Genomic DNA, 115343 nt, shown 5'->3' on the forward strand with positions numbered 1-115343 from the left:
TCAACGGGCTGCTACCGGAAGGTGACAGCATAATTTGGGTGAGTACAGATCTTGGTTTGTGCCGGATCAATCACCAAACACAAAAGACACATAGTTTCTACCTTGCCGATGGCCTTTCTGCCAATGAGTTTAACCGTATTTCCTTTTACAAATCCAAAGAAGGCCGGATGTATTTCGGGGGGCTCAACGGCGTGAATGCCTTCTTCCCGGGGCCTGATTTTTTACATAAGAAACAGGAAAACCGCGAAACGCCTCTCATGCTTACCTCCTTCACTACTTTCAACGGAAAAATAGACAGTCTGATAGAACGGAGGGCCGGGCTGAACAACCTACATTCCGTCATTTTCACTCATCGGGATAAATTTTTTACCGTAGAATTTAGCCTGGCGGACTACCGAAACCCCGCGCAGAATATGTACAGTTATATGCTGGAAGGTTATGATAAAGACTGGTCACCGGCCTCTGCTGTAAATATTGTTCGTTACAATAATATCCCTGCAGGGGATTATGTATTCAGATTACGTGGGAAAGCCGGACGGGAAGACTGGAACGAAGAAGAATTAGCTATTGAGGTAAAAGTACTTGTGGCGTTTTACAAAACCTTATGGTTCCGGATTTCCGTAGCACTTTTACTGGCAGGATTGATTTTCGGGTTTTTGAAATACAGAATTTACCTGGTCAAAAAACGGGAGAAAGATCTCGAGGCACAGGTCAAAGCGAGAACCAGCGAGCTCGAAAAAGAAAAGCAGAAATCCGAAGAACTGTTGCTCAACATTTTACCCGCTGAAACGGCGGAAGAGTTAAAAAAACACGGCTTTGCCAAAGCTAAGCGGCATCAGCCTGTAACAGTAATGTTCTCTGATTTTGAAGGGTTTTCCCGCATCTCGGAAAGGCTGGAACCCGAAGAATTGGTTGCCCTCATCGATCGATGCTTCCGTGCCTTTGATGAAATCACCGAAAAGCACGGACTGGAAAAGATAAAAACTGTCGGGGATGCCTACCTCTGTGTTGGAGGCATTTTTACGAGCGACGAAAACCTGGCCATCAATATGATCAATGCCGCTCTGGAGATCCAGGAATTCATGAAGGCCTTGGCTGCCGAAAACGAACCGCAAGGCAAACCCTTCTTCAGGGCACGCATCGGCATACACACAGGCCCTGTTGTGGCCGGAATTGTTGGATTCAAAAAATTTGCTTTCGACATCTGGGGAGACACCGTAAATGTAGCCTCCCGCATGGAGACTTACGGGGCGGTGGATCGCGTAAACATCTCAGAAACTACCTATTCTCTTGTGAAAGAAAAATTCACCTGTGCCTATCACGGTGATTTCAAGGAGCATGATACGGCTGTGAAGATGTATTTGGTGGAAGGGCCGGCTGCTGCTTAAAAAGAATTTGCCCTTAATTTTTTTGTCAGGTGTGAAAATGTTAAAACAGAAAAAAATGTGGTTAAAAAATGTCCCGTTCCTCTGACTCGTGGCTTTTTTAAGGGGAGGAGCGCCGCTCCCTGGACCTCAGAGGTTTTTAAAACCTCTGAGGTCCAGGGGCTGCTGGAGCCGCATCAGAGATCCCTCCGGTTGACCAGCCAGTAGGAAACCAGAAGGAATATGACCAACCATACGGAGGCAATCCCCAGGTCCTGGTAAGACACATAGTCCTGGGAATACATCAGCAAATACTTTTCAAAGGGTAAGCGAATGAGGTTCCAGCCAGCTTCAGAAGGAAAGCAATCTGCAAGAAGTTCCAGTTTATATTTTTGAGACAGTATAAGCGTAGTGATGGGCTCTAAGATGTAAATGTAAAAGAGAATACTCGCAAAAGCGAATCCGGCTCTTTTGATCAACAGGCTAACGACAAAACAAAACATCAGTAAATAAAACACCTGCAGGAAATAGGCCCCCATAAATTCGATATTCCTGAAAACAAACTCAGGTTCCGTGACAGGAGAAAGGGAATACCCTACCGCAAATCCGATCAATGCTAAAAAAATAGTGGCCAACATGCTAATTCCCAGCATAAAAACGATCTTACTGAGCCAGAATTCTCGTCGGCTCATTCCGTCAATGACATTCTGCCTTATGGTTTTGTAATCAAATTCATTGGTGACACTGGCCAAAACGATGAAACAAATGAATATGGTAACCATTTTATACAAATAGGCCAGGTTCTGCCAGATGTCTACAAAATCAAAAATGGGCCATTGGTCCGCCTTTAGGAACTGTTCCGCTCCAACTGGCTCGTTTTTTTGAATCCATTCCAGGAAATAATTAAAGGCTACAGGGATGGTGAAAAAGGCAAATATCCAAAGTGCTCCAAGCACTCTGAAAAAGCGATTGGTATAAAGTTTAGTCAGTTCTATTTTTAATAGGCGCAGCATATTAATTATTTTTTGAAACACATAGATTCTTAACACATAGTCACATAGATTCTTAACACATAGTCACATAGACTCTTAACACATAGGCACATAGATGCTTAACACATAGGCACATAGACACATAGACTCTTAACACATAGGCACATAGGAATCCTTGCCAAAAAACCAGTGCACAAACATTAAAAATCAATAAATTAATGCCCTAAAGCTTCTTCACTCAGGATTTCCATAAATTGTTCTTCGAGGCTTTTTTTGAGGGTATGTAAATGAGTGAGGACAATTCCTTTTTCCACCAAATATTTATTGATGGTCAGGCTATTCAACTGAAGGGTTCCTCTGACAATTACCTTACCGTCTTTTTCTTCAATTTCATCCACCCCGGGAATTTTTTGCAGCGCTTCAATAAGTGTTTGCATATCTTCTGCAACGAGCTCGATGGTGGTGCTTTTGGCAAAATCTGCTTCTACAATCCCCTGGTAAATGAGGTTACCGGTCTGAAGTACGCAAAAATCTGTACATACTTTCTGCACTTCGTCGAGCAGGTGGCTGGCCAGGATGATGGTTTTACCCGTCTGGGCAATCTGTCTGATCAGTTGACGGATATCAAAAATACCCTGGGGATCCAGGCCGTTGGTGGGCTCGTCCAGTACGAGTACTTCCGGATCGTTGATGAGGGCTGCCGCAATAGCCAGACGCTGTTTCATGCCAAGGGAGTATCCTTTGAACTTATCGTGTCCTCTGCCGGAGAGCCCTACAATTTCAAGTACTTCCTCTATTCTGTTTTTTTCAGCCCCTTTGATCTGGCAAACCAGGCCCAGGTTTTGAATTCCGGTCATGTACGGATAAAAAACAGGCTGTTCGAGGATAGCGCCAATATTTTTCCGCATTTCATGGGATTCTCCTTTTCCAAACCACGAAAAAGTGCCCGAAGTAGGTTTAGTGACCCCCAATAACATCCCAAGGGTGGTCGTCTTGCCGCTCCCGTTAGGACCGAGCATTCCAAAAACAGATCCTTTTTCAATGTTAAGGCTGAGGTGGTTAACAGCGGTGAGCCTTCCGAATTGTTTTGTCAGGTTGTTGATCTCAAGTATAGTTGGCATAGTCATTTTTTCTTTGAAATGGTTTATGGAGGTTTTACCAAATCGAAATGGATTCGCTTATTGGCGGCATAGAAGTAGGGTCATTTCTCATTCACGATAGACGAATCAATTACTTTAATAAATTTCTGCACCCTGTCGATGATCTCGGGAAGGGAATCGAGTTTCAATTTGCCGTGCAATTCATAAATCTGGGTGTTTTCCTTACCGATGATGACGACGGCCAGGGCTGATATGGCTTTTCCATCATCCAAGGCATAAACGCCCATTTCTTTAATGGCGTCATTGATTTCCTTTTCGTTTTCAGCCTGGCCTTCAGATGATTTTTGCCCCATAAGCCCCATAAAATAAGCCGCCATTCCGGCAAGGTTTCCACGGTTGGTGACTTCCATATAAGTTCCATACCCCTCTTCTTTAAGCCATTCTTTAAATTGAGAGGAAGCATCTTCCAGGGCTTCGGAATGTTTAAAATCAACCGTCACCACCTTTTGGATGCCTTTTGTCAATTCCACTCCTTCCCCACCAAGTGCTAAATTGGCTCCCGCACGGATGACACTTTCGTAAAAATAGCGCAACCGGACTTTATCATAGTCGTCGTGTAATTTTTGAATGGCCCGGCTTTGGGCAAAGGAGAAGACAGGCAGTAAAAGCAAAAGCAGCGGAACCAGGTGTCGTTTAAAGTTCATTTTCCCGTTTTTAATTGTGATCAAAAATAGAACGGGAAAAGAAAACAAGTTAATTTTTTCGATGAATAGAGGATTTGTACGGATAGTTTGACACACAAATGCTGTTTTTACAAAAAATAACATTTGTGTGCCGAACTATTATATTTTTAAAATTTTACAAATGCCTGCCTCATTTCCATTGGTAATATTAAGGTAATAAACCCCGGCGGGAAATTTTGACAGATCAAAAGCCATTGGGTTGGAGGGAATGGTTTGAGTGGCCACTATTGTGCCATCGGCCCTTAGAATCCGGGCCTCACCAACGATGGGATCTCCGGAAGACACGATTACCGTCACCCTATCAGTTGCCGGATTTGGAAAAACTTCCAGAGAAAGTGATGGCCGGTTCACCGTCAGGACTTCCAGGGGTGTTTCGCTATTGAAATCATCCATACAAAAAAATAGCGGGGTATTGATCCCCCAGTCCCCTACATCAGTGGAGGATAGGGTAAACAAGAGGCTGTCGATGGTCCCAAAAGGTACATTGGCACTGAGGGAGGAGAGGTCCAACCAGGTCCATTCATTGACGATGTAATCCTGGTCATTGTCCTCAAAAGTGTAATCCGCCAGGTAGAATGTTACACTGTCCGGAAACAATTGTCCCTGGGCGTAGGGCTGAATCTTCAGTTTAAAATAATCGGGCTCGTCTCCGGAATCTCCCCCAAATTTTTTGGCAAAACCATCCCCGTCCCTCATGCTGTTATGGGTGTAAGTGGTATTGGTAAGATAAACCCCTCGGAGCGGTTGGGCCGTCGCTGCCCCGGTCAGACGTATGATCGCATTTTGCTGCCCTACCGCATAATTCATGCTTTTATGAACCCCACTACCCGGTTTGGCACTGTAGAGGTTGGCATATCCCGAGGTTTCGCCATCCGTCATGCTGGAAATAGCCCACCCGGAGGCCCAGTATGAGAAAAGTGAATCAAAGAACGAAGGAAAATCGGCATCCCCATCCTGGTAAACCGCACTATCCATACCATTTAAAAAAGTATCTGCCTGGATTTCGTAAGATTCGAAGGTGGAGGGCGTTTGTGCTACCGACCATAAGGTACCTGATAGTAAAAACAAAGTAAAAAGGCACTTCATAATTGTCATTTTTTATTGGATGTTTGTTGAAATTTTTAATTGAAAATGTCTCCCGGGCATAGGATAATATTCCACCACCTCATAATTTTTGTTCCAACAGTTGAATACAGTTGCCGATAAGGTGAAGGTATTCCTGTTGAATTTAAACATTCGGTCCAGGTGTATATCGCCCACCGAATAGCCAATAAGGGATTGCGAATTATCACTGGTGGTAAAAATGGCTCCGCTCCACCTATGGGCATAATAAAGCGTAATTTGGTGATAACGGATGATCAGGCTCGCCCCTCCCGTATGAGCCGGTTGATAAATGAGTTGTTTACCCAGGGTGGCCTGCGCGAAATCTGCCGCTTTTATATTGGTCGAGCGGATAAAACTGTAGCGGGCGTCTATTCTCCATAGCCATTTCCCGATCTCTTTTTTGACATAACTTTCGGCCTCCAGTCCCCTGCTCCAGACGTTCCTTGCATTTTCGGGAGACCAGACCGATGGACCAGGAAGCCATAAAATCCAGTTATCAACGGATCGGAAAAACGCAATGAGGCTGCCTCCGTAAGTGGACTTGCCTTTTTTTGTCAAGGGGGTCATTATGATCCCAGCTTCATAACTCCAGCTTCTTTCAGGCTTGAGTTCCGGATTGCCTCCCGGCACCCAATAAAGGTCATTGAAGGTGGGCAGACGGAAATTACGAATCATTGAAGTTTTGGCGGTCACCCATCTACTGGGCATCCATTTTAAGACTAAAGCCGGCAATAATGGTTGGAAATAACCATCAGCATAACTTGCTGCCAGGCTGACTTCCCCGCTCCACTTCCGGCTTTCCCCGGTTTTCCTGAAAGTCATATTCCCTGTCCACGCATTTCGGAGCGGCATAAAATCATAGTTATTGGAATTTACCCAGATCCTTTGATATCCTACGCTCAGGTGGAAACTTCCAAAGGCCGGATAAAACTGCTCGGCCCCTTTAACACTAAGGGTATTCGATTGGGATTCCGATTGGATCCCGGCAATAGTATCCCGATAATTCAACTGATCCGATATGTAGGCCGCAGTGGCTGAAAAGGCGTGTTTATCTGTCCACTTTTTCCATTTGAGGATAGTTCGTAAAGCATTGTCTTCCTGCCCGGCTACACTCTTTAACTGAAGCCTGTTGGCAGGCAATTCTCTATAAGAATGTTGTTGCCATAAGTGAACATCCCATTCCGAACCGGGACGGCGGCTAAATCGGGCCTCCTGGATAATTCCATATTGTTTCAACTGCGCATGATCCACTTTCCGGGGAGTTCCATGAAGGTCAAGGTATGGAAAGTCATTTTTGGCCTGATGGTAATAAATCCGGGTAATCCCCGTTACTTTTCCCTGTCCATACTGCACCCGGGCTGCGTTTGTGAAGGCCCCAAAACTCCCCACTGCGTTTTGCATCATTATCCTGGGGGCATGTTGATCAAACCTGTTTTTCATTTGAATGGCCCCGCCCAGGGCACCCTGGATATTGGCAGTAGCCGCTCCTCCGGGGGACCATGAAATATCATCGGCCAGGACTACGGGGAACAGGGAGAGGTCGGTTTGCCCAAGCATAGGATTTTGAATATTGACGCCATTCCATAAGATGGCCGTATGGGAAGCACTTCCCCCGCGAATAGAAGAACTACTGATGCCTGAGGGTCCGTAATTTTTCACAAAAACATTATGGGCGGCGGCCAGCAGATCACCCAGGTTTTGCAAAGCCAACCGTTCAGTCATGGAAGAATCCGTCCTTTCCCAATCCCTGCCTTCCTCTCTGGAAATCCTTAAAGATTCACTGACCAAAACCTTGGGTAATAACAACAGGGTATCCACTTCCTGCTGGGCAAAAAGCAGGTCAGTAAAAGAAAATAAGGACAAGAAAATAAACAAAAATTTCATTTTACCCTGTTTTAGGTAAAAGAGAGGAAGGAGAAGCGATGCAGGGAAATCCTAAAAGACCAGAGGTTAACGGTTCCTTTTGAATAAAAAACAGCAAAACTTATACCCACCCGGTCTTTATACCCGAAGACGAATGACAAAAATTAACCACGGCAGGTCTTCTGACTTACTCCGGATCGTGCAACCTTCCCATTATAAAACAGTGGTTGTCCTGCACTTCCTTTTTGTTGAAAAATCCAACAGGAGCTTACAGCTGCGGGTACAGTTCCCGATTTACACGGGGATTCCCTTTTCCGTAATCAGGGCAAATGTAGGTTAAAACCCCATGACCGCAAAATATTAAACAGGCCCGTTGCAAAGATGGCAGCACATTTTTTTCTTTTATTAGTTGGATTAGCCTATTTTTGTAAACTTTCTTAAAAAAAATAGCGCGTGAAAAGAGCAATTATCATTGAAGACGAAATCAACGGTTTAAACAACCTTAAAAACATGCTGGCGGAAAATTGTCCAGATATTGAGGTGATCGGTGATGCCGGCAGTATTGCCGAGGGGCTCGAATTATTGGCCAATCCACCGATAGAACCGGATGTTGCCTTTCTCGACATCAGTTTGCCTGATGGTTTGGTTTTTCAACTATTAAATCAGATCAGGCCCATTGAATTCGATATCATTTTCATCACGGCTTATGAAGAATATGCCATCAAAGCTTGTGAATACAGTTCCATAGGGTATGTATTAAAACCCATTGACCCTGATGCTTTAAAAGAAGCCGTGTCGCGAATTGGTTCGCAGAAGAACAGTGAAACAGAGCGCCGGCTGGATGTATTCAACACCTATTACAACAATCCAAACGCCTTTACCAAAATGAGCATTTCCGCTCTGGATGGTATCTATTTTGTCAACATCAAGGATATCGTCAGGTTTGAGGCAGAAGACAATTATACGCATATTTACCTGGAAAGCGGGGAACGTATTACAGCTTCCAAAACGATCAAGGCTTACGAAGAACTGCTTGCTCCTTTTAACTTTTATCGCGTACACAAACGTCATGTCATCAACCTGAACTATATGCGCAAATTCGTCAAAGGTGACGGTGGTTACCTCATCATGGACGATGAAATGAAGATCGAAGTATCCCGCCGCCGCAGGCCTGCCTTTATGGAAAGAATGAAACGGTTACACGGAGGCGTTTAGAATGAATGTATCCCGGCAGGAAAGTGCTCATGATGTCGCGGCACTCGACGTATGGATTTAAAAAAATGGCGGGTTACGGGTTGTAGGGTTTATCAAATCCCTCCCGTAACCCGCCATTTTTTGGGCTACAATTTTATTTTGTTCAACCGGTCCATGTCTCTCTTATTGTCTTTTTCTTTGATGGAATCCCGTTTGTCAAAAGATTTTTTACCCTGAGCCAGGGCGATTTCTACCTTCGCTAATCCCCTTTCGGAAATATATATTTTGTAGGGAACAATGGTAAAGCCTTTTTCCTTTACACGTTTTTCCCATTTGCGGAGTTCGGCTTTTTTGAGGAGGAGTTTTCGCAGGCGGCGAGGTTCATGGTTGTGGATATTGCCGAATTTATATTCTCCGATAAACATGCTGTTGACAAACAATTCTCCTTTTTTGAAAGTACAATAAGCATCTCTAAGGTTCGCATTTCCCTTGCGGACAGACTTGATCTCCGTTCCTGTCAATAGGATTCCTGCTTCCAGCGTTGCCTGGAAGAGGAAGTCGTGGGTTGCCTTCCGGTTGACGATCTCTATTGTACTTTTCTTCTTTTCTGCCATTGTGCTTGATTACGCCTTGCTAACGCATTTTTTGTACAAAAAGTTCAAACTTTCTTATCGGATCAGGTTTACAGGCATCCTTTTCCCGGGAGAGATGTCTATAATTTCCAATAATGAGTCCTATTGTTAATAATCCGGGAGCGAATTTAAGAAATAGTAGCAAACTGCGAAGGGTTTAAGGCTTAAACAATATTTATTCATTTTAAAGGAATATTTGTAACTTGGCTCCCCGAAACTGACCATACCTACATTATGGATAACACCACAACGAACAATAAAAATGGCGATGATCGACCGCCGGTATTCCAAACCTGGAATCAGATGTACGTCTTCGTTCTCATCATGCATGCCATCCTTATCACCTTATTTTATTTATTCACCAAATATCATTCCTGAACAGACAGCCCCTGAAACTACAGGGGGAAACACATAAAACCTAAACCATGCACGCATTTGACTGGATTGTAATGATGGGAACCATGTTGGTCATCGTTTTTTATGGTGTCTATCAATCACGTAACATAAAAAGCTCCAAAAGCTATCTCATGGGAGATCGTGACCTCCCATGGTGGACGATAGGACTCTCGGTAATGGCTACCCAGGCCAGCGCCATTACCTTTCTTTCCACGCCCGGGCAGGCTTATGAAGACGGCATGCGGTTTGCCCAGTTTTATTTCGGACTGCCCGTTGCCATGGTATTTCTCTGCATTTTTATTTTGCCCATTTATTACCGGCTTAATGTGACCACCGCCTATGAATTCCTTGAAGGGCGTTTTGATCTGAAAACAAGAACCCTCACCGCTATTTTATTTTTGGTCCAGCGCGGACTGGCCGCCGGAATCACCATTTATGCTCCGGCTATCATTCTCTCGACTATCCTGGGATGGAGCCTTGGATTTACGGTGTTTTTTATCGGGCTCATCGTTATATTTTATACGGTATCCGGAGGCACCAAAGCAGTGAGTGTGACCCAGAAACAACAGATGATCGTCATTTTAGGCGGTATGGCTATTGCAGCCTATATCGTGGTCGCCAAACTCCCGGACGGGATTGGTTTTGAAGATGCCGTGAACATTGCCGGAAAAATGGGTAAACTCAATGTGGTGGATTTTACCTTTGACCTTTCCAATCGATACAATTTTTGGTCGGGTATGCTGGGAGGTGTATTTCTTTTCGTTTCCTACTTCGGGACCGACCAGTCCCAGGTTTCCCGCTACCTCTCCGGAAAATCACTGACCCAATCCAGGCTGGGCTTGTTATTTAACGGCCTGGTCAAGGTACCTATGCAGTTCCTGGTCTTATTTGTGGGGATACTGGTTTTTGTCTTTTTCCTGTTCACCAAACCCCCTGTACATTTTAACGAAGCCAATTTAAACAGCCTCAAAGGATCGCCTTTTGAAGCCGAATTTCATCACCTGGAAGCCGATTACGACAAGATTTATGACCTTAAGGAAGCCGAATCACGGGCCCTGATCAAAGCCATTAAGAATAAAGACGAACAGACCGTCAAAGCTTCCACCAAAACCTTAAAATCACTTCAGGCCCAGGACATTGACATCAGGAAAAAAGTGGAAGACCTGATCGCCATGGAAAATCCGTTAGCCAAAACCAAAGATACCGATTACATTTTTGTAACTTTTGTACTTCACTACCTGCCTATCGGGTTGGTTGGCTTGTTGCTCGCGGTAATATTTTCTGCGGCCATGTCTTCGACCTCTGCGGAGCTCAATGCCCTGGCAGCCACTACCGTAGTCGACCTTTACCGGCGTTCCATCGTCAAAGACAAGGATGACACCCATTACCTTAAGGCTTCAAAATGGTTTACGCTGGTATGGGGCGGCATTGCCCTGCTTTTTGCCGTCTTAGCCGACCTGTCTGAAAACCTGATCCAATTGGTCAATATTATTGGCTCCTTATTTTATGGCGTTATTTTAGGCGTTTTCATGGTGGCCTTTTTCATAAAATGGATCAAAGGGAAAGCCATTTTCATCGCAGCCATCATCACGGAAATCTTTATTTTGATCATCTTCACCCTGAGAATGATGGAGATTATTGAAATCGCCTATTTATGGTTGAATTTGATTGGGTGTATCGTTACGATAATCGTAGCAACGATTATCCAAATGAGCCTGCCCACGAACCCTGCAGTGCTGGATGGTAAGGAAGGTGATTAATGTGGTCGTTTTTCTATAACTGGCAGCACTCTGAAATTAACGCGGCGGTAAACCTCTACTCAATCATGTATTGCGGAATTATTGGTTTTAATTTTATAACCGCCGAATACAATCAGGTGCAGAGTACCTTAATCTTTGTCGCCAAACAAATGGAAAGAGGATTCAAGGTGCAGCGCACCGTAACCTAAATCTCCGACCATCCAAAAAATGTTGCGGTAGCCTGTCCTCGGCATACGTTGCCGGGACGCTACACCTTAGATAGATTTTTTAATCTTTTTACAACAAATTTTTCGGTCTTGCCTGGCTGCCAGACAGGTGCTCTGCACCTATAATAAATTCCGGCGGTTATTAAATCAAATTCAATCATTTGGCAGGTGATCCAGACCGTAGCAATGTTTCTGGATGGCTATCGTTTCGGCGATTACCAAAAACATTATTTATTTTTGTAATTTCGGAAAAAATAATTGGAGTTAATGAAGCAACTAACATTAGCAGCCCTTTACGGCCAAAAAAACACGGCCTTCAAACAAATGATTCATTCAGTATGGGAAACCATCGAAGATTCAGATTTGAGGAGGATCTTTATAAAACACCCTATGGATCAAATCCACGGCACCATGGTCGGGATGGAAAAAATCATTGGATTTGAGCGGCATTTTAATGCCAATATTTGGGCAAAAGAAGAAAAAAAGAAGGAAATGGATTTTTCAAACATCTTTTCCAATATTGACCCGTTTTTCCCTATGAAAATACAATTCGGCGGTTTCAAAGAAGACTTTGATGGATTTATGAGTTTTGAGGGTACGCCTTATAACCGGTCGTTTGAAATCAACTGGAAAGCAAAAAAAATTATCCTGATCGGCTGGTCATTGCAGGAAGGAACGGATATCGCGGATAATAAACTATTTAAATTAAGGCAAAAATTATATGAACGAAACCATCTTCGTCCAAAAATGGACAATGACAATGACTTTTATATGGTCATAGGTGAATTGGCCCATTTTGAGTTATTCGACGATGAAGCGCTGGCAGAACTCAAAGCCGCCGCCCAAAGATTGGAAAAAGTCATTCGGGATCAATTATGCAACAAACCCCGGGAAATAATGGTCACCACCGATGAATTGTTTTTCGTTCGCTATCAAAAGGAATCTTTGGAGATAAGTTCGAGTGAAGCCTGGAACATCAAAAATTCAGAGAAGAATTCGTATTTTGTAAAGGATTTATTTTGATCCATTGGCCGCATTGAAAAGGGATTTCCTTATTTGAGCGCAAGCTCAAAAATAAAAGCAATTCATCCTTCGGCCCTCCCGTTCCATTGGCAATCTTGTATCATTTCTAAACAGCGGAAAAATGAAAAAAAAATGGTTGATCTTCCTCTTATTCGCTCTTTACTCATGCGCTGCCTTGAAAAACCAGGAAGAGACCTATCCCATCGGACAGATCATTACCTCCAAAGGTGAAATGCTTTTCTGGCTGTACGACGATACGCCCTTGCATAAGGCCAGTTTTATCAAATTGGCCAATGAAAATTATTGGGATACCTTGACTTTTAACCGGGTAATCGAAAATTTCGTCATCCAGGGCGGCTGCCCGGATACGCCGGAAGGGTTCGCCGATTCTCCTTATTTGATAAAACCTGAATTCAACGAGCATATCAAACATATTTACGGAGCAGTGGGCGCAGGTCGGGATGACAATCCTGGAAAGCTTTCCGCCGGATGCCAGCTGTACATCGTTCAAAATAAAAACGGTATTCCCAGGCTGGACGGGAATTATATGATCTTCGGGCAGGTTTTTAAAGGATTGGAGGTGCTGGATGATATTGCAAAAGTGGAAACCGATTCCCTGGACAAACCTTTGGTGCCCATTTACCTTGATGTAAATGTAATTTCATTGACTGAAAAGCAACTTAAAGCATACGGGTATAACCCAAAAAAATAAATTCCCGGTATTATGATTCAATCCTATAAACAAAAGCATGAAGTAGCCGATTACTACGACACCATAATCATCGGATCCGGGATGGGGAGTTTGACTACGGGGGCCCTCCTTTCTAAAGAAGGGCAAAAGGTGCTTATCCTCGAACGTCATTATACCGCCGGTGGATTTACGCATGTATTCAAACGCAAAGGGTATGAATGGGATGTTGGCATTCATTACATCGGAGAAGTTCAACGCCCGGACAGCCTTACCAAAAAACTGTTTGACTATGTTACAGATGGCCAACTTCAGTGGGCAGATATGGGAGAGGTTTATGATAAAATTATCATCGGAGATAAATCTTATGATTTGGTTAAAGGCGTTCAGCAATTCAAGGCTAAATTAATCGAATACTTTCCCGACGAGAAAAACGCCATCAATGATTACGTCAATCTCATTTTTGAGTGCACGAAAACAAGCAGGAATTTTTATGTAGACAAAGCGCTGCCGCCAGTTCTCAGTAAACTCATCGGAGGCTGGATGCGCAAACCTTTTAACCAATTTTCCGACCGGACAACCTATGAGGTGCTTAAAACAATTACCGACAACGAGGAACTGATAAGGGTGTTAACAGGGCAATATGGAGATTATGGCCTGCCTCCTAAAAAAAGTGCTTTCGTGATGCATGCAGCGGTGGTTCGCCATTATTTCAATGGCGGCAGTTTCCCCATTGGAGGATCTTCCCGAATTGTAGAAACAATTGACCCCGTGATTGCCGCCGCCGGGGGCACCATTCTTATAAATGCAGAAGTGGACAAGGTCGTTGTAAAAAATAATAAAGCGACCGGCGTACAAATGAATGACGGCAGGATTTTCTCCGCCAAAAACATTGTCAGTGGAGCAGGCATCATGACGACCTATAAAAAATTACTGCCCGCCGAAGTGGTAAAACAGCATAAACTGCCCGAACAATTACAGAAAATCAATCGTTCGGTATCCCATGCATGTCTTTACATAGGATTAAAAGGATCGCCCCGGGAACTTGAACTGCCAAAAACCAATTATTGGGTATATCCTGGTGATACAGATCATGACACTTGTGTTGACAGGTATGTGAAGAACATCAATGAGCCCTTCCCGGTCATTTATATTTCTTTCCCTTCCGCTAAAGACCCCGATTGGTCCAACCGGTATCCTGGCCGGAGCAGCATCGACATCATTACCCTGGTGCCCTTTGACGTTTTCGAAAAATGGGAAGGCAGCCAATGGATGAAAAGAGGAAGTGAATACGACGAACTCAAGGAAAAAATTGCCGCCCGTTTACTCGATGAATTGTATAGGCAATTGCCCCATTTAAAGGGAAAAGTTGATCATTACGAACTTTCCTCTCCATTGACTACACAACATTTCGTCAACTACGGCAAGGGAGAGATCTATGGAATCGACCACTCGCCCAGCCGCTTTCGCCAAAGATTTCTCAAACCGCGGACACCGATAAAAAACTTTTACCTCACCGGGCAGGATATTGTGACCGCAGGTGTAGCCGGTGCTTTATTTTCGGGTGTTCTGACCGTAGGGGCTATGACGGGAATTAATGTGATAAAAAAGATAGTAAGTAAATAAGGTATGATTCATGTTTCTTCTCCCTCCTCAACCACATCCACCTTTTTAAATACCCAGTATTTTTGCAGCGTATAGTTGAATCCAATGGATACGATGAGATCGGTAATGATCCTGCTGATCTTATAATCCAACCCCAGGAAGGTAGTGATGCCATGCGTACCGGCTGCTTTTAAAACAATGCTATTGATCACTACCGCAACAAACTTCAGGAATTGTCTGGTGAGGGGCTGTTGATAGGGAATGTTTGGGGAATGAAAAGTCCATTTTTTGTTAATGCTAAAATTAACGATCGCCCCGATGACCCCTCCAATGGCAATGGATAGGGTATAATGGAAATGAAACACTTCCGTAAAAAAGATCATTACCAGGTAATCGACCATTCCGCCGATAAAAGCGGACATCTGCGCTTTTAAGAAAATGATGATTTTGCTGATCATTTTGTCAATTTCTTTTTCTCTGACCGGTCCCTGTCATTGGCGAGATCCAACAGTTTATTAAAACTAAGGATATTCACGACGAGTAAAGTTACTATAGCTAAAGCACCCAAATAAATAATTGATCCCGTAAATATTACCTCAAGGACAAGTATTGCGGAAATGAGGATCCGCACTTCCGTAGGGCCAAGAATTCCGGAATCTATTGAGTATTTTCCGGTAATTTTATATCGTAAGATGGCAGTCAACATTTCCCAACCATACAAAACGACAAAAGCATAGCCGATATAGATCCATGGTGCTTCCACATAGATCATAAAACCGAGACCAATAAAAAGAATTCCTATCCAGTCGACCGTAATATCGAGCACAAAACCATACCATTTCCTGGGAATATTTCTGTAATAAGCTATTCGACCATCCAGCGAATCGCCAAACCAGCTGACTAAAAATCCAAACACCCCGAATAGCAGACAATATTTGCTTAAATAGGCTGCGGCAACAAAACTCAGGAAAACCAGAAAATTACCCAAAAAACCGATGCCTGTAAGCATGTTGGAACTTAACCAGGAAGGCATCTTTTTTACTAAAAAGCTGATGGAGTTATGTTCCACATCCCGTAAAATATTCGTTCTCTTTCGGTCACTTGTGATGGACTTTCCGGCCTCCTTATCTGAAATATTTCCTTTTTTCATCATCCTTGAGATTATTTCAGGCAATTAATTGAATTGGCTAAAAATACGATCTTAAATTGATGTTTCCGAAGTTATTCACCTATTAATTCACCCCCAATAAACTACTTAATGTTTCCTCTTTTCACTATATTGAGTTTTCAATAATTTCAACATAAAAGCAACTTTAAAAGCCATACAAAATGCAACATTTTCACAAGGTGACCGTCCTGCTTTTTTGGGTCATTTTAGTCTATTCCTGTCAGACTCAAGATGGAAATTCAAAAAACGAACCATCCGTCAACAAAGTTTTCATGAAAACCGATGGCCAAAAAGTGATCGACACCGAAGGCAATCCAATTATCCTGAAAGGGACCAATCTCGGCAACTGGCTCGTGCCGGAAGGTTATATGTTTAAAATGGGCCAGGTGAATGCGCCGCGTAAAATTGATGAATTGTTGTACGAACTCATTGGCCCGGACAGTCTGAAAGCCTTCTGGGATCAGTACCTGGAGAATTACATCACTTACGAGGACATCAAATACCTGAAACGCATCGGGTGTAATCACATCAGGCTGCCTTTCCATTATAAATTGTTCACCGATGACCTTTATATGGGATCGAGGAATTCCGGCTTCAAATACTTTGACCGGATCGTGGATTGGTGCAAACAGGAAAACCTTTATGTCTTATTCGATATGCATTGTGCCCCAGGAGGGCAAACCGGGGATAACATTGACGACAGTTACGGTTACCCTTACCTTTTAAAAAGCCAGTCTTCCCAGGATTTGATGAGTGAGGTTTGGTTAAAAATTGCTGACCGGTACAAAAACGAACCCATTGTCTTGGGGTATGATCTGATCAATGAACCGGCCGCCCATTATTTTAACGATGAAATGGATTTTTTTAATGAACAACTTTTTTTACTTTACCAACGAATCATTAAAGAAGTGCGCGAAGTAGATCCGAATCACATCATATTTCTCAACGGTTCGGTCTGGAGTGGTAATTTTGATGTTTTCAAAGAAATGATGGGCGATAATATCGTTTATGAATTTCACAAATACTGGTTTCCTGTGAAAAAGGAAGCCATTCAGAAGTACCTGGATTTCAGGGAAACGAACCAGGTTCCCGTTTACATTGGGGAAACGGGTGAAAACAGCGATCAATGGGTCAGTGATTTCAGAACCTTACTGGACGAATACGAGGTGCCCTGGTGTTTCTGGCCGTATAAAAAAATGAACAATACCGCCGGGATCATGAATTTTGAAGAGCCGGAACATTATCATTTGATCACCGAATACGCAGCAAGTGACCGGAGTTCCTATGCAAAAGTCCGGGAAAACAGGCCCGACCCTAAAAAAGTACAGGCGGCACTGAATGATTTTCTGGAAGGAGCACTTTACAACAATAATTTTCAAAATGAAGGTTATATTAAAGGGCTGGGCTTAAAACCGGAATAACCCGATTGGTATACTTGAACCATAATTATTACATTGTATGAACCGTTTCTTTATTTTAATAATCTTGATCACCCTTTTTATGACATCCTGCGAGCAAAATAAACCTGACTTAGGCTCTTTTGAATCCTACCCTACCCCGGGCGATGTAAGCCTGTGGCCGGACTATAGCCCACAAGCCACGACATTTAAAATATGGTCTCCCTCTGCTGAAAACGTCCGGCTGCATTTGTATACAAGCGGCATGGAAAGCGAACCTGTCAATACCTACAACATGGATACCGGAAAAAATGGGCTGTGGGCCAAAAAAATAGACGGCGATTTAAACGGCACCTATTATACTTTCCAGGTAAAAATCGATGGCAAATGGCTGGAAGAAACCCCAGGCATTTACGCGCAAGCCGTAGGGGTTAACGGGCAAAGGGCCATGGTCACGGATATGGGAAAAACCAACCCCGAAGGTTGGGAAAAGGATGAAGGCCCTACCGTGAATTTTCCGAATGAAGCCATCATTTACGAATTGCACATCAGGGATCTCACCATCCATCCCGAATCCGGATCGAGTATGCCCGGCAAATATTTGGGCATGGTTGAAGCCGGCACCACCGGACCGGGAGGCGTCGCTACTGGACTGGATCACCTCAAGGAATTGGGCATCACCCATGTGCATTTGTTACCCACCTTTGACCATTATGCCATTGACGAAAGCAGGCTGGACAGCGCCCAGTTCAACTGGGGCTACGATCCGCAAAATTACAATGTACCTGAAGGATCATTTTCGACTGATCCCTTCAATGCTGAAGTGAGGATCAAGGAATTCAAACAAATGGTAAAAACCTTCCATGAAAATGGCATCGGCGTGATCCTGGATGTGGTTTACAACCATACCGGCAGGACGGAAAATTCTAATTTCAACCTGGAAGTGCCGGGGTATTATTACCGGCATTGGGAAGATGGCCGTTATTCAAACGCCTCGGGTTGTGGCAACGAAACCGCTTCAGAAAGAACCATGGTGAGGAAATACATTTTAGAATCGGTCCTCTATTGGGCCAGGGAATACCATCTCGATGGTTTCCGCTTCGACCTGATGGGGATTCACGACATAACGACCATGAATGAGCTGACTGCAAAGCTTAAGGAAGTGAATCCCAATATATTCGTTTATGGCGAAGGATGGACTGCCGGCGACTCCCCATTACCCGTTGATCAACGCGCCCTGAAAAAAAATATACGGGGAATGCCCCTCGTGTCAGCTTTTAGTGATGATTTCCGCGATGGGCTGAAAGGCTCTGTTTTCGAGGAACAAAGTACCGGTTTTGTCAATGGTGGGGACAGCAGCGAAACCTCTGTAATGTTTGGCATAATCGGCGCTATCCAGCACCCCCAGATCAATTACCAGCAAGTGAATTATTCAAAAGCTCCATGGACGAATGACCCCTGGCAGTCCATCTCCTATGTTTCCTGTCACGACAATCAGACCCTTTACGATAAACTTAAAGCATCCAGGAAAGATGCAAGTGAAGCCACATTAGTCTCTATGGCAAAATTGGCCAATGCCGTGTTATTGACTTCACAGGGCGTTCCTTTCCTGCACGCAGGGGCTGAGATGTTACGCACCAAAAATGGAGAACATAACTCCTATAACCTGCCGGATATTATCAACCAAATTAACTGGAACTGGAAGGTGACCCACGCGGATATGGTTGACTATTATAAAAACCTGATCCAATTGAGGAAGTTACACCCTGCTTTCAGGATGACTTCCGCTGAAGACGTCAGAAATCACCTGGAATTCAAACGGGTGGAAAAGGGCCTGATCAGCTACCAGATAAAAAACCACGCCAATGGCGATCCCTGGAAAAATATTTACGTTATTTTCAATGCCCGGAGCGAGGCTGTTAATTATGAAGTGGAAGGTTCCTGGCATTTTGGGGCCCGGGCTGATTTCTTTGATTTAAGCGGCGAGGAAACCGCCAAAGGTCATATCGAAATACCTCCAATTTCAATGGTCGTCCTGTTTCAAAAATAATCACTTGCATAAATAAATTTAAAATTATGAAAATCAATTTTATCGTTCTAGGCACCCTTCTGGCCTTATCGGGATGTACAACACCACAACCGGAGCCGGAGCCTGTTAAGGCGTCATTCTCTGTTGAAGGGAAAGAAGCGACCATCTACACCACTTCAGAAACCCCGAATTTAAGACTGGCCGTTTCCGGCAAGGCCGCCTTCGCAGCCGCGGAGCAACCCCTTGAAACAGAGGTTGGCATTTTTGTAAATCCCGAAAAAAAATTCCAGACATTCCTCGGTATTGGCGGGGCACTGACCGACGCTTCCGCAGAAGTCTTCGCCGCCCTTCCGGAAGACAAACAGGCAGAATTGTTAAAAGCCTACTACGATAAAGAAGAGGGCATCGGCTACAGCCTGGCCAGAACCACCATCCACAGCTGTGATTTCAGCAAGGAAAGTTATACTTATGTTTCGGACGAAGACAAAGCTTTGGGGACTTTCAATATTGACCACGACAAAACCTACCGCATTCCGTTGATCAAAAAGGTCATGGAAGCAGCCGGCGGTGCGATACCGCTTTATGTCAGTCCGTGGAGTCCGCCAGCTTTCATGAAAACCAATAACAACATGCTCCAGGGGGGAAAACTGCTGTCTGAATATTCTGATGCCTGGGCACTCTATTACACTAAATTTATTAAAGCCTATGAAGCCGAAGGCATTCCCATCTGGGGCCTCACCATCCAAAACGAACCCATGGCCACCCAAAGGTGGGAATCCTGCATTTATACCGCTGAAGAAGAAAGGGATTTCCTAAAAAACCACCTCGGCCCTACCCTGGAAAAAGAAGGACTCGGAGACAAAAAAATAATCGTCTGGGATCACAACCGGGATTTGATCAACCACCGCGCCAACACCATCCTGGAAGATCCTGAAGCTGCAAAATACGTCTGGGGTGTCGGTTTCCACTGGTATGAAACCTGGACCGGCAGCGACCCTATGTTTACCAACCTGGACAACGTAAAAGAATCATTCCCTGACAAAAATCTCATTTTCACAGAAGGCTGTAATGAAAGTTTTGACCCCTCCAGATACCAGTACTTTCCGAATGCGGAACGGTACGGCCGCTCCATGATCAACGATTTTAACCAGGGAACGGTAGCCTGGACCGACTGGAATATCCTGCTCGACGAAACAGGCGGGCCAAACCATGTGTTGAATTTATGTTTCGCGCCGGTCCATGCAGACCTGCCCACCGGCACGCTCGTTTACACGCCCTCTTATTATTATATCGGGCATTTCTCAAAATTCATCAGGCCTGGTGCCAAAAGAGTCAGCACTGTTTGCAGCAGAAGCCACCTGTTATCGACTTCCTTTTTGAATGAAGACGGTTCGATGGCGACAGTAGTCATGAATCACACCGACAACGCCATCAATTACAAACTGTACATTGGCACGAAAGCCATTGAACAGACGATCTTTCCGCATGCCATGCAGACATTGGTGTATTAGATGGTTAAAGTCACTATATAATTTTATGGTTTCAATGCCATCAGGATTCATTGTCCGAAAATTCACGCAGATGTTCGCAGATATCTATAAAAAGTTCCTTTTAATCTGCGTATATCTGCGTGATCTGCGCGACGAAACAATGAATTAATACGGCAAACCAAATAGTCTTACTCAACCGCACTGATGTTAAAGACACAGCAATATGAAAAATTTTGTCCTCAATGCCTTTTTGCTTTTCCTAAGTCTGATCTCTGTCCAGGCCACTGCACAGGAAATTTGCGACAACGCCATCGATGATGACGGGGACGGCCTGATCGACCTGAATGATGATGATTGTACCTGCAACTCCCTCCTGCCCTCTTCCCTGATCCCCAACCCTTCATTTGAAGAAATGACCTGCTGCCCGACCGCCAACGCCATGCTGAATTGTGCCGTTGACTGGATACAGGCTTCTGCACCGACTACAGATTACGTTCATACCTGTGGCGGATATTTGGGCAATACGAGTATCCCTGCTTATGCCCCACTACCCTTTCCCGATGGCGACGGAGGGGTGGGATTCAGGGACGGACAAGCCCAGGTGGGAACCAATTTCAAGGAATACGTAGGAGCTTGTCTCACCCAACCCATGGAAGCAGGCGTAACATACCGGCTGGATTTTTTTGTAGGTTTCAGGGATAATGTTCCGGGAAGTCAGGGATTCAAAATCGCTGTTTTCGCGGCGACAAATTGCAATGAATTGCCCTTTGGTGGCAACAATAACACCGTCGGGTGTCCGGCCAACACAGGAAATTATGTCCAGCTCGGAGAAACTTATGTCAGTGGCTCCAACGAATGGGTGAATGTGGTTTTTGAATTTACCGCCGATCAGCCTTACGAAGTGATCGTGCTGGGGCCAAGCTGTTCGGCCAATCCCTATTATTACCTCGATCCTTATTTTTTCCTGGACCGGCTTACCCTTGCGGAATCAACAGCCTTCGGAACCCCGTTCGAATCGATCACAGGAAGCATTTGCAACAATAACCTCCTCCTTCAGGTAGCTGAAGAAGCCGGCAATTCATATCAGTGGTACCAGGACGGCATAGCCATGATCGGGGAAACCAATCCTGCTTTGTTGCTTACCTCCATAAACAATACCGAGGGGACTTACCTGGTGGTCATCACCACTCCGGACGGGTGTTTTCTCTCCCGTGAATATGACCTTCGTATTCCTCCTTATTACGGCACAGAGACAGCCAGCATTTGCGAAACGGAATTTTACCTTTGGGGAACGGACACCCTCACCCAGGCCGGTGTTTATGAAACCCTGTTCGAAGCGACCGATGGGTGTGATTCCATTGCCCAACTGATGCTGGAGGTCAGGGAAAACAGCTATGCCATCGTTCGCGACACTTTTTGTGCAGGAGAGCCCTATTCCTTTTATGACATTGCCACCACGGAAGAAGGCACCTATCAAACGACCCTCATCAATGCGGCAGGTTGTGACAGCATCATCACGCTGGAACTCACAGGAATAGGAACAGGAGCCGGCGTTCAATTGCCGGACTTTCTTTTATTGGACCTTGGCAAAAGCATTGATCTGCAGCCCGATTATTACGATCCCATTTTTGACCTTTTTACCTGGTATGATAATCATGGGAATATCCTCAGCAATACCCTGACCCTTCCCATGTACCAGCCCACAAAATCGACTACAGTATATTTCCAGGCAAGCAACAATATCGGATGCAGTGATGTGGATTCGGTCATCGTCAGGGTCATTCCCGATTACAGCCTGTATATTCCCAACGTTTTTTCGCCCGACAATAATGGCATCAACGACTTTTTTACCTGTTATGCCCCCATTTCCCTTGAAAAGATCATTTCGTTTTCCGTTTTCGACCGATGGGGAAATCTCGTATTTTTTGAAGACCAGATTTCAGGCGCCGGACTTTACAAAGGATGGGACGGCACCTTCAACGGAGCCTCCGCCCCACAGGGAGTATATGCCTATATGATCCGGGCTTTATTTTTGAATGGGACCGAAAAAGTTTTTTCAGGTGACGTGACATTACTACGTTAGGAACACTTTTAAAATAAATTGACCTATTTTTAACCTTAAACCCATTATCATGATAAATACTTATAAACTTGCTGCCACCATTTCATTTCATCACCAGTATTATCCGGAAAATAAGTTACAGGATTTCCAGGTATATCCTTCTCCTGAGACCCAAAGAGTGCTGGATGCATCAAGTATTCAAATCAAACAAACGGGTAACCAGTTATACTTCTTTTATCCCCAGCAAAATCAAAGTGTTGAGCCTTTAAAATCACTGGAATCTTTAGCTTTTTATTTTGCTTCCCTCAACCCGTATTTTTTCAACTTCACAGATTTACCTTTAAAGGATCAAGAGGAAACCTTCGTTTTTTATAACAACCTGGAAAGTCCAAACCTCTCCATTGAGGCTTTTGTCACTGAGTCAGATCTTTCATCCTTGTACGTTGATGACCATTTTCATCCCCAACCCCATTTAGGAGTCATCATATTGGACTTGAGTCTCCCCGAAGAGGATCAAACGCCCCCGTCCTACCAGCTGAACTTTGCTGTCCGAAAAACCATTTGGCGGTATTTTCTAATTAACCACCAGCCCGGCCAGGAATTAACCGATTTAAATATCGAAGCCGCAGGTACCGATATTCATTTTTCAGAAGGCGAAGAGCATCAATTACCAAACGGACAAATCGCAAGGCTTTTTATTGCTGATGATCCTCTTCCATTTGCTTTACCTGCGCCCCCAAAACTCAAATTCAACCTGAATTCGAGGCCAAATAGCACTAATCTTCCTAATCCTGATCCCGGACATGTTAAAATGGAAAAGTCAGGGAGTGACCACTGGTTTTATTCGGACATATATGTTTATTTGTAACCGAACATTTCCTGAAAAAAATATCTTTTTAATATTGGCCATGTTATTCCACCGGATTCCAGGTTAGGAAAGCATATTAAATTAGGACTGGCACCATGCCTGCGCTCCGCTAGGCACCGGGCTGTCCGCTCCATGCTTCCGCTTCCATCCCTTGTTGTGCTCGTCCCTGCGCCGCCCTGCGCTATCCGCTCCGGCCTGATCTATTGTTCGGAAAAACTTCTTGGCGAACCTGGCGCCTTCCTGGCGTTCTCTACCGTACAATTTTTTTGTCACGCTGATGGAACAAGGTGAAATGCCATCTGCGTTTTCTGCGTTTATCTGCGAGAACCAACCATAAATTTTCAAGACTTCCCCCAAAAAGGTATGGTAGAGAATCCTGGCGTTCCTTGCGGTTAAATTATTCAAGGACCCCATCATTTCACCAGCATCACATCTCCGGAATACTCCAACACCCGGTCATCATAAAAACGGATCTCAACCAGATAAGTGTATACCCCTACCGGAGCAGTATCGCCATTGACACGCCCGTCCCAGCCTGAAGACTCCCGGTTAGGGGCAAAATCCTTCTGCTCAAAAACGAGCGCCCCCCAACGGTCAAAAACCATCATTTTTTGAACACTCTGGAGGTGTGGTTCCGGTCCGAATACTGCAAAATAATCATTGACACCATCTGCATTCGGAGAAAACACATTGGGAATATATACTTTCCGGTTCCCGATAACACCTACATGAACCGTATCCGAGGCCACACATCCGTCTTCAGAAACGGCATTGAGCACAAGATCCGTTGAGGCTTTTGGATACCACGCCAGATCCCAGCATTCAGGATCGCACATCATCGGATCCGGCGACCAGTAAAAACTTTCCAGCCCGGTATTGGTAACCGGATGAATGGTAACCAACTCCCCCAGTTCAACAAAAACATCACTGCCCGCATCCACAAAAAATTCCGTAGGAGGTTGCAAAGAAAATTCCTCCTCATAAGTACACCCGTACCGGTCTTCGATACCGATCGTGTACGACCCGGCTATGAGGGATTCAAAAAAGGTCAAACCGGTCGGAGCCCCCTGGAAATAATAGGAAAGAGGAGAAACGCCATTCAATACATTTTGGATCAACAGGCTTCCGTCAGTCGTTTGAATACAACCCGGGTTCTGGACAACCACTTCCGCCACGATACCCGGATCAGGGACTATGGTAAGATCCAGGGTCAGGATACTGTCACAGCCGATGGAGGACACCAAACTGTCCACATAAACCCCTGTTTGGGTATAACTATGGCCATTGAGTGTAAAGGAGAGTCCCTCGCATAACGTATCCCTTATTTCGTAAAATTTGGGCACCACGTAAACGATTTTCACATTGGAAACCACCCGGCATTTCGAATTCGACAAATTTCCGGGCCCATTGGCCAACAGATAGCGATAGTAATAATAACCTGAAGATAGCTGGCTATGGGTATAAACGGGATTGTTGGCGCCGGGTATATTCTGCCAGGTAATCCCTTCATCAAAACTTTGCTGCCACTGAAAAGCGGGAGTATCGTATTGATCCCCGATGACCGTAGCATCCAAATCTATCGGCGAACCATCTTCACAAATATTTTCTATTTCAACCGGCAGAACCAGCGCCTCGGGCCCACATGGGCGAAACTCGATGTTATCCAATGCCAGATCATTACCATTGCCTCCGGGGGCATTATTTTTCAGCGATAAAACAACCGAAGTTTGTCCGGGAGCGGTGGTAAACGTAAACCCGTAAGTCTGCCATTGCTGATTTTTCGGAATATTGCCCGTGGTGAAAAATTCAACCCCATCAATCAAAAAAGAGACATTGGGATCAATATGATTGGGCGTCCCGGTTTTGATCAGGTTGATCACATCGGCCCTAAAAACATACAAGGTATTGTCGCACAATCCATCCACTTCCTGCTCATAAAACAACCCGGGTTGAAAGCTTGCATTGATCACCATCATATATCCGAATGGATCTGTACTGTTGTCGCCAATACCCAGCCAGGCACTGTAGAGTCCCGGCCAGGCGGCCAGGTTATTACTGAGCGTATAATACCCGTCCGAAGGCGGCGGATTGGTGGTATAAATATACCCCGGTGCGATCATCGGGTTGGAGGCCGGCATATTGGCCGTTCCTGATCCGAAGTCTCCGTCTGTAAATATGTTTTCGCCGAGATTGCCCCCGCATATCTGGGCCCTCACATCATTTGAAATAGAAAAAAGACCAAGAAAAAGCAGGAAAAAAATTGTTCTATTCACGGTAATTGTATTTAGCTGGTGAATTTACCATAAATAGTTAAGAAATGGTATGGCCAACCTCGGCTGTAGTAAAACTGTCGTGTATGCCCCATGACAATCCTTCGTTTTTCCGTTAGGATTCAAAAGCAACAAAACCAGTATGCGGATGGGAAATGGTTCAAAAAGTTCAAATGGTTCAAATGGTTTCATATCAATCTGGAACAACTTGAACCATTGGAACAATTTGAACCTTGAACAACTTGAACCTTAAACAATCTGGAACCACTTGAAACCATTTAAAACCCCGCCTATTCAGATCAAACCCTCCCCAACGCCTGCTCCAAATCCGCAATCAGATCCTCCTTGTGCTCCAACCCCACCGATATCCGCATATCCCCGAGTGAAATGCCCATGGCTTCAAATTGCTCCGGTTTTAGCTCTTTCAGGTAACTGATGGCCGGAGCGTAAATAAGACTTTCATGGCCGCCCCAGCTCACGCCGATGCGGAAGATCTCCAGGCTGTTGAAAAAAGCTTTGATTTGCTCCAGGTTTTCGGTCGCCAGCCGGAATCCCATCAGGCCGGTGAAACCACTCATTTGTTTCAAAGCCAAATCGCGCTGTGGAAAACTTTCCAGGCCCGGGTACCGCACCAAAGCTATTTTGGGATGATTTTCCAGGAAGGCAGCCACGGCCATAGCGTTTTCCTGGTGCTGGCGCATACGGATCGGGAGGGTTCTCAAACTTCTTAAAACCAGCCAGGCTTCAAATGGTGCCGTTTTCGCGCCAAGCAGTTCAAATTCTCTGACAAAAATATCCTTGATGTCTTTTTCGCTGCCCATCACACATCCGCCTACGAGGTCGCTGTGCCCGCCGATGTATTTGGAAATCGAATGGATCTCCAGGTCAATGCCCATTTCCAGCGGCCTTTGGAACATGGGGCTGGCCCAGCTGTTATCAATGGCGGTTTTGATGCCGTGTTTCTTAGCCAATGCTGCCACGGCCCTGATGTCCTGTAAACTGAATACGGCAGAAGAAGGGCTCTCCAGGTAGATCAACCGGGTATTGGGGCGGATGGCCTGCTCAAATTCTTCCACCATTTCCCCGCTCACCTGGGTGACTTCTATCCCCATCTTATCCGGCAGATACGTATTTAAAAGATTGTTGGCAGGACCATAAATATTCTTAATGGTAATGACATGCGCATCTTTTTCCAGACAATGCATCACCACCGCCGAGATCGCAGCCATGCCGGAAGGAAACAATAAAGCCCGTTCCGCTCCCGAAATCGCAGCCAGTTTTTGCTCCACCATACGCACCGTCGGGTTGTGCCCTCGCGAATAGATCAGGCTGTCCACCCGGTCATCAAAAGCGGCATCGATGCTTTCCCAGTCCGGATGGGTAAACAGGCTGTTTTGAAAAATGGGCGGCACGACAGCTCCCCGGTAGCGTTCCCGGTCTTCGGCGTAGTGACTGAGCAGTGTTTCGATATGTTTTTGTTTCATAATACAAATTTTAAGAAAATCCTTATGTCAAAGTATTCTACATTTGGTGTTAAAGAACAAATCAAAAAAAGTTTAACCGCAAGGATCGCTAAGTTACCAACCTAATTATCTCAATTTATCTCAATCTCTATCTATCTTTTTCCCCTTTTCATAAAAACAACCAATCCCCAAAATGGCTATGGTCGGCGCGATGATCAGATTGATGATGGACATCAGGTGCCAGGGCGCATAGGAAGCATACGAAATACCAAGTGCCGTGGTGGCAAAAATGGTACTCGCTGTCCAGGGCAACGCACTTTCCAGCATGGTGCCATAATCCTCGATGGAGCGGGAAAGCACCTTCCGTTCTATCTTTAGCTCATCGTACTTGTGCTTAAAGGCATCCCCAATGATAAAACTGGTGGCGTATTGGTTGGAGGTGAGGGCATTGGTCATGCCGGTGGCCACCAATGAACTCAATATTGTTTTGGTTCTCGTATTCGCAAACCCAAAAAGCTTGTGCACCAGCCGAGGCATGGTATCAATGATATCCAGCACTCCGATAAAAACGAAAACAAAAAGGGCAAAAACGATGGCGTTGATGAGGGCGTACAATCCTCCCCTTTCAAACAGTTCGTGGATGGTAGGAGGCATGGTTTCAGCATAGGGCGTCATATCCATATCGAAGCCATGCAAAAGTGTGGTAATCACCTGGTCAAGGGAAAATCCCTGGAAGACCAGCGCCAACACCGCTGCGAGCAGGGAACATCCGATCAAAGTGGGCAAAGTGGGCCATTTCCGAAAGGAGCCTATCAGCACAAAAACAGGAGGCAGCAGCAACAGCAGGTTAAAATGGAACAATTGTGCTATGTTATCCAAAGTAGCCTGCACCTCAGGATTGTTTCCGTCTGTCACCAACGGAGGGAAAACCCATCCCATGATCAGAAAAATGGTGGCCGCGAGAATCGCCGACGGCAAGGTGGTGTACATCATGGAACGGATGTGGTCATAAAGATCCACATCGGTGGCCATGGCCGCCATATTGGTGGTGTCTGACAAGGGAGACAATTTATCCCCAAAAAAGGCTCCCCCGATAATGGCTCCGGCGGTGATGCCCAAATCCGCATCCTTAGCCACGGCAACACCCAGGACCACCACACCCACCGTCCCGATAGATCCCCATGAGGTTCCCGTCAACAGCGAAAAAATGATCAGGATCAAAAAGGCCAGCACATAAATAAAATTGGGGTTGATCCATTTGATGCCATAAAAAATGAGCATGGGAATGGTGCCCGAAATAATCCATGAACCAATGATCAGACCAATACAAAAGAGGATCAAAATAGCAGGAAAAGCCTTGGCCAGTTTATCGGAAATAGCATTTTGAATGGTGATCCATGGCACTTTGAGGATCAGCAATTCTCCAATCGCAAAACTGGCGGCCAGCAAAAAGATCATTTCCAGCGGAAGATCACCCTGTCCCCAAAGCTGGGGACGCAAAACCACTCCGTAAATGATCAAAAACAACAAAAATAAAACGGGTAAAATAGCGGCGGTAAAGCTTACCTGGTGTTTAGTATGCGGCATAAGCTGAAGAGGGTTTTAACGGTCAACGGTGTAGGGTTTACGGCTAACGGTATTACTTTCCTGCCAAAATAAAGCATAATTTGAGTTATTTCGTGCTTTTCGATAAATTTACCTCCTCAATTGCAAAACACTTCATTTATGGACCCTATCTACCATCCCGAATTCATCAAAGTCCTTTTCGACAAGATGAGTGGCTCATATACCCGTATGAACTACATCACCTCCTTTGGATTCAGTGCCCGGTGGAGAAGGCAAAGCATCAACAGCATTAGTATACAAAAAGGACAAACCGTCGCCGACCTGATGACGGGCATGGGAGAATGCTGGCCATATATTTTAAAAAAAACAGGAAACAAAGGAAAGATCATTGCCCTCGATTTTTCCGAAGGTATGCTCAAGCACGCCTACCGCAGAAAGGAAAAGTTTAAAAATTTTAATATTGACATAAAAAAGGCCAATGTTTTTGACAATGACATCCCTGCCCAATCGGTGGATGCCGTCATTTCGGGCTTTGGCATCAAAACCTTTTCTCCTGACCAGCTCATGGACCTGGCGAAAGAGATCCGGCGCATCCTCAAACCCGGGGGGCAATTTTCGCTCATCGATGTTTCGGTGCCTGAAACAACCGGCTTAAAAGTGTTTTATATGTTCTATCTCAAAAAGATCATTCCCGTGCTGGGATGGCTCTTCCTCGGCGATCCCGATAATTACAGCATGCTGGGCATCTACACCGAAAATTTTCAGAATGCCAAAAACGCAAAAGAAATCTTCCGGAAGGCAGGCCTGGAAGTTGAAATGACCCGTTATTTTTTCGGCTGCGCCACGGGAATCAAAGGAAATAGCTGAAAGACGGATTCAGCATTAAAAAATCAGCTATGAAATTTACCCGTGACCGAAAGTATAAAGTCGGGTTTTTATTTTTTAACCGCAATGGACGCGAAGAATACTTTGCGCCCATTGCGGTTAAATTTTCACGAACAATTCTAATTAAACATTTCGACAAAATGCTTTCCCCAGAAAGGATGCAACCCATTTAGCATTGTCATTTATCTCCTTTTTCCCTTAATAATCCAGCATCTGCCTCATCTGATCCGCCACTTTTTTCTTGGAAGGGAACATTGCCATTTCCATCACAGCATTCAACGGAATTGCAGGCACCTCCTCTGCCCCGAAAACCCGAACCGGTGCATCCAGATATTCAAAACACTCGGACTGAATCCTTCCTGCAAGACTTTCCGCAAAGGAATTTCTGGCAATATCCTCGGTAATGACCAGTATTTTTCCATGCTTTTTTGCTGCAGCAAAAATGGTTTCTTCATCGAGAGGCGCCAGTGTCCTCAGGTCGATGATCTCGATTTGCCCGGGAAAATATTCTGCGCCATTCAGCGACCAGTGTACCCCGCGGCCATAGGAAACCACCAAGAGGCTTTCTCCTTTTTCAACACGGGATTTATCGGCTTCCAGCGCAATTCTTGCTTTGCCGAAAGGTATAATATAATCCTTTGACGGTTCCACGTTCATAGCAGATTTAGTACCACTTACCTTTGACCAGTATAATCCTTTGTGTTCAAAGATCACCACCGGGTTGGGGTCGAGCCAGGCGGATTTCATCAATCCCTTCATATCTGCTGCCGTACTTGGGTAGGCGATCTTGATGCCCCGAATATTGGCCACTACGGTTTCCACACTGGAAGAGTGATAAGGGCCTCCGCTTCCGTAGGCTCCGATGGGCACACGTATGACACAACTCACCGGCCATTTCCCCTGGCTCAGGTAACAGGAACGGCTCACCTCGGTAAACAACTGGTTGAGTCCCGGCCAGATATAATCGGCAAACTGGACTTCTACGATGGGTTTTAATCCCACGGCAGACATCCCCACGGTACTGCCAATGATAAAGGCTTCCTGGATGGGCGTATTAAAAACCCGGTGTTTTCCAAATTTTTGAGAAAGCGTTGCCGCTTCACGAAAAACACCTCCCAGCCGATGCCCCACATCCTGTCCGTAAAGCAGGCACTCCGGATGGTCTTCCATTAGTTCTTTGATGGCATGGAGGGCCGCATCCACCATAGGAATAACGGCTTTTCCTTCTTCGGCTCTTTGTCCTTTTTCTTCAGTAATGGCTCCGGGAGCGAAGGCATGATCATGCAGGGAGGCCGGATCAGGATCTTCCGCATTTTTAGCCTTTTCAAAATCGGCCGCCACCTTCTTTTCCGCCTTTTTTACCAGGTTTTTTAATTCCTTTTCTGTGACCCCTTCCTCTAACAGCTGGTTCCAAAATAACGGAAAAGGATCCCGTAACCGGTGTTCTTCCAGGTCGTCGCGATACCATTCCATGCGAACCCCTGAAGTATGGTGGTTGAGCAACGGAACTTTGGCATGGATGAGAAAGGGTCGTCTTTCTGTACGAATGATATGAAAAACTTCCCGGACCGTTTTATAACATTCAAAGAAATCCGTGCCATCAATACTACGGCTCTCCACCCCATGAAATCCTTTGATATATTCATCAGCATCCTGGGCACGTGTTTCTGCTGCATTCGCGGAAATGTCCCATCCGTTATCCTGTACCAGGTAGAGGATGGGGAGTTGTTTCAATGCTGCCATCTGAAAAGCTTCGGCCACTTCCCCTTCTGTTACGGAAGCATCTCCCAGGGAACAAACGACCAGGGGTTTTTCATCTACTAAAGGTGCCAGGCCTTCCTCTTCCTTGTATTGCATCCCCATCGCTGCCCCGGTAGCCGGGATAGCCTGCATACCTGTGGCGGAAGACTGGTGGGGGATTTTTGGTTTGTCTTCGCGGCGTAAACTCGGATGGCTGTAATAAGAGCGCCCTCCGGAAAAAGGATCGTCTTTTTTGGCCATCAACTGCAACATCAGCTCGTAGGGTTCCAATCCCATTCCAAGCAGCATGGAATCATCCCGGTAGTAAGGCCAGGCGTAATCCTGTGGAAGCAATTGCATCCCCACAGCCAATTGAATGGCCTCATGCCCCCTTGAAGTAGCATGAACGTATTTGGAGACAAATTTAAAGTGATCTTCATAAAGCTCGGTCATGGCTTTAGCAGTAGCCATAAGCTCAAACGCTTCTAATAATATTTTTTTGGACATCTTTGGTTTGGCTGCAATCATGACGATTGAATTTTATTGGTATAGGCTGATTTGGTCTTCCTAAAAAGGGTATTACAGGGGAATTTCAATACTCAAAAAACGTTGTTTTTACTTGCCATATTTTAAGTAAAATTTTCCAATAAAGCAAGTTTTTTTAACTTAAAACTAAAGGCTCAAAAGAGTCAAAGTTGATATTTCGAGCACCGGATCAAGCCGAAAGTTTAATCCATTGGAGGCTCAGGCAATCGCTCAAGACACTTTACAAAACGAGCGGCATTGAAGGGCGTTTTGGTCGACAGCACCTTCACCATTTCCGAAGCCACACACTGCGCAATGACCAGTTTGGCATCTTCTTCCGAATACCCTTCTTTCATCAGTCGATCCAGAGTCTCCCGCGTTTGTGGCGGATCATTTTTCTTCAACTGGACATCTACTGTTTTGATAAAAATTTCTTTGAATAATTTTGGATCCATATTGCTGGTTGCTCGTTACTGGTTGCTGGTTGCTCGTTGCTGGTTGCTCGTTGCTGGTTGCTCGTTGCTGGTTGCTCGTTGCTCGTTACTGGTTGCTCGTTACTGGTTGCTCGTTGCTGGTGAATCAGCAATAATAATGGCTCTGACCATTAGGCATTTTTAAATTCAGAGATCGCGTTTACCGTATAATCCGACAACACCAGGTGTCCGCTCATTTCAGCCCTTTTCTCCAGCAATACATCCCAGTGGTCGGCTTCTTCCCAGAAGGCCTTTTTGAGTAATCGCATCGCTTCGGGATTGCTCGCGGCCAGTTTACCCGCAAGGCGATCGATATAATCGTCCATATAAGTTACCTCATCAAACAGTTCATCAAAAAGGCCTTTATTTTTGGCCCATTTGGCTGTTTTCCATTCCGTGGCATTGATGGCTAATAAAGTCATGGCCGCTTTACCCATTTTGCGTTCTACTGCAGGCCCCACAACAAAGGGGCCGATCCCTACCGCCAGTTCGCTCAGTTTAATTGAAGCATATTTAGTAGCCATACAATAATCCATCGCTGCGGCTAATCCTACTCCTCCGCCAACCGCTTTTCCATGTACTCTTCCAATGATAAATTTAGGGCATTTGCGCATCGAATTGATGAGGTTGGCAAACCCCATGAAAAACTTTTTGCCGGTCTCGAAATCCTTGATGGAGATCAGTTCGTCAAAACTGGCCCCGGCACAAAAAGTGCGCTCCCCGTCACTTTTAATAACAATGACTTTGATTTCAGGATTTTCTCCCGCTTCAGTGATGGCCTCTGCAAATTTTTTGAGTAAAAGTCCCGGCAAAGAATTGTGTGCCGGATGCGAAAAGGTTATTGTTGCAACACCTCGTGCATCAATGGTTGTATCGATTGATCCTAATTCGGTTTTATTCATGCTTTAAGAGAATTTTTTATCGCCTCAACCGATTTAACTCAATGGATTAAGAAGAAAAATCAGCATGTTGCATTTGTGAGCAAAGATAATTTTTTTTACCCTGGTTTACCAATTAAATGGAGGATATCTTTCGGGCAATCTATTAGAACATTGAGTATCTTAACTTGGGAATATATTCTTTACAGTGATGAAAATTAATAAAACAGGAATAAACTAAATGCCGGGGCGAATTGTCCAAAAACACTTACTTTTGGGAAAATATTAGCACAAATATGTACATCCTGCTCATCACCATTGTCATCGGCCTGTTCATCGCTATGCTGTTTCTGAATGTTTACTTCAGGATCAAAGTGCTGAAGTCCTATAAAAAACTCGTGCAAAACAATGTAGAGTTTAGCGCCAAACATTTATTCAACAAAAAACGGATGGCAGAAGAGATCTTCCCACGCTACCCGCATATGAAAGAGGAGATTGAAACATTCACCAATCACATTCAGTATTCCATCAGGATGGCCAGCGTGCTCATTGCGCTGATCACTGCATTTGGCGCAATTTTGATGTACTACCGTTGAAACTAAATTTTCGATCCTCGGAACACCTTGAATGCAGGGATGGAGATTGAAGGAGATTGAGGAAGATTGAAGGAGATTGGAACAATTTGAAACCCTCCCGACCTACGATACGGGAACCTGTCCTCTGCATTTAATGCAGGGATGTCGCTACGCTCCATTTGAACAATTCGAACCACTGAACTGCCCCCCTAAAAACGGTTCAAAAACTATTGAGTGGACTTACGCCTTTTCCCTTGCCATCTTTTCCATCCTTTCACCCCTTCATACCAAACTACGAATAAAAAGCCCGCTCCAATGCTGACCAAAAGCTGGTGAAGATCAATGGATTCCATCTCAAAGAATGTCGTAAGGGGCGGTACAAAAAGTAAGGTCCCCGCGATCAGGATTGTGATCCCAATGATGATCGGCACCAGGTTGTTTTTGTGCTTTAGGGTGGTAAGCATTGAGTAATAAAAAGACCGGTTGACCAAAGTCAGAAATATATTGGCGGAAATCATGGTTGTGAAAACCATGGCCCGGGTTTGCAATTCATCCACGCCGTTATAAACGGCATATTGATAAACCAGCAAAGTGCCGAGGGTGATCATAAGTCCCTGGATGATGCTGGTGGTAAGTTCTTTCCAATTGAAAAATGTAGCAGTAAACGGCCTCGGTTTTTCGATCATGGTATTTTTTTCCATGGGTTCATTTTCGTAAATGATGGAACAGGTCGGCCCCATGATCAATTCAAACAAAATGACGTGAATGGGAGAAAAAATATTGGGATAAATCCAACCCAGGGCAAGGGGAATAAAGACCATCAAAACAATGGGAATATGGATGGAAATAATGTATCGAATGGCCTTTTTTAAATTGGTATAAATCCTTCGTCCCATAGCGATGGCATCCACCATTTTTGAAAAATCATCTTCCACGAGAATCAGAGAAGCCGCCTGTTTGGCAATTTCTGTTCCTTTTTTTCCCATGGCAATGCCGATATGTGCCGCTTTCAGTGCAGGGCCGTCATTGACACCATCGCCAGTCATTGCGACGATCTCATTTCTTTTTTTCAGGGCATTGATGATTTTCAGCTTAGCTTCCGGGAACATGCGGGTAAACACCATGGTGTGCGGGACGACTTCTTCCAGTTCGCCATCCGTCATTTGCATCAATGCTTCTCCGCTAAGGCTTTTATCATACCCCTTGAACCCAACTTGTTTGGCAATGGCACGGGTAGTGGTGGCATTATCCCCTGTGACTATTTTTACGGAAATTCCCGCCTTTTCAAAATCTTCAAAAACAGTAAGAATATTTTTTTTGGGCGGGTCATAAAAGGCGACAATGCCTTTAAAATCAAAACGAAATTGTTGTTGTTGTTCGGGAAAATCACCACTATGATTGAGCACCTCTCCTACACCTAAAACCCGGTACCCTTCGACTGCCAGCATATGCACTGCCGCTTCAATTTTGCGTTTATCCTCCGATGAAAGGTTGGAAATTTCCATAAAGGACTCCGGCGCCCCTTTGGCAGCGATAATGCGTTCCCCTTTCCCGTTTTGGAAGATATGAGTCATCATAGGAGGTTTCCCTCCGAGGGGATATTCGTGGATCATTTTAAAATCGGGTCGTTCATCAACGTCGAGATATGTGGCATAAGCCTGGTGCAGGGCTTCCTCCATGGGATCGAAAGGAATGGGCTCGCTCGCCCACATGGCCAACCGTATCAAAGCTCTTTCTTCCTTCGATAGATCATGATCGATGCCAACCGTTTCACCAGTATTCTGTAAAAAAAGTTTTGCCAGGTCCATTTTATTCTCTGTGATGGTTCCTGTTTTATCGGTACAAATGACCGTGGCACTTCCGAGGGTCTCTACCGTTTTCATCTGTTTGACCACGATGCCTAATTTCATGAGCCGCCAGGAGCCCAGTGCCATAAAAGTAGTAAAGGCCACCGGAATCTCTTCCGGCAGAATACTCATGGCAAGGGTCAGTGCATTGAGCAGGCTATGGAGCAGATCAAGAGACCTTGCATAATTGAGTACCCATACAATCAAAAAAATTACGGCCCCTGCAATGACCATTTTTTTGACAAAATCATTGATCTGTCTTTCGAGGGGAGTCTTTTCTTCCTGAATACTTTCCAGGCTTTTTCCGATCTTCCCGATCTGGGTGGCATTGCCTATGGCAGTTATGGTTGCAATGGCCAGTCCGCTGGCTACCGTCGTGCCCCTAAAAATAAAATGATCTTCTTTGGATTGATCCTTGTAAACGGTGAAGGATTCCCCGGTAAGAATGGATTCGTTGACCGAAAAATCATTGGAATGAACGATGGTGCCGTCAGCCGAAATAATGGTTCCTTCTTCCACCATCAGGCTGTCTCCCACCACCAATTCTTCGCTTTTGATCTCTTCCACCTCTCCCTCTCGTATTACCTTGCAATTGGGCTGGGTAAAGGTTTTTAACTTCTCCAGCGCCTGCCGGCTCCTCGAATCCTGATATAGGGAAATGGTCCACACCAAAACAATGGCCACCGCCAGGAAAATCCCGTCTCCTGTATGCCCGGTAATAAAATAAATGGAAGAAGCGGCCAGCAACAAGAGGATCATGGGTTCCCGGAGAAAACTTTTTATGGCCGCAAAAAATTTGTTTTCTTTTTTATACTCCAGGCGGTTGTAACCGTATGTTTTGCGTGACTGAATTACCTGTTCTTCAGATAAACCTTTTATTTTAAAATTGTCTATTGACATATTTTTTTGATAAAGGCTAGTGGTTTGTCAATACTAAATTTCCGAGTATTGAACATTGAAGATATTGTTATAAATAATTGTTATGCAAAGGAATAAATAATATTTACAATTAATATAGCCCTAATTTTTAGACTTGGTAAACCACTAGTCATGAAAATTATAATTTTGACCCGATCCCCTGCCGGGATAATTCCTTTTTATCTGTTTATTGGTTATCTTTATTTTTTCTGGATTGATAAAAAAACAATTCCTCAACAAAAGATAAATCCAGTTTTAACAAATCTCCAATTTGACTTGAATCCATTCCATTGGTTTTTAAGGTCTCAACCACTCTTGACAAGGCCTCTAATTTCCCCTGTTCAAGTCCCTGTTCGAGCCCCTGTTCAAGTCCTTCTTCGAGTCCTTCAGCCCTTCCTTCCGCATACCCTTGCTCTTTTCCTTGTCTTTTAAGTTCCTGTTCAATGGCTTCCATGATTCCCATAGGCTCTGATTTTTTGATTAATGGTTGAATATTGTTATCAAAAATACGCTTTTCCTGTACTTTTTCCAAATTGATATAATAACTGATAAAGTTGAACAATCGTTCGATTTTCCATTTGGGATATCCCCTCTCAAATAGCGTTTTTGCCATTTTTAGTTTCAATTCAAGACGATTTACATCCTTACCCTTTTGTAGTTCAATCCAGACCGTTTCTAATATTATAGAAAATGGATTTTGAGGGTTTTCAGCAAATTCTTTTTTGCTTTTTTCCAATACTTTATACGTTCGGTAATTGTATAGAATGCTGGTACCCCAAAATTCACTTTTATAAAATTTTGGGTGAAAAGAAAAACGGTGATCGGTAAAAATAGCTAAAGCCGTAACCGGTTTATTATATTTGTCAATTATCCGATAATAATAGGTAAACATCCTATGAGAAAAAGCAAAATCCTCATATCCCTGAACTTCAACGTGACATAATATCCATTTTTCTTGCCCATTACGAAGATATATTTTCACCAGCTTGTCAACAAATCTTTGGGAAGCCACTGAATCCGGGAATAATTGTTCCAGTTCTTTGTCCAAAAACTCAAACTCCCGATTAAAGTCTATTTCAGAAATGACTTCCGAAAAAAAATAGCGCAAAAAATCTTCAAAAAAATCCTCAAGGACGCCTTTCCATAAAATGTCTTTTGTTATCATTTGGTAGATTGAGAAAAATTAAAAAGGAACCCAATATACCTATAAATGTTTTAAAAATAAAAATAATAAACAAAAAAGTTTTAAATTAAATAATTTCCTTTACCAGCAAATTGATGTCACTGTTTCCCAGGATTGTTTTGGGGCTTCCCGCCGAAGCTACCCTGATCATGGCCAATCCCATATTGGTCGTGCTGGTCGCTGCACCGGGAAAGTGTTTCAAAATGGCATAAAGCGGGCTGAAAAAAACGTAAAGCAGGTTGTATAGTTTTGTTCTTGACGTGATGCCTCGTTGTGGTTGAATAAATCCCGGACGGAACATATAAGCTGATTTAAACCCTAAGTTTAGCAGATCATTTTCCGTTTTCCCTTTGACCCTTGCCCACCGGGTACGCCCCTTTTCCGTAGAATCCGTGCCTTGCCCGGAGACGTAACAGAAGGTCATATTTTCGTTTTGTTTAAGCAGCGTTTTAGCAAAATTCATTGTCAAATCGTAGGTTATTTTTTGATAAACATCTTCTGGTGTTCCGACGCTGGTGATGCCCAGGCAAAAGAAACAGGCATCGTAACCTACGAGATCCTTTTCAATCGGAACCAGGTTGAAAAAATCTTCCACAATGAGTTCCTTCAATTTCGGATGCTCCATTCCCAGGGCATTCCTGTTCACTACTAAAACTGAGTCAATGGTTTTGCTGTCCAGGCATTCCAACAACACTCCTTTTCCAACCATTCCTGTTGCCCCCGTGATGATGACGTTGAGTCCCATATTCAATAATTTTATTTATTCCAATCTGAGGTCAGCAAGCAAAATATTTCACTGTCCAAAAACTTCCCTTCAAAGAAATAATTCTCCCGAAAATGAGCTTCCTTTTGAAACCCCAATTTCAGGAGTAACTTTATGGAAGGGACATTCTTTGAGTTGACATTCGCCTCCATGCTATGAATCGCCATCTCCTCAAACCCAAAATCCAGCAAAAGCTGAAGTGTTTCCGTCATATACCCCTTTCCCCAATATTCAGGTAACAGCGAATATCCAATCTCTGCTCTTCTATTATGCCGATCCAGCTTCCAAAAGCAAAAATATCCGGCAAATTTGTTGGAGTTTTTTTCCTCAATCACCCAGTTGATCCCCTTTTTTGCCTTAAAATCCTCCAGGATTTCTTTGATCTTTGCTTCCGAATCACTCAAACTCCTGTGCCATACCGAATCCATGAACTGCATGACTCTTTCATCCGAACGGAGGGCAAAAAAACCCGGGGCATCTCCCAATTCAAATGCCCGGAACAACAATCGCTCGCTCTCCAAAACGGGAAATCGATCAAATACCTTATCATTTATTTCCTTAACCATTTTCAATTTTTTAGTGCTCAATTTTTCAAAACCCCTCTTTTCTTCCCTCGATCTGCGGGCTAAAGACAATCCCTGGTTTCCCAATAAAATATATATCGCCAAACCAGCAACATGTCAACGAGCAACCAGTAACGAGTAACCAGTATCAAGCCCCCAGAACTCACCTCAACAAAGCCACTCCTCCCTCAATCTCTACATCTCTCCACCTGTTGTTCTCAAACACACGGAAAGACATAAACCACACGTAATATCCTTCCCCTGCCGGTTCGCCACGATACTCCCCGCCCCATCCCTTATCAGGACTATCCGATTCAAAAATCATTCCGCCCCATCGATCGAATACGATCATGTTAAAATCCACCAGCGGGCAATCAGATAAAGGCTGAAGGTAATCATTTATGCCATCATCATTGGGCGAAAATGCATTGGGCACATATACATCACACACTTCACATTCAAAGATCACCACCTGGTCGAAAATTTCTTCACATATATTGTAGGCTCTGACCGTGTAGATCCCAGGAGTTGGAACTTTATAAACGGCTACATCCTGCCCATCCTGCCATTCATATGCCGCAAGGGTTCCCGCCCCGGCAGAGGCATCCAGCCGGATATCATATCCCGGGCAAAGGAAGGTATCTCTTCCCAGTTTGGTCTGGATGGTATCCAGGATAAATACATTGATGCTATCCACAATATCATTACAGGCAGTCTGAATGGTTACTTTGTAATCACCACTCTGTGAAACCGTATAAGTCGGTAAGGTGCTCCCATCCTGCCACTGGTAGGTTGCCCCGGCCACGCTCAGGTCAAAACCAAGGGTTTGTCCGTTACACAAAACCGTATCCTTCCCAAGGTCGAAAAACGGTTCACCGATAAACTCGACAAGGATCATGTCTGAAAGGGTTTCACAAGGTGTGGTTACCGTTACGGCATAAGTGCCTGTTTGGGTAATATTCCTCTGTGGGGAAATACTTCCATCTTCCCACAAATAGGTGGCCAGGTCGGGATGCGTAACATCCATCCACAGGGTATCTCCTTCACACAACACCTGGTCAGCCCCCAAAGCCAAAGTCAAAGGAAGATAATAATCCACCTCAATGGCATCGGATACCGTACCGCAGGCATTGGTCACGTCAACGGAATAACTCCCCGAAGTCGTTACTTCAAAATTTGGACCTACACTTCCATCCTGCCACAAATAGGTAGCCAGGTCATTAGTCACATCCAAAGACAGGGTCTCCCCAACGCAAAGGACCTCATCCGCCCCAAGCTCAACTACCGGCACATCCAGCTGGACGACGACCTCCACGGAATCCACTCCTGTTCCGCAAAGGGCTGTGACAGTAACCGCATAAATTCCACCAGTATTGATGGAAAGTTCGGCATTCGTACTGCCATCCTGCCATTGATAGGCAGTCGCTCCGGGGAATGTAGCATCCAGGACAAGGGTATTCCCATCACAAAGTAAGGTAGTGTCGGGTCCGATATTCGGGCTGACCGAAATTGGCACCACAATACTAAAAGGGATGAACTGAGATTGGGCGGGATTGTCACACAGATCGAGCACCTCGGTGGCACCATCTGTAATCAAAGCCAATTGGTAATTTCCAAGGCCCTGTAATGGCGGATCAACGGTAAGCGTGAAATATCTTTCCTGTTCCCCTCCCGCATCACAGCCCGCAGAAGTCAGGCTCAAGGTATAAGGTCCGCCCGGACCAGCAAGGGCAAAATTGGATGCTTCGATTGTACCGCACTGGATATATTCTGAAAATTCAATGCTTATCGTATTTTCATTACACTCATCCGGGAATTGCGCCCCCTGAATGTCTGGCAAGGTTTCATCAATAATCCCCAACCCGGTTGAGCTTCCGAAATCAATGGTGTAGCCGTCCTGTGAACCCGTCCAGTTGGAAACCATCAACACATAGGTATTGCCCTGCAACATCGGTACAAAATCGTTGAAAGCGGAATTCCCTGCAAACTGAGAAGGCGGATTGGCGAAACACCCCGGCCCCTGTACATTCCAGTTGGAATCACCGTTGGCTCCTGTGGGACCATGACAGCCCGTACCCCCCGAAGCATTGCAACTCACCTGGAGGCTTGAATTTGAAAAAATATCCTCGCAGGTAGCATTGGTAATATCAAAAAGTGCCCAATCGTAATCGTCATTCAAATTGTTAGGCGTAATGACAAAACCGAGATTCCCATCCTCGTTGGCCGTAAATACGTACCATACAGAATTGATCTCCCCATCGGTACAACTATTTAACCCGTTTATCTCGTTGGGATAATTCCCTGTTCCGGAAGGGGAAACGGTTTCAACATAAGTCTGCTGACAAACAGGAATGGCCCCCAGACAATCCTGAATGGTGGGTACCTGGGCAAATGTTGATAAGGTAATAAATTGGAGAAAAAGGGTAATTAGAAGAGCACCTCTCATAGTTTTTCTCCCGAAGATAAAGTTTTTTATGTTTAGGAAACTAATTTGTGCCGTTTTTGGTATTAGAGTTACCAAAATAGGGTTTACTCGTTACAGGGTACTTGTTTCCCGGCACGTAAATGAGCCAGCAACCAGCAAACCAGCAACGAGCAAACCAGCAACCAACAAACCAGCAACGAGCAACCAGCAACCAGTTATCCAGTAAATCATGAATAAAACCTTACGTCTTATTTCCGACGCCATCCACGGCAAAGAACTGGACTTCACTTCCGGCAGCATCAATCGGGCAATCCTATTGCTGGCGATTCCCATGGTGCTGGAAATGTTGATGGAATCCCTTTTCTCCATCGTCGACATCTATTTTGTCGGACAGGTGGGGGTGGATGCTGTAGCCACCGTGGGGCTAACAGAATCCATCAACACCCTGATCTATTCCATGGCGATGGGGTTGGCGATGGCCGCCACCGCCATGGTTTCACGGAGGGTGGGAGAAAAGAAAAAGGAAGAAGCCTCTCATGCTGCCGTCCAGGCGATTCTGATTAGTATTTTCATCTCCGTTATCATAGGGATCCCGGCCTTCATTTTCGCCGGGGATATTCTCAGGCTGATGGGAGGAAGTGAAACCGTGGTTGCCAGTGGTTCCACCTATACCAGGATACTACTGGGATCGAATATCGTCATCCTTTTACTTTTTGTAAACAATGCCATTTTTCGGGGGGCAGGCAATGCCAACCTGGCGATGAAATCCTTATGGATCGCCAATATTGCCAATATCATTCTCGACCCGCTGTTGATTTTCGGTTACGGGCCTTTTCCGGAATTGGGCGTCACCGGAGCTGCCGTGGCGACGACCCTAGGAAGGGGCTTGGGTGTGGCTTATCAAACCTGGCTGCTCACCAAGGGAACCGGCATTTTATCACCCAAAAAGTCTTCTCTCAAATTTGACTGGACCATCATTCGAAAACTGGTCGATGTGGCCTCAACGGGGGCAGGGCAATTTCTGATCGCCTCTGCCAGCTGGGTATTCCTCATGCGTATCGTAGCCAATTTCGGCAGTGAGACGGTTGCCGGTTATGTAATTGCCATACGCATCCTCATTTTTACGATTTTGCCAGCCTGGGGCATTGCCAATGCTGCGTCTACCCTCACGGGGCAAAACCTTGGTGCAGGCCAACCGGAAAGAGCGGAAACTTCGGTCTGGCGCAGCGCTTTTGTAAATATGTTGTTCCTGCTCAGTGTCTCCATCATTTATTTCATTTTCGCTCCCTCCCTAATCGGGTTTTTCACAGACGACCCGAAAGTCATTGAGGCCGGCATTTTGAGCCTGAGGATCTTTTGCGCCGGCTATCTTTTTTTCGCCTATGGCATGGTCATAAGCCAATCGTTCAACGGTGCTGGTGACACTCGTACACCGACCGTCGTCAACATCATTTGCTTTTGGTTTATCGAGATTCCACTGGGATATTTCCTTGCCCTCACCCTGGGATGGGGGCTCGCCGGCGTTTGCTGGGCTGCAGCCATCAGTGAGAGCCTCATGGCCATTACGGTCGTCGTTATTTTTCGTCGCGGCAAATGGAAGGAGGTGAAGATTTAGACAACCTGAATTTCGATGGACGGTTAATTCAACAATAATTTGAACCTGGAACTTTGAACAGCCCCTCAAATGAGCATCCTCCCCAAAATGGGTTAAAAAATTTGGACCAGTAGCATACTCCCCCCTAAATAATTTGGTCATCCATTATGCACTTTAAACTTTAGTCTTTTACCTTTAGCCTTTAAATTTTCTTTATGGACCTCAGCGTCATCATTGTCAACTATAACGTTCGCTACTTTTTGGAGCAGGCTTTGCTTTCCGTTCGGAAAGCTTCCCGTGGGCTTAAGGTAGAGATATTTGTAGTGGACAACAATTCCGTTGATGATTCTGTAGCCATGGTGAAGGAGAAATTTCCGGAAGTTCTCCTTATTGCCAATACCGATAACCCGGGATTTTCTATTGCCAACAACCAGGCCATCAGGCAATCGACTGGAAAATACGTGCTGCTGCTCAACCCGGACACCATCGTTGAGGAAGACACCTTTGAGAAATGTCTTAAATTCATGGATTCCCATCCTGAAGCGGGGGGGCTGGGAGTCAGGATGATCGACGGCTCGGGCAAGTTTCTGCCGGAGTCGAAACGAGGATTCCCCACTCCTTTTGTCGCCTTTGCCAAATCCTTCGGACTCTCCAGGATTTTCCCAAAATCAAAATTGTTCAATCATTACCACCTCGGTTACCTCGATGAATTTGAAACCAATGAAATAGAAGTGCTGGCCGGGGCTTTTATGCTCATGCGTCGTTCAGTATTAGATGAGGTGGGACTATTGGATGAAGCATTTTTTATGTACGGAGAAGACATTGACCTCTCCTATCGGATCATCCAGGGAGGGTACAAAAATTATTATTTCCCGGAGACGAGTATCCTGCATTACAAAGGGGAAAGCACTAAAAAAGGAAGCCTCAACTATGTAAAAGCATTCTACAATGCCATGATCATCTTTGCGAAAAAGCATTTTCATGGGCAGCAGGCCAGGTTTTTTGTTTTCATGCTGCAATGGGCCATTTACTTCCGGGCCTTCATCACTCTGGCGGCCAGTTTTTTCAAAAGGGCTGCCCAACCGATGCTCGACGCCGTGTTGATGTACGGAGGACTGTATTTTCTCAAGAATTTCTGGGCCAGTTATCATTTCAAACAACCTGACTATTACGACGACAGCCTGCTGTATTTCAACTTCCCCCTCTATATCCTCATCTGGATCACGACCATTTATTTTAGTGGAGGTTATGACCCCAAAGCGAGCATAGGCAAAGTCGTGCGTGGTGTATTGGCAGGAACGGTAATCCTTGCTGCCATTTACGGATTCCTGAATCTTGAATACCGGCATTCCCGTGCATTGATCCTTTTGGGGGCTGCATGGAGTCTTATGGCCACTACCGGAAGCCGCATACTTCAGCATTTTATCAAAAACCGCAATTTTAAACTTAGCGAAATTCCTGTAAAAAACCTGGTCATCGTAGGCACCCTTAAGGAAAGTGAGCGTGTTCTTCATCTTTTACACCAGGTGCAGGTGAAACAAAACTTCATTGGCACGGTAGCCTCCGAGACCACCGAAGATACCAATTACCTAAGCAGCCTGCATCAATTGCAGGAGGTGGCCCACATTTATAAAATCGATACCGTCATTTTCTGCGGCAAGGATGTGGCGGCCCAGGACATTATGCAATGGATGACGCGGTTGGGCCCCTCATTGGAATACAAAATCGTTCCCGAAGAGAGCATGAGCATCATCGGCAGTTCCTCCAAAAATACAGCCGGAGAATTGTACACCATTGATATTCAGTTTCATATTGCCGAAAATGTTTCCCAACGCAACAAGCGCCTGACCGATCTCTTTTTATGCGGATTTTTGTTGGTCAGCCTGCCGATCCAGTTGATCATTGTCAAAAATAAAAGAGGATTGCTGAAAAATATCGTTGCTGTTTTTTCCTTTAAAAAAAGCTGGGTGGGTTATGCCCATTCCGAAAACTCGGCATACAAATTGCCAAAGATAAAACCGGGTGTCCTTTCTCCTCTGGATCGCCTTTACCGAATGAAGACCCTTTCTCATGAGTCTTTTTCTTTTGATGAAAGTACCGTGAATCGTTTGAATTTTTTCTACGCCAAAGATTACCATCCGATGGTGGATATGGATATCGTTTGGAAGGGTTGGCGGAATTTAGGTAATTAATGGATCTTGTTGTTTTAATTGGTGTTAGGATTATGGCCGATTAATTCTTCTCGTCACCTCTGGCATGGGAGACTAATCATTTGTTTCTATGACGATTCCTTTTTTGCAGATATTTCATGACTTCATGAAACGGGTTGCGGTACGCTGTACCTTAAAGTAGTGTTTAGCTGGCGTAGTAACAAAGGTTAAGGGGCGCTGCCCCATTGACTACGGAAAATAGTTACTAGCTAAAAAATGGTACTCCTGAAACAAATCCAACCCTAAGAAACAAGTGCTGTGTCCCGGTGGACTGTACCTTAAAGTAGTGTTTAGCTGGCGTAGTAACAAAGGTTAAGGGGCGCTGCCCCATTGACTACGGAAAATAGTTACTAGCTAAAAAATGGTACTCCTGAAACAAATCCAACCCTAAGAAACAAGTGCTGTGTCCCGGTGGACTGTACCTTAAAGTAGTGTTTAGCTGGCGTAGTAACAAAGGTTAAGGGGCGCTGACCCATTGACTACGGAAAATAGTTACTAGCTAAAAAATGGTACTCCTGAAACAAATCCAACCCTAAGAAACAAGTGCTGTGTCTCGAAACCTATTCCCGGAAATGGATTTAATAAAAAGGTAAGATAAGTATCAATGATGGGGGCTGTTATTTTAAAAATCCGGAAAATTCTTCGTCTTTTGCCATTTCGGTGCACTAACAAATCTCTCCTAAAAAATCCAAATAATGGTGCATTTTGTCATTGTTCGAGAAAGGCTGCCTGGATATCTTTACCTACCTTAAAGGTCTCTATTCTCTAATCAGATAAATAACACAAAAATGTTGAAAAAGTCAATTTTCCTTTTCGCACTTGTCTTTGGCATTATGGCCTGTAACAATGACAACCCGGATGCCAATGCGGTAACCGAAAATGATGAAACAGCAAGTGAAATTCCTACCGTTAAAGTGGAAGAATTTGAAGCCCGCGCACCAGAATTTGCTGGTCAGAAAATAATGATCTCAGGCACAGTGGATCACACCTGCAAACACAGCGGCAAAAGAATGGTCATCCTTGGAGAAAATCCTGATTACAGCGTAAAAATCGAGGCAGGAGCCATCGATCAGTTCAATCGTGAACTGGAAGGCAGCGAAGTCAGTATAATCGCTATGGTCACAGAGTTGCGCATGGATATGGATTACCTTGATAACTGGGAACAGGAAATTTTAAAAAATCATGCCGAAGATCCTGACGGAGGCGCCGAACAATTGTCGATCATTGAAAACCATCGTGCTGATTTGAAGAAAAGCGGCAAAAATCAACTTTCTTTTTACGGTCTCGACTGTGTGAGTTACGAAGTCATCACTGCTGCTCCTATCCCGGAAACAACAGAGAAGAAAGAATCTGAAATGTAAGTTTATGCGAAAAATTAAGTGGAGAAAGTGGCTTCGCATCCTTCATCGTGATGCGGGATATCTTTTTTTTGCGGCAACCGTGGTTTATTCCGTTTCGGGTATCGCCATCAATCATTTGAATGATTGGGATCCTAACTACGCGATCACTACCAGGGATTTTAAAGTCAATCTGCCTCCCGACTTTTCAAATCCTGATGAAGGGGCGGTATTGGCCGTATTGAAACAGGTGGGCGAAGAGAAAAACTACAAGAAACATTACGTTCGTAACCAAGGCAGTCTCAAAGTATTTCTAAAAGGAAATGCCAATATCATCATCAACCGGAGTACTGGCGAAGGGTACCTCGAAAGGGTGGAACGCCGGGCCGTTCTTCACGCCTTCAATTACCTGCACTACAATCCTGGCCGGTGGTGGACCGTTTTTTCGGATATCTTTTCGTTTGCCCTGTTTTTTATGGCAGCTTCCGGGTTATTTATGATCAAAGGCAAAAAGGGGATTACCGGTCGGGGCGCATGGATGACCGCACTGGGAATTATCGTTCCTATCCTGTACCTGGTTTTGTATTATTCATGATCATAACTGTAACTGTTATCACTGTAAACGATTTTGGAAGCCGGTATCTTTGTCGTGTTATCATTATTCAACCAAAAAAATCATGCTATGTACGTAAATGTAGTATCTTTCAAAGTAAAGGAAGGCGACGACATCACTTTCCTGGAAATGCAAAAATTTGAAGAAAATGTAGAAGGCAAACCTGCAGGGCTCGATCACTTCCACATTCTCAAAGATAAAAACAATAAAAACCTGTATTACCTGCTGGAATACTGGGAAAATAAAGCAGCCAAAGAAAAACTGGAAGCCACGGAAAGCCATAAAGCCTTTCATGCTTTGAGAAAGCCACTCATTGAAAAGAAAGAAGAGGTTTTCGAATGTGATCTATTGGTTTGATCAAAAAAACATGAGTCATTCCATATTTTTCAAGGGAGAGATGTAGGAAAATAATTGATTATTAAATACGGAGGATCAGTACATTCTGCCTTTTTGATATTGATAATCAAATAATAACACCCCATGGAAATTCGGAATGACTCCCTTTTTTACAAAAATCCATGTACGGGTTCAATATCCAGGAAAGGATAAATTACCCTCGACAGACGCAGCCCTTGCGGAGGGGCCAGGACTTTGTAATCAGGATTCTCTTGCCTGCCTATAAAAGTGTCCAGTTCCGATACACTGATCTTTCCCTGCCCCACTTCGAGTAGTTTGGTAACGATCAACCGAATCATACCTTTTAAAAACCGGCTGGCGGTGATCCTCAGCCGAAGACCTGCTCCATGATTAATTTCCACAATTTCAGCGGCCATCACTAAACACCGCGTATGAGGCACCTTGTCCGGGGATTTACACAGCGCACGAAAATCACGGTGAGAAGTAAGCATTTGAGCGGCTGCATTCATTTTTTCTATATCCAGGGGCGCTCCGATATAATGGGTACTGAACTCACTCAAAAAGGGATGCTTCCGGAAGTGTATGTAATAGTCGTAAGTGCGGTTCAATGCGTCTTTTTGAGTATTGGCTCCCTCTTTTGTCGGAATAAGGTCAAAGATGGCAATATCTTTCGGCAGCATCCTGTTCAGGCGCTCCACGATATCAAAATCCCAATTCTCTTCAATATCCAGGTGAGCGAAGTACTGACTGGCGTGCACCCCTGCATCCGTTCTGCCACACCCGTGAATCTTCATGGGCTTCTTTAGCATTTTTTCTAAAGCAGCTTCTATCGTTCCCTGCACGCTGACGGCATTTGGCTGCCATTGCCACCCACTGTAATGGGTTCCTTTATAGGCAAGATGAAGAAAATGACGCAAAATGTTATTGTTTTTGCAAAGGTAAGAAAATGACTGGATTAGAAGAGTGTTCCAGGGGTTCAAGTGGAGCGCAGCGACATCCAGCACAGTAGGTCGGGAGAGTTCCAATCTTCCTCAATCTCTTTCAATCTTCATCCCGGCATTCAAGGGGTTCTGACCCAATTATGTCCTTTGTGGTGTCAAACTATGGTTACGGGAGTTAATCCACGATTTCTTTATGCAAACCAGCGTAAGACAATTTAAGTAGTTCAGCTTCAGGAAGTGGAGGCAGTGGCCTTTCCTTATTCTTTTGAAAATGCTGGGCACGGCGCAGGATTTTATCGAGCATACGAATGGTGGTTTCAATGTAAGGCCCTTTGTTGAGCATCACACACTGCGCTCTTTGGCCCATGGCCGAATCGGTAATCTCGGCACGCGTGGGCACTCCTTTTTTAGCGAGTGTTTCCAGTACCTGGGTGGCCCACACATCGGGCACATGGGCCGCTTCACTGATCCGAAGGATTTCTTCCTGGATGCCGGCGAAATTTTTCCAACCTGTTTCGATGGCCAGGTCCCCGCGTGCGATCAGGAGCCCGATGGGGTAAGTGCGCATGGCCTGCAACAAAATTTCCGGAAGGTTACGATACCCTTTTTGGGTTTCAATTTTGAGAATGATTCCAGGGCGGGACTCGTACTTTTCCAGTTCTTCCAGAAGAATTTTTACATCTTCAGGGGTATTAACAAATGAAAAATTGATCGCATCGGCATTATTGGCAACGAAGGCCAGGTCAATTTTATCTTTTTCCGTTAGCCCGCTGATGCTCAGGTCGCTTTCAGGTAAGTTTATGCCCTTGTCAGCCCTCAATTTTCCTCCTTTGTTTTTGGTATGAATGATTTCAATGAGTAATGATTCTTCATCCGCCTGTTTAATTACGCCTTCCATTTTACCATCATCAAAAAAGATGGGCTCGCCGACTTTAATATCCTTAAAAACTTCAGGAAGGGTACAGGAAATATGGGCAGGGTGAATAACATTTCCATTTTTATCCTCAACAGCGTCTTCCCCGGGAGCGGGATCCTTATGGAGGACAAGGTAATCTCCCGGATGGAGTAAAATGGCTTTTTCAAGAGGAAGCAACCCACTGGGCCGGCTCACCTGCTTACCTGATTGTTTTACTTTTTTTAATTCCAGTGTGGTTCCTGCCGTGAGATAGGATGATTGGTCACATACGCCCCAAACGCCATTGCCCTGTTTCTTCTCGACCAAAATCTTCCTTTTTTTACCCCTGCTGTCGGTAAAATGAATGGTATTACCGCGTTTTATCTTATCAAACCAAATCTCATCCACCTGCAAAATATTATCAGCGGTATGATCAGGAGGCATTATTCCGGGAGGAGCGATCCAAATTTTTGCAGGGTGCGATATTTGCCCCAATTCGTCTTTTTTAGGCTTTATTTGAATGACTTCAGGGCCTGGCATCATCGCCCCCGTTCGCAATTTTGGCCCGGCGAGGTCCATTACGATCTTGCATTTTTTGCGTTGCAGGATATTGGCTTTTTTTACATTTTCTATCATCTTTCCCCACATTTCCTGGTCACCATGGGCACAATTGATCCTGGCGCTATTCATGCCATGTTTGATCAACCCACTGACAAAAGCATATTCTTCAGCAGCGGTATCCGGCAAGGTTACCATGATACGGGTTCGCCTTTTACGTGACTTGTAACCAAAGAGCAATTTGGTGTTTTTGGAAAGTATTTTCTGGCTTTTTTCTATGGAAATAATCCCCATACGATTTTCATGAACCGCCTCTCCTTTCAAGTGATTCAATATCGTCTTTAAGGCAAGCAGACTCTTAAAAACATGCGCTTCAATATTGGAAAGCGAAGGCAAACCGCTATTGCGTAACTCTTCCTGTAATGTTATGATATCAAAACTCCTGAAAGCCAGGTAGTGGAGCAGATTCAAGGCACTCATTTTGTACACGGGGTGCACCGGTTCCAGTTGAGAGGCATAAATTTTTTCCATTTCACGAGCCTTTTGAAGAATGGCTTCAATCTGGTGGTTTAATAAATTTATCTTCTCCGTTGTTAGTAACATGCCATTTTCTTGAAGTCATGAATATAGAAAAAAGTATAACAAACCTGGGCAATAAAAGATCTTTGAAAAAGGAAGACTTGAACCTCGAGGCCGACTTTTGCCTTTTTTCGGTTTGCTGACTCCAGCCCTCAGTCTTTTCCTGACCTTAGAAAAAACATCGATTTGTTGTTCCCTCAAAATTAAAAAACCTGCTCCATAAAAAGGAAAAAACTTTCGGTTTAGGAAAAATGATGAATAATGTCCCCCTCTTTTTAAACTTTTCTCTCCTTTTTTGGCTTAAACATTTTATTTGTTGCAAATTTGCGCAATGAACATCAATACTAATAAGAACTAATAAGAACTAATAAGATAAATTATGGCAGAAATAATTCGGATGCCGCTGATGAGCGATACCATGGAGGAAGGGAATATTGTAGGGTGGCTGAAAGAAGTGGGCGATACTATAACGGCCGGTGATACGCTCGCCGAAGTGGAAACAGATAAGGCTACAATGGAGCTGGACACTTATGTCGACGGCGTTTTATTGCATATTGCCGTTAAAGAAGGTCCCGTTCCTGTTGACGGAATTATTGCAGTGATCGGGAAAAAAGGAGAAGACTGGAAAGCTGCTATTGCCGCTGCAGAAGGGGCAAAAGACAGTACCTCCTCCGAACCTGCAACAGTAGCTGAAGCAACCTCAGCTCCCAAGACGGATCACCAGGAAGCCATACAAGAATCAGCATCTGAAGGTAGTTCCGCTAACGGCAGGATAAAAGCCTCTCCCCTGGCACGTAGCCTTGCAAAAGGCGCAGGAATTGATATCGCCGGGATTAAAGGCAGTGGCGACAACGGCCGCATCGTAAAACGGGATGTTGAAGCAGCTATTCAAACGGGTGGTGCCGCTCCTGGCTTGCCACAAACTGTTCAACACAATTTCCCAGCCCAGGTATTCCAGGAGATGGCCCAGGAGGGAAGTTATGAAGACCTTCCCGTCAGCCAGATGCGCAAAGTGATCGCCCGTCGTTTGGGAGAAAGCAAATTCTCTGCGCCTCATTTCTACCTGACCATGGAGATCGATATGGCCGAAGCCATGAAGGCCAGAAAGCAGATCAATGAAATGATCAATCCATCAAAGATTTCTTTCAATGACCTGGTTATCAAAGCAGCGGCCGGAGCCCTTCGTATGCACCCCGCCGTCAACTCATCATGGCTGGGTGATAAGATAAGAATAAATAAAGATATCAATATCGGGGTAGCCGTTGCCGTTCCTGACGGACTGCTCGTTCCGGTCATCCGTCATTCGGATCGCAAGACGCTTACCCAGATCAACGGGGAAGTGAAAATGCTTGCCGGAAAAGCCAAAGAACGTAAATTACAGCCGGAGGAAATGCAAGGCAATACCTTTACCATTTCTAACCTGGGCATGTTTGGCATTGAAGAATTCACCGCCATCATCAATCCACCTGATGCCTGTATCATGGCTGTTGGAGGGATCATTGAGAAACCGGTTGTCAAAGAAGGAAATATTGTTGTCGGCCATCAAATGAAAGTCACTTTGTCCTGCGATCATCGCGTGGTGGATGGCGCCGTAGGGTCTCAATTCCTACAAACTTTTAAGGCATTGCTGGAAAATCCGGTGCGTCTGTTGGCCTGATTCTTTTAGTTACTTTTATTTTGAGGACACCAAAAGGTGTCGAAATAAAATTCGGATTTTTAAAAAATGATTTTTTTATCGCATTTCTTAAAAATCCGGCTTCGAAAGAAGTCCTGTTTTATTTCGGCACCTTTTTTATTTCCCGCCCGATGGGTTTCTCCTTACAACCGAGAGCAATCAATTGTAAAACAATTAATTACAATTACCACAACGAAACAAAACCCAACCTAATTTTCTCCGTATCCTGCTCCCTTAAGCCCTTAGAGTCCATATCCAAACAAAAGAGAATGTCCCCAAAAACACATTCTCTGCCAAACAACAAATATTGTTTTGTTTTTCAAAAAGCACTCCTTTAATTTTTTATCGTTTTTTCTCTGTTTTAGGCCACATTTTTGCCAACAAAAGGCAAATATTTTCGTTAAAAATGATAGATTTGTAGTGTTTCAAAACACAGGGTCAGGGATGGTTTTTCCTTGATCAGGGGTGTTCATAAAAAGCCAGGATTATGGCAAATAATATAATTTCTTTTGAATTTTCAACCAAAAGAAATTTTTCTTCTCAAAAGAAAATATCAGGCAACCCCTCGTTGCTCCAAAAAATTTTACGCCATTCCCTGCCCTCCTACCGAAATATAAACATATTTTTTTCACATAATAAAACCAGGTTATGTCAACAGCAACAACGTCCCCCGTATTCAAAAAATTCATGGAATATGCAAAAAAATGCAATCCAAATGAACCTGAATTCCTACAAGCCGTAACGGAAGTTTTTGAAAGTGTCATTCCTTACGTTGAGGAGCATCCGGAATATATGAATGCCAAAATTCTGGAACGAATGATCGAACCTGAAAGGGTTATCATGTTTCGTGTTCCATGGATCGATGACAAAGGAGAATTCCAGGTTAACAGAGGTTATCGTATAGAAATGAACAGCGCCATTGGGCCTTACAAAGGCGGGCTTCGTTTTCACCCTAGTGTTAATTTGAGCATCTTGAAATTCCTCGCTTTTGAACAGGTTTTCAAAAACAGTCTCACCACCCTTCCTATGGGCGGTGGTAAAGGAGGCTCTGATTTCGATCCTAAAGGAAAATCAGATAATGAAGTAATGCGTTTTTGCCAGAGTTTTATGACCGAGCTGAGCCGCCACATCGGTGCACAAACCGACGTTCCTGCCGGTGATATCGGAGTGGGAGGTAGAGAAATAGGTTTTCTTTTTGGCCAGTATAAGCGCCTCAGAAATGAATTCACCGGAGTGCTGACCGGCAAAGGACTGACCTACGGAGGAAGTTTGATCCGTCCGGAAGCCACTGGTTACGGAACCGTTTACTTCGCAGAAGAAATGCTGAAATTGGAAGGAGATAATTTAAAAGGAAAAGTGGTTTCCATTTCAGGTTCAGGAAACGTAGCTCAATATGCAGCAGAAAAAGTGATTGAGTTGGGAGGAAAGGTCGTTACGCTTTCTGATTCTACCGGTTTTATTCACGATCCTGACGGCATCAACAAAGAAAAACTCGATTTCGTCTTTGAACTGAAAAACGTTCGTCGCGGAAGAATCAAAGAATATGCTGACAAATTCAATGCCAACTACTACGAAGGACAGCGTCCCTGGGGGATCAAAGTAGATATCGCACTGCCTTGTGCCACTCAGAACGAGTTGGACGAAAACGATGCCCAGGTATTGGTTACCAATGGCTGTAAACTCGTGGCCGAAGGAGCCAACATGCCTACCACTCCGGGGGGCGTGGAAGTATTTGAAAATGCAGGAGTACTTTATGCTCCGGGCAAAGCTTCCAATGCAGGGGGTGTAGCTACTTCAGGTTTGGAAATGGCCCAAAATGCTTCGCACAGCCACTGGAGCCGCGAGGAAGTTGATAAGCGCCTGCACCAGATCATGAAAGATATCCACACCCAATGTGTCACTCACGGAAGAGTAGGAAAAAGAATTGATTACGTAAAAGGAGCCAACGTCGCCGGTTTCATCAAAGTGGCCGACGCCATGATGGAACAGGGATTGGTATAAAATGTTTTTTATCGCAGTAGCGCAGGTAAATGAGTTTTGTGTTCATTTTTTCCTGTGCTTCATGCCCTGAATAAAAAAGCCAGGCGATGGTAATATCGTCTGGCTTTTGATTTTTTTAATCCATCCTTTTTTAATTTTTGGTTCTAAATTTTATTGAGGCGTCCCCTTAAAACAACCAATATTGTAAGGAAAATCATAGGTCCAGTGATAATGGTATAAGGTAACCATCTCTCCATCCCAGAGCACTGGATGTGTATGACCATGACATTCATCTAAATCTGCTGAGGAGAGTAACTCCCCATCTTCGCCATAAGGGCCATAAATACCAAAACCGTCTAACATATAACCCATAAGGGCTGAATGACCTGAAGTGTGAGGGTGTATATGATCCTGAAGATCTTCGGATGGAAAATGGTAATGATATCTTTCCGTCCCATCTGTGTGTCCGCCAAATCTATCCAACATTTCATGGGCAGCCGCATCATTCCCGAGGGTTGATGATCCATGGTATATTGCACTTCCGCTTAATGAAATACCCGATGGGCCAAAAAAGACACAATCTGGCTCCTGAGCTACTTCAGGCATGGCTGGTAAAACATAATATACTTCATGTGCTGAAATGATATTCGGATTTCCATCATATTGATAGGCAGCACTCCCCGGCGTTATGGGGAAAATGCCGGTTGGATGATCTGGTAAGGCATTGCCTGTTATAATACGATTGCCATTACCATCTAATGATACGTTGAATTCGCTTATCCATGTAACCTCCCCTTGCACCAAAGGTTTTCTGGTATAATCCCAGGTACCATCAAGGTTTGTCCAATCGGTTGCATCAGCATTTCCAGCGCCATTGGAAGGAAGTCCGCAAAGCCATAAGGATAGAAAATCTGGTTGCGCATCCCCCTGGTTTCTAATCAGGATATTAGGGCCTCCAAAAGGCAAATGGGTCAGATCCAACAGCTCAGGAGTGGCAGGATCTACGATATCATCGGATGGCTTACAGCTCATAATTGTCAATGAAATGATCAAAAAGAAAATGCCAGCCGATTGGAATAGATCACTGAATTTTAGGTTCATCATTAATTATTTAAGGTGTCGCCATAAGACTTTCTACCGACCAAAAGGTTTAATCGGAGCATATTCTAAATGTTGGATTAATTAGTCTATATTTTATTTTCTTTGTGAGTTTTAATTTCTTCCATTCACTCTTTGCAATTTCTGCAGTTAAATCTGTCTTAATTGTTTTAAACTATTTAATTGTATTAATTGCAGCTTGGAGAGATTTCTTTGCCCATATAACCAATTGATCTTTATCCTCAATTATTTCAACTGGAGCTTCATAAAAATGAAGCTTTCGGGAATTATCTTTTCCGTAGGTGTATTGTGGCATATTATATTTCACGAAGTCATCAATATTACTTTTGTCTACTTTCATCCATAATTTATCATGTTTAATTTTTGCAAAAGCCACACCTTTACTCATCAAAGCTGTACCTCCGAATTGATTTTTAATTTCAAACTCTCCAAAACCAGCGAGTTGGTCAAGAATGAAATTTTTATAATCTTCATTTAGTGCCATAGCAGTCATTAGTTTAAGGTAACTACTTTATCTAATTCCAAAATGGTTTTCTCAACAACCCGTTCTCCGGTCTCAATGTATTTTTTATGACCAGCTACAACCGAATTCCAGAGTTTTATGTTCATTTTTTTTACCATTAAAACATTCATTACATCGAAGAATGCGTTTTTCATGTCATAGTTAAGGTCAGCGCGCAGAATGGTTTTCCCATTTTCAGTACGAATGGCAAAATCTGCTTTCATTGTATTAATGCCTGGCATCTTCTTTAATTCAAACACTTCAATAGAAAGAGATTCTCCTTCTTTCCATGCAGTTACTTTTTCTTCAGCTGTAGCTCCATTCATTGCAAAATCGCAATGGCGAGTGGCACCAATACCTTCTTGTTGTTGGGAGGTAACGTGTGATTTTAATACTCCGGGACTTGCATGGCAGATGTCACCAAACTTTGCGATAGCTTTCCAAACCTCTTCTTTTGTAGCATTTATTGCTATTTCTCTTGAAATTGTTGTCATTATTATTTTTGTTTTAATGAATTAATTAATAGAGTCATGGTTTCTTTTCCATGATTAAATTCTCTTGTACTTTTAGCTCTAGTTAATGCACCATAAAAAGTAGAATGTAAGAGTTCTGTTATGGCTAAAGAATTGACAGAGTTAATTATATCTCCGTCCTTTTGTGCTTCCGCAACAACAGGTTCTATAATGCTTAAAAATCTTTCAAATTCAATAGCAGTAGCTTTGCTAACTATTTCATTTGTTGAACCAAGTTCAGACATTATATTGTTAATCATGCAACCAGTGTAATTATTGCCAGGCTGCATATCAAACATATTTTCATACATGCCTAATAATCTATCAATGGCCTTGTTTTTATTGTGATTTAACTTTTTATTTAAGTGATTGATTGTTATTTCTCCATATGCTGTAATAGTTGTAAGTAAAAATTGTTCTTTACTCTTGAAGGCATTATAGAAAGCTCCTTTGGTCATTCCGGTAGTCTTGCATATCTCATCTATGCCCAAATTAGAATATCCTTTTGAACAGAATAGATTAAGCCCTGTTTCAATCACTTTCTCTCTATTGTGTTTTAAATTCATTTTGCAAATATAGTCAAACAGACCGTTCCGTACAAAATAAATTTCAATAAAAACCCAATGTTTATTTTCATTGGGTACAACTATTTAATATCCATCTAAAAATAACGGTTTATATCGAAACCCGGCAAATAAACAGTAAGCTTATTGTTTTTTTAACCACAATGCTCCCCCTGCGAACTCAGCGGTCAAATTCTTCCGTTAAAATTTTTCTGAACACCCCTAATAATGACATTGAAATTTGTCTAAATTTTCCTGTCTTTTGCTCTAAGGAACACTTTTAAAATAAATTGATCTATTTTGGGGATGACTCCTCTTTAGGGACGGGGCGAAGCGGCGGCAAATAGGTCAATTTATTTTTTCAAATCTCTAAGGCACACATTTTGGAACGGCCCCGTCAAAAAACACACAACCAACCCGGAAAGAGACGCCAGCATCAAGTCATTAAAACTCCACCGCCAGTTCGGCGATCACTTCCCCATCACTCATGAGTCGGGCATAATATTTTCCTTTGGGAATATGGCGCACCTCAAACCGGAACTTAAACTTGTGGGATCCTTTTTTTTGAAATTGATCGGCAAATCCTTCATGCAGCAAAGTTCCTGCAGCATCGTAAAGACCAAAAGACACTTTCCTGTCCATGTCGCTCTCATATTTGAAGATGCCATCGATCACGGCGGGACGGTCCTGGAAAGCGCTTTGCCCGGGTTGGCTTTCTGCAGCGTGGCGGATGCAGTATTCAGGAACAGGTTTACCGAGTAATTCAGCGGTAAAAATGGCGAGCTCAGGTTGACCGATATTTTCAATCCTTTTGTCATCCGTAACTGCCCAAATGGCGTATTGTGCGTCGTCGGTACGGATATTTTTTTCATCGATAAAATGCACGAGTGTCAATAAATTACCCTCTGCTTCGGGCCCCATTTTGAAAGGGCTGTCCTTCATGGGAGAAGCATTACTTGCCTGGATGCACATGGCGTAAATCGAAATACTCCTCTTTTGAAATTTTTCCAGCACCAATAATCTTTCCTGGATGATGATCAGGTCCTGCTCCGAGGTGTCTACAGTATGGAAGATCAGCCCGGCAGGAATGAATATTTCAAGATTTTTCTTTTGCAGGTTCTCGAATTTCAATTGTAAGCATCTTTCCGTATGTCCGCCATTACCCAAAGGATCCACCCTGATGAGGCCCGATTGGATGGCTTCCCGGATATCAATGGTTTTAGCAGTTGAAAGGGTTCCAAAAGAAAGGATTGTCAAAAAAAGGAAAATAGTTTTCGTCATGATTCGTATGTTTTAGAAAAAAACGTCCACCAACGATTTATAGTGCCTGAAGCGTTAAAAACAGTTAATGGCGTGGTTAAATAGTCTTAAGGCGGTGGCATAGATGACGGAATGTTTGTTATTTGGCTGATGGAATTAGGGGGAGGTGCTTTGAAAAGCATCTTCAATAAGGAATACTGATTCTTGAACCATAAAAACAACCTAGCTATGAAAGTTTTCAAAACCATGATTCCCGTTTTGGGAATGCTCTTTTTACTCAGTTCCTGTGGTCCGACATTGCGGCCATTCACTCAGGATCTTTACAACGAATACTCCTGGTCCAATGCAGATCTCAAAAAAATCCAATTTTACCTTTCGGATGATATTGTCCTGAGAAGGGAAGCTTCCGGTGGTTCTTCTGAAATTTTCCAGGGGGAAATTAAAGTCGTGGAAGGCCGTGAGATCGAAGAAGTGGTGATCAGAAAAGGAACTCCCGGCGTTTTTCTCTTTAGCCCAAAAACCGACCGTTTTGCGGTCAGCTTTGATGCCAATTCAGATGAAAAATTTCTCGTCTTTGGCCCAAGCCCCAAAGCCAATGACCGCTATGTGCTGATGGCTTCTGAATGGAAACATCGCGGCGGAACAGTAACCTATGGGGCAAAAAAATGGAACGTGGATGTCTCCAGCGCCTGGTCCACCCTGATGGTAGACCTGAAAAAAGTCAACAGGACTTCCGTAAATAAAGAAACGGCTACGGGCCGGAAAGTAGGAAGCTAAGAAAGGTAAACATGGAACATCCCGAATTTTAAAAAATAATCTAAATTGGAATTTCCATGATTATTTGAAGCATTTTTTAAATGTAAAATGTAAAACAAGGAATATAAAATGTAAAAGTGAGTGGGCAAAACGTGTGGGTTTTGGATAAAAAGTCAAATTTTGTTGCAAAACGCATAACTCAAGACCCAAACCCTTCTAAATCCCCGACACTATGTGGTCGAGGATGTCACCCCAACATTTCATGTGCGGGATTTCACAGAGCTCAACTTCGTTACATTTGCGGTTACTTGTTTTACATTTTGCGGTTTATCTCTTTCCATATTCAGCCTGCAGGCTTTAGTTGATTCCTTTTAGAAAAGGGACAAACCGGAAATCAGCGAAGGCTTTTTCTTCAAAATTTTCTTCTCCCAGACGGGTGATACAATACATCGTCTGCACTTCCTTGCCGACCGGGATGACCATTCGGCCCCCAATAGTCAATTGTTTCAACAAATCCCTGGGAATTTCCGATGCGCCGGCGGTTACCAGTATTTTGTCAAAAGGGGCGAACTCAGGCAATCCCAGGTACCCGTCCTTATAAAAAACCCTTATGCCGCCAAAGCCTAATTTTTTAAACAGTTTCCGGGCTTTATCATAAAGTTCCTTTTGCCTTTCGATGGTATAAACCCGCCCGCCCAGCAAGGAGAGGATCGAAGCCTGATACCCGGAACCAGTCCCTATTTCAAGAATTTTTTCCCTCGGCTGCACCTCCAGTAACGCAGTCTGATAGGCAACCGTGTAGGGTTGAGAAATAGTCTGATCATTCCCAATGGGGAAAGCTTTATCTTCATAGGCCCAGGATTCAAAATCTTTGGCCATAAAAAAATGCCTTGGCAATTCCTCCATTGCTTTGAGCACCCGTTCATCGCTGATCCCTTTTTTACGGATTCCCTCTACAAGCTTACGTCGCTTTCCTTTTTGCAAATAACTATCCTTCAATTTTAATGATTACTTTTATGCTTTTATGGATTAAACAGGTGATGTATTATAACACCTTTTACTCCCTTTTGTATTAATGTTTTCAGCTTTTTTGCCCTAAATCACAAAATGACTTAAAACAAATCAAAATCGTAGTAAAAGTTGAATTCCAAATGTACGTAAAATGTCAACAATAAAATTCGGAACAGACGGTTGGCGTGCCATAATTGCAAAAGATTTCACCGTTGATAACGTGAAACGTGTCGCAGAAGGTACCGCTTTATGGATGAAACAAAAAGGTGAAACGGCTGCTGTTATCGGCCACGACTGCCGGTTTGGGGGAGAGATGTTTGCCCAGACAACGGCACAGGTGCTGGGAGCCTGTGGCATCAAAGTTTTTATGCCCACAGGATTTACTGCAACGCCCGTTGTTTCCTTCGGGGTGGTTCAACTCAACGCAGGGGTGGGCATTGTCATTACGGCCAGTCACAATCCGCCCTCGTATAACGGGTATAAACTCAAATCAAAACTCGGAGGGCCCATGTTTTCCGATAATGTGCTTGAGGTGGAAGCCCTTATTCCAGCGCATCCAATGGAAGATTTGCCGGCATTAGCGGAGCTCGAAGCAAAAGGATTGCTGGAATATCCTGACCTGGAATCCCAATACATCAACCATGTCCGGGCTCATTTCGACATGAACCTCATCAATAACGCCGGGTTTAATATCGCATACGACGCTATGTATGGATCGGGCAAAACTGTCATGGCAAAATTGTTACCGAGTGCTGTTTTGCTCCATTGTGACGACAATCCCGGCTTTAACGGTATCCCGCCAGAGCCTATCCACAGAAACCTGCTTGAATTTTCCCAATTCATCAAAGACCGCCCTGAAATCAAAGTAGGGGTTGCCAATGACGGAGACGCTGACCGACTGGGCATGTACGATGAAAACGGCCATTTTGTCGATGCCCACCACTTGCTGCTGTTGTTGCTGATGTACATGCACGAATACAAAAAGGAAAGTGGCAAAGTCGTGGTTTCTTTTGCCGTTACCGATAAAATGCAAGCCCTGGCAGAAAAATACGGACTTGAGATCGTGTACACCCAAATAGGGTTCAAACACATTTGCGCTTATATGATCCGGGAGAAGGTTTTAGTGGGGGGAGAAGAAGCCGGCGGATTTGCCGTGGCGGGCCACCTCCCCGAAAGAGATGGCATCTGGACCGCTATGGTCATCCTGGAATATATGGCTAAAACGAAAAAGTCACTCAAACAACTCGTTGAGGACATTCATGCCCTTGTCGGTTCTTTTGCCTACGACCGCGACGACCTGCACATTACTGAGGAACTCAAACAATCCATCAGCCAAAGATGCCGCGAGAATCCTTACACTACATTTGGCGAATATACCGTACTCGATTTACTCACTATTGATGGGTTCAAATTCATGCTGGACAAAGGAGCCTGGATCATGATCCGTCCGTCCGGCACAGAGCCTGTTCTTCGGGTATATGCCCAGGCAGAAACACAGGAAAAAGTCAGGAAATTACTGGATGACGCAAAAGTGTTGATGGGGGTCGTGTAAGATTAGTCGTTCATTTGCCAATATCATTTCAAAGTTTCCATGTATTTGGAAAACACGAAAACCGGAGTTATTTTTGAAAAAATTAATCATTCACACATGAAATCGAGACGTCTACTTTTTTGTCTGGCCTTTTTTTGTTTCTCCTTTTTAACTCAAAATTTACAAGCTCAGCCGATCGATATTGACTACCATGCCGGTTGTCGATACGCTAAGGAGCATGTAAATTTAAAGCCGTTAACCCCCGAAGAAAAAAACCTGCTTACCCTGAGCAACGGCCGAAGTGATACCATCAATATTCTGAATTTCAATATTACCCTGGATGTCACCAACTTCAGCCAGGAAAAGATCACTGGCGCCTGCGAAATATTACTCACCCCCAAGGTGAATGAGGTGGATAAAATCACCCTTGACCTGCTGGCCTTTACCATAGATTCTATTGTCGGTCCTGACCATATTCCCCTGGAATATGCCTACAACGGTTTTCTTATAGACGTGACTTTTGGGGATACCCTGCAGATTGGTGACACTACTTCCCTGACGGTCTATTACAATGGTCACCCGGTGGTGGATCCTACCGGTTTTGGTGGATTTGATTTCCGCGATGGCATTGCTTACAATCTCGGTATCGGATTGGGATCCAACCCTTATAACTATGGGCGCGGATGGTTCCCTTGTTTTGATAATTTTGTAGAAAGAGCGACTTACGATCTCAATGTGATCACTTACGGCAACCGCAGGGCCTTTTGCATAGGCACTTTCCTGGGAGAGACAGACCTGGGGGATGACCATTGGCTGAGAAGTTACCGCATGGCCCAGGAGTTGCCCACCTACCTGGTAGGAGTAGCCGTTGGAGAGTATGCCGTTCACCACAGTACCCACGAGGGTGCATACGGAACGATTCCGGTAGAATTGATCGGATTTGCAGGAGATACCACCAGTATAAAAAATTCTTTTGCCGAGTTAGGCAATGCTATTGACGCCCTGGAATATTGGTTCGGTCCTTACCAATGGGAAAGAGTAGGTTATGTAATGACCTCCGTGGGTGCCATGGAACATTCCACCAGCATTGCCTTCCCCCTGTCTTCGGCTCTCAGTGGCGCTAATCCATCCCAAAACCGTTTGATGGCTCATGAACTGGCCCACCACTGGTGGGGAAATATTACCACGTTAACCACCCCGTCGGATATGTGGATCAAAGAAGGGAATGCAGAATATGGTGCCCAACTGTTTACTGAATACGCTTTCGGGCCGGAATACTTTAAGGAGGTCGTCAAAGACAATCACAAGACAGTGCTCGAAGATGCTCACATTGATGATGATGGCTATTGGCCCCTTTCAGGCATACCCTATGAACATACTTACGGCACCCATTCTTACCAGAAAGGTGCTTCTATGATGCATAATCTTAGAGCTTACCTGGGGGACACTCTCTTTTCCTCCGGCATGACCTCTATCCTGAATTCCTTTCAATACGACGCGGTGGATGCCGCAGCTTTCAGAGATCACCTTACCAGCGTTACGGGTATTGACATGACTTCTTTTTTTGACGACTGGATCTATGCTCCGGGTTATGCGGACTATGAGATCAATACGGTAGATGTAACCGAAAATGGAGATGTGTTCAACGTGGAAGTGGAAATTCAGCAAAAACTTTTGGCCGCCCCGCATTTTCATACCAATACGCCTATGGAAATCACTTTTTTTGATGAGAACCAGAATGCTCAAACAAAAAAATTCATGGTATCAGGTGAAATCAGCACAGCACAATTCACCCTCCCGTTTGCCCCGACTGTTCAGGTTTTAAACGACAATAACCTGCTCAACCTGGGGCGCACGCAAAACCGTTTTACGATTGAACAAACAGGCTTTACCAGTATAGACTACACTCATTTTTTTCAGTTCCAGGTAAAAGAAATCCAGAACCCGGTCATGATCAGTGTGGTGCATCATCTCACCGCCGCCGATCCGTCCGAAAGTCCTTACGTGGAGCAGGTTTCTTCCAGCCATTACTGGACGGTGAGTGGCTTCACAGATGAATTTTTCAATGCAAAAGTCACCCTTCAGTACCAGGGACAAAATCAAAACTCCCTCGATTATGATCTTTTGGAAGAGACAGAAGAAAACCTCATCTTATTGTGGCGCCCCACCCCGGAAGAGGCGTGGCAGGAATATCCTTATTACGATAAATTAATGCTCGGTTCCACTACTGACGGTAACGGGTTCATCAGAATGGAGCCCATGATGCTTGGAGAATACACCTTTGCCAATGGAGCATTTCCACTTGCCACTGCCAATATAGAGGAACCCTGCCAACTTTCTGTATTTCCCAATCCGGCAAGTAAAGCATTTTATGTGGAAGGGGCATTGCCCGGGGGAGAGGAAGCAAGGCTTGTCTTGTACAATGTTGAAGGGAAAGCCCTTAAAACAAGAACACTTTCCGGTTTGACGGATTTTTCGGAATTCATTGAATTAAACGACATCCCACAGGGCACTTATCTGATAAAATTGACCACAGCAACAGGGGATGAACTGGCCAGTGAAAAAGTACTTGTAGTAGAATAAGAAATATGGAATACTTTAAAATTGTTAATGTCCGTACCACAGAAGAAAAAATCCGGGAAGCTTTGACGCTTGAAAATCTTGAGCAAATGAGCACCCAACTCATCCAACTCGGTCAGCCGGATGAAAGGGAAGTTTCTATTGGAAGCATTTGGGGTGAGTTCACCCTGAGTCGCGACATCATCAGGGGCGGCCTTCGATTTGCCCTCGTGGAATGCCCCAATGCTTTGGCCTGGACGGTCACCACAGGGTTCTCCCCTGCCCCGGAATCCATCGTGCTTCATCTGACGATCAATCGGCAGCAAAAAAAACCTTCCTTTACGGAAGAGATCGAAGATTTTTTGGAGGATCAAAAGCAATGCCTTGAGGCTGTTTTTAACCGCAAGGATGCCGGGGTGCATGGTTAAGTTTTTCCGGGATACAATCCGACCAGGTGGTCAACCTGTATTTTATTTTGCTGAAACACGAGGCCATTATTTTCAACTTAACTGCTGAATTCAACCTTTCTCTATGTATCATTCAGAAGTCATAGCGCAACTCAAAAGGAACAAGGCCATTTTTGAACATCAATTCAAAGGCCTCACCAACCTGCAATACAGCTGGAAACCTGCTCCGGAAAAATGGTGCCTGCTGGAAATCCTCTGTCATTTGCACGATGAAGAAGTGGAGGATTTTCGGGCCAGGGTAAAACATGTGCTGGAAACGCCGGAAGCTCCCATGCCTCCCATAGACCCCGAGGGATGGGTCACCGCAAGAAAATATGCTGAAGCTGATTTTGAAGAACGACTGGACGCCTTTTTGACAGAGCGTCAAAATTCCATCGACTGGCTGGAATCCCTCGAGGATCCGAAATGGACCAATGTTTACCACCATCCTGCTTTGGGCGCCATGTCTGCTCAAAAGTTCCTGTCCAACTGGCTCACCCACGACCTCCTTCATTTTCGTCAGATTGGGAATGTGAAATTTTTCTACCTGCAATATATTACCGGGGAAGATTTGAGCTATGCGGGGAATTGGTGAGGCAGGCTAAGGACCTCGTTACAAAGATTCATTATAGTTTTTGAATAGGGGAATTTTACAAATTTTTCCTGGAAATTAAATTTCAAAACAGCCCTCCATCGCCCTGTGCTTTAGCCTGCCTGACGCCGCAGGAAGGCAGGCGCAGGAAATACAAAAAAAACAAAGCTACAGGGCTTTCAGCCCTCTCTTATGGTCGTTTATTGGAGGCCTAAAGGCCTGGTTTTTGATGATATTTTACCCCGCGCTAAAGCACTGGGCAATCGAAATAGCGCTAAAGCACTGGGCAATCGAAATAGCGCTTAAGCACTGGGCAATCGAAATTTTATCTATAGCGGTTATTTTTGTGATACGGGTAATAAACCTGTGATATTAATCCCGTAGGATCATGGCCCTATGCGGAATATCATCCTCTAAATACTCCTCCCCAATGGGTTCAAATCCCAAATTGCGGTAAAAGCTTAACAGGTAACTCTGGGCGGAAATTTTGACGGGAGTATCTCCGAATAGTTTTTTTGCCCAAAGTAGCGCTTCCTGCATCAGTTGTTTTCCCCCGCCGGAGCGACGAATTTTAGCTGAAGTTACCACCCTGCCAATCGAGGCATACTCAGGATAGGATAAACCTTTGGGCAACAATCTCACATAGGCCAAAGCCTCCCCATTCTCATCCCAACTCACCAGGTGAAAAGATTCCTGATCCTTATCATCAGCATCCAGGTAGGGGCAATTTTGCTCTACCACAAAAACTTCCTGCCTTAATTTCATTATTTTATAAAGCTGTCCCAAAGAAAGCTGCTCAAAGGGAAGACATTGAAAATTCATGCTCTTGCGTTTAAAAAGAAAATTCAGCCGTTTTTTGTTATTTTTCGATCAAAATTCATAACATTTCACTCCGCGAAGACTTTTGTGCTTCCTGTTTGTTTTATGCCCCTTGCTGCGTCCTCCGAGCCCGAGATCAAAAGGATTAATCTTTACGGCAAAATAGAAATCAGATCCGGTAAAGGTAGTCTGCCTGAAAACACTGCCGAGATTACTTGTCCCAACAGTAAAGAAGGCCAATCGGGCAGCCAGCCCCACACGAACATCCTGCCAGTTATAAATCGACAATGGCAAGGCCGCGCCAAACCACCGGTGCTCAAAACGCGGGGTCACGGCCAGCAAATTTCCCCGGCGAACGCCCACGCCTCCGAATGGAATACCCTGCACAACCGAAGCATTGACAAAAAAATTGGGCGTAAATGAATAATCGAACTGAACACTTATTGCGCCAGGCAACCACATGCTAAATTGATCATCTACCAGTGAAAGGGTCGAATCCCCCAGCAACTGCTCACTAAAATAGCCTAATTTAGATTCAAAAAACTCCGGATTTTCAATATTCTGAAACCCCTCAGTGGCCAGCACTACCGGCTCAGCAGAATTGACCAGGTGTTCTTTGGTATTTTTTGTGAATTTTATTTTACCAATATCGATTAAAGAAGCTCCAATTTTCCAGGTATACCCGTCATCGTAATCCTTTACAGTGTACACAAATCCCAGGTCAAAACCGACACCGCTTCCATTTCGTGAAACCTGGTAAGCATCCATACTGATATTTGAGGTCGTATATCCATAATTGAAGTTAACCGCGTTGGCCATCAAAGTATCACCGGGGATTTTGGTCAAAAGAAAATCCCGATCGTTATAAAGGAATGCACCATCATATCCCATGAGATATTTGGCCGTGGCGCCAATGGACAGTTCTCCGTCGCCTGCTTCTACCTGGTGCATATAATTCAGGCCTACTTCTGACCATGTCATAAAGCCGAGGCTAAATTTATTTACCTGAAAAGCTTCATAAAAAGGTCTTGCAAAATAAGGATAATAACTCAGGTTGTCCGTGATGCCGCTAGCACTTCCGGCTACGCGCATGGCCGTAGTCAATCCAATAGTGCTTGTTTCGTTGAGCCTGACAAAAAAGGAGGGGCCCATCACATGACCGCTAACATTGGCAAAACGCTTTCTTCCATTATCGACAAAATCCTGGATAATGGCATTGGGTGCCAGTTCCGCAGGATCTTTCACATCGGGTCCATAAACGATATCGTCGAACGTAATTTTATTGAGATCAAGCAGGCGAAAAGGAGTAAGCTTGAAGTAATTATTTTCGAGAAAAAAAGCTCCTTCGGCGAGGTTAATATCCCATTGAAAAGGAGAGTTGGCATGGCCTGCAGGATTCAGCCAAACCGCATTGATCCCTGCATAATTATCCGTGTGAAATCCCAATTGTTCCTGGGCCCCAAGAGTGGTGGTGAATAAAAAAAGACTGCAAATAATGCACAGTTTGAACGGGGAGGACTGTTTCATGGCGATGTAGATAGTTGTGATTATGTTCACCTCAAACGGTCAGGTTAAAGGTATTATTTTATGATCGAAAAAAGCTCGGGCAAAAATACGAACAATCCTACAATTATCGCAGTTATGGCGCTTATTAGAACCGCCGCCGCGGCTACGTCTTTCGCCTTTTCTGCCAAAGGATGAAACTCCGGTGAGACCAGGTCAGTGAGGGCTTCGAGGGCAGTATTAAAAGCTTCGGCGGCGAAGACAAAACCTATGCACAAAACAAGGGCGATCCATTGCCCCGGCTGGATAGAAAAGTAAAATCCAGCGGCTATGACAAGCACCATGGCTACAAGGTGAATCCGGGCATTGGGCTCGGAGCGAAACATGGAAATGATTCCTTTGAAAGCAAATTTGAAACTTTTGATTCTTTTTCCTAACATACACTATTGACTTTATCGGTTCCTATCCTTCCATTCCTCAATCCTTTTTAGGAATCATGGGGCTCAACTTTTCTCCTCCCAGCAGATGCAGATGAATATGGAACACACTCTGGCCCGCGTCTTCATTGGTATTCATACACAACCTGTACCCGCTTTCATCAATCCCTTTTTCTTTGGCAAGCAATTTCGCTACGTAATACATCTTTCCGATAAGGGGAATATCCTCTTCTTCGATATCATTGACAGTGGGAATTCTTTTTTTGGGAACGATCAAAATATGAACCGGAGCCTGAAGTTTCAATGGAAGGAAGGCAATGATGTCTTCATCCTCATACACAATGGTGGCAGGTAATTCCCGGTCCACGATTTTTTCAAAAGGAGATTTCTCCGACAGTTTTTTTATTTTTTTCATTTCGTAATCTTCTCCCTGCCCGAAAGCGAAACCCGAAAACACCAGAAACAGTGAAATGGTCATTAAAATTTTCATATTCATTCTTTCTTTTATGAGAATTCTCTACCTCATCGATTTCCAGCTGATAAATGATCCTGTGACCAGGGCTATGCACCCGACCCATAACCGTGCATCGGGAAAAACGCCCAGATAAACGGAGCTTACCAGGGTAGAAAACAAAGGGGTCAAATAAGTAAACGGTAAAACTAATGCAATATCGCCTTTTTGCATAGACATTTCCCAGAAAGCATAGGCCAATACCGTCGTAAAACTCAAAAACAACACCTCCCCCAGCACTCCCCATCCCCATTGACTCTTTTCAGGAAATACCATACTGAGCAAAAGTAAAAAGACGCCGGTGATTAAAATATAAAAAGGCACATAACCGGCATCCTCCACACTTTTCCACAATCGCGTAAGATTAGAATAAAAGGCCCACGAAAAGGCAGCGATCAGCCCGCAAAAATAGGCGATTGGATTGTCGATGATGTGCTGCAGAAAAACCGGCCAGCTAAAATTTCCCGAAGGAATGAGTACGAGGAAGATACCCACAAAAGCCAAAAGGGTTCCTGGAATCAACCCTAAAGTAACTTTTCGGGAAAAGATTAACAGGGACAATAAAATGGTCAGCCCTGGCCAAAGGTAATTGACCAGCCCCAGCTCTATGGCTTGAATCCTGTCTTTTGCAAGGCCTAAGGCCAGGAACAGGTTGAGTGTATAAATCAAAAAAAGGGAACCGGTGCTGAAAAAATATTTCACGGGAAACCGTTCCTTGCTGAAGACGAACTTATTTTGTGACCACCAATAGGTACACGCCAATATCCCTCCGGTAAGATAAACTGCAGCTCCCGCAGTTACCGGCCCCAGTTGCTCGGATATACTGCGTACCAGGGCAACCGTAGCACTCCATAGAAAAACCGCTAAAAAACCGAAAAGGGTATACTTGTTTAAACGCATGTTTAAATTTTCAGATCATTCAAAGAGACACAGCTAAATGAACATCCTCCTAAACATCTATTTCTCGTTAAAATCCCGGGAGATCACCTGCTGATGGGCTTTCCCGACCCCTTCCGGAAAATCATCAGAAAAGAGGTCATGGACCAGGTATTCTTTATTTTTATTGTCATAGATGAGGGTAATACTGTCGCTGACAAAACCGAAACCCTTATTAAAAACGTAATAAGCAAAGGAAGGAGAATCCTTGGCAAAGAGGTCTTTCCCGAAGTGATATTCCTCATTGGTGACATTCAGCTGTTTGAGTAGCGTATAGGAAATATCCGTCTGGTCTCCAAATTTCGAAATGGTCTGTTTGCCTGATTTTAAGGCACCCCCTAACCAAATCATTGGGATTTCAAACCTGGCCAACTCGTAATGACTTGAATAAAAAGGCAAAACGGTGCTGTGATCAGCCACCAAAATGACAAGGGTGTTCTTCCAGTCGGGCGTTTCGCGTAAGCATTCAATGAATTCGAAGAGGGCATTGTCTGCATAATTGGCCGCATTGGCAAACAAGCGTTCCGGATCATCTCCGTCGAAGATCATGGGTTGGGGTACATCAAAAGGTTCGTGGTTGCTGAGCGTCAAAATAGTTTTGATCCATGGAGAGGTATCAGACTGCATATCTTCATAAACCTTTTCGAAAAGAAGATGATCGTGCACTCCCCACTTGGCGTCATAATATTTCGAAGGAAAGGAGGTTTTATCCACCATCACGTCTGGTCCACAATGAATAATATAGGATTTTATGTTGGCAAAATTGATGTCTCCTCCATAATAAAAAGAAGTATGGTAGCCCACCGTTTTTAAAGTTTTCAACAAGGACGGCAATTGGTCTACCTTTTTGGGTGAATTGGTAATGGAACTTGCAGGTATCGGCGGATACCCGCTCAAAATAGCCACCAGCCCTTTGTCCGTGCGTTCACCGCTGCCAAAAAAATTGGAAAAATAAATCCCTTCTTTTCCGTATTGATTCAAATGAGGGGTAATGACTATGGAGTCTCTTTCGCTGTACAACATCTTCTTTGTCATGCTTTCCATCACGACCAGGACTATATTGGGACGTTTTTTCTTTAATATTTTCTTCGTTTTTTTTGCCGGACGGTAAAGATCATCCACAATGGATTGTGCCAGTCCTTCGGGCATGTGTTTGTAGGAATGCTGCTGTTTATCGAGTTCCGTAATGGAATGGGCCACATTCCAAAAAACATTGGTGGCCCCCTGGTTACAATAATTATTCGTGCTGAAATATACGCTGCTTTCGTTCAACGGGCTGAGCCCCACTCCTCCCCGAATGGGAATGATGAGCAATATTCCCAAGGCTATAAAAGTCAAAGGGGTAACGATCCAGCTTCTTTTGTGGCTGACCGATGCGGGTTTGAGGATTTTATCAAAAGCGTAATAACACAGGCCCGTCATGATCAGGATGGCAGGAATACCTACGGCAAGTTCAGCGAAAGAAATAAAATTCACCGCTTCTTCAGGGTTCTTCAGGTACAGGAATGGCGAAACATCGAGCCGGTACCCCCAATGATGGTAAATACGCAAATCGGTAGCCATCAGTATGGTGGTGATAAAAAGAATAAAAAAAGTGTAGTATTTGATAAAAGGCCCGAATTTGTTGCCTTTAAAAAATGAACTGAGTATGAAATACACCACCGGTAAAATAAGGAAGTATCCCGTAACGGAAGCATCCATTTTCAGTCCATGCAGAAAAATGTCCATAACCTGCCCGGTAGACGAAACGGCTAAGGTTTTATCATAGTTGTATATCAAAAAGATCAATCTGGCGACGGAAAAATACGCCATCCAAAACAACCCATATTTTAAAAAAAAAGAAAGTTTAGCCTTTGTCAATCAATTAGGTATTAAGAGCGTGTCAATAAAGAATTAAGGTTGATGAGCATTTAAATTAGTCCTCCTTAAAAATAACCTCAGTGGCCCCATATCCGTATCTTGGATGGAATTCGTTTTTGAATGAAGTCACTTCCGGCATCTGGATGAGCCTGGAGGCGATGAGGTCTTTGAGCTTTCCTTCTCCCAGGCCATGGATGATAAAAACCCTATCAACCCCAAGCCGTATCGCCTGACTCAAATACTGGTCGAAGGCAGCAATTTGTATGCGTACGATCTCTGCATTTTTCATCTTCGCCGAATTGCTGACCAGTTTTTCTATATGCAGGTCAAGTTCAGTCGTAAAATTGGCCATTGCCTCCACTTCGTGCCCCATTCTTTTCAGATTACCTTGCTGAACGGGTTTCAGTCCGGCACTTCTTTTCGTGTAGCTTCGTAAATCCTCCTGTTCCTGCTTCTCCCGCAGACTGTCCGTGTCATCCAGGTTTTCAAAAATGCGATAAAGGTGAACCTGCTTATTGAGAATAGGCGCCGTTTTCAGGCTATTGAAAAACTGCTTGGCTTTGATCTTTAATATTTTATGCAAACGCGTGCCTGTACCCATCGTCGTAATGCGCCAACATTCTATCTCTACTTCGGGCGCATCGTTGAGCTCATCATAAAGCATTTCACCTACCGGGAACATAGTCTCCCCGTCAATTTTACCGTTATAGCGTTCTTCCACATAACCGTTGATGGAAAGGGTCAGGGTAAAAAGGCAATCGTATTTGGTATCATTGATCAAAAACAGTTCAAACTTTTCTGTCGTACCGTCAGTCCTAAGTACAGGGTCAAATACCAGTTGGAGCCCGTAACTTTTCAGGATGGAATATTGTTGCCTCGCACGGAGGTCAATGGGAGCTGATGGCTTTTTGACCTGCTTCCCCGGAACAATTTTCGCCTTTACCCTGCCGGGATCTTCCTCACCGTCCAAACGCTGGAGATCTTCTATAAATGCAGGGATTTCCATGCCATCCAGGAGCCGTACATTCAGCATATTGCCTTCCAGCAACCCCGCTACGGTACCCACATCCCCGGTGTGCAAAAATTTGACTTTAGTCCCGACCGCGTATAACATAAGATTTTAATGTTTAAAAGAGTTCTTTACTCCAACAATGGTAAAATACGTACCTTTCGACAAAGATAACATCAAAAATGTAATTTGTCACTCGTTACTCAATTATGCTTATTCGTTTTCTTTGTTTTACAAAGAAAAAAGCATCGGGTAACCAGTAACCAGCAGCCTGTATGAGATTACGTTGGAAAATAGCCCAGGCCATGGAATTGCGTTGGTGGAAAAATTATTTAAAACGCAAACCTGTTGGAGATTACCTGGCTCTAAAAAAGCTGTATTGGGATAGGGTTTTAAACCAATTGTCCGTTGAGGTAAGAAAGCATGCCATCATTTTGGATGCAGGCTGCGGTCCGGCAGGAATATTTATGGTATTGGATAATCAACAGGTAGTTGCGGTAGATCCGTTAATCAACGAATATGAGTCTACCCTTCCTCATTTCGATCGGGCGATCTATCCCAATGTCCACTTTTTTAACAATCCACTGGAAGCCTTTGAACCCGAACAAAAATACGACTACATTTTTTGTCTCAACGCCATCAACCATGTGGCAAATATCCATAAAAGCCTGGACAACCTTTTTTCCTGGCTGGCTCCCGGGGGCAAGCTTATCCTCTCCACCGATGCCCATAAACACTCATGGCTTAAACCAGTTTTCAAAGCCCTTCCGGGCGACATTCTCCATCCGCATCAATACGATCTTCAGGAGTACCGGGATATGCTTTTGCAAAGAGGCGCCAAAATCGAAAAGGAAGTCTGTTTGAAAAAAGGGAATATTTTTGATTACTGGATATGGGTGATGGAGAAAACAAATCATCCCTGATTTTTCCAAGGGATGGTCCAAAAATCAATTGTTTTTTTTATGCGCTAAACTCAACAACCAAAATTTCACCACAGTAAGCACCCCTCCTCCAATTATCGCCGTGATTAGCCTCTTTATCTGTCTGGAATGGAAAATTTCTCCCGTAAATTTCCCTTCCACATAATCGTTCATAAACGGGATCATGTACATGATAAAAAAGAACCATAAGAAGGAATAAATCACCCTCTTTTGCGTAGGCTTATTTTTTTGCTCCATTAGTCCCGGGTTTTTATTATTAATATTGAAACTATTCATTCGTAATTGAGTTATCCGCCATATTCACATCCAGGTTCCATTGATTTTTGAGGATCACCTTTTGGACGTCGCCTTTCACTTCAAGTGGAATTTCATTGGTGTCCATCCAAACCCGTGCAGGCATTGCCTTGGTGGTTTTGGCCCCTCCTTTACCGATTATTTCGATTTCAAACGCCAGCGGCAAACCTCCTTTATTGACCACTTTTAACTTTCCATTTTCCTTAACCAGGCTTAAGTCCGCATAACTCGTTTCAAAATAAAATTTATGGTAAAACCAGTTGACGGTGGGGTCGTTGTCCGGGTTGAACGTGTAGAAAAAATCGTAAGGAACAGGGTGTTTGAACCCCCAGTTTTTAAAATAATTCTTAAGCCTTTCGGCGAATACTTCTTTGCCCAATAAATCCCTCAGGCACAGAACGGCATAGGACGGTTTGCTGTAGCTGGCATGTCGGTAAGCCGGGTAGTATTCCAGGTAATTGGTCAGCGTCATGATGGGCAGTTCCTGCTGGGTACCGGCGATGTTGTAGTAACGCTCCAGTTTGTAAGGAATGTAATCATTGTCCATATTCCGATCCTCGAAATAGAATATGGGACAGACGTTGGCCCAGGCCTCATCCATCCATGCATATTTGCGCTCATTCGTGCCGATATAAAATGGGAAATAGGTATGTGCCACTTCATGCACGGTCAGGGAATGTAAGGATTGTTCTTCCGATACACTCGGGTCATTGACCATCATCGGGAATTCCATAGCGGCCCCTGCATTGATGATCGTCATGTCGGTATATGGATAATCCACCCCGGGAAAGTTTTCCGACAGGGACCGAATGGCCTCAGCAGCTACCCCGGCGACCTTAAAAAAATCAGGAGAGGATTTCAGGTACACGGCATCGACAAAAACGTCTTTGCTTTTCAGCTTGACGGTTGAACCGTCCCACAAGGCATTTTTGCAGGCACTGAAAGAGAAATCGGGCGCGAGGGGCGCATTATAGTGCCAGGTATGTTTCTCCCCTTCCCGGGTTATTTTTCCTGATTCCAGATCCAGGGAATCGACAATATGGATTACCGTTGCGGAAGTAAGTGCATTTTGGTAACGCTTTTCAAACCTGGGGGCCAGGATGTCTTTTGAATTTTGCAAACGGCCCGTAGCACTGACGATATACTCTGCCGGAGCCGTGATCTTCACATCGTAAGTATTGAAATCAGAGTAAAATTCGTGCAGCAGGTTGTAATCCATCTTATCCCAGCCATCCACATCATCGTAAACGGCCACTTTCGGATAAAAATACCCCACAAAAATGACTCCGTTGTCGTAATCCCCCATTCTCAATTGCAGCCCTTTGATCATCTGGAAATCCCAACGGGCCTCGATGACTACTTTTTCGCCCGGCAGCACCGGCTTGTTTAGTCTGACGATCAGGTTGGTACTGGTGTAACTGGCCTGAGTGGCCATATCCACCGTTTCACCGCCAATGGTCAGGTATTCGATGTTTACCGTATTGTCGTTGAGGATATTTTTGGGAATATCGAAAACGCGTTTGGCATCCTTGTTCAATACATTTTGATACAAAGCGAGTACGATCTCTTTGAGTGTGTCCGGACTTTCATTAAAATACAGGATGGTTTCACTTCCTTTTACGGTGCGACTTTCCGGCACCAACTCAACATCGATGTTGTAATCGGCATGGTTTTGCCAATAATTTTCCCCGGGAGCACCGCTGGTACTGCGGATGCCTTTTTCATAATTGGGCAATAAATTTCGGGGAATGATCAGGTCCTGCTGGGCAAAAACCAACACGGATAAACTTAACAGGCAGATGGAGGTGAAGATCTTTTTCATCAATTGTATTTATTTGCAGGAAAAAATGCAGCTCAAATTTAGTATTTTTTTCGGGTCGTCACTTTTTAAAACCGCAAAAATCATTTCTCGGGATACCAGTCCCGCAATCTCACCCTAATCCCCGGATTAGCGAAGTTAATATTCATTTTGAATTGTTCCACATCGCTGAATATCCCGTCACCCCCCCGGTAATGGAAAGGATAGACCACTTTGGGATTAAATGCCAAAACGGCAGAAGTCGCCTGTTCGATATCCATGGTATAAGGCAGGTTCATACAGACGAAAGCGACATCAATATTTTCAAGGTTGCGCATTTCTTCAATATCTTCTGTATCTCCGGAAATGTACAAACGCTTGCCGCCAATCTCCAACACGTAACCATTGCCCCAACCTTTGGGATGAAATGAATCAGCTGCTTCGGGCAAATTATACATGGGCACTGCGATGATTTTGATGCCGTTTGTTTCTGTTTCGGCTCCATTTTTCAGGGCGGTGATCCGACCAAAAGCAATTTCCCCCAGATTCTCGACGACAGATTGAGGGGCGATGAGTTCAGCTTCCCCGAGTGAAAGCCCGCTCAATGTCTCTTTATTGAGATGATCACCGTGTTTATGGGTAATCAAAACGAGGTCGGGAGCCTGGAAACCGGCAAATCGTTCTGCTCCTCCGTAAGGGTCGATGAAAATGGTTTTACCGTTCCATTCCAGCACCATTGTGGCGTGGAAGATCGGCGTTAAGATGATATCGCCCTTATCAGTGGGGATGGTATCTTTTTGTGCGAATAAGCTGATGCTGATAAACAGCAGGAAATGGATTAGGATAATTCTCATAATATAGTTTGTTTGATTCTTCTTAACAACCCGACTTTAGCTATGGTTGTAAACAATTAATGTGTCTGATTGAATTTACTACTCTAAGTAAGTGCGGTGACAGTATTAAACAACTAATAAAAATTAGAACGATTAAGCATACTTCTGACTTCTAATGTAGAAGTATTTTCCATTTTAATTCGTCCTCTTACCTCCTTTTAAAATTATGTTTTTCAAAAAAAATCGGCCGTCAGGGTAACCTTTTTCAAAACCATGTGATATACTATCAAAACCACCATGAAAACACTGCGGGCCCGGAATGCTCCCCAAAAACCAATGAAAATCACACCCTTTAAAAAATAGCACTATCCCTGATAGCACCCCAAAATCCATATTTGAAACATAACATGAGTTCATCCCGAATTTCATCTAATCAGATTAAATTCGGGATTTTTCTTTTACAAAAGAAATAAACCGCAAAACCTGCCTTCCGTCGCGGCAGCAGGCAAAATTTAAAACAAGTAACCGCAAAATTTAGAAGTGTTTGGGTCGTGGGTTAGGTGTTTTGCGACAAAAAATGACTTTTTTCCAAAACCCAAACCTTTTGCCCACTCACTTTTACACCTGCCTTCCTGCGTCAGCAGGCAGGTTTTAAATTCCTTGTTTTACACCTGCCTTCCTGCGTCTGCAGGCAGGTTTTACATTTAAAAAATACTTCAAATAATCAAAAAATTTCTATTTCAGATAGTTTTTGAAAATTCGGGACTCATGTTTTTTTGCTCCTTTTACAATACGATCCACTCCCCATCCGTGGTAAGGTATTGCCGCATTAAATCGGCCGTCATACAGGAATGGACGGGTAGTACAATGAGGTAATCGCCTATTTTGTATTTCGTCATTTCCAACGGCGGCACCACCACGATGCCATGCTCCTGGGATATACTTCGCAGGTACATTCCCGGAATTACCTCTCCCCAACCATTATCTTCCATGGTAGCTATTCTGCCGTAAATAGTGCCCAACTGCTCATCCTGCATGTTGTCTTTTGAAAAATGGACCCCGCCTCCGTAAACCACGATCTCATTCCTGTTTTGATGAATTGCCACTATCGGACAGGCCATAGCCACAGCGATCTGATCGACAGCACAAGATCCGATCTGATGCTGAACCAGATCGTAAAAAACAAAATTACCCGGTCGCAATTCATCTGCACCTGTAAAATCCTCTGCGACACTGCACCCCGGCGTATCTCCCACGGAGATGATCAGGCCGGGATATTTTTCCTGGTATTGCTTTTTTAGCGCTGCCATTATGGCAAGTGTAGTCTCATGAACGCTAAGAATATCCTGGTTGGTTCGACATTGGTAAGTGTGCCCTGCGTGGGCAAGGAAGCCTTTAAACCGGAGGTTGTCACTATTTTCTGTCAACTGAAGGATCTCATCAATGGTATCTGTTTCGTCCGGTTTTAGCCCCGTCCGTCGGGTTCCCACATCAATTTTAATAAAAAATCCTACTTCAAACCTCAGGTTTTCTTTTAAAAACCGGGCCGTTTCCACCGATTCGACCAGGAGATTGAGGTGAATTTTTCGCGCCAACTTATTGATGGTATGAATCTCCAATATATTCACCGGAAAAGCCACTGTTATGTCCTGCCATTCGGGAGCAAAATACGAGGCCATTTCAAAGGAGGAGACCGTTATCCTTTCCACCCCGGCTTCTTTAAACCACCTGCCAATTTCCAGGGATTGATGCGTTTTGAAATGAGGCCGGAGAACCACCCCGTTTTTCCTTGCTTTTTCCGCCATGGTAACGATGTTCAGTCGGCACTTTTTTTCATCGAGAAGAAGCGTTGGTTTAGTGATCATGGTGGATTGTTTTTGGTAATGTTGAAGATAAAATTTACAAAAATTGTTTCAACCATTCTTTGGCAGCCTGGTCATCGGTAAAACTTTTCATCGGGATCGGGGGTGGCTTGAGGCTGAATAAAATATTCATAATGAATCTGGAAAGCCCGGGTTTCGATACCATGGCCATGGCAGAATAGATTTCGGGCAACTTTTCCGTGGAAAATTGTCGGGTCGCCTTATCCGGTACCGGGGAGTTGACGAGGTAAATCAGCAAAGGAACGGGATGGTCATTCGTCAATTTCTTGACAAAACTCACATTGTCCGATATGAGTTCAACCGTTCTTCTGGTGCTTTTGGACAAGGAAACGAGGATACCGTCATCAAACCAGTATGTGGCTATTTTTCCTTCGAAAATTTCTTTGTCTTTCGGAATTTTTATTTGCATTAATTTTCTTTTTATTGGTAAAAATGAGGATAAAAAACTTATTTTTAAAAATAAGTTTTTAAACTGATTCCCTCATCAACTTCAAAAAAATGAATACTCAATTAAAAAAATGGCTCCTGATCTACTGTCTGTGCGTAATCCTTCCCGCAATTTCGCCGGCACAATCAGATTTCGGACTTGATTATACCCCCTTGAAAAGCCAGGCGCCCATTCCGAAAAGTATCCTGACCAGCACCACCTATAAAAGTAATATCGATATTGAAAACAGCATCGATAAAAACGGAGAAAAGGTCATCAGGCAAAAGAAAACGGAGTTCATTATCGAATCAAACTACATGATTGACAGGCTGCTCAAAAGCCACCTTCTTTTATTCAATACGCCCCTCAACCAGCTTGTTGAAGAGATTACCGCCCTGATTTTAAAGGATGATCCTGAAGCCATTCAGGACATTGATCTGTATATCATCAAATCTTCGGAAGTCAACGCTTTTGCTACCGACCGGGGGGATATTTTCATCACCATGGGGTTGCTGGCCCGCCTTGACACCGAAGCAGAACTGGCTTTTGTGATTGCCCACGAGATCATTCATTATAAAGAAAAACACAATATGGATGCTTTTTCCGAATATGAATCGATCGAGCAAAACAGCAGGCAAAACTACAGTGAATCGATGAACACCTTACTCAAAAAAAGTAAGTACTCCCAAAAACTGGAGACCATTGCCGACAAAGAAGGACTCAGTCTTTTTGCCAATGCGGGCTATGCTTTTGATGATGTAATCCACGTCTTTGATATCCTCGACCTGGCCCACGCCCCGGTATTCAACATTCCTATCGATAAAAGTATGTTCGAGTTCAACGACATCCGTATCGATTCCAGCGACTGGCTCAAAAAGACCACCGAAGTAAAACCCCTCCAGGATTACGATTATGAAACCATTTATGATGAAGAGGCTGAAGTAACCAATACGGTTAATCCCAAAAAAGAAGATGAAGAGAATTACAGCACCCATCCCGACATCCAAAGCCGGAAGGATGCTCTTGAAGAAAACCGTACCAATTACAGTCCTAATGACCGGAAACAATACCTGGTAAAAACTCCCGAAGCTTTTGCCCAACTGGCTACCATGGCGCAATTTGAACTGGCTCAGATATTGCTCCAGGAACGCGAATATTCGGCAGCACTGTATCACTGTTATGCCCTTTTAAAAAAATTCCCGGACAACGCTTATTTACAGAAAAGCTTTACTTACGGCCTTTACGGGTTGGGAGAATATGCGTTGATCGATGAACTGGACCAGGTGGTTCATAAAAATAAAAGCATTCAGGGCGAATGGAAAAGGATCAATTTTCTCTTTTTTCGATTGACCCGCAAAGAAATCGGCACACTGGCCGCAGCCCATTGCTGGAAAACGCACCTCCAATATCCGGAGGATGAAAAGATTGAACGGATGGCCCGGGATATCATTGAAGATATCGTTATTTATGAAATAGAAAATCCGCTCGATTTTTTCGACACTGCCCCGGTTGACACCGCCCTACTCAACAATACTGCAGTTTTTGCACGCTTTGCTTTTTCAGAATTTATGAACGACTCCACTTTTGTCAACCACCTCAAAAAAGGGATGTATTACAGAGACCGAAAAGCCTCAAGAGAAAAATATGAACAAAGCAGGCAATACCGAACCGATCAAAAAAAAGAAAGCGTGACGGGCAAATCTATCGGCGCTAAAAAAGTGGTCATGGTCAACCCTACCCATATAGAAGGCAATGTTTCGGTGAGAGGAAACGCAAGGATCGATTATATTCGTTCCGAAGCGGCTCAAAAAGAACTAAAAACCTACATTGATGATGCCGCCAGAGATTTAGATCTCAATACGGAAATCATGGATATCAACCATTTGAAAAATGCCGGGGAGATCGATCAGCTCAATGATATTCGAACCATCGAACATTGGGCGGATGAATATTTCACCCACCCTACTTACATGGTGGCCACCAACCATAACGAGGCGATGGCTCTTTGTGATAAATTAAATACGGATTACTTCGCCTATTCGGGATTTATTACTTTTTACAAAAAGAAAAATATCGCTGGCGTAGGCCTTTCTCTGGTATTGGGATCATACCTGTATATCATTCCTGCTACTTCCCCCTTCATGATATACCATACTTTTAAAAAGGGAAACGAAACTTTTTATTATTTAAATGCCCTGAATGTCAGGGATTACAGCCTGGAACTTCACGATGTCAACTGGATAAAAATAAAAGGGCATCCGGAGGTGCTGAAGAGTCATTTATACTGGTCGATGAACCAATTGAAAAGATCAAAAAAACCTTCCAATGAAAAAAAGAATTAAACTTATCCTCATTACCCTGTCCTGCTTTGGCTTAACGGCCGTTTCAGGCAATGCCCAGGGCATTGGTTTATCCGGCAAGCGTTTTTCGACATTTTACAATCTTGAATATGCCGGAAAAATGGTCTTTTCGGATTTTAAAAATTATAAAGGTGACTATTACAACGAGCTTGAGGATAGCAAACCCTCTCTATTAAAATCAATTATCAATTTTCGGCATAACGTACAGGTGGAATACAATATCAATCGAAAAGTCACGATTGGGGCATTCGGAAGTTATTTCAGAGAAGGCTTTGGAGTAGTAGAACCCCGGTTATTTTCAAAAAATTATCAATCTTTCAGTTATGGCATTGCTGTCAAGCTTTTTAACATAAAAAAAGGAGGACTTGCCCCACTGGGCAGGTATTTTTCGCTCAAAATATTCAACAACTACAACAAAATTCACTTCAGGGGCAATTCCAGTATTTACGGTGATAATTTTCGAACCAATGAATTCACCTATTCTTCACCGAGAATTTCGGTTGTTTTTGGAAAGCAGGGCATTCTCACACGGAAGGTGCTTTTTAACGTGGCAGTAGAGATAGGCACTTTGTTATTTGGGGCATATGATTCTTCGGCTTTGCCCCCTTTCAATAATATAAATTACCAATCAGATGAGCTGTTTAGATCGCTGGATATCGCCCATCTGTTCAGGCTTACTTTTGGAGTGGGTATCAATCCGTTTTAGCAGGGACATTTGAAGCGGCCTTCCTCTGGATTTATTGGATTAGAGATTTTATAAAAATAAAATAACAAAAAAAAATCCCCGACGAAGACCGCCAGGGATTTTTTTTTTGCTTTATTAACCCGGTTTAATCGTGATAAGTCTGGTTGTGAGCCAATGCCGAACCACACTTTGCACAATTGCCTTTTGCTCCTGCACCCCCTGCGCAACCGTTTGAACAGAGATAGTGCCAGTCGCCCCTTGCATTTTGTGCAGGAGAAGAATCCTGAGTCGGCTGTTGTGTGTTTTGAAACACAGGACTTGTGGCAGTTGAATTCGGATTCTGCGCAGCCGGGGCATTGTGGAAAGCCTGGTTATGATCCAGTTCGGTACCACATTGGGCGCAATTGCCGGGAGCTTCTCCACCGGATCCAACATGTCCGTTGGGACAGGTATAATGCTCCACCCCACTGGCAGCAGTAGTATTGGCCGGAGCAGGATTATTTCCGGCCGGGGTAGTCACTACCGGCGTGGTCGCTTGGGCATCGGTCGCATTGTCCGCACTGTTATTGCAAGCAAAAAAAGTCAGCCCTAAAAAAAGAAAAAGTACAATTGGGAATATTCTTCTCATTATAAATGATTTGTGAAAACTTAAAAAAAGATGTTTGAACATGAAAGATAAGGATATTTTTAATTATCGCCAAATTTGATGATTTGACAAGAGAATCCAAGGTGATCTGTTTATGAATTTTTCTAATCCTGCAAGATCAGTTTGGCATATCCTTTACCGTTTTGCCCGGTAATATTGAGGAAATAAATCCCGGCTTCCAGCCTTCCGTTTTCCTGAATATTTAACTGGAAGCTCGACCGGTTTAATTTTACAGATTGAGAAAACACCTCTTTTCCCAATACATCCATTAAGGTACACCAATATTGCCCTCCGGAATGTCCTGTCTTTAAATTCACATTGACTATCCCATCCCTTACCGGGTTGGGAAAAATATTCGTTTCAATCTCTTCCAATTCATTGATGCCCAGTGCATTTTCGGTGATGGAGATCCAGTTGATATTGAAGCCATCGTCCCTGACTACCATTCTTAAAACATGCTCCCCGGCTTGAAGGGTTGCCATGGTGGAAACGGTGGTCCAGCTTTGCCAGCCGCCGGTGTTGGGGGTATTTATTGAGGTCAGCAGTTGTCCGTCAACGAGCAGGTCAAATTTCCCGGGATTGGTTCCCGCCACCCTGGCATTCAAATAATAGGTTCCCGTTTCCTGCACCTCAATTTTGTATTCTGCCCAGTCATTGTTATTGGTCCATCCGAGGTTCATAAAACCATCGCTGTCCTGGGTGAGTTCACCGAACAACCCCGACATCAGGTAGTATTCCTCCACCTCGATCCTGCCCGGCACCTGGAATTGCATCTCCGGGTCATAAACGGGAATGTCAAAGTACAATTGTCCCAGCTCCGTGAGCATGCCGTCGGCGCCGTAAAGGTCGATATACGGATAAGCATTTGGCCCGGAAGAGGTTCGCCCGATAAACCAGGCATAACGGTAAACCTGTGGATCCCGTTCCAGGAAATTCACGGTGCCTGCCAGGTAATTCTTTTGATCCTGTGGATTGTTGACTGAATTGTCCCATGCGGCAAATTCGGTCACCCAAATGGGTTTATTGTATTGACGGGCATCTTCAATATAACCGGTGATAGAGTTTCCGCCCCCGTACCAATGCAAAGCGATATGATCCACCTTGCAGCCCGAACAGGCATCGAAAAAATCATTAAGCCAGTCAAAAGGACTGTAATAGGTGGTCCCCCCCACGGAAACGCAATTACCGCAGTAATTGACTGCCGGACTGACGAGTGTCAGGTCGTAATTTTCGGCAATGGCCTGCAGCGCGGGCCATTTGACGGCTGCGAAGGAGGGCGTCATATTGGCCTGATCGGTAAAATTGGGCTCATTAAAACCCAGTATATATTTTATGCTAGTATCCTGCTCCACCCGGTCGGCCACTGCATTGATGCCCCCGCCATTCCAGGCCATAGGAGCAAAATCCACATTGTAATTTTGATAGGTATTCTGAATCGCTGCGTCGGGTTGTGCCGCCCAGTTGTACCACCAGGAAATGCCTTCCGAAAATTGCTGCATATCATTGGCAGAATGGTAGCCGTAGGAAACACCGCGTTTGTAGCTTTTGGTCTGAGCATCTGCGGCGAAAAACAACAGGAGTAAGGCGGGCAACAGTAATAACTTTTTCATCGCCTGAAATTACAATTTAAACTTCAACAAGAGGTCAATTTGTTCATCTTTTCCCAGCATAAACACATGCCGGCCAAATTCGACAAATCCATTTTTATTATAAAACCGGATGGCTTCAGTATTCTTTTCCCAGACGCCCAGCCATACCCAGTCAAAATGTGCCGCCCGGGCCTTTTCCAGCACTTGTGCCAGCATCCATTGGCCCACCTGCTTGCCCTGCCAGTGCGACCATAGGTAAATGCGCTCAATTTCCATAGCATTGTCCAGATGCGTTTCCGTCTGTGCCTTGCCGGTATTGAGCTTCATATACCCCAAAAGTGCTTCATCCGTTTCGGCAAAGTAAAATTGCGTTTCAGGATTTTCCATCTCCAAAGTGAGGCTTTCGACCGTTAAATTTTCGGACAAAAAATGGGCCATATGGTCAGGATCATTTTTGTCGGCAAAAGCATTTAAAAAGGTCGTCCGGCTGATGTCATGCAATGCATTGATTTCAGCTTTTTCAACTAGCCGAAGTTTTATATTATTCAGATGTTGCATAGGTTTGTTTATCGGATCAATTTTTATTCTTTTATGCATCTAATACCTGCTCCAATTTGAATTGGATTATTTTCAAATAACATTGCAGGCTCATCATAGAGATTCACCACCAGCCTGGTGCCATTTGAAGCATCAACATCCGAGGTTGCCCAAGAACAGATTCCTTCCGAAAAAGTTGGCCCTCCAAAAGCATGGATATAACCATTGGGTAGTCCATTAAAACCATAGGAATCTGTACCATTTCCACTTGATGGCAGCCATCCTTTTACAGATTTTAATACCGTAGCTTCATTTCCGGCATTGCCATCGTTGGATATGAAATTTTCCAATACCCTAAAATCTTGTTCGGTTGGTATGCGCCAGCCTTCAGGCGCTAATTTCCCACTTTCAATCGCAAAGTGATTGTACTGAGCTCCGTAATAATCGAAAGGCAGCTCTTCATCATAAACATTATTCAAATCATCTGTATTCGACCATTGGTAATAAGGAATTGGAGTGTTGCCATTATGCCAATCGTTGCCAAATGTAAATTCCGCAATGGGTGTGCCGTCATTAAATTTCGTAGTTTTCAGGTTCTCCAGCATCCATATTTGATTTCCAATTTTTATGGTGTTATAAACGTTTCCATCGGCATCCTTTACCGTTTCGGTCGGTGATTCAGGTGGATTGTCATCCTTTGAACAAGCAAAAATTACCAGTAAGAAAATAGGGATTAAAAATTTAATTTGATTCATTGTATTTTGTTGCTATTCTTTGCCTTAAAAAACTTACACGCCAAACTGACTCAAATGGTGGTTGAGATGTTTATAAAACATATTATTCCACTCTTCTGCGGTCAGTTTTCCAAAAGAGTGTGACTCCTTACCTTCAAAATGATCTGCGCCCAATTGCTGTGTCCTGTTAATGTAGTTGATCAGCCGTTTTTTTTCTTTATCGAAATCTTTGGATCCCTTCATGATAAATTGGGGGGCTGTCGGACTGTTTTGCTTATAAGGTACAGTAGAAACTACCTTGTTTTTTACCATTGTTTTAAGAATAAATTTCATAACCGCATTCGGCTTTGGATGGATGTTATCATAAACCATTTCATAGGATACATTACAATGAGCCAGCATCTGGTCCACGCTCATTTTACCCCAATTAGCCTGGGTTTGGGGGGTAAGTTTTTCTATCCTGCTGATTAATTCGGCGGTCATTTCCTGGCTGAAAATATTATTTTCCATGTTGTCGGATTTTTTTGAAGAGTGGATTGGTAAGTAGTTTATTTCGAATGCAAATATAAAAATTATGAGGCAGGCTTTTACTAAAGAATACTTTAAAAATTCAAAACGATTTTTATTCTGATTTGAAATAAAATTGATGCAGAACATCAGTTATTCATTCGTTTGCCATATCCAAAAACTCTTTGCCCCCATTGCGATTCCATTGCGCACCTTGCGGTTAAACAATCCGTTAAATTTTTCATATCCCTACCGTTAAAAGTGATGCAGAACAGCAAAAACTGCCTGAGTAGCATTTTTCAAACACCTACATTCTAATCAACTTTTGGCTGAATACCACCTTACCGGCTTCATCTTTGATCATAATAACATACACACCATTCACAACACCCGTCATATCAACGGCAAGCCTTTTACTGGCAATACTATATTGTATTGGAATATATTTACCATTGGTATCCACCAAAAATAAGCTGTAATCAGACAGATCTGTATCATCGCCAGTTTCAAGGAATACGAGGTCACTGTTTGTCGGATTAGGATAAACAGCCGAACAAGGTAAATTTATTCCGGTATCACTTCATTAATCTTATAGCCTTTTAAATTCTCGTCGGAGGTATTGAACTGATCATCTTCCTTTATTTGGAGGTTAAATTCAATATCATAATATATTTGATCGATAAAAAACTTTTGTTCAGGCTGCCGGTTGGAGTAGTTTTCTGCTTTCATCCTTATCGGATAATGTGTCTTTTTATCGATCAAATATCCCGTTGTTGAAATACTGCCGTCACTGTCTTCAAGTTTGATCGCAAATCCAGGCATGGTAGCTTTATGCTCCAATCGAATTAATATTTAAAAACAGTCCTTGTGCATAAAAAGGGTGTCTTTGAGCCTCTCAACTTTGTAGGTATCCAAATTATCCAGGATGTACCTAAATTCATGTTGCATGCCATAAAGCGTATTATGCCCCCAAAAGGGTTTGCTTTTAAATTCAGGATATTTGATCAAATCGTATATCCTGGCTACCGTATCCCGGTTGTTTTTTCGTATTAATTTATTCCCATCGCAAATATCCTCGTAAATGACATTTGTTTTATCGTCAACATACATATACCAATGCCCTTTAACCCCAACAATAGAATCTCCCGGTAACCGCTTAAAATACATCTCCCGGTATCTGAAAATGGTATCACCAACATTCCCCGGGTTGTTCCTGGCCATATCTTGTTTGTAATAAATCGTTTCAATTCTATCAATAGCCTTAATGGTTTTCTGCAATATTACGGGGGCCGTTTCCTACTCTCCACAAGAGCCGAGAACCATTATCACTGGTAATAAATAAATGATTCCAATTTTTCTCATGGTTATTCAATTGATGGATCGCTCGATGGTTGAGGTTTGCAGCTTCGATCGGATATGCTCGTCTATTATGCAGCTTTTCATTTATAAATGTTACCTCTTTACATTTTTTTCCGAGTTGAAATTTAATTCAAATCGACTGACATTTTATTGTTTCAAATTGAATGGTCCATGGATGCTATTTTCTCGAGGTATTAAGAGCATGGTTAATCCATATTAGGGTTCACTTTGAAGAATTTAATGGTTTTTGAAGAATCCTGGTCAGGTATCAAAATTGATTTTTCCCCCTTTTGCAAAGTTTCAAGACTATAAAAAACAGGATTGATCTCATCGTAAATTGGAGGTAATAATTCCTTTCCATTTGCATCAAATATTCCGTATAAATTATTTTGTTTTACCCTAATGTAACGGGAAATCAGGAAATAAATCTCTTCATATTTAGTTGGAAGAATCATCATTCCTTTATTATTATAGATTCCGTATTTACCATTTTCCTTAACAACAAAAAATTCAACAATTTCCTTTTCCTTAGTATTATGGTATCTTTGGATATAAATTTCATCATATTCAATTGGGACAATAATTTCATTTTTTATATTCAAAACACCGTGTTTATCATTATCCTTAACTAATAATGTTAAATCATCTCCTATTCGTTTAACATTTTGATATTTTATCGGAATGATAATATTATTGTCATAATCAATCAACCCTTTTTTCGACCCTATAGTAGCAATTAAAAAATCAGTAGAATAACCTGTTCCAATATTCAGATCTTGCAATTGCTCGTATTCCTTATTCTTTAAGTGATATTTACGTCTATTATCTACGTAAATATCATTTTCGTAACAATCACATAAATTAGGATAAGTAACAAGATTATTAAACCGAAAAATTGGTTGTTCCTGCATTGGAGGCACTGGGGGAGGAGGAATGTTATTGTATTCGTCTTTTTTTCGGCTTATCAGGTAGACATCCCATTCTTCATAATTTTTGAATTGTGAACTATCTCTGAATTTTATTGATTTCACCTTTAGAACGCCTCCTATATAAAACAGTTTCAATTCGATCTGAGCAATAATTTTCATTTCATCTACATCAAAAATTGTTTTGGTAAAAGTCAAATTCGGCTCGCCTAATACATTTATTATTCCAAGGTATTTTGAAGTCTTATTGCTTCTAATTTTATCTTTAATTTCGGCTAGTTCACTTTCAAAATGCTTATCTGGCTTGAAACGTTTGTCCAAAAAATCTTTTGTTTTAAATTCATTTAGCACATCAGTTTTACAATACCGGGTTAAACAGGAGAAAGTAAGTTTGGCAATTAGAATTTCATAAACTGTCCCCCGACCAGCATCAAAATGTTTAATTTTTTGCCCCAAAGAACCAGCTAAAAGGGTTATTTGAAATAGGAGGATTAAGTATACTTTTTTCATTTTTATGGTTTTTTTGTTTTCAATATGCTTTATTGAACTAAAATAATGTGAATTGGACTTTTTGCCGTGTATTCTTTAGCCATTTTCTTCGTAGTAATATGAGTAGTCAATTCCTTTCATAAACATTTCACGGTCGTTTATTTTGGTGGTGAGCGCATTATTCAAAAGAGTTTTTAAAACACTACTTTTTGTCGGACTTAGCATCATTGCATTCATGTAATCTCGCTTGCTTATCATACTCCAATCCACGCATTTTTTGAGGCGTTTTTTTAGTATCAAATCCAACCATATTCGGGTGCTTCTACCATTTCCTTCCATAAATGGGTGTGCAATGTTCATTTCTACAATTTTTTTCGATTTCGTCAAATGTAGTTTCGGGCATTGCTTCTATTTGTATTAATGTGTCGCCCAAAAAGCGTGATACGGCAAATTGAAAACCACTCTTTGAAATATTTTTTTGCCTGATTTGTCCCGCAAAATCATACAATCCGCCAAACAAATAAGCGTGTATTTGTTGCAAACCTTTGGTTGTGCCAACTTCTATGCTATTGATAAAAGAACTTTCAAACATAGCATACGCTTTTGTTTTGCTTTTTCCATCTATACTTTCATCGCTGTACGTAAACCATTCTATAAATCGGTTTGCCTTTTTGCTCGGAAATTCTTTGCCTAAAGCAATTATACCAGTGTAATCCAACATGTCGGTTAAATATCGTTTACCGTCACTTGCAAAAAGTTTCAGTTGGGTAGTGGCACTAACCAACTCGCTGTTTTCTTTTTTCAATTTAGCTTTAAGATATTTCCAATAGTTGCGGGTTTTGGTGTAGTCGTCTTGGTCGGTAAGCAAAGCTACAATATCCAACACACTAAACCACCACTTGGCGTTTTGTTCGTCCCAAACGGCACGAACTTCGCGATCATCAAAAAAACGTATGGATAATTTTGTATCACTCATAATTTTAATGCCATCTATTCTGTCACTCTGTAATTATCCGTGCAAAGTTATTATAATTTTTATCTCGTAGTTGAAGTTGCTGTGTCACGTTACAATGAACGCCAACTTAAACATATACGCCCCCAAAAAAACAAAACCCCAAAAAACAGAGCGACAAAAGCCAGCGGAGGCGGGGAAAGGATTCCTAAAAACCCTCCAAATGTATGTACAATCCCCTTTAGAATCAATTCAAATAAAACACAAAGACCGGAGCCAAAACAATGTCTGACTCCGGTCTCAAAACTAAAAACTCCTATTACTTCAAGGGTTCAAACCTGGCCTGGAAAAATCGCAGGTACTCAGGCTCATAAACCATTTTCAGCCCCTTGGCCTTTTCTCTTTCATCAAACACGGCTTTAACCGATTCTGCTATGACATCCATATGCGCCTCGGTGTACACCCGGCGCGGAATGGTGAGACGCATCAGTTCCAGTTTCGGATAGCGGTGATCACCTGTTTTGGGATCACGGCCGGCACTGACCACGCCCCTTTCCATGCCCCGCACCCCGGAATCGAGGTAAATGTTGGAGGCAAGGGTCTGAGCAGGAAACTGATCCTGCGGAATATGTGGATAAAAGGCTTTAGCATCTAAAAAGATAGCGTGTCCTCCTACCGGTTTGACGATGGGTACGCCCCAGTCTTCCAACAATTGTCCGAGGTAGAATACTTGTCCGATTCGGGATTTGATATGTTGATCCTGAACGGATTCCTTGATCCCGATAGCCATGGCTTCCATATCGCGGCCCGCCATACCTCCATAAGTATGCAATCCTTCGTACACCACGACGAGGTTACGCAGTTTGTCAAAAACAGCCGGGTCATTTACGGCCAGCCAGCCACCGATATTCACGAGGTGGTCCTTTTTACCACTCATCCAGGCCCCGTCGGCATAACTGCAAAATTCGAAGAGAATTTTCTTCACAGGCATATCGGCATAACCGGCTTCCTTGTTTTGAATGAACCAGGAATTTTCAACCAGTCGTGTAGCATCAAGATAGAGTAAAAGACCATATTTATCACAAAGCGCCCGAACGGCCTTGATGTTTTCCATGCTCACCGGTTGTCCGCCGGCCATGTTTACCGTACCGGCGAGGCTGACGTAAGCGATTTTGTCCGCGCCTTCTTTTTTAATCAGGTTTTCGAGCTTTTGCAGGTCGATATTTCCTTTAAAAGGAAACTCATTTTGCGGATCATGGGCCTCATCGATGATGACATCCACAAAGATACCGCCAGCCAGTTCCTGGTGCAGACGAGTGGTGGTGAAATACATGTTTCCGGGCACAAACTGTCCGGGTTGAATCATCGTCCTGCTGATGAGGTGTTCCGCTCCCCTGCCCTGGTGCGTCGGCACAATGTGTTTGAAGGAATAGTGTTTTTGAATGGCTTTTTCCAGGTGGTAAAAGTTGACACTTCCCGCATAGGATTCATCCCCCAGCATCATGCCTGCCCATTGGCGGTCGCTCATGGCACTGGTACCGCTGTCGGTCAGCAGATCGATGTAAACGTCTTTGGATTTGAGTAAAAAGGTATTGTACCCCGCCTTTTTCAATGCGTTTTGGCGCTTTTTACGTGTTGTTGTTTCGAGAGGCTCCACCATTTTAATTTTCCATGGTTCAGCCCAGGATCTTCTTCCTTTTTGTTGACCAATTGTCTTTAACATATATATAGTTTATAATGCGTTAATTAATGTCAAACCCGGCATGTTATGGTCAATGGAAAAAGTCCGAAAGATCATCAAAGGAATCGATGATCCGGTCACGAAATGTGACTTTTTGTGTTGGTGTTCAATTGAAAATATCAACAATAAAAAGAGGCTTAAGTTGCCTTAAAAAACACCTTTTTTTATTGGGGCAAAAGTACGGAAAATTAACTGAAAAGAACTCAAAAAAAATGTTTATTAGCTTGAAAAAACAGGAATCAATCAAGGTATTTGATGCCAAAATCCGGATTTTAATGCCTTAAAATTCAAAGCATTAAATATCTTTACTCCCATAAAATAGAATAAACCTACTTTGATAAATAACAAAACCATCCTCTACCTCCACGGCTTCAACAGCGACGGCATTGGTTACAAACCGGATGCCCTGAGAGCGCATTTCAAAAACGATATTATCCTGGCACCCGATCTCGAAGCTGACCCTGTTTTGGTGCAGCAAGCCGTCAGAGCGCTCATAGGCGAAAATCCCGGGGACTTATTCTTCATCGGCACCTCGCTCGGTGGTTTTTATGCCTGGTATTTCGGGGCACTGACCGGCCGGCCGGCGTTTCTCTACAATCCTTCCATGCAGCCTCATGTTACCCTGGACGATCGCGGGGTCGGACATTTCAAAACGTGGACCAAAGCACGGGATTACCATTTTAAAACGGAATACCTGGCAGTTTTGGAATCGATGCGGGAGGAAGCGAAGGAAAGGGAAAGTCCCGAAAATTTGAATTTTTTCCTGGCCACCGATGACGATGTGATCGACCATCTGATGCTGCCCGCAGAATACCCCGACGCCAATTTTTTGCAATGGTTCGATCAGGTAGGCCATCGGTTCAGTACCTTTGCAGACACGATGCCGCTGGTGGAGGAATTGATGAGGGGATAGACGGTGTGAAGGTGAACTACTTAACCGCGGTGAACACAAAGAAAGCGCAGAGGTCACAAGGTATGCTCCGCGTCCTTTGCGCCTTCTTTGCGGCCTCTGCGGTAAAATTTATCTCTCATAAATTTATCCCCTTAAAACATCGCTTTTTCACCCTTATTATTTAGATCCTGACGCTTAATCAAACAATATGAATAACCTACTACAGCAATGGAAGAACAAAAAGGACGGGGCGAATAAGAAACATACCCGGTTTGTCAACAGGCTTCGGGAGCAGCGCGGTAAACACCTCGACCAATGGGCTGAAAGCCTGCACGATGAAGTGTTTCGGTCCATCGATTGTATGGATTGTGCGAATTGCTGTACCACCATTCCGGCCATGGTCAATCCGACGGATGCGACGCGGATCGCCAAACACCTCAAAATAAGCGAATCAGCATTTGAGGAGAAATACCTCACCAGGGATGATGACGGGGATACGGTTTTTAAAACAAGTCCTTGCGTTTTTTTACAGGAAGACAACGCCTGTTCGATCTATGAGATACGCCCGAAAGCCTGCCGGGAATACCCGCATACCAATAACCTGGAATTCTCCCAAAACATTAACGTCCATGCCGCCAATTCCATGTATTGTCCGGCCGTCTTCCATATCCTGGAGCGAATGATGAAAAATTTTCCGATAGGTTAAGGATGTGTGGATGTGTGGATGCGAGGATGCGAGGATGTGAGGATGTGAGGATGTGTGGATGCGAGGATGTGAGGATGCGAGGATGTGAGGATGCGAGGATGTGAAAAATGAATTTCTTTGCGCCTCCTTTGCGGTATTTGCGGTCCTTGCGGTTAAATCCACTTCAAATCAATTCGAAATGGGGCAGGGTTACACTTTTTTATGGTCGCCAAAACGGGGAAGCTGCAGGTCTTTTTCAGAAATGATAAACTCCACTCCGGGCAATTCCCAGTCGATATTAAGGATTGGATCGTTGTACAGTATACCTCCTTCGTGGGCTTTGGAATAGAAATTATCGCATTTGTAGGCAAATTCCGCCGTCTCGCTCAACACAACGTAACCATGGGCAAATCCCCTGGGAACAAACAACTGCTTTTTGTTCTCAGCACTCAGGCGAATGCCGAACCACTGCCCGTAAGTATCCGAATTTTCGCGAAGGTCAACGGCAATATCCAGTACTTCCCCTTCGATCACCCGAACCAGTTTGGCCTGGGCAAATTCACCGGTCTGATAATGCAATCCCCTCAACACTCCCTTGACCGACCTTGCCTGGTTGTCCTGAACAAAACGGTAGGGAATACCCGCTGCCGCAAAAGTCCGCTCGTTGTAACTTTCAAAAAAATAACCCCTTCCGTCTTCCCACACCTTGGGTTCGAAAATGATAAGATCTTTGATTTTAGTGGATCGGAACACGTAATTTATATTTTATTAGCGCATAGGCAAAAAGCACCGGTCTATCCCTTGAACTCTCCCGACCTACGGTACGATTTCGCTGCGCTCAACTTGAACCATTTGAAGCATTTGAACAAATACCTACTTATTCCTAAAGAAAATACTCATAGGCACTCCCGAGAAATTAAAATTTTCCCTCAATTTATTTTCGAGGTAATTTTTGTAATTCTCCTTAATGTGTTTGGGATTACTACAGAAGAAAGCAAAAGCAGGATAGTAAGTCGGCAATTGGGTTACGTATTTGATTTTGACGAACCTGCCCCGGTGCGCCGGAGGCGGATATTGCTCGATGGCTTCCTGCATGATATCATTGAGTTGTGAGGTTTTGATCTTCCTGTTGCGATTTTCAAACACTTCGAGTCCCACTTCTATGGCTTTAAAAATCCGCTGCTTCTCCAGGGCCGAAATAAAAAGAATGGGAATGTCCCTGAAAGGGGCGATCTTTTGTTTGACCTCCTTTTCATAGTCACGGGCCGTATTGGTTTCCTTTTCGACAAGATCCCACTTGTTGATCAATATTACAATACCCTTATTCCGGCGCTGTGCCAGGCGAAGAATACTCATATCCTGGGCTTCCACGCCGGTTTGGGCGTCGATCATCACCAGACAGATATCCGCTGCTTCTATGGCTTTGATAGCCCGCATGACCGAATAAAACTCCAGATCCTCATGAACTTTGGCTTTTTTACGCATCCCTGCGGTATCGATGAGGTAGAATTCTTTTCCGAATTTTTCGTATTTGGTATGGATGGAATCCCTTGTCGTTCCGGCAATTTCCGTTACGATATTGCGCTCCTGCCCCAACAAGGCATTGGTCAGGGAAGACTTTCCTACATTGGGCTGCCCGACGATCGCAAATTTCGGGATATCAGTTTCCAGCCTAACTTCATCTTCTATATTAATATGTTCCGTAACGGCATCCAGCAATTCTCCCGAGCCGCTTCCCGTCATGGAGGACAGGAAAAACGTCTGCTCAAAGCCAAGGCTCCAGAATTCATTGGCATCTATCATCCGGGAGTGGTTGTCCACTTTGTTGACCGCCAGGAAAACCTGCCTATCCGTACGACGAAGCATTTGAGCAATATCTTCATCAAAGTCGGTAATCCCCGTAGTGGTGTCCACCATGAATATGATGACGCTCGCCTCCTCCATGGCTATATGCACCTGGGAACGAATGGCCTTTTCAAACACATCATCCGACGCTTTCACAAAACCTCCGGTATCAATTACCGTAAAAGTTTTCCCATTCCAGACGCACGATCCGTACTGACGGTCGCGTGTCACACCACTGACGTCATCGATAATAGCCTGCCGTTCGCCGATCAACCTGTTATACAAGGTTGATTTCCCGACATTAGGCCTCCCCACAATTGCCACAATATTTCCCATAATTTAGACGATTTGATGCATAAATTTAAAAAAGCCCACAAAGGTACACAAAACAAAGGGCATTATCTTTTTTAACTCCCGGAAAATCATTCCGTTAGGTTTATTTTTTATGATTGAATGCGTGAATGTGTGAATGCGTTTTTTTACATTTTCTCATTCCTGCATTGTCGCATTGCCTCATTCTTGCATTGGTTCATTCGTTCATTCCCGCAATCTTGCATTCTTGCATTGGTTCATTGTCGCATAATTCCTGTTCTTTTTAACGCAAGACTTCCCTGGAAAAAAATTCTGAATTATCTTTCCGTATATTTGCCAGGCAAAAAACGATAATATATTTTAACGGATGAAATATTTCACGATTCTAAGTGTGTTGGTACTGACGGTTTTCATGGTAGCCTCATGCAACAAAACAGATAACTTCATAACCGATCAGGGCGCAAAACTCAGTTTTTCACTGGACACCCTGCGTTTTGATACCGTTTTCACCTCACTCGGTTCTGCAACGCGATCTTTTAAGGTGTATAATGAATACGATCAGCCCATTCGCATTACAAAGGTACGAATTGAAGGCAATACAGGCTCGGTATTTCGCATGAATGTTGACGGATATGCTGCCGCTGAAGTTGAATCAGTTGAAATCTGGCCCAAGGACAGCATTTATATATTCGTAGAAGTGACCATTAATCCGGATCAACCGGTTTCCGCCAGTCCTTTTGTGGTGGAGGACAAAATACTTTTTGAGACCAATGGCAATGATCAGGTAATACACCTGGAAGCGTGGGGACAAAATGCGGTTTACCTGCCCAGCCGTTTCAACAAGGGGGTTCCTGTGGAATATTCCTGTGACAACGGGGAGTGGGTTTGGGATGATCCGCGGCCCTATGTCCTTTACGGAGAAATATTCATCGATGAATGTTTGCTGAGAATTCCCGCCGGAACGAAAATTTACGTCCACGGTGGAATTGCTCAAAACGATCAGTTTGGAGTATTCAATGATGGAATTCTCTATATCCAGTCAAACGCCAGGATTCAAATTGACGGCACATTGGACAATCCTGTCGTCATCCAGGGAGATCGCCTGGAAGAAGACTTTGGGGAGCAGTCCGCCCAATGGTACGGCATTTTCCTGGGAAAAGGTTCAACGGGAAATTCCATTAATTATACCACGATAAAAAACAGTACCTTTTGTCTTTTTGTGGATTCACTGGCCCAGGTAGACCTTAACAACAGCCAGTTTTACAATACCGCCAGCAGCGCATTGATCACTTATCACAGTACTGTCGATGCCAAAAATTGCCTGTTTTACAATAACGGCAGCAATTCCGTAGAATTGAGGTTTGGAGGGGCATACGACTTTGAACATTGCACTCTTGCCAATTTCGGAACCGACAATGCAGCCCTCGCTATGACCAATTGGGCCTGCCTGGTACAGGATGAAAATGGGAATTGTCTCGAGTCTGGGCAGTATCCACTGCAGTTCAGTATGATCAATTCAATTGTCACCGGTTCGAGGAGAGATCATATCATTTTCTCGGATATTAATAACCGCGACCTCCCAAACACCTTTGTGGTAAGCATGAGAAATTGCATTACCCGCGTGGACGACTTGCTGACCACCACTCAGCAAGGGCTTTACAGTGACTTTTTTCAAACCATCTGTTTCAATTGCATCAATCCACAAAGTGATGATCCACTTTTTGCAGACAGGTCAGAAAACGATTACCACCTGGATACTTTGTCCATAGCCATCGACAAGGGATTAAATTTAACGGGGATTCCCCTCGACCTTGAAGGAAATCCCCGTGTAAACGCACCCGATCTGGGATGCTTTGAGTATCAGTACTAGTTACTCGTTGCTGGTTGCTGGATACTGATTGCTCGTTGCTCGTTATTTTTTACCAAGACAACCAGCAACAAGTAACCAGTAACCAGTAACCAGTTTACTTCTTACTCCACTCTTCGATGCTCTTTTTGTTCATCGAAACATATTCTTCATTACCGGCCTTTTGTGCCAGTTCCAGGGATCTTTTGGCTGCTTTGATCGCTTCCGGGTATCTTCCCAGGTCTGCTAGGATCATCGCTTCGCGTCTTACCTGCCAGAACATTGCATCGTCTCCTGCAGTGGCTTTTTGGATCCACATAAGGGCTTTACCCAGGTCTTTTCCTTTATCATGGTAGTAGGAAGCGGCAGCATAATAATCATTTGCTGACGGACCTGCCATAATCTGGGCAATTTGCTTTTCAACGCGCTCGTCTACGAAAACTTCCAAAGGAATAGAAACATAAGTTTTATCCCAAAGAACCTCTATTAAAGCCTTATTACCAACAATATCTGCAATACCCATGGTAAACGATTCGATATTTACGCCTTCAGGCATTGCATAAGAAGGAACGGTAACCGCAATGGTTGGTTCTTTCTCAGTATATGAAGGCCATGAAGTGCTTTCATAGGGGTAAAAATTAAAGGTCCATTCTTTTGGACCAGGTATAGCCAATACAGCGTATGCTCCTGCTTTAAGATCTTTTCCACCGACTTTCACATCATCGCTAAAGTCAATTTTGGTAGCAGAATTAGCTCCAAGACGCCACATTTTTCCAAAAGGAACCAGACCATCATCAGCAAAAATCGTACGTCCTTTTACTCCGGGGCGAGAGTAAGTAATCGTTACGTTTGTCAGACCTACTTCCTGTTTTACTTCAGCATTAGGACTAGGGCGTGGGGTAGTGATTTGAGCATTCACCGTAAAAGTAGTGGCCATAAAAACCACAAAAGATAATAGTAAAATTAACTGTCTTTTCATTTTAAAAAAGTTTGGTTTGAAAATTAATTAGTAATTAATGTTTAAGAATAGAATTTCCCCGGGTGTTGTTTTCCCATGAACGAAACTATGCCAAATTCAACACCTGAATTTTTTAATTGTTTATAAAAAAATCATTTACTTGGAGGGAAATTCAAAAAAGCCGTAAAAATCCTTTTCGCCATGAATATACAAAATATTTTCACAAATCTGCCAGAGGATATCCGGGAGGAATTTTTTGAAACCATGATCAATGACCCGTCTTTCAGACTGGAACGTATTGTTTCTCATGGACAAAGCACGCCAAAAGGGCAATGGTATGATCAGGAACAGGACGAATGGGTCATTTTATTGAAAGGAAGCGCCGGGTTAAGCCTGGAGGAGGGATCCGAAACCATCGTATTAAAACCCGGTGATCATCTTCTGCTACCCGCCCGTCAAAAGCACCGGGTGGAATGGACGGATGAAAAAGTACCGACGATTTGGCTGGCTTTGCATTTCCAGGCTAACCAATAATAGGTTGATTGCGATCCATCCTTCAGAAAGTAACATGGAATAGGGTACCATTAACTAAAAAAAGGGGAACCGGAACAGAATGCCCGACTCCCCCTCATATTTCAAAACGTTATTTCTTTAGAATTTATACTTTAAAAAAACAGTAAAATTTCTTCCTGGTTCGTAGATACGGCCGCTGTTGACATCTGAATTATTGTAGGCAAAAGTCAGGTGATCATAAAAGGCTTCATCCATAATATTGAGGATAGAAAAACCCACAGAAAGTCCCTTCCATGGCTGAATGCCGGCTCTAAAATCAAAAACCTTGTAAGCAGGTGTGACGGTTTCTCCAAATGATGGCGCAATATCCTTTTGTTCCGAGGAGAACCTGCTGCGGAGATCCACCCAGAATTTTTCCCTTTTGTAGGTAATGGAAGCCATGGTCGTAAAAGGTGCGATCAAAGGCAGGGGCTCGTCAAAATCCACATTTCTTGTTTTAGTCAGCGAGGCATCAATTCTTGCTGAAAGCCCTTTTAGCAGAGCGACCTCGACAAAAGCTTCAAAGCCTGCCTGGGTAGCCACCGCTACATTTTGGAATCTTTTGGCAAATTTTGGTTCCAGCCAGGGCATAAATTTCCTGCCAAGGGTAGTATCTATGGCCGCAGTGATGCAATTAGTGATGTAAGAATAAAACATCGTTGCACCATAATTCACTTTTTGGACTTTTCCCTTTATCGACAATTCAATTTGGTGGTTTGCTTCCGGTTTGAGTTCCGGGTTCCCCACGTATTCGTACGGATCGATCTGAACAGAAAAATGATTGATATACCTTTCAATCATGGTCGCCGTCCTGACTCCTCTTCCTAGTGCCAATTCCAGTTTAGCCCTGGTTCCCAGCGCGTAAGCCATGGTCAGGCTTCCGCTTATATTGATTTCCTGATCCTGTCCAAGCTCAGGATAAAGAGCCTTAAAGTCGGCCGCCGGTGCTGCAATTTGTGCTGACACGTAATCAACCCTCAACCCGGTTGTGACCGTAATCTTAGGATTCAACATAAATTTGGCTTCGCCGAAAAGACCATAGTCGGAAAGGGTGGCATCCTGCCAGATGGAGTCCACAAAAATTTTTGGTGGATCGAAAACGATTTCCGGGTTCATCAGGTTTCGTTTTACCGTGCGCGTCCTGTCTCCTTCCCTGGCAATAATATTCATATCCAATCCGGTATAAATTATCGTTTTTTTACCGGGCGTAAAGGCCAGTTCGACTTTTCCACCCCAGGTGGAAGAAAAAACCGGGGTGGAGGCAAAAACCATCCCAAAATTTGGCCGATCCACATTGGTCATGAGGTGGTCAACATAGGAATAAAATCCCTTGGCACTGATGGAATATAGCGCAGGAGAAATGTTTTGTTTCTTATAATCAAGACTTAGGATGCTGCTGTTGTCATGTTCGGTATCCATAGGCAGACCGGCATGCAGAACATCCTTGCCGAAAGATTGCCTCCACAATGCCTGGATGCGCTGGTTCTTGCCGGGATTCATTCCTGCCTTAACCGAATAATCGTAAGATTTGAACCCGGAAGGCACTTCGGTTCCGTTACCGTCTGTATAGTTCCCGAAATCGTGAAGTTCCCCCGATAAAGAAAGATCAAACCGGCTCGTAGCCTGGCTGACCGATAATCCAACAAGTTTGCCCTCGCCATTGGCCTCATAACCTGCATGAACAGCCCCATGGATGCCGTAATCCTCTACGCCTGGTGTCTGTTGGGTAATCAGATTGATCACTCCCCCGAAGTTTGGCCCGAACCTCATACTGTAAGGTCCGCGGATCAGTTCTATCTTTTCGATCTCTTCAGAAATGACATGAGTGGTGATAGGATCCATACGATTGGGGCAGGCGTTCATCACTTTGGTACCTCCATCTATCTGGATATTCAGTTGTTCGTATTTAAATGACCGAAAAACCGGGTCCATCGCATATGATCCCCTTTTGATGACATTAAAGCCATTGACATCCATAAACAGGTCGGCAACGTTCTTTTGCCTTCCGGCCAATTTGATTTCGTCCCTGATGATCTCCGATTGGGAGACTTCCCCCAGCGGGCTGCCAACCACAAGAATAGCTTCGGTAATGACGGGTTTAATCCTCAACAGGCATTCCAGAGTTACTGGGCCATCCACCGTAATTTCGGATCCCTCATAACTCAAATGCCCCACACTTAAGATAAAGGTTCCTGCTATTTTTGTTTGCAGACTAAAATATCCGTTACTATCGGTTAGGGTAGAAATATCAGAACCCTTAATTCCAACAAGTGCATAGGCAACCGGGACATCGGTTCCTCCATCCTTTACATAACCATCAATCTTATATCCTGACTGGGCCGAGGCCATCCAGGAAATGAATAAAAATGCGATAAATAAGTATTTCTTTTTTATCATGATCTTTCCTTTTTTAGATTTATGCAATGCGTTCAGCGAAACAACAGGAGGGATGGTCTGGCAAATGACACCCTACACAACTTCCTGCTCATGTTGGCTGCTGAACAATAATAAAAGGGTAAAACATGTCAAGCCATGTATACCATTGACCGGAAAAAGATCCGATCCTGCCATAGAATGAATGCCCGGGAAAAATACCCGGATAATTCCATTGAAGATTTAGGAAAGAAGAGAAGATTTAGGAGGACGGAAAACGGATTGTGCTCCTTTTACCGAAAAAGGAGGTTGATAATAAAAACATCCCGTCACGTAATCAGGAAGGTTTTTTTTAAGTTTTTCGGAATTTTCATTTTCATGGATCAAGGTAATGGATCGTTCATCAACCGAATTTCTGGCTGATTTTTTCCATTGATCCCTGTCGTTTTTAACCTGTTCGATGATTTTTTGGATGTGGCATTTTCCAGAACACATCAGCTCCGGCCGGTCCAGGTTTTCACAAAATTTTTCGGCGATAACATCCCTGTTGGCATAATACCATACATACACGAGGGTTATTTTCCAGGATTGAACGAGGAAGGAAGGCAGAACCAAAATCAGCAAAAGGATTCCCTTTATGTTAATCGCCTGAGACAAATTTATAATTTGAGTTCATCAAATAAAGGCCAAATATAAAAAAATAAACCTTTCGCTTCGGTAACAAAAATCACCTAAGGCAATAAAATTTTTCATCTTTTTGACCTTCGAACCTTAATCAAGAGCGCTACAGGGTGCTCATCTATAGTGCCTGGGCGCCCAAATGAGTTATAATAAACAAAAGCCCTCCCCCGGAAATCCGGAGAAGGGCTTTATTTTTATTAGTGCTGATGATTTGAATTAATCATCATAATCATCTTCTTCTTCGTCTGCATCATGAGTGTGCCGTGCTTCATAGGCTTCTTGCGCCTCAGAAGTAGTCACAAACAGTTCTCTGAATTTTTTCAATCCTGTACCGGCAGGGATTCGTTTTCCGATGATGACATTCTCTTTCAATCCCACCAAGAAATCCTGCTTGGCACCGATCGCAGCAGTACTCAATACTTTAGTCGTTTCCTGGAACGACGCTGCTGAAATCCAGCTTGGCGTACCCAGTGAAGACTTGGTAATACCGAGCAGCAGCGGGCTTGAAGTGGCTGGAACAGCATCGCGGTATGCGACTATTTTCCTGTCATTACGCTTGAGGAAAGAATTTTCTTCTCTCAACTGGCGTAAAGAAACAAGCTGTCCCTGCTTAAGTCTGCTGGATTCTCCGGCGTCGGTAACGACTTTCTTATCAAAGATCCAGTCGTTCATTTCGAAGAATTCATACTTCTCAACTGGTTCTCCTTCAAGGAAGCTGGTATCTCCCGGATCCTCGATCTGGACCCTTCTCATCATCTGGCGAACGATCACCTCAATGTGTTTATTATTGATGGTAATCCCCTGGGAACGGTAAACGTCCTGAACTCCATTTACGAGATATTCCTGAACGGCAAATGGGCCGCTGATATTGAGAATGTCCCGTGGAGCGGTTGCACCATCAGACAATTCGGTACCTGCGCGAACAAAGTCACCTTCCTGAACAAGCAAGTGTTTAGACAAGCTCACGAGATATTTACGGCGCTGACCATCCTTCGCGGTAATGATTACCTCACGGTTACCACGCTTGATTTTCGGTCCGAAAGAAACAACCCCGTCAATTTCCGAAACCGTTGCCGGGTTGGAAGGGTTACGTGCTTCGAACAATTCGGTAACACGCGGCAGACCACCCGTGATATCCGCGATCTTACCCATCATACGAGGAATCTTCACGATGATCTGACCCGCTCTAACCTCACTTCCTTCTTCAACGGCGACGTGCGCTCCAACCGGAAGGTTGTAAGAGTGTAACTCTTCGCCGGCAGGGCTGATGATCTTAACCGTAGGAATGATCCTTTTATTTTTAGATTCAATGATAACGATCTCTTCGTATCCTGTCTGGTCGTCACGTTCAACGCGATAACTCATTCCTTCCTGCATGCTATCGAATTTAACGATACCTGCGGTGGCCGAAACGATCGCTGCGTTAAACGGATCCCATTGACAGATCAGATCACGCTTCTTGATCTTTGCATTTTCCTTGACGAAGAGTGCTGATCCGTAAGGAATATGGTGTGTCACCAATAACCTTCCTGTTTCTTCGTCAACAATTCTCAATTCTCCGGTTCTCGATAAAACTACAAAAGTTTTACTGCCATCCTCTTCAATATGTTCTGCAACTCTTATGCTGTCAAAGACGGCCTTTCCATCAAATTTAGAAATAAGTTCAGATTCCGTTTTGGACAAAGACGCCATACCCCCAATGTGGAAGGTACGCAGTGTCAACTGGGTTCCCGGCTCACCGATAGACTGTGCAGCGATAATACCCACTGCATCTCCTTCTTCAGCAATTCTTCCGGTAGCAAGATTTTTACCATAACATTTTGCACAGACCCCCCTGCGTGTTTCACAGGTAAGTACTGAACGAATGTAAACAGAATCAACACCCACTTTCTGAATATAATTGGCCGTTCTCTGATCAATATATTCGCCGGCTTTAAGAATCAACTCATCCGTATCAGGATGAAATACATCCTGAAGCAGGTAACGACCCGCAATTCTTGAAGAGAGATCCTCAATTACTTTATCATTATCCTTAAGCGCAGTGGTTTCTTTTCCACGTAATGTGGTACAATCCTCCTCCATTATCACAACATCCTGAGCCACATCCACCAGACGACGGGTAAGATAACCCGCATCAGCTGTCTTAAGGGCGGTATCCGCCAAACCTTTACGAGCACCGTGAGTAGAGATAAAGTACTCAAGTACTGAAAGTCCATCCACGAAGTTCGCAAGGATCGGATTTTCAATAACCGCTCCACCACTATCTCCTGATTTTTTTGGCTTGGCCATCAATCCACGAAGTCCGCAAAGCTGTTTGATCTGCTGTTTGGATCCCCGGGCACCTGAGTCAAGCATCATATACACTGAGTTGAACCCCTGCTTGTGTTCAGCAAGTTCCTTCATCAGGTTGTCGGTGATCCTGTTATCGGCAAAAGTCCATTTATCGATGATCTGGTTATAACGTTCATTGTTAGTGATCAGACCGATATTGTAGTTATCCCATACTTCATCCACCTCTGCTTGTGCTTCCTGCAACACATCCTGCTTCACAGTAGGGGTGATGAGGTCTCCAAGGTTAAAGGACAATCCGCCTTTGAACGCCCAGTAGAATCCCATTTCTTTGATGGCATCGAGGAAAATAGCTGTTTCTGCGAAACTGGTTCTTTCCAGAACGTCACCAATAATTCTACGCAGGTTCTTCTTGGTCAGTAACTCGTTGATGTAAGGAATCGTTTCCGGCGTAGCGGTGTTGAACAAAACCCTTCCTGTTGTGGTTTCGATCAATCGCTGCACGAGATTTCCATTTTCATCTTCGACTCTCGTACGTACCTTTAACCGGGCATGAAGGTCCAATCGTCCTTCATTGTAGGCGATTTTTACTTCTTCTGGAGAATAGAACCGCTGATCCTGCCCCAAAACTTTCTCCGTTTCGGTAGACAATCTTTCTTTGGTAATATAATAAAGACCAAGTACCATGTCCTGTGAAGGAAGGGTAATTGGCGAACCATTTTGTGGGTTCAACATATTGTGAGCAGAAAGCATCAACACCTGTGCTTCGAGCACAGCTGCCTGGCTCAATGGCACGTGTACCGCCATCTGGTCACCGTCAAAGTCGGCGTTGAAGGCACCACAAACGAGTGGGTGCAACTGGATCGCTTTACCTTCGATCATTTTCGGCTGGAATGCCTGGATCGAAAGCCTGTGCAGTGTAGGTGCACGGTTGAGCAATATGGGGTGCCCTTTCAATATGTTTTCGAGAATTTCCCAGATGACAGGATCTTTCCGGTCAACCAATTTCTTGGCAGATTTTACCGTTTTTACAATCCCTCTTTCGATCAGTTTCCGGATCACAAAAGGTTTGAACAATTCGGCAGCCATTCCTTTAGGCAAACCACATTCATGTAATTGTAAGGTAGGTCCTACCACAATAACGGAACGTCCGGAATAATCCACACGCTTACCCAACAAGTTTTGACGGAAACGACCTTGTTTTCCTTTGAGAATGTCACTCAAAGATTTCAGGGAACGTCCACCTTCTGCTTTTACGGCGTTGGATTTACGGGAGTTATCAAAAAGTGAATCAACAGATTCCTGGAGCATCCTCTTTTCATTACGGAGAATGACTTCAGGGGCCTTGATCTCAAGCAAACGCTTCAAACGGTTGTTACGAATGATCACACGACGATAAAGATCGTTCAAATCAGAACTGGCAAAACGGCCACCATCCAGCAATACCAATGGGCGCAATTCCGGCGGTACCACAGGCAAATACTGAATAACCGTCCATTCCGGCTTGTTTTCAATACGGGCCATACCTTCTCTGAAAGCCTCAACCACGCGCAAACGCTTCAACGCTTCAGATTTACGCTGCTGGGAAGTCTCTGTAGCAGCCTGATGACGCAATGAATACGATAATTCATCAAGTTTCAGGTTTTCCAACAGATCCTTAATAGCTTCCGCTCCCATTTTGGCGATAAACTTATTGGGATCTTCATCTGCAAGCATTTGGTTTTCAGGAGGAAGTGCATCGAGGATATCCAGGTATTCTTCTTCTGTCAACAGATCGAATACTTCGACACCATCTTCGCCTTTCACCCCTGGCTGGATTACGGCATAACGCTCGTAATAGATAATGCTTTCAAGCTTCTTGGAAGAAAGTCCGAGCAGATAACCGATTTTATTGGGCAATGATTTAAAGAACCAAATATGAACGACAGGAACCACCAGTTTGATGTGTCCCATTCTTTCACGACGGACTTTTTTCTCAGTCACCTCCACTCCACATCGGTCACAAACGATCCCTTTGTAGCGAATACGCTTGTATTTACCACAATAACATTCATAATCTTTTACCGGACCGAAAATACGCTCACAAAACAACCCGTCGCGTTCCGGTTTATATGATCTGTAATTAATGGTTTCTGGTTTCAAAACTTCACCAAATGAACGCTCCAAAATTTCATCCGGTGAGGATAAAGTAATGGTAATCGATTCAAATTGCTGAGTTTGAATGAGACTTTTATTTTTAAAAGACATAGATAATATAATTTATATCTAATTGATAATCAATAATTTCAACAAACCAAAGGATTGTTAAAAATTAGTCAAATTTCACATCCAGGGCCAATCCTCGTAATTCATGTAACAATACATTGAAAGACTCCGGAATATTCGGCTCGGGTAAATTATCTCCTTTAACGATAGCCTCGTAAGCTTTGGCACGACCACTGATATCATCAGATTTGATCGTCAGCAATTCCTGCAGAATATTTGCTGCTCCGTAGGCTTCGAGTGCCCAAACCTCCATCTCACCAAAACGCTGCCCCCCAAACTGAGCTTTACCGCCCAAAGGCTGTTGCGTAATCAATGAGTAAGGTCCAATAGAACGGGCGTGCATCTTATCATCAACCATGTGGGAGAGTTTAAGCATGTAAATCACTCCAACCGTAGCCTGCTGGTGGAAACGGTCTCCCGTTTCACCATCATAAAGGTAAGTCTGGCCAAGGCTTGGCAATCCTGCTTTTTGGATATATCCCTCGATCTCATCCTGGCCCGCACCATCAAAGATTGGCGTTCCGAATTTCATGTCGAGTTTTTCTCCGGCCCATCCCAAAACAGTCTCGAAGATCTGTCCGAGGTTCATACGAGAAGGTACCCCAAGCGGATTCAAAACGATATCTACCGGAGAACCATCTTCAAGGAACGGCATATCCTCCATACGGACGATCCTGGATACAATCCCCTTGTTACCATGGCGTCCGGCAAGCTTATCCCCTACTTTCAGTTTACGTTTTTTAGCCATGTAAACTTTAGCCAGTTTAAGCACTCCTGCCGGCAATTCATCACCAATACTGATGTTGAATTTTTCGCGCTTGTAGCGACCTACTTCTTCGTTAAATTTAATGCTGTAATTATGCAGTAACCTCGCGATCAGAGAGTTCGTCTCTTCACTATCCGTCCAGTTGCTGTAATCTACCGTACCATAATCAATATCTCTCAATAAACCTATTGAGAATTTCGTACCTTCTTCAATCAGTGGTTCGTTGTAAATGCTTCTGACTCCCTTGGAAATTTTTCCTTTGACAAGAACGATCAACTTATCGATCAAAATGGTCTTCAATTCGTTGATGGCTATTTTGTGCTCATCATCCAATTTGGTCAACATTTCTTTTTCCTGCTCTTTCTGGACCTTATCCTTTTTAGCGCGGGCAAAAAGCTGCTTGCCAATAATAACTCCTTTGGTAGATGGAGGCGCTTTGAGTGAAGCATCCTTTACATCTCCTGCTTTATCCCCGAAAATAGCCCGAAGCAATTTTTCTTCAGGTGTCGGATCTGTTTCTCCCTTTGGAGTAATTTTTCCAATGATAATATCTCCTTCTTTCACCCAGGCTCCAATGCGGATAATTCCGTTTTCATCGAGATCTTTTGTAGCCTCTTCACTTACGTTAGGAATGTCATTGGTCAGTTCTTCCTCTCCCAACTTTGCATCACGGACATCCAATTCAAAATGTTCGATGTGCAGGGAAGTAAAAATATCTTCTCTTACAACACGCTCCGACAATACTATGGCATCCTCAAAATTATAGCCTTTCCACGGCATGAATGCCACTTTAAGGTTTTGTCCGAGTGCCAATTCACCCTGATCTGTGGCGTAACCGTCACAAAGAATCATTCCCGGGTAAACACGATCGCCTCTACGCACGATAGGCTTAAGGTTGATACATGTTCCCTGATTGGTACGACGGAATTTGGTCAGTTTATAAGACTTCCTGTTATCTTCAAATGAGACCAGCTGTTCTGACTCTGTCCTGTCATAACGGATAACAATCTCATTGGCATCCACATATTCAACCACTCCTTCTCCTTCAGCATTGATCAACATACGAGAGTCGGTAGCCACTTTGCCTTCCAATCCGGTTCCCACGATAGGAGAACTAGGCTTGATCAAAGGAACTGCCTGACGCTGCATGTTCGATCCCATCAGGGCACGGTTGGCATCATCATTTTCAAGGAACGGAATCATGGAAGCCGATACCCCAACGATCTGGTTAGGCGCCACATCCATGAATTCAATATCCATAGGTTGCAATACAGGGAAATCCCCATGTTCGCGGCACTTCACCCTGTCGGACAAAAATGCCCCGCTTTCATTATCAATTCTGGCATTCGCCTGGGCGATACGCATATGGTCCTCCCCTTCAGCAGAAAGATATTCCGCCAGGTTTTTGACATCCACCTTTCCTTCGACAACCTTACGATAAGGCGTTTCGAGGAATCCCATTTTGTTCACTTTAGCGTGAACACAAAGGGTGGAAATCAAACCGATATTCGGTCCTTCAGGAGTTTCAATGGTACAAAGACGACCATAATGCGAATAGTGAACGTCACGAACCTCAAATCCTGCACGTTCACGTGAAAGACCACCAGGTCCCAGCGCCGAAATACGACGTTTGTGTGTAATTTCGGAAAGCGGGTTGGTTTGATCGAGGAACTGTGACAACTGGCTCGTTCCAAAGAAAGAGTTGATCACGGACGATAAAGTACGCGCATTGATCAGATCAATAGGCGTAAATACTTCATTATCCCTTACGTTCATACGTTCACGGATGGTTCTCGCCATACGGGCAAGTCCCACACCGAACTGAGCGAACAACTGCTCCCCAACGGTACGAACCCGACGGTTGCTCAGGTGATCGATATCATCGATTTCCGCTTTTTGGTTCATCAGTCGAACCAGGTATTTCACGATAGAAATGATATCCTCTTTGGTAAGCACCTGAATTTCTTTAGGTGTCTCATTTCCCAGTTTCCTGTTGATCTTATAACGCCCTACTTCTCCGAGATTGTAGCGTTTATCAGAGAAAAACAGTTTATCAATAATCCCGCGGGCAGTTTCCTCATCCGGCGGATCAGTACTTCTTAACTGGCGGTAAATATAGGTCACCGCTTCCATTTCTGAACTGGAAGGATCTTTTTGAAGGGTATTGAAAATTACGGAATAATCCAGTTCAATATCTTCTTTCTGAAGGATCACAGAGTCCATTCCAGCATTCAGGACAAGCTTAATATTATTCTCATCGAGCACAACATCTCTTTCAAGGATAATATCATTACGTTCAATAGTGGTCACCTCCCCTGTATCTTCATCCACAAAATCTTCGGTCCAGCTGCGAAGAACACGCGCTGCCAGTTTACGACCAATTGCATTATTGAGTCCATCCTCAGTGGCTTCTATTTCATCTGCCAGATCAAAGATATCGAGGATGGATTTATCGGAATCAAAACCGATAGCCCTCAACAGGGTAGTCACAGGGAATTTCTTTTTACGATCGATATACGCATACATTACGGTATTGATATCGGTCGCAAATTCCATCCATGCTCCTTTGAAGGGGATAATTCTTGCTGAGTGAATCTTAGTTCCGTTGGGGTGGTAAGTCTGTCCGAAGAAAACTCCGGGAGATCTGTGCAACTGGGAAACGATTACTCTTTCTGCTCCATTGACAACGAAGGTTCCTTTAGGAGTCATGTAAGGAATGTTGCCGAGGAATACGTCCTGCACAATGGTTTTGAAGTCAACGTGTTCTTCATCATTACAAGACAGGCGAAGTTTGGCCTTGAGTGGAACACTATAGGTCAAGCCACGTTGCATACACTCTTCAATGGTGTATCTCGGTGGTTCGATAAAGTAGTCTAGGAATTCAAGGACGAAAATATTTCGTGCGTCTGTAATAGGAAAATTTTCCTGAAACACATTGTAGAGACCCTCATTACTTCTGTTTTCAGGAGTTGTTTCCAGCTGGAAAAACTCTTGAAAAGATTTCAACTGAATCTCCAGTAAATCGGGATACTGTGCGGAAAGTTTAATTTTGCCGAAGTTGTGTCTTCTCTCTTCAGCGGTTTGTACCTTGCCGTTTGATGCCATTTGCGAATTTTATTTTTTAGACCAAAAAAAAGCTTTCTTTTTCGGCCAACAAAACGGGAAAAAATACGAGAAGTATAAATTATATGAAATGGTAACTTTTAAAGTGCTGAAAATAGCAGCAAAAAAAACCGCAATCCCAAAGAGATTGCCTTGACCATTTCCCTCTACACGATAACGCATTATTTTTTGATTCCCTAAAATAAATAGATCCGTTATCGGTATTGGCATTCATTAAGGTTTAGCATTCAAAAAGAAAAACGCCCTGGTGAACACCTATAAATTATACGACAATAGGCTTAGCCAGTCAAAAACAACTCGCTAAGCCTTCAAGATTCCAAAACCCGGGGAAAAACCTTTTTTCAAAAGGGATTTTCAAACCCGGCTTTTGGAAAGTCAGTTACTTGATTTCCACTTCACCACCCACTGCTTCGATAGCAGCTTTGAGTGATTCAGCTTCTTCTTTAGATACACCTTCTTTAAGTGTTCCCGGAGCGCCATCCACTAAATCTTTAGCTTCTTTCAATCCGAGGTTCAGAAGGGTTTTAACTTCTTTAACTACTTTCAACTTACCTGCACCAGCAGAAGTCAAAATTACGTCAAATTCAGTTTTTTCTTCAGCAGCAGCAGCGTCACCGCCACCAGCACCGGGTCCGGCAGCTACAGCAACAGCCGCAGCTGCTGGTTCAATACCATAATCATCTTTCAATATGGCAGCCAGTTCGCTTACTTCTTTAACGGTAAGGTTTACTAACTGCTCTGCAAATGCCTTGAGATCTGCCATTTTAATTCTTTTTAATTTATTTACGATAAAAATATCGTGCGAATGAAACTTGGAAGCCGTATTTAATAGCGCAGCCGGTCAAGCGGCCACGAGGATAAAAATTATTGCGCGCGCTCTTCCAGTGTTTTGAGCAATCCCGCAAGGGTACTGCCACCAGACTGAAGGGAGCCGAGAACATTTTTTATCGGAGATTGGAGTAATGTAATTACATCACCAATCAAATCTTCTTTAGATTTCAGAGAAACCAACGCATCTAGTTGATCATCACCTAAAAAGATGCTTGAATCAATATAAGCGGCCTTAAGAATAGGCTTTGGAGACTCTTTTCTAAATTCTTTGATCACTTTTGCAGGCACATTAGCTGTCTTGGTAAACAGGATAGCTGTATGTCCTTTAAGTGCTTCGTATAATCCTATATAATTGCGATCTTCTGGAAAAGATTCGAGGGCCTTAACCGCCAAAGTGTTTTTAACCACTTTCATCTCAATTTCCTTTTCAAAACACAATCTTCTGAATTTATTTACCTGCTCTACTGTAAGCGTTGAGGCATCAGCCAGGTAGAAGAACGAGGTTTCTTCAAATTTACCTTTCAACTCTTCAATGGAAGCTGCTTTTTCTGCTCTGGTCATTTTATGTTGATATTTTAAAATGCTGGTTAAATGATAGATTTGGTATCAAGTTTAATACCTGGGCTCATTGTACTGGCCACTGTTACTGATTTGACGTAAATTCCTTTGGCAGATGAAGGTTTCATTTTTACAAGTGTTGTAATCAACTCGTTTGCGTTTTCGACCAATTTTTGAGGTTCGAAAGACACCCGACCGATTGAATTATGAACAATCCCATACTTATCAACACGGAATGAAACTTTACCTCCTTTTACGTCTGCAACAGCAGCACCTACATCCATTGTCACCGTACCTGTCTTAGGGTTAGGCATCAAGCCTCTTGGTCCGAGAATACGACCAATACGACCCACTTTTGCCATTACCTGAGGCATTGCAATAACCACATCAACATCGGTCCAGCCATTTTGCACCTTGGTGATCATATCATCAAGACCAACATAATCTGCACCCGCTGCAGTAGCTTCTTCTTCTTTATCCGGAGTACAAAGTACCAGTACCCTTTTGGTTTTACCGGTACCATGAGGGAGGGTAACTGTTCCACGAATACCTTGATCTGGTTTTCTTGGATCCACCCCTAAACGAACGTGTAAATCAACGGAAGCATCAAACTTCGTGACATTTACATCTTTAACGAGTGCCATGGCTTCTGCAAGTGAATAATGCTTTTCATTGTCTATCTTAGCATTAGCTGCAGCTCGTTTCTTTCCTACTTTAGACATTTTAAAAAAATTTTGAGGTACGAACATCTCTTTTGCATTACAAAAAAGACTCCCTGCTTTAAAGAATTATTAATTAATTTTCTTCTTAGTTGTTCCAGGGTGGTGTTCCCTTAACAACGAGTCCCATACTTCTGGCAGTCCCTGCAATCATTTTCATGCTTGACTCAATAGTAAAAGCATTGAGGTCAGAAGTTTTATCTTCTGCAATTGCTCTTATCTGGTCCCAGGTTACGGTACCCACTTTATCCCGGTTAGGTTCAGGAGAACCCTTTTTAATTTTGGCGGCATCCATCAGCTGTATCGCTGCAGGAGGCGTTTTGACGACAAAATTGAAGGACTTGTCCTTAAAAACAGTAATTAAAACGGGTAAAATTTTCCCCTGGTTTTCCTGCGTCTGTGCGTTAAAACGCTTGCAGAACTCCATGATATTCACCCCTTTGGAACCCAAAGCCGGTCCTACAGGAGGAGCAGGATTTGCCTGTCCACCTTTGACTTGTAGTTTAATAAAAGTTTCTATCTCTTTAGCCATCGCTATTCTGCTTTAAACAATTATTTGACTTTAGGGAAGCATCAGGAAGAAATGAAAAGAATTTAACATTTAAATAAAAGAGAAGGTTTAAATGAAAAATAAAAATCCTATTTCTTCAAAGAAACTAAAGCCTGATGTTATTATTAAAATAAATTTTTACGCTTGTTTATCCACCTGCATGAAATTGAGCTCAACTTCCGTTCCTCTACCGAAAATTTTGACAATCACTTTGAGCTTTTTCTTTTCTTCATTCACCTCTTGAATATCCCCGATGAACTCGCTGAACGGTCCATCAATGATCTTAACGGTTTCTCCTACGATGAACGGTTCTAGTAAGGATTCTCCTGCTCCTTGTGATTCGTCTACCTTACCAAGCAGTCTGTTGGCTTCGGAAGTTCTCATAGGAATAGGGTTGTTACGCCCAAGGAAATGAATGACATTTGGTATATTGGCAATAGCCTGGATCATTTCCCCGGAAAATTTACCCGGAATGGCTTCAACCAAAATATAACCCGGTAAAATATTTCTTTCAGATATAACTTTCTTCCCACTTCGGATTTTGTAAACCTTTTCAGTAGGAACAAGAACCTGAGTGACAGAATTATCCCAGCCAGAACGCTGAATTTCCAATTCAATGCGTTCCTTTATCTTTCTTTCTTTTCCGCTTATTACTCTAAGCGAATACCACCTTTTCTCTTCACCCGGTTTTTTGTCATCAGACGTTTCAACCGGATTGATATTTTCATCAGCCATCAGATAATTCTTCTATTATACAGATTGATACAGGATACTTGCTACCCGCCATAGGTACCGTAAATAATTCCGGTAAATACGTTTGAGCCCATATCCATTAATAAGACTACCAAAGAAAGAATTATAGAAGCAATCACCACAACAATACTTGTGCTTTGAAGTGAAGCCCAACTTGGCCAGGTCACTTTATTGATCAATTCGTTATAACTCTCTTTGATATACAATTTTAAACGTTCCATATTTCAGCTTCACAAGGTGAAAAATTAGCACGGGCAGAAGGACTTGAACCCTCAGCCTACGGTTTTGGAGACCGTCGCTCTACCAATTGAGCTATGCCCGTGTATGGAAAAATTAAGCACCCCAACAGAGGTGCTTAATTTCCAATTTATCATCTAAAAATACAACCGACAGTCTATTTCAGACGGCTAATACTTTTATTTACTATGCAATAATTTCAGTTACCTGACCTGCACCTACTGTACGTCCACCCTCACGAATCGCAAAACGCAATCCTTTTTCCATCGCGATAGTATTCAACAGTTTCACTTCGAGTGTAACGTTATCACCTGGCATTACCATTTCTACTCCAGCTGGCAAAGTAACATCACCAGTTACGTCAGTGGTACGGAAATAAAACTGAGGACGGTATCCGTTGAAGAATGGCGTGTGACGGCCTCCTTCTTCTTTGCTCAAAACATAAACCTCGCACTTGAAGTGTTTGTGAGGATTTACTGATTTAGGTTTACAGATTACCATACCACGCTTGATGGCATCTTTGTCGATACCACGCAACAATAATCCGGCGTTATCTCCTGCTTCACCTCTATCGAGGATTTTACGGAACATTTCCACACCAGTGATTACTGAAGTCAAAGGCTTTTCACCTTCTGGCATCATACCTACGATCTCAACAGGATCCTGAGTATTGATAACACCACGCTCAATACGACCTGTAGCAACAGTTCCACGACCTGTGATAGAGAATACATCCTCTACAGGCATCAGGAATGGCTGGTCAATCAAACGTTCTGGCTCAGCAATTTTTGTATCTACTGCATCCATCAAGTCTTTGATCGCCTGAACTGCTTTTGGATCATCTTCCAAAGCTTTCAAAGCAGATCCCATGATAACTGCTGCGTTATCACCGTCGAATTCATACTGGTCGAGTAATTCACGAACTTCCATTTCTACCAGCTCGAGCATTTCCTCGTCATCAACAAGGTCAACCTTGTTCATGAAAACAACAATACTTGGTACACCTACCTGACGGGCAAGCAGGATGTGCTCACGAGTTTGAGGCATAGGACCATCCGTCGCAGCAACCACGAGAATAGCACCATCCATCTGCGCAGCACCCGTAACCATGTTTTTCACATAATCCGCGTGACCTGGACAGTCAACGTGGGCATAGTGACGAGATAGGGTCTGGTACTCAACGTGAGCAGTATTAATAGTGATACCTCTTTCTTTCTCTTCAGGAGCGGCATCGATTGAGTCATAGCTTGCTGTTTTAGCAAGACCATCTTTTGAAAGTACATAGGTAATTGCCGCAGTAAGAGTAGTCTTACCGTGGTCAACGTGGCCTATTGTACCCACGTTCAAGTGGGGCTTCGATCTGTCGAAATTTTCCTTAGCCATCGGTAATTAAATTTTTTGATGCAGTTTAAGCAATTAAATAAAATATTTTTTAAAAATGGAGCCAATGAAGGGAATTGAACCCCCGACCCCTTCCTTACCATGGAAGTGCTCTACCCCTGAGCTACATTGGCATTTTTAAGACACCTCCATAACCTACAAAATCCCGAATTCCCTTATAACTGAATCCAGGATAAAAAGTCAGGATTTTTTCTTTACTTTTCAGAACAACAACTTTTTGCCATTCTTCGGCATTGAGAAGGTAAGTCTTATTAAAAGGAATTTGAGCGGGCGACGAGACTCGAACCCGCGACCCTCAGCTTGGAAGGCTGATGCTCTACCAACTGAGCTACGCCCGCATATTGAGTGTGGGGGTGATAGGAATCGAACCTATTCAGACATAGTCACTGGATTTACAGTCCAGCCCGGCTCTCCAGCTCCGGCGCACCCCCGTAGGATAATAAAATTTTCTGTGAAGAAAACTTTTTTACCTGTTCTGTTTTTATTGCTGAGCCAGTGGAGGGATTCGAACCCCCGACCCGCTGATTACAAATCAGCTGCTCTGGCCAACTGAGCTACACTGGCTTTTTAAACAGAATAGGCT

The 115343-nt window shown here is 43.7% G+C and carries 97 protein-coding genes, 5 tRNA genes, 1 pseudogene and 1 riboswitch (1 of these 104 cut by a window edge); of the genes and pseudogenes, 32 read left to right on the forward strand and 71 right to left on the reverse strand.

The annotated features are described in order from the left end of the window. Positions 1-1388: the final stretch of a hypothetical protein gene (locus H6571_22385; protein ID MCB9326498.1), read on the forward strand. 1717 nt of this gene lie to the left of the window's left edge; only the last 1388 of its 3105 coding nucleotides appear in the window; the start codon falls outside the window, past its left edge; the stop codon is at positions 1386-1388. A gap of 173 nt (positions 1389-1561) precedes the next feature. Here the strand turns inward: H6571_22385 and H6571_22390 are convergent, their stop codons facing one another. The 5 genes from H6571_22390 to H6571_22410 form a co-directional block, all read right to left on the reverse strand. Beyond that, positions 1562-2377 (reverse strand): hypothetical protein, encoded by an 816-nt coding sequence (locus H6571_22390; GenBank protein ID MCB9326499.1) that lies wholly within the window; start codon positions 2375-2377, stop codon positions 1562-1564. Positions 2378-2571: 194 nt separating this feature from the next. Next, positions 2572-3477: an ATP-binding cassette domain-containing protein gene (locus H6571_22395; protein MCB9326500.1), complete on the reverse strand. Its 906-nt coding sequence runs from the start codon at positions 3475-3477 to the stop codon at positions 2572-2574. Positions 3478-3557: 80 nt separating this feature from the next. Continuing rightward, entirely contained in the window at positions 3558-4160 is a 603-nt protein-coding gene (locus tag H6571_22400; GenBank protein MCB9326501.1) for a hypothetical protein, read from the reverse strand. Positions 4161-4298: 138 nt separating this feature from the next. Then, the gene (locus H6571_22405; protein ID MCB9326502.1) at positions 4299-5285 is read right to left on the reverse strand and encodes a DUF4465 domain-containing protein; all 987 of its coding nucleotides are present in this window, start codon (positions 5283-5285) and stop codon (positions 4299-4301) included. Positions 5286-5297: 12 nt separating this feature from the next. Then, on the reverse strand, positions 5298-7187 hold the full coding sequence (locus H6571_22410) for a TonB-dependent receptor (protein ID MCB9326503.1): 1890 nt from the start codon (positions 7185-7187) through the stop codon (positions 5298-5300). Between the two features lie 133 nt (positions 7188-7320). Then, positions 7321-7530: riboswitch (cobalamin riboswitch) on the reverse strand. An 89-nt stretch (positions 7531-7619) separates the two neighbouring features. Here H6571_22410 and H6571_22415 point away from each other — a divergent pair. Next, the gene (locus H6571_22415; protein MCB9326504.1) at positions 7620-8381 is read left to right on the forward strand and encodes a response regulator transcription factor; all 762 of its coding nucleotides are present in this window, start codon (positions 7620-7622) and stop codon (positions 8379-8381) included. Positions 8382-8506: 125 nt separating this feature from the next. Here the strand turns inward: H6571_22415 and smpB are convergent, their stop codons facing one another. After that, entirely contained in the window at positions 8507-8974 is a 468-nt protein-coding gene (smpB, locus tag H6571_22420) for an SsrA-binding protein SmpB (GenBank protein MCB9326505.1), read from the reverse strand. A 443-nt stretch (positions 8975-9417) separates the two neighbouring features. Here smpB and H6571_22425 point away from each other — a divergent pair, with 443 nt between their 5' ends. From H6571_22425 to H6571_22440, 4 genes are all read left to right on the forward strand, one after another. Continuing rightward, positions 9418-11148, forward strand: coding sequence for a sodium:solute symporter (locus H6571_22425; GenBank protein ID MCB9326506.1), 1731 nt, complete (start codon positions 9418-9420; stop codon positions 11146-11148). Positions 11149-11621: 473 nt separating this feature from the next. Next, the gene (locus H6571_22430; protein MCB9326507.1) at positions 11622-12377 is read left to right on the forward strand and encodes a hypothetical protein; all 756 of its coding nucleotides are present in this window, start codon (positions 11622-11624) and stop codon (positions 12375-12377) included. A 121-nt stretch (positions 12378-12498) separates the two neighbouring features. Further along, the gene (locus H6571_22435) at positions 12499-13089 is read left to right on the forward strand and encodes a peptidylprolyl isomerase (GenBank protein MCB9326508.1); all 591 of its coding nucleotides are present in this window, start codon (positions 12499-12501) and stop codon (positions 13087-13089) included. Between the two features lie 12 nt (positions 13090-13101). Next, a complete protein-coding gene (locus H6571_22440; GenBank protein ID MCB9326509.1) occupies positions 13102-14691 on the forward strand; it encodes an NAD(P)/FAD-dependent oxidoreductase in 1590 nt (529 codons plus the stop codon). Between the two features lie 8 nt (positions 14692-14699). On the opposite strand, the gene H6571_22445 is transcribed toward H6571_22440, so the two are convergent. Further along, positions 14700-15128 carry a GtrA family protein gene (locus H6571_22445; protein ID MCB9326510.1) on the reverse strand — a complete coding sequence of 143 codons (429 nt, stop codon included), beginning with the start codon at positions 15126-15128 and terminating at the stop codon, positions 14700-14702. Then, a complete protein-coding gene (locus tag H6571_22450) occupies positions 15125-15823 on the reverse strand; it encodes a CDP-alcohol phosphatidyltransferase family protein (protein ID MCB9326511.1) in 699 nt (232 codons plus the stop codon). Before H6571_22450 ends, H6571_22445 begins: the two co-directional genes overlap by 4 nt. 287 nt (positions 15824-16110) lie before the next feature. Here H6571_22450 and H6571_22455 point away from each other — a divergent pair, with 287 nt between their 5' ends. The 5 genes from H6571_22455 to H6571_22475 all read left to right on the forward strand — a co-directional run bounded on the left by H6571_22455 (position 16111) and on the right by H6571_22475 (position 23684). Then, the gene (locus H6571_22455) at positions 16111-17259 is read left to right on the forward strand and encodes a cellulase family glycosylhydrolase (protein ID MCB9326512.1); all 1149 of its coding nucleotides are present in this window, start codon (positions 16111-16113) and stop codon (positions 17257-17259) included. A gap of 79 nt (positions 17260-17338) precedes the next feature. Continuing rightward, positions 17339-19285 carry a type I pullulanase gene (gene pulA / locus H6571_22460; GenBank protein ID MCB9326513.1) on the forward strand — a complete coding sequence of 649 codons (1947 nt, stop codon included), beginning with the start codon at positions 17339-17341 and terminating at the stop codon, positions 19283-19285. A gap of 26 nt (positions 19286-19311) precedes the next feature. After that, entirely contained in the window at positions 19312-20775 is a 1464-nt protein-coding gene (locus H6571_22465) for a glycoside hydrolase family 30 protein (protein ID MCB9326514.1), read from the forward strand. A 202-nt stretch (positions 20776-20977) separates the two neighbouring features. After that, positions 20978-22837, forward strand: a complete 1860-nt coding sequence (locus H6571_22470; GenBank protein MCB9326515.1) for a gliding motility-associated C-terminal domain-containing protein — start codon at positions 20978-20980, stop codon at positions 22835-22837. A gap of 49 nt (positions 22838-22886) precedes the next feature. Beyond that, complete coding sequence (locus tag H6571_22475) at positions 22887-23684, forward strand: hypothetical protein (protein MCB9326516.1); 798 nt, start codon at positions 22887-22889, stop codon at positions 23682-23684. Positions 23685-23765: 81 nt separating this feature from the next. Here the strand turns inward: H6571_22475 and H6571_22480 are convergent, their stop codons facing one another. From H6571_22480 to nhaC, 4 genes are all read right to left on the reverse strand, one after another. Continuing rightward, complete coding sequence (locus H6571_22480) at positions 23766-24089, reverse strand: hypothetical protein (GenBank protein MCB9326517.1); 324 nt, start codon at positions 24087-24089, stop codon at positions 23766-23768. Between the two features lie 8 nt (positions 24090-24097). Continuing rightward, positions 24098-25957 carry a gliding motility-associated C-terminal domain-containing protein gene (locus H6571_22485; protein ID MCB9326518.1) on the reverse strand — a complete coding sequence of 620 codons (1860 nt, stop codon included), beginning with the start codon at positions 25955-25957 and terminating at the stop codon, positions 24098-24100. Between the two features lie 296 nt (positions 25958-26253). Continuing rightward, positions 26254-27438 (reverse strand): aminotransferase class I/II-fold pyridoxal phosphate-dependent enzyme, encoded by a 1185-nt coding sequence (locus H6571_22490; protein ID MCB9326519.1) that lies wholly within the window; start codon positions 27436-27438, stop codon positions 26254-26256. Between the two features lie 120 nt (positions 27439-27558). Then, positions 27559-29004: a Na+/H+ antiporter NhaC gene (gene nhaC, locus H6571_22495; protein MCB9326520.1), complete on the reverse strand. Its 1446-nt coding sequence runs from the start codon at positions 29002-29004 to the stop codon at positions 27559-27561. 138 nt (positions 29005-29142) lie between these two features. On the opposite strand from nhaC, the gene H6571_22500 reads away from it, so the two are divergent. Further along, entirely contained in the window at positions 29143-29850 is a 708-nt protein-coding gene (locus tag H6571_22500) for a class I SAM-dependent methyltransferase (GenBank protein MCB9326521.1), read from the forward strand. Positions 29851-30066: 216 nt separating this feature from the next. Here H6571_22500 and H6571_22505 read toward each other — a convergent pair whose 3' ends face one another. The 3 genes from H6571_22505 to H6571_22515 all read right to left on the reverse strand — a co-directional run bounded on the left by H6571_22505 (position 30067) and on the right by H6571_22515 (position 33508). After that, on the reverse strand, positions 30067-32115 hold the full coding sequence (locus H6571_22505) for a tungsten formylmethanofuran dehydrogenase (protein ID MCB9326522.1): 2049 nt from the start codon (positions 32113-32115) through the stop codon (positions 30067-30069). Positions 32116-32336: 221 nt separating this feature from the next. Further along, positions 32337-32588: a hypothetical protein gene (locus H6571_22510; GenBank protein MCB9326523.1), complete on the reverse strand. Its 252-nt coding sequence runs from the start codon at positions 32586-32588 to the stop codon at positions 32337-32339. A gap of 149 nt (positions 32589-32737) precedes the next feature. Further along, positions 32738-33508 (reverse strand): enoyl-CoA hydratase/isomerase family protein, encoded by a 771-nt coding sequence (locus H6571_22515; protein ID MCB9326524.1) that lies wholly within the window; start codon positions 33506-33508, stop codon positions 32738-32740. A gap of 272 nt (positions 33509-33780) precedes the next feature. On the opposite strand from H6571_22515, the gene H6571_22520 reads away from it, so the two are divergent. After that, positions 33781-34080, forward strand: coding sequence for a hypothetical protein (locus tag H6571_22520; protein ID MCB9326525.1), 300 nt, complete (start codon positions 33781-33783; stop codon positions 34078-34080). A gap of 206 nt (positions 34081-34286) precedes the next feature. Here the strand turns inward: H6571_22520 and H6571_22525 are convergent, their stop codons facing one another. The 5 genes from H6571_22525 to H6571_22545 form a co-directional block, all read right to left on the reverse strand. After that, positions 34287-36806, reverse strand: coding sequence for a cation-translocating P-type ATPase (locus H6571_22525; GenBank protein ID MCB9326526.1), 2520 nt, complete (start codon positions 36804-36806; stop codon positions 34287-34289). A gap of 205 nt (positions 36807-37011) precedes the next feature. After that, entirely contained in the window at positions 37012-37806 is a 795-nt protein-coding gene (locus H6571_22530; protein MCB9326527.1) for a hypothetical protein, read from the reverse strand. Between the two features lie 268 nt (positions 37807-38074). Then, positions 38075-38752 carry an epimerase gene (locus H6571_22535; GenBank protein ID MCB9326528.1) on the reverse strand — a complete coding sequence of 226 codons (678 nt, stop codon included), beginning with the start codon at positions 38750-38752 and terminating at the stop codon, positions 38075-38077. A gap of 11 nt (positions 38753-38763) precedes the next feature. Further along, a complete protein-coding gene (locus tag H6571_22540; GenBank protein MCB9326529.1) occupies positions 38764-39336 on the reverse strand; it encodes a GNAT family N-acetyltransferase in 573 nt (190 codons plus the stop codon). Positions 39337-39496: 160 nt separating this feature from the next. After that, entirely contained in the window at positions 39497-41779 is a 2283-nt protein-coding gene (locus H6571_22545; protein ID MCB9326530.1) for a gliding motility-associated C-terminal domain-containing protein, read from the reverse strand. A gap of 208 nt (positions 41780-41987) precedes the next feature. Between H6571_22545 and H6571_22550 the strand changes: the two genes are divergently transcribed. The 5 genes from H6571_22550 to H6571_22570 all read left to right on the forward strand — a co-directional run bounded on the left by H6571_22550 (position 41988) and on the right by H6571_22570 (position 47869). Continuing rightward, positions 41988-43373, forward strand: a complete 1386-nt coding sequence (locus H6571_22550; GenBank protein MCB9326531.1) for an MATE family efflux transporter — start codon at positions 41988-41990, stop codon at positions 43371-43373. A gap of 194 nt (positions 43374-43567) precedes the next feature. Next, entirely contained in the window at positions 43568-45544 is a 1977-nt protein-coding gene (locus H6571_22555; GenBank protein MCB9326532.1) for a glycosyltransferase, read from the forward strand. 806 nt (positions 45545-46350) lie between these two features. Beyond that, on the forward strand, positions 46351-46923 hold the full coding sequence (locus H6571_22560) for a hypothetical protein (GenBank protein ID MCB9326533.1): 573 nt from the start codon (positions 46351-46353) through the stop codon (positions 46921-46923). A gap of 4 nt (positions 46924-46927) precedes the next feature. Continuing rightward, a complete protein-coding gene (locus H6571_22565; GenBank protein ID MCB9326534.1) occupies positions 46928-47494 on the forward strand; it encodes a PepSY-associated TM helix domain-containing protein in 567 nt (188 codons plus the stop codon). An 87-nt stretch (positions 47495-47581) separates the two neighbouring features. After that, positions 47582-47869: an antibiotic biosynthesis monooxygenase gene (locus H6571_22570; GenBank protein ID MCB9326535.1), complete on the forward strand. Its 288-nt coding sequence runs from the start codon at positions 47582-47584 to the stop codon at positions 47867-47869. Between the two features lie 149 nt (positions 47870-48018). On the opposite strand, the gene truA is transcribed toward H6571_22570, so the two are convergent. Continuing rightward, positions 48019-48786 carry a tRNA pseudouridine(38-40) synthase TruA gene (gene truA / locus H6571_22575; GenBank protein MCB9326536.1) on the reverse strand — a complete coding sequence of 256 codons (768 nt, stop codon included), beginning with the start codon at positions 48784-48786 and terminating at the stop codon, positions 48019-48021. Between the two features lie 199 nt (positions 48787-48985). After that, a complete protein-coding gene (locus tag H6571_22580) occupies positions 48986-50866 on the reverse strand; it encodes a hypothetical protein (protein MCB9326537.1) in 1881 nt (626 codons plus the stop codon). A 355-nt stretch (positions 50867-51221) separates the two neighbouring features. Between H6571_22580 and H6571_22585 the strand changes: the two genes are divergently transcribed. Further along, positions 51222-52499: a pyruvate dehydrogenase complex dihydrolipoamide acetyltransferase gene (locus H6571_22585; GenBank protein ID MCB9326538.1), complete on the forward strand. Its 1278-nt coding sequence runs from the start codon at positions 51222-51224 to the stop codon at positions 52497-52499. A gap of 666 nt (positions 52500-53165) precedes the next feature. Then, positions 53166-54518: an NADP-specific glutamate dehydrogenase gene (gene gdhA / locus H6571_22590; GenBank protein MCB9326539.1), complete on the forward strand. Its 1353-nt coding sequence runs from the start codon at positions 53166-53168 to the stop codon at positions 54516-54518. A gap of 150 nt (positions 54519-54668) precedes the next feature. Here gdhA and H6571_22595 read toward each other — a convergent pair whose 3' ends face one another. From H6571_22595 to H6571_22615, 5 genes are all read right to left on the reverse strand, one after another. Continuing rightward, positions 54669-55529, reverse strand: a complete 861-nt coding sequence (locus H6571_22595) for a YHYH protein (protein MCB9326540.1) — start codon at positions 55527-55529, stop codon at positions 54669-54671. A 241-nt stretch (positions 55530-55770) separates the two neighbouring features. Further along, positions 55771-56100, reverse strand: coding sequence for a TfoX/Sxy family protein (locus tag H6571_22600; GenBank protein MCB9326541.1), 330 nt, complete (start codon positions 56098-56100; stop codon positions 55771-55773). 8 nt (positions 56101-56108) lie between these two features. After that, positions 56109-56612: an SRPBCC family protein gene (locus H6571_22605; protein MCB9326542.1), complete on the reverse strand. Its 504-nt coding sequence runs from the start codon at positions 56610-56612 to the stop codon at positions 56109-56111. Positions 56613-56614: 2 nt separating this feature from the next. After that, positions 56615-57196 (reverse strand): TetR/AcrR family transcriptional regulator, encoded by a 582-nt coding sequence (locus H6571_22610; protein MCB9326543.1) that lies wholly within the window; start codon positions 57194-57196, stop codon positions 56615-56617. A 441-nt stretch (positions 57197-57637) separates the two neighbouring features. After that, entirely contained in the window at positions 57638-58474 is an 837-nt protein-coding gene (locus H6571_22615; protein MCB9326544.1) for a hypothetical protein, read from the reverse strand. A 207-nt stretch (positions 58475-58681) separates the two neighbouring features. Between H6571_22615 and H6571_22620 the strand changes: the two genes are divergently transcribed. Beyond that, a complete protein-coding gene (locus H6571_22620; protein ID MCB9326545.1) occupies positions 58682-59230 on the forward strand; it encodes a hypothetical protein in 549 nt (182 codons plus the stop codon). Between the two features lie 336 nt (positions 59231-59566). Here the strand turns inward: H6571_22620 and H6571_22625 are convergent, their stop codons facing one another. After that, positions 59567-60208: a protein-L-isoaspartate(D-aspartate) O-methyltransferase gene (locus H6571_22625; GenBank protein MCB9326546.1), complete on the reverse strand. Its 642-nt coding sequence runs from the start codon at positions 60206-60208 to the stop codon at positions 59567-59569. Between the two features lie 163 nt (positions 60209-60371). On the opposite strand from H6571_22625, the gene H6571_22630 reads away from it, so the two are divergent. From H6571_22630 to H6571_22645, 4 genes are all read left to right on the forward strand, one after another. After that, a complete protein-coding gene (locus H6571_22630) occupies positions 60372-61772 on the forward strand; it encodes a phosphoglucomutase/phosphomannomutase family protein (protein ID MCB9326547.1) in 1401 nt (466 codons plus the stop codon). 96 nt (positions 61773-61868) lie between these two features. Then, entirely contained in the window at positions 61869-64334 is a 2466-nt protein-coding gene (locus tag H6571_22635) for a T9SS type A sorting domain-containing protein (GenBank protein ID MCB9326548.1), read from the forward strand. A gap of 5 nt (positions 64335-64339) precedes the next feature. Next, on the forward strand, positions 64340-64738 hold the full coding sequence (locus H6571_22640) for a hypothetical protein (protein MCB9326549.1): 399 nt from the start codon (positions 64340-64342) through the stop codon (positions 64736-64738). A 103-nt stretch (positions 64739-64841) separates the two neighbouring features. Next, positions 64842-65351 carry a DinB family protein gene (locus tag H6571_22645; protein ID MCB9326550.1) on the forward strand — a complete coding sequence of 170 codons (510 nt, stop codon included), beginning with the start codon at positions 64842-64844 and terminating at the stop codon, positions 65349-65351. Positions 65352-65720: 369 nt separating this feature from the next. On the opposite strand, the gene H6571_22650 is transcribed toward H6571_22645, so the two are convergent. From H6571_22650 to H6571_22680, 7 genes are all read right to left on the reverse strand, one after another. Continuing rightward, positions 65721-66170, reverse strand: a complete 450-nt coding sequence (locus tag H6571_22650) for a GNAT family N-acetyltransferase (GenBank protein ID MCB9326551.1) — start codon at positions 66168-66170, stop codon at positions 65721-65723. Positions 66171-66218: 48 nt separating this feature from the next. Then, positions 66219-67694, reverse strand: coding sequence for a hypothetical protein (locus H6571_22655; GenBank protein ID MCB9326552.1), 1476 nt, complete (start codon positions 67692-67694; stop codon positions 66219-66221). A 53-nt stretch (positions 67695-67747) separates the two neighbouring features. Beyond that, positions 67748-68110: a diacylglycerol kinase family protein gene (locus H6571_22660; GenBank protein ID MCB9326553.1), complete on the reverse strand. Its 363-nt coding sequence runs from the start codon at positions 68108-68110 to the stop codon at positions 67748-67750. 37 nt (positions 68111-68147) lie between these two features. After that, complete coding sequence (locus tag H6571_22665; protein MCB9326554.1) at positions 68148-68522, reverse strand: histidine triad nucleotide-binding protein; 375 nt, start codon at positions 68520-68522, stop codon at positions 68148-68150. Positions 68523-68624: 102 nt separating this feature from the next. Continuing rightward, positions 68625-69518 (reverse strand): aromatic amino acid DMT transporter YddG, encoded by an 894-nt coding sequence (yddG, locus tag H6571_22670; protein MCB9326555.1) that lies wholly within the window; start codon positions 69516-69518, stop codon positions 68625-68627. A gap of 57 nt (positions 69519-69575) precedes the next feature. Beyond that, positions 69576-71366, reverse strand: coding sequence for a sulfatase-like hydrolase/transferase (locus tag H6571_22675; GenBank protein ID MCB9326556.1), 1791 nt, complete (start codon positions 71364-71366; stop codon positions 69576-69578). 103 nt (positions 71367-71469) lie between these two features. Continuing rightward, entirely contained in the window at positions 71470-72528 is a 1059-nt protein-coding gene (locus H6571_22680) for a DUF2027 domain-containing protein (GenBank protein ID MCB9326557.1), read from the reverse strand. A 170-nt stretch (positions 72529-72698) separates the two neighbouring features. On the opposite strand from H6571_22680, the gene H6571_22685 reads away from it, so the two are divergent. Beyond that, a complete protein-coding gene (locus H6571_22685) occupies positions 72699-73346 on the forward strand; it encodes a class I SAM-dependent methyltransferase (GenBank protein ID MCB9326558.1) in 648 nt (215 codons plus the stop codon). 24 nt (positions 73347-73370) lie between these two features. Here the strand turns inward: H6571_22685 and H6571_22690 are convergent, their stop codons facing one another. The 5 genes from H6571_22690 to H6571_22710 all read right to left on the reverse strand — a co-directional run bounded on the left by H6571_22690 (position 73371) and on the right by H6571_22710 (position 78581). Next, a complete protein-coding gene (locus H6571_22690; protein MCB9326559.1) occupies positions 73371-73601 on the reverse strand; it encodes a hypothetical protein in 231 nt (76 codons plus the stop codon). Between the two features lie 31 nt (positions 73602-73632). After that, positions 73633-75480 (reverse strand): M1 family metallopeptidase, encoded by a 1848-nt coding sequence (locus tag H6571_22695; protein MCB9326560.1) that lies wholly within the window; start codon positions 75478-75480, stop codon positions 73633-73635. An 80-nt stretch (positions 75481-75560) separates the two neighbouring features. After that, complete coding sequence (locus H6571_22700) at positions 75561-76310, reverse strand: MBL fold metallo-hydrolase (protein MCB9326561.1); 750 nt, start codon at positions 76308-76310, stop codon at positions 75561-75563. A 764-nt stretch (positions 76311-77074) separates the two neighbouring features. Then, positions 77075-78154, reverse strand: a complete 1080-nt coding sequence (locus H6571_22705) for an alanine racemase (protein ID MCB9326562.1) — start codon at positions 78152-78154, stop codon at positions 77075-77077. A gap of 34 nt (positions 78155-78188) precedes the next feature. After that, on the reverse strand, positions 78189-78581 hold the full coding sequence (locus H6571_22710) for an STAS/SEC14 domain-containing protein (protein ID MCB9326563.1): 393 nt from the start codon (positions 78579-78581) through the stop codon (positions 78189-78191). 89 nt (positions 78582-78670) lie between these two features. Between H6571_22710 and H6571_22715 the strand changes: the two genes are divergently transcribed. Together H6571_22715 and H6571_22720 are read left to right on the forward strand one after the other, a co-directional pair. Continuing rightward, complete coding sequence (locus H6571_22715) at positions 78671-80941, forward strand: M48 family metalloprotease (GenBank protein MCB9326564.1); 2271 nt, start codon at positions 78671-78673, stop codon at positions 80939-80941. Beyond that, positions 80925-81665, forward strand: coding sequence for a hypothetical protein (locus H6571_22720; protein ID MCB9326565.1), 741 nt, complete (start codon positions 80925-80927; stop codon positions 81663-81665). The genes H6571_22715 and H6571_22720 overlap by 17 nt, the downstream gene beginning before the upstream one ends. Positions 81666-81789: 124 nt before the next feature. Here H6571_22720 and H6571_22725 read toward each other — a convergent pair whose 3' ends face one another. From H6571_22725 to H6571_22775, 11 genes and pseudogenes are all read right to left on the reverse strand, one after another. Further along, positions 81790-82272 carry a hypothetical protein gene (locus H6571_22725; GenBank protein MCB9326566.1) on the reverse strand — a complete coding sequence of 161 codons (483 nt, stop codon included), beginning with the start codon at positions 82270-82272 and terminating at the stop codon, positions 81790-81792. A gap of 122 nt (positions 82273-82394) precedes the next feature. Continuing rightward, positions 82395-83900: a carbohydrate-binding protein gene (locus tag H6571_22730; GenBank protein ID MCB9326567.1), complete on the reverse strand. Its 1506-nt coding sequence runs from the start codon at positions 83898-83900 to the stop codon at positions 82395-82397. A gap of 9 nt (positions 83901-83909) precedes the next feature. Beyond that, on the reverse strand, positions 83910-84476 hold the full coding sequence (locus H6571_22735) for a GNAT family N-acetyltransferase (protein MCB9326568.1): 567 nt from the start codon (positions 84474-84476) through the stop codon (positions 83910-83912). Continuing rightward, positions 84461-85171, reverse strand: a complete 711-nt coding sequence (locus H6571_22740) for a fibrobacter succinogenes major paralogous domain-containing protein (GenBank protein ID MCB9326569.1) — start codon at positions 85169-85171, stop codon at positions 84461-84463. The genes H6571_22735 and H6571_22740 overlap by 16 nt, the downstream gene beginning before the upstream one ends. A gap of 33 nt (positions 85172-85204) precedes the next feature. Next, positions 85205-85660: a DinB family protein gene (locus H6571_22745; protein MCB9326570.1), complete on the reverse strand. Its 456-nt coding sequence runs from the start codon at positions 85658-85660 to the stop codon at positions 85205-85207. Between the two features lie 304 nt (positions 85661-85964). Next, positions 85965-86225: a T9SS type A sorting domain-containing protein gene (locus H6571_22750; protein MCB9326571.1), complete on the reverse strand. Its 261-nt coding sequence runs from the start codon at positions 86223-86225 to the stop codon at positions 85965-85967. Further along, positions 86222-86497, reverse strand: coding sequence for a hypothetical protein (locus H6571_22755; GenBank protein MCB9326572.1), 276 nt, complete (start codon positions 86495-86497; stop codon positions 86222-86224). Before H6571_22755 ends, H6571_22750 begins: the two co-directional genes overlap by 4 nt. Positions 86498-86509: 12 nt before the next feature. Then, entirely contained in the window at positions 86510-86935 is a 426-nt protein-coding gene (locus H6571_22760; GenBank protein MCB9326573.1) for a hypothetical protein, read from the reverse strand. Between the two features lie 287 nt (positions 86936-87222). After that, positions 87223-88452, reverse strand: a complete 1230-nt coding sequence (locus H6571_22765; GenBank protein ID MCB9326574.1) for a WG repeat-containing protein — start codon at positions 88450-88452, stop codon at positions 87223-87225. A gap of 75 nt (positions 88453-88527) precedes the next feature. Then, positions 88528-89407 (reverse strand): annotated as a pseudogene (locus H6571_22770) (Fic family protein). Positions 89408-89702: 295 nt separating this feature from the next. Beyond that, positions 89703-91106, reverse strand: a complete 1404-nt coding sequence (locus H6571_22775; GenBank protein MCB9326575.1) for a tyrosine phenol-lyase — start codon at positions 91104-91106, stop codon at positions 89703-89705. Between the two features lie 352 nt (positions 91107-91458). Between H6571_22775 and H6571_22780 the strand changes: the two genes are divergently transcribed. Next, positions 91459-92037: a hypothetical protein gene (locus tag H6571_22780; GenBank protein ID MCB9326576.1), complete on the forward strand. Its 579-nt coding sequence runs from the start codon at positions 91459-91461 to the stop codon at positions 92035-92037. 187 nt (positions 92038-92224) lie between these two features. Next, positions 92225-92722: a YkgJ family cysteine cluster protein gene (locus H6571_22785; protein MCB9326577.1), complete on the forward strand. Its 498-nt coding sequence runs from the start codon at positions 92225-92227 to the stop codon at positions 92720-92722. A gap of 189 nt (positions 92723-92911) precedes the next feature. Here H6571_22785 and rfbC read toward each other — a convergent pair whose 3' ends face one another. Both rfbC and der read right to left on the reverse strand, forming a co-directional pair. Next, positions 92912-93463 carry a dTDP-4-dehydrorhamnose 3,5-epimerase gene (rfbC, locus tag H6571_22790; GenBank protein MCB9326578.1) on the reverse strand — a complete coding sequence of 184 codons (552 nt, stop codon included), beginning with the start codon at positions 93461-93463 and terminating at the stop codon, positions 92912-92914. A gap of 111 nt (positions 93464-93574) precedes the next feature. Next, positions 93575-94882, reverse strand: a complete 1308-nt coding sequence (der, locus tag H6571_22795) for a ribosome biogenesis GTPase Der (GenBank protein ID MCB9326579.1) — start codon at positions 94880-94882, stop codon at positions 93575-93577. 343 nt (positions 94883-95225) lie between these two features. Between der and H6571_22800 the strand changes: the two genes are divergently transcribed. Then, entirely contained in the window at positions 95226-96728 is a 1503-nt protein-coding gene (locus tag H6571_22800) for a hypothetical protein (protein MCB9326580.1), read from the forward strand. 94 nt (positions 96729-96822) lie between these two features. Here the strand turns inward: H6571_22800 and H6571_22805 are convergent, their stop codons facing one another. Next, positions 96823-97683: a DUF2911 domain-containing protein gene (locus H6571_22805; protein MCB9326581.1), complete on the reverse strand. Its 861-nt coding sequence runs from the start codon at positions 97681-97683 to the stop codon at positions 96823-96825. Between the two features lie 180 nt (positions 97684-97863). Here H6571_22805 and H6571_22810 point away from each other — a divergent pair, with 180 nt between their 5' ends. Beyond that, complete coding sequence (locus H6571_22810) at positions 97864-98196, forward strand: cupin domain-containing protein (GenBank protein MCB9326582.1); 333 nt, start codon at positions 97864-97866, stop codon at positions 98194-98196. Between the two features lie 117 nt (positions 98197-98313). On the opposite strand, the gene H6571_22815 is transcribed toward H6571_22810, so the two are convergent. The 17 genes from H6571_22815 to H6571_22895 form a co-directional block, all read right to left on the reverse strand. Further along, positions 98314-100611, reverse strand: coding sequence for a TonB-dependent receptor (locus tag H6571_22815; protein ID MCB9326583.1), 2298 nt, complete (start codon positions 100609-100611; stop codon positions 98314-98316). Positions 100612-100830: 219 nt separating this feature from the next. Continuing rightward, positions 100831-101244 carry a hypothetical protein gene (locus H6571_22820; GenBank protein ID MCB9326584.1) on the reverse strand — a complete coding sequence of 138 codons (414 nt, stop codon included), beginning with the start codon at positions 101242-101244 and terminating at the stop codon, positions 100831-100833. 240 nt (positions 101245-101484) lie between these two features. Next, entirely contained in the window at positions 101485-105804 is a 4320-nt protein-coding gene (rpoC, locus tag H6571_22825) for a DNA-directed RNA polymerase subunit beta' (GenBank protein MCB9326585.1), read from the reverse strand. Between the two features lie 64 nt (positions 105805-105868). Continuing rightward, positions 105869-109693, reverse strand: a complete 3825-nt coding sequence (rpoB, locus tag H6571_22830; GenBank protein ID MCB9326586.1) for a DNA-directed RNA polymerase subunit beta — start codon at positions 109691-109693, stop codon at positions 105869-105871. A 9-nt stretch (positions 109694-109702) separates the two neighbouring features. Then, positions 109703-109921, reverse strand: a complete 219-nt coding sequence (locus H6571_22835; GenBank protein ID MCB9326587.1) for a hypothetical protein — start codon at positions 109919-109921, stop codon at positions 109703-109705. 169 nt (positions 109922-110090) lie between these two features. Continuing rightward, positions 110091-110474, reverse strand: a complete 384-nt coding sequence (gene rplL / locus H6571_22840; GenBank protein MCB9326588.1) for a 50S ribosomal protein L7/L12 — start codon at positions 110472-110474, stop codon at positions 110091-110093. Between the two features lie 101 nt (positions 110475-110575). Next, the gene (locus H6571_22845) at positions 110576-111103 is read right to left on the reverse strand and encodes a 50S ribosomal protein L10 (GenBank protein MCB9326589.1); all 528 of its coding nucleotides are present in this window, start codon (positions 111101-111103) and stop codon (positions 110576-110578) included. Positions 111104-111129: 26 nt separating this feature from the next. Next, positions 111130-111822: a 50S ribosomal protein L1 gene (locus H6571_22850; GenBank protein MCB9326590.1), complete on the reverse strand. Its 693-nt coding sequence runs from the start codon at positions 111820-111822 to the stop codon at positions 111130-111132. Positions 111823-111907: 85 nt separating this feature from the next. Beyond that, a complete protein-coding gene (rplK, locus tag H6571_22855) occupies positions 111908-112351 on the reverse strand; it encodes a 50S ribosomal protein L11 (protein MCB9326591.1) in 444 nt (147 codons plus the stop codon). A 156-nt stretch (positions 112352-112507) separates the two neighbouring features. Continuing rightward, positions 112508-113104 (reverse strand): transcription termination/antitermination factor NusG, encoded by a 597-nt coding sequence (nusG, locus tag H6571_22860; GenBank protein ID MCB9326592.1) that lies wholly within the window; start codon positions 113102-113104, stop codon positions 112508-112510. Positions 113105-113145: 41 nt separating this feature from the next. Continuing rightward, complete coding sequence (gene secE / locus H6571_22865; GenBank protein MCB9326593.1) at positions 113146-113343, reverse strand: preprotein translocase subunit SecE; 198 nt, start codon at positions 113341-113343, stop codon at positions 113146-113148. A gap of 28 nt (positions 113344-113371) precedes the next feature. Next, positions 113372-113444: transfer RNA gene (locus tag H6571_22870), tRNA-Trp, on the reverse strand. A gap of 101 nt (positions 113445-113545) precedes the next feature. Then, the gene (tuf, locus tag H6571_22875; protein MCB9326594.1) at positions 113546-114742 is read right to left on the reverse strand and encodes an elongation factor Tu; all 1197 of its coding nucleotides are present in this window, start codon (positions 114740-114742) and stop codon (positions 113546-113548) included. Between the two features lie 56 nt (positions 114743-114798). Then, positions 114799-114873: transfer RNA gene (locus H6571_22880), tRNA-Thr, on the reverse strand. Between the two features lie 152 nt (positions 114874-115025). Continuing rightward, positions 115026-115098: transfer RNA gene (locus tag H6571_22885), tRNA-Gly, on the reverse strand. 10 nt (positions 115099-115108) lie between these two features. Then, positions 115109-115191: transfer RNA gene (locus H6571_22890), tRNA-Tyr, on the reverse strand. A 59-nt stretch (positions 115192-115250) separates the two neighbouring features. Continuing rightward, positions 115251-115324, reverse strand: a tRNA-Thr gene (locus H6571_22895). Positions 115325-115343: the final 19 nt, after the last annotated feature.

The sequence above is a fragment of the Lewinellaceae bacterium genome (assembly GCA_020636105.1).
GTDB lineage: Bacteria > Bacteroidota > Bacteroidia > Chitinophagales > Saprospiraceae > BCD1.

Bases quoted from the DNA above. Each gene is read 5' to 3' on its own strand.
- H6571_22390 (MCB9326499.1), bottom strand. From the start codon at position 2,377: ATGCTGCGCCTATTAAAAATAGAACTGACTAAACTTTATACCAATCGC.
- H6571_22395 (MCB9326500.1), bottom strand. From the start codon at position 3,477: ATGCCAACTATACTTGAGATCAACAACCTGACAAAACAATTCGGAAGG.
- H6571_22400 (MCB9326501.1), bottom strand. From the start codon at position 4,160: ATGAACTTTAAACGACACCTGGTTCCGCTGCTTTTGCTTTTACTGCCT.
- H6571_22405 (MCB9326502.1), bottom strand. From the start codon at position 5,285: ATGAAGTGCCTTTTTACTTTGTTTTTACTATCAGGTACCTTATGGTCG.
- H6571_22410 (MCB9326503.1), bottom strand. From the start codon at position 7,187: ATGAAATTTTTGTTTATTTTCTTGTCCTTATTTTCTTTTACTGACCTG.
- smpB (MCB9326505.1), bottom strand. From the start codon at position 8,974: ATGGCAGAAAAGAAGAAAAGTACAATAGAGATCGTCAACCGGAAGGCA.
- H6571_22425 (MCB9326506.1), top strand. From the start codon at position 9,418: ATGCACGCATTTGACTGGATTGTAATGATGGGAACCATGTTGGTCATC.
- H6571_22430 (MCB9326507.1), top strand. From the start codon at position 11,622: ATGAAGCAACTAACATTAGCAGCCCTTTACGGCCAAAAAAACACGGCC.
- H6571_22435 (MCB9326508.1), top strand. From the start codon at position 12,499: ATGAAAAAAAAATGGTTGATCTTCCTCTTATTCGCTCTTTACTCATGC.
- H6571_22440 (MCB9326509.1), top strand. From the start codon at position 13,102: ATGATTCAATCCTATAAACAAAAGCATGAAGTAGCCGATTACTACGAC.
- H6571_22445 (MCB9326510.1), bottom strand. From the start codon at position 15,128: ATGATCAGCAAAATCATCATTTTCTTAAAAGCGCAGATGTCCGCTTTT.
- H6571_22450 (MCB9326511.1), bottom strand. From the start codon at position 15,823: ATGATGAAAAAAGGAAATATTTCAGATAAGGAGGCCGGAAAGTCCATC.
- H6571_22455 (MCB9326512.1), top strand. From the start codon at position 16,111: ATGAAAACCGATGGCCAAAAAGTGATCGACACCGAAGGCAATCCAATT.
- pulA (MCB9326513.1), top strand. From the start codon at position 17,339: ATGACATCCTGCGAGCAAAATAAACCTGACTTAGGCTCTTTTGAATCC.
- H6571_22465 (MCB9326514.1), top strand. From the start codon at position 19,312: ATGAAAATCAATTTTATCGTTCTAGGCACCCTTCTGGCCTTATCGGGA.
- H6571_22470 (MCB9326515.1), top strand. From the start codon at position 20,978: ATGAAAAATTTTGTCCTCAATGCCTTTTTGCTTTTCCTAAGTCTGATC.
- H6571_22475 (MCB9326516.1), top strand. From the start codon at position 22,887: ATGATAAATACTTATAAACTTGCTGCCACCATTTCATTTCATCACCAG.
- H6571_22490 (MCB9326519.1), bottom strand. From the start codon at position 27,438: ATGAAACAAAAACATATCGAAACACTGCTCAGTCACTACGCCGAAGAC.
- nhaC (MCB9326520.1), bottom strand. From the start codon at position 29,004: ATGCCGCATACTAAACACCAGGTAAGCTTTACCGCCGCTATTTTACCC.
- H6571_22500 (MCB9326521.1), top strand. From the start codon at position 29,143: ATGGACCCTATCTACCATCCCGAATTCATCAAAGTCCTTTTCGACAAG.
- H6571_22505 (MCB9326522.1), bottom strand. From the start codon at position 32,115: ATGTCCAAAAAAATATTATTAGAAGCGTTTGAGCTTATGGCTACTGCT.
- H6571_22510 (MCB9326523.1), bottom strand. From the start codon at position 32,588: ATGGATCCAAAATTATTCAAAGAAATTTTTATCAAAACAGTAGATGTC.
- H6571_22515 (MCB9326524.1), bottom strand. From the start codon at position 33,508: ATGAATAAAACCGAATTAGGATCAATCGATACAACCATTGATGCACGA.
- H6571_22520 (MCB9326525.1), top strand. From the start codon at position 33,781: ATGTACATCCTGCTCATCACCATTGTCATCGGCCTGTTCATCGCTATG.
- H6571_22525 (MCB9326526.1), bottom strand. From the start codon at position 36,806: ATGTCAATAGACAATTTTAAAATAAAAGGTTTATCTGAAGAACAGGTA.
- H6571_22535 (MCB9326528.1), bottom strand. From the start codon at position 38,752: ATGGGACTCAACGTCATCATCACGGGGGCAACAGGAATGGTTGGAAAA.
- H6571_22540 (MCB9326529.1), bottom strand. From the start codon at position 39,336: ATGGTTAAGGAAATAAATGATAAGGTATTTGATCGATTTCCCGTTTTG.
- H6571_22545 (MCB9326530.1), bottom strand. From the start codon at position 41,779: ATGAGAGGTGCTCTTCTAATTACCCTTTTTCTCCAATTTATTACCTTA.
- H6571_22550 (MCB9326531.1), top strand. From the start codon at position 41,988: ATGAATAAAACCTTACGTCTTATTTCCGACGCCATCCACGGCAAAGAA.
- H6571_22555 (MCB9326532.1), top strand. From the start codon at position 43,568: ATGGACCTCAGCGTCATCATTGTCAACTATAACGTTCGCTACTTTTTG.
- H6571_22560 (MCB9326533.1), top strand. From the start codon at position 46,351: ATGTTGAAAAAGTCAATTTTCCTTTTCGCACTTGTCTTTGGCATTATG.
- H6571_22565 (MCB9326534.1), top strand. From the start codon at position 46,928: ATGCGAAAAATTAAGTGGAGAAAGTGGCTTCGCATCCTTCATCGTGAT.
- H6571_22570 (MCB9326535.1), top strand. From the start codon at position 47,582: ATGTACGTAAATGTAGTATCTTTCAAAGTAAAGGAAGGCGACGACATC.
- H6571_22580 (MCB9326537.1), bottom strand. From the start codon at position 50,866: ATGTTACTAACAACGGAGAAGATAAATTTATTAAACCACCAGATTGAA.
- H6571_22585 (MCB9326538.1), top strand. From the start codon at position 51,222: ATGGCAGAAATAATTCGGATGCCGCTGATGAGCGATACCATGGAGGAA.
- gdhA (MCB9326539.1), top strand. From the start codon at position 53,166: ATGTCAACAGCAACAACGTCCCCCGTATTCAAAAAATTCATGGAATAT.
- H6571_22595 (MCB9326540.1), bottom strand. From the start codon at position 55,529: ATGAGCTGTAAGCCATCCGATGATATCGTAGATCCTGCCACTCCTGAG.
- H6571_22600 (MCB9326541.1), bottom strand. From the start codon at position 56,100: ATGGCACTAAATGAAGATTATAAAAATTTCATTCTTGACCAACTCGCT.
- H6571_22605 (MCB9326542.1), bottom strand. From the start codon at position 56,612: ATGACAACAATTTCAAGAGAAATAGCAATAAATGCTACAAAAGAAGAG.
- H6571_22610 (MCB9326543.1), bottom strand. From the start codon at position 57,196: ATGAATTTAAAACACAATAGAGAGAAAGTGATTGAAACAGGGCTTAAT.
- H6571_22615 (MCB9326544.1), bottom strand. From the start codon at position 58,474: ATGACGAAAACTATTTTCCTTTTTTTGACAATCCTTTCTTTTGGAACC.
- H6571_22620 (MCB9326545.1), top strand. From the start codon at position 58,682: ATGAAAGTTTTCAAAACCATGATTCCCGTTTTGGGAATGCTCTTTTTA.
- H6571_22630 (MCB9326547.1), top strand. From the start codon at position 60,372: ATGTCAACAATAAAATTCGGAACAGACGGTTGGCGTGCCATAATTGCA.
- H6571_22635 (MCB9326548.1), top strand. From the start codon at position 61,869: ATGAAATCGAGACGTCTACTTTTTTGTCTGGCCTTTTTTTGTTTCTCC.
- H6571_22640 (MCB9326549.1), top strand. From the start codon at position 64,340: ATGGAATACTTTAAAATTGTTAATGTCCGTACCACAGAAGAAAAAATC.
- H6571_22645 (MCB9326550.1), top strand. From the start codon at position 64,842: ATGTATCATTCAGAAGTCATAGCGCAACTCAAAAGGAACAAGGCCATT.
- H6571_22650 (MCB9326551.1), bottom strand. From the start codon at position 66,170: ATGAATTTTCAATGTCTTCCCTTTGAGCAGCTTTCTTTGGGACAGCTT.
- H6571_22655 (MCB9326552.1), bottom strand. From the start codon at position 67,694: ATGAAACAGTCCTCCCCGTTCAAACTGTGCATTATTTGCAGTCTTTTT.
- H6571_22660 (MCB9326553.1), bottom strand. From the start codon at position 68,110: ATGTTAGGAAAAAGAATCAAAAGTTTCAAATTTGCTTTCAAAGGAATC.
- H6571_22665 (MCB9326554.1), bottom strand. From the start codon at position 68,522: ATGAAAAAAATAAAAAAACTGTCGGAGAAATCTCCTTTTGAAAAAATC.
- yddG (MCB9326555.1), bottom strand. From the start codon at position 69,518: ATGCGTTTAAACAAGTATACCCTTTTCGGTTTTTTAGCGGTTTTTCTA.
- H6571_22675 (MCB9326556.1), bottom strand. From the start codon at position 71,366: ATGGCGTATTTTTCCGTCGCCAGATTGATCTTTTTGATATACAACTAT.
- H6571_22680 (MCB9326557.1), bottom strand. From the start codon at position 72,528: ATGTTATACGCGGTCGGGACTAAAGTCAAATTTTTGCACACCGGGGAT.
- H6571_22685 (MCB9326558.1), top strand. From the start codon at position 72,699: ATGAGATTACGTTGGAAAATAGCCCAGGCCATGGAATTGCGTTGGTGG.
- H6571_22690 (MCB9326559.1), bottom strand. From the start codon at position 73,601: ATGGAGCAAAAAAATAAGCCTACGCAAAAGAGGGTGATTTATTCCTTC.
- H6571_22695 (MCB9326560.1), bottom strand. From the start codon at position 75,480: ATGAAAAAGATCTTCACCTCCATCTGCCTGTTAAGTTTATCCGTGTTG.
- H6571_22700 (MCB9326561.1), bottom strand. From the start codon at position 76,310: ATGAGAATTATCCTAATCCATTTCCTGCTGTTTATCAGCATCAGCTTA.
- H6571_22705 (MCB9326562.1), bottom strand. From the start codon at position 78,154: ATGATCACTAAACCAACGCTTCTTCTCGATGAAAAAAAGTGCCGACTG.
- H6571_22710 (MCB9326563.1), bottom strand. From the start codon at position 78,581: ATGCAAATAAAAATTCCGAAAGACAAAGAAATTTTCGAAGGAAAAATA.
- H6571_22715 (MCB9326564.1), top strand. From the start codon at position 78,671: ATGAATACTCAATTAAAAAAATGGCTCCTGATCTACTGTCTGTGCGTA.
- H6571_22720 (MCB9326565.1), top strand. From the start codon at position 80,925: ATGAAAAAAAGAATTAAACTTATCCTCATTACCCTGTCCTGCTTTGGC.
- H6571_22725 (MCB9326566.1), bottom strand. From the start codon at position 82,272: ATGAGAAGAATATTCCCAATTGTACTTTTTCTTTTTTTAGGGCTGACT.
- H6571_22730 (MCB9326567.1), bottom strand. From the start codon at position 83,900: ATGAAAAAGTTATTACTGTTGCCCGCCTTACTCCTGTTGTTTTTCGCC.
- H6571_22735 (MCB9326568.1), bottom strand. From the start codon at position 84,476: ATGCATAAAAGAATAAAAATTGATCCGATAAACAAACCTATGCAACAT.
- H6571_22740 (MCB9326569.1), bottom strand. From the start codon at position 85,171: ATGAATCAAATTAAATTTTTAATCCCTATTTTCTTACTGGTAATTTTT.
- H6571_22745 (MCB9326570.1), bottom strand. From the start codon at position 85,660: ATGGAAAATAATATTTTCAGCCAGGAAATGACCGCCGAATTAATCAGC.
- H6571_22765 (MCB9326574.1), bottom strand. From the start codon at position 88,452: ATGAAAAAAGTATACTTAATCCTCCTATTTCAAATAACCCTTTTAGCT.
- H6571_22775 (MCB9326575.1), bottom strand. From the start codon at position 91,106: ATGTTAAAGACAATTGGTCAACAAAAAGGAAGAAGATCCTGGGCTGAA.
- H6571_22785 (MCB9326577.1), top strand. From the start codon at position 92,225: ATGAATAACCTACTACAGCAATGGAAGAACAAAAAGGACGGGGCGAAT.
- der (MCB9326579.1), bottom strand. From the start codon at position 94,882: ATGGGAAATATTGTGGCAATTGTGGGGAGGCCTAATGTCGGGAAATCA.
- H6571_22800 (MCB9326580.1), top strand. From the start codon at position 95,226: ATGAAATATTTCACGATTCTAAGTGTGTTGGTACTGACGGTTTTCATG.
- H6571_22805 (MCB9326581.1), bottom strand. From the start codon at position 97,683: ATGAAAAGACAGTTAATTTTACTATTATCTTTTGTGGTTTTTATGGCC.
- H6571_22810 (MCB9326582.1), top strand. From the start codon at position 97,864: ATGAATATACAAAATATTTTCACAAATCTGCCAGAGGATATCCGGGAG.
- H6571_22815 (MCB9326583.1), bottom strand. From the start codon at position 100,611: ATGATAAAAAAGAAATACTTATTTATCGCATTTTTATTCATTTCCTGG.
- rpoC (MCB9326585.1), bottom strand. From the start codon at position 105,804: ATGTCTTTTAAAAATAAAAGTCTCATTCAAACTCAGCAATTTGAATCG.
- rpoB (MCB9326586.1), bottom strand. From the start codon at position 109,693: ATGGCATCAAACGGCAAGGTACAAACCGCTGAAGAGAGAAGACACAAC.
- H6571_22835 (MCB9326587.1), bottom strand. From the start codon at position 109,921: ATGCCAATACCGATAACGGATCTATTTATTTTAGGGAATCAAAAAATA.
- rplL (MCB9326588.1), bottom strand. From the start codon at position 110,474: ATGGCAGATCTCAAGGCATTTGCAGAGCAGTTAGTAAACCTTACCGTT.
- H6571_22845 (MCB9326589.1), bottom strand. From the start codon at position 111,103: ATGACCAGAGCAGAAAAAGCAGCTTCCATTGAAGAGTTGAAAGGTAAA.
- H6571_22850 (MCB9326590.1), bottom strand. From the start codon at position 111,822: ATGTCTAAAGTAGGAAAGAAACGAGCTGCAGCTAATGCTAAGATAGAC.
- rplK (MCB9326591.1), bottom strand. From the start codon at position 112,351: ATGGCTAAAGAGATAGAAACTTTTATTAAACTACAAGTCAAAGGTGGA.
- nusG (MCB9326592.1), bottom strand. From the start codon at position 113,104: ATGGCTGATGAAAATATCAATCCGGTTGAAACGTCTGATGACAAAAAA.
- secE (MCB9326593.1), bottom strand. From the start codon at position 113,343: ATGGAACGTTTAAAATTGTATATCAAAGAGAGTTATAACGAATTGATC.
- tuf (MCB9326594.1), bottom strand. From the start codon at position 114,742: ATGGCTAAGGAAAATTTCGACAGATCGAAGCCCCACTTGAACGTGGGT.